At 66.2% G+C, this 110,482-nt stretch carries 113 protein-coding genes, 3 tRNA genes and 1 pseudogene (2 of these 117 only partly in view); 75 read left to right on the top strand and 42 right to left on the bottom strand.

What is annotated here, in order from left to right; all coding sequences use genetic code 11:
• The 3 genes from ABIA70_RS13720 to ABIA70_RS13710 form a co-directional block, all read left to right on the top strand.
• Positions 1-402 carry the 3' portion of an alpha/beta hydrolase gene (locus ABIA70_RS13720; RefSeq protein WP_354148102.1) on the top strand. It extends 216 nt beyond the left edge of the window, so 402 of the gene's 618 nt are visible here — the last part of the coding sequence; its start codon lies beyond the left edge, outside the window; the stop codon is at positions 400-402.
• A 408-nt stretch (positions 403-810) separates the two neighbouring features.
• The gene (locus ABIA70_RS13715) at positions 811-1,545 is read left to right on the top strand and encodes an HAD family hydrolase (RefSeq protein ID WP_354148101.1); all 735 of its coding nucleotides are present in this window, start codon (positions 811-813) and stop codon (positions 1,543-1,545) included.
• Positions 1,546-1,671: 126 nt separating this feature from the next.
• On the top strand, positions 1,672-4,014 hold the full coding sequence (locus tag ABIA70_RS13710) for a glycoside hydrolase family 65 protein (RefSeq protein WP_354148100.1): 2,343 nt from the start codon (positions 1,672-1,674) through the stop codon (positions 4,012-4,014).
• Positions 4,015-4,100: 86 nt separating this feature from the next.
• Here the strand turns inward: ABIA70_RS13710 and ABIA70_RS13705 are convergent, their stop codons facing one another.
• Positions 4,101-5,387: an MFS transporter gene (locus ABIA70_RS13705; RefSeq protein ID WP_354148099.1), complete on the bottom strand. Its 1,287-nt coding sequence runs from the start codon at positions 5,385-5,387 to the stop codon at positions 4,101-4,103.
• Between the two features lie 195 nt (positions 5,388-5,582).
• Between ABIA70_RS13705 and ABIA70_RS13700 the strand changes: the two genes are divergently transcribed.
• Positions 5,583-6,383, top strand: a complete 801-nt coding sequence (locus tag ABIA70_RS13700; RefSeq protein WP_354148098.1) for a hypothetical protein — start codon at positions 5,583-5,585, stop codon at positions 6,381-6,383.
• Positions 6,373-7,125 carry a LamB/YcsF family protein gene (locus ABIA70_RS13695; RefSeq protein ID WP_354148097.1) on the top strand — a complete coding sequence of 251 codons (753 nt, stop codon included), beginning with the start codon at positions 6,373-6,375 and terminating at the stop codon, positions 7,123-7,125. The genes ABIA70_RS13700 and ABIA70_RS13695 overlap by 11 nt, the downstream gene beginning before the upstream one ends.
• Before the next feature lie 122 nt (positions 7,126-7,247).
• Here ABIA70_RS13695 and ABIA70_RS13690 read toward each other — a convergent pair whose 3' ends face one another.
• The gene (locus ABIA70_RS13690; protein ID WP_354148096.1) at positions 7,248-8,594 is read right to left on the bottom strand and encodes a DUF445 domain-containing protein; all 1,347 of its coding nucleotides are present in this window, start codon (positions 8,592-8,594) and stop codon (positions 7,248-7,250) included.
• Positions 8,595-8,644: 50 nt separating this feature from the next.
• On the opposite strand from ABIA70_RS13690, the gene ABIA70_RS13685 reads away from it, so the two are divergent.
• The 5 genes from ABIA70_RS13685 (at position 8,645) to ABIA70_RS13665 (ending at position 11,458) form a co-directional block, all read left to right on the top strand.
• Positions 8,645-9,553 carry a glycerophosphodiester phosphodiesterase gene (locus ABIA70_RS13685; protein WP_354148095.1) on the top strand — a complete coding sequence of 303 codons (909 nt, stop codon included), beginning with the start codon at positions 8,645-8,647 and terminating at the stop codon, positions 9,551-9,553.
• A 25-nt stretch (positions 9,554-9,578) separates the two neighbouring features.
• Positions 9,579-10,364: an AzlC family ABC transporter permease gene (locus tag ABIA70_RS13680; RefSeq protein WP_354148094.1), complete on the top strand. Its 786-nt coding sequence runs from the start codon at positions 9,579-9,581 to the stop codon at positions 10,362-10,364.
• Positions 10,361-10,672 (top strand): AzlD domain-containing protein, encoded by a 312-nt coding sequence (locus tag ABIA70_RS13675; protein ID WP_354148093.1) that lies wholly within the window; start codon positions 10,361-10,363, stop codon positions 10,670-10,672. Before ABIA70_RS13680 ends, ABIA70_RS13675 begins: the two co-directional genes overlap by 4 nt.
• Before the next feature lie 93 nt (positions 10,673-10,765).
• Positions 10,766-11,011, top strand: coding sequence for a hypothetical protein (locus ABIA70_RS13670; protein WP_354148092.1), 246 nt, complete (start codon positions 10,766-10,768; stop codon positions 11,009-11,011).
• A gap of 93 nt (positions 11,012-11,104) precedes the next feature.
• Positions 11,105-11,458, top strand: a complete 354-nt coding sequence (locus ABIA70_RS13665) for a hypothetical protein (protein WP_354148091.1) — start codon at positions 11,105-11,107, stop codon at positions 11,456-11,458.
• Between the two features lie 122 nt (positions 11,459-11,580).
• Here the strand turns inward: ABIA70_RS13665 and ABIA70_RS13660 are convergent, their stop codons facing one another.
• The gene (locus ABIA70_RS13660) at positions 11,581-11,799 is read right to left on the bottom strand and encodes a hypothetical protein (protein WP_354148090.1); all 219 of its coding nucleotides are present in this window, start codon (positions 11,797-11,799) and stop codon (positions 11,581-11,583) included.
• Between the two features lie 123 nt (positions 11,800-11,922).
• Positions 11,923-12,630 (bottom strand): TetR/AcrR family transcriptional regulator, encoded by a 708-nt coding sequence (locus ABIA70_RS13655; protein WP_354148089.1) that lies wholly within the window; start codon positions 12,628-12,630, stop codon positions 11,923-11,925.
• Between the two features lie 120 nt (positions 12,631-12,750).
• On the opposite strand from ABIA70_RS13655, the gene ABIA70_RS13650 reads away from it, so the two are divergent.
• The 6 genes from ABIA70_RS13650 to ABIA70_RS13625 all read left to right on the top strand — a co-directional run bounded on the left by ABIA70_RS13650 (position 12,751) and on the right by ABIA70_RS13625 (position 17,656).
• Positions 12,751-13,065, top strand: a complete 315-nt coding sequence (locus ABIA70_RS13650) for a thiamine-binding protein (RefSeq protein ID WP_354148088.1) — start codon at positions 12,751-12,753, stop codon at positions 13,063-13,065.
• A 98-nt stretch (positions 13,066-13,163) separates the two neighbouring features.
• Entirely contained in the window at positions 13,164-13,856 is a 693-nt protein-coding gene (locus ABIA70_RS13645) for an O-methyltransferase (RefSeq protein ID WP_354148087.1), read from the top strand.
• A gap of 99 nt (positions 13,857-13,955) precedes the next feature.
• Positions 13,956-14,435 (top strand): Dps family protein, encoded by a 480-nt coding sequence (locus tag ABIA70_RS13640; RefSeq protein ID WP_354148086.1) that lies wholly within the window; start codon positions 13,956-13,958, stop codon positions 14,433-14,435.
• Positions 14,436-14,440: 5 nt separating this feature from the next.
• Complete coding sequence (locus ABIA70_RS13635) at positions 14,441-15,523, top strand: acyl-CoA dehydrogenase family protein (RefSeq protein WP_502917203.1); 1,083 nt, start codon at positions 14,441-14,443, stop codon at positions 15,521-15,523.
• Positions 15,517-16,893 (top strand): PIG-L family deacetylase, encoded by a 1,377-nt coding sequence (locus ABIA70_RS13630; protein ID WP_354148085.1) that lies wholly within the window; start codon positions 15,517-15,519, stop codon positions 16,891-16,893. Before ABIA70_RS13635 ends, ABIA70_RS13630 begins: the two co-directional genes overlap by 7 nt.
• Positions 16,871-17,656, top strand: a complete 786-nt coding sequence (locus tag ABIA70_RS13625; RefSeq protein ID WP_354148084.1) for a glycosyltransferase family 2 protein — start codon at positions 16,871-16,873, stop codon at positions 17,654-17,656. The genes ABIA70_RS13630 and ABIA70_RS13625 overlap by 23 nt, the downstream gene beginning before the upstream one ends.
• Positions 17,657-17,818: 162 nt before the next feature.
• Here ABIA70_RS13625 and ABIA70_RS13620 read toward each other — a convergent pair whose 3' ends face one another.
• From ABIA70_RS13620 to ABIA70_RS13605, 4 genes are all read right to left on the bottom strand, one after another.
• Positions 17,819-18,949: a YihY/virulence factor BrkB family protein gene (locus tag ABIA70_RS13620; protein ID WP_354148083.1), complete on the bottom strand. Its 1,131-nt coding sequence runs from the start codon at positions 18,947-18,949 to the stop codon at positions 17,819-17,821.
• 133 nt (positions 18,950-19,082) lie between these two features.
• Positions 19,083-19,691, bottom strand: a complete 609-nt coding sequence (locus ABIA70_RS13615; RefSeq protein WP_354148082.1) for a DUF3618 domain-containing protein — start codon at positions 19,689-19,691, stop codon at positions 19,083-19,085.
• Positions 19,688-20,119 carry a phage holin family protein gene (locus tag ABIA70_RS13610; RefSeq protein ID WP_354148081.1) on the bottom strand — a complete coding sequence of 144 codons (432 nt, stop codon included), beginning with the start codon at positions 20,117-20,119 and terminating at the stop codon, positions 19,688-19,690. Before ABIA70_RS13610 ends, ABIA70_RS13615 begins: the two co-directional genes overlap by 4 nt.
• A complete protein-coding gene (locus ABIA70_RS13605; RefSeq protein WP_354148080.1) occupies positions 20,116-21,075 on the bottom strand; it encodes a hypothetical protein in 960 nt (319 codons plus the stop codon). Before ABIA70_RS13605 ends, ABIA70_RS13610 begins: the two co-directional genes overlap by 4 nt.
• A gap of 189 nt (positions 21,076-21,264) precedes the next feature.
• Here ABIA70_RS13605 and ABIA70_RS13600 point away from each other — a divergent pair, with 189 nt between their 5' ends.
• Together ABIA70_RS13600 and ABIA70_RS13595 are read left to right on the top strand one after the other, a co-directional pair.
• Positions 21,265-21,960, top strand: a complete 696-nt coding sequence (locus ABIA70_RS13600; RefSeq protein WP_354148079.1) for a hypothetical protein — start codon at positions 21,265-21,267, stop codon at positions 21,958-21,960.
• A gap of 145 nt (positions 21,961-22,105) precedes the next feature.
• A complete protein-coding gene (locus ABIA70_RS13595; RefSeq protein WP_354148078.1) occupies positions 22,106-23,056 on the top strand; it encodes a sigma-70 family RNA polymerase sigma factor in 951 nt (316 codons plus the stop codon).
• Here the strand turns inward: ABIA70_RS13595 and ABIA70_RS13590 are convergent.
• Positions 22,942-23,919, bottom strand: a pseudogene (locus ABIA70_RS13590) (glycosyltransferase family 9 protein); the annotation flags it as partial. The gene ABIA70_RS13595 and the pseudogene ABIA70_RS13590 sit on opposite strands and share 115 nt — an antisense overlap.
• A 163-nt stretch (positions 23,920-24,082) precedes the next feature.
• On the opposite strand from ABIA70_RS13590, the gene ABIA70_RS13585 reads away from it, so the two are divergent.
• The 7 genes from ABIA70_RS13585 to ABIA70_RS13555 are packed head-to-tail and all read left to right on the top strand — an operon-like array spanning position 24,083 to position 30,977.
• Positions 24,083-24,709: a D-glycero-alpha-D-manno-heptose-1,7-bisphosphate 7-phosphatase gene (locus ABIA70_RS13585; protein ID WP_354148077.1), complete on the top strand. Its 627-nt coding sequence runs from the start codon at positions 24,083-24,085 to the stop codon at positions 24,707-24,709.
• Positions 24,709-25,797, top strand: coding sequence for a glycosyltransferase family 9 protein (locus tag ABIA70_RS13580; RefSeq protein WP_354148076.1), 1,089 nt, complete (start codon positions 24,709-24,711; stop codon positions 25,795-25,797). Before ABIA70_RS13585 ends, ABIA70_RS13580 begins: the two co-directional genes overlap by 1 nt.
• A complete protein-coding gene (locus tag ABIA70_RS13575) occupies positions 25,794-26,804 on the top strand; it encodes a glycosyltransferase (RefSeq protein WP_354148075.1) in 1,011 nt (336 codons plus the stop codon). Before ABIA70_RS13580 ends, ABIA70_RS13575 begins: the two co-directional genes overlap by 4 nt.
• A gap of 49 nt (positions 26,805-26,853) precedes the next feature.
• Positions 26,854-28,107 (top strand): glycosyltransferase, encoded by a 1,254-nt coding sequence (locus ABIA70_RS13570; protein ID WP_354148074.1) that lies wholly within the window; start codon positions 26,854-26,856, stop codon positions 28,105-28,107.
• Entirely contained in the window at positions 28,104-28,820 is a 717-nt protein-coding gene (locus ABIA70_RS13565) for a D-sedoheptulose-7-phosphate isomerase (RefSeq protein WP_354148073.1), read from the top strand. Before ABIA70_RS13570 ends, ABIA70_RS13565 begins: the two co-directional genes overlap by 4 nt.
• Positions 28,817-30,196 (top strand): D-glycero-beta-D-manno-heptose 1-phosphate adenylyltransferase, encoded by a 1,380-nt coding sequence (gene rfaE2, locus ABIA70_RS13560; RefSeq protein ID WP_354148072.1) that lies wholly within the window; start codon positions 28,817-28,819, stop codon positions 30,194-30,196. Before ABIA70_RS13565 ends, rfaE2 (ABIA70_RS13560) begins: the two co-directional genes overlap by 4 nt.
• A gap of 49 nt (positions 30,197-30,245) precedes the next feature.
• Positions 30,246-30,977 (top strand): SDR family oxidoreductase, encoded by a 732-nt coding sequence (locus ABIA70_RS13555; protein ID WP_354148071.1) that lies wholly within the window; start codon positions 30,246-30,248, stop codon positions 30,975-30,977.
• 4 nt (positions 30,978-30,981) lie between these two features.
• Here the strand turns inward: ABIA70_RS13555 and ABIA70_RS13550 are convergent, their stop codons facing one another.
• Positions 30,982-32,178: a glycosyltransferase family 9 protein gene (locus tag ABIA70_RS13550; protein ID WP_354148070.1), complete on the bottom strand. Its 1,197-nt coding sequence runs from the start codon at positions 32,176-32,178 to the stop codon at positions 30,982-30,984.
• A gap of 124 nt (positions 32,179-32,302) precedes the next feature.
• Here ABIA70_RS13550 and ABIA70_RS13545 point away from each other — a divergent pair, with 124 nt between their 5' ends.
• The 3 genes from ABIA70_RS13545 to ABIA70_RS13535 all read left to right on the top strand — a co-directional run bounded on the left by ABIA70_RS13545 (position 32,303) and on the right by ABIA70_RS13535 (position 36,429).
• Positions 32,303-33,727, top strand: coding sequence for an aldehyde dehydrogenase family protein (locus ABIA70_RS13545; protein ID WP_354148069.1), 1,425 nt, complete (start codon positions 32,303-32,305; stop codon positions 33,725-33,727).
• Positions 33,724-35,346, top strand: a complete 1,623-nt coding sequence (gene rfaE2, locus ABIA70_RS13540; RefSeq protein ID WP_354148068.1) for a D-glycero-beta-D-manno-heptose 1-phosphate adenylyltransferase — start codon at positions 33,724-33,726, stop codon at positions 35,344-35,346. The genes ABIA70_RS13545 and rfaE2 (ABIA70_RS13540) overlap by 4 nt, the downstream gene beginning before the upstream one ends.
• A 75-nt stretch (positions 35,347-35,421) precedes the next feature.
• Positions 35,422-36,429, top strand: coding sequence for a spermidine synthase (locus ABIA70_RS13535; RefSeq protein ID WP_354148067.1), 1,008 nt, complete (start codon positions 35,422-35,424; stop codon positions 36,427-36,429).
• A gap of 42 nt (positions 36,430-36,471) precedes the next feature.
• Here ABIA70_RS13535 and ABIA70_RS13530 read toward each other — a convergent pair whose 3' ends face one another.
• Entirely contained in the window at positions 36,472-37,389 is a 918-nt protein-coding gene (locus tag ABIA70_RS13530) for a LysR family transcriptional regulator (protein ID WP_354148066.1), read from the bottom strand.
• Between the two features lie 131 nt (positions 37,390-37,520).
• Between ABIA70_RS13530 and ABIA70_RS13525 the strand changes: the two genes are divergently transcribed.
• Both ABIA70_RS13525 and ABIA70_RS13520 read left to right on the top strand, forming a co-directional pair.
• Positions 37,521-38,903, top strand: coding sequence for an MFS transporter (locus ABIA70_RS13525; RefSeq protein ID WP_354148065.1), 1,383 nt, complete (start codon positions 37,521-37,523; stop codon positions 38,901-38,903).
• 85 nt (positions 38,904-38,988) lie between these two features.
• Entirely contained in the window at positions 38,989-39,738 is a 750-nt protein-coding gene (locus tag ABIA70_RS13520; protein WP_354148064.1) for a 3-hydroxybutyrate dehydrogenase, read from the top strand.
• A gap of 48 nt (positions 39,739-39,786) precedes the next feature.
• Here the strand turns inward: ABIA70_RS13520 and ABIA70_RS13515 are convergent, their stop codons facing one another.
• Positions 39,787-40,062, bottom strand: a complete 276-nt coding sequence (locus ABIA70_RS13515; RefSeq protein ID WP_354148063.1) for a hypothetical protein — start codon at positions 40,060-40,062, stop codon at positions 39,787-39,789.
• Positions 40,063-40,273: 211 nt separating this feature from the next.
• Positions 40,274-40,666, bottom strand: a complete 393-nt coding sequence (locus tag ABIA70_RS13510; RefSeq protein ID WP_354148062.1) for a winged helix-turn-helix transcriptional regulator — start codon at positions 40,664-40,666, stop codon at positions 40,274-40,276.
• Between the two features lie 142 nt (positions 40,667-40,808).
• Between ABIA70_RS13510 and ABIA70_RS13505 the strand changes: the two genes are divergently transcribed.
• Complete coding sequence (locus ABIA70_RS13505) at positions 40,809-41,675, top strand: SDR family oxidoreductase (protein ID WP_354148061.1); 867 nt, start codon at positions 40,809-40,811, stop codon at positions 41,673-41,675.
• Between the two features lie 122 nt (positions 41,676-41,797).
• Here the strand turns inward: ABIA70_RS13505 and ABIA70_RS13500 are convergent, their stop codons facing one another.
• Entirely contained in the window at positions 41,798-42,433 is a 636-nt protein-coding gene (locus ABIA70_RS13500; RefSeq protein WP_354148060.1) for a LysE family translocator, read from the bottom strand.
• A 38-nt stretch (positions 42,434-42,471) separates the two neighbouring features.
• Positions 42,472-43,968 (bottom strand): amino acid permease, encoded by a 1,497-nt coding sequence (locus ABIA70_RS13495; RefSeq protein WP_354148059.1) that lies wholly within the window; start codon positions 43,966-43,968, stop codon positions 42,472-42,474.
• A gap of 213 nt (positions 43,969-44,181) precedes the next feature.
• On the opposite strand from ABIA70_RS13495, the gene ABIA70_RS13490 reads away from it, so the two are divergent.
• The 4 genes from ABIA70_RS13490 (at position 44,182) to ABIA70_RS13475 (ending at position 47,510) form a co-directional block, all read left to right on the top strand.
• Positions 44,182-44,610: a hypothetical protein gene (locus tag ABIA70_RS13490; protein ID WP_354148058.1), complete on the top strand. Its 429-nt coding sequence runs from the start codon at positions 44,182-44,184 to the stop codon at positions 44,608-44,610.
• A complete protein-coding gene (locus ABIA70_RS13485) occupies positions 44,604-44,837 on the top strand; it encodes a helix-turn-helix transcriptional regulator (protein ID WP_354148057.1) in 234 nt (77 codons plus the stop codon). The genes ABIA70_RS13490 and ABIA70_RS13485 overlap by 7 nt, the downstream gene beginning before the upstream one ends.
• Positions 44,834-45,811: an NAD(P)-dependent alcohol dehydrogenase gene (locus ABIA70_RS13480; protein ID WP_354148056.1), complete on the top strand. Its 978-nt coding sequence runs from the start codon at positions 44,834-44,836 to the stop codon at positions 45,809-45,811. Before ABIA70_RS13485 ends, ABIA70_RS13480 begins: the two co-directional genes overlap by 4 nt.
• Positions 45,812-45,911: 100 nt before the next feature.
• Complete coding sequence (locus ABIA70_RS13475) at positions 45,912-47,510, top strand: HNH endonuclease signature motif containing protein (protein ID WP_354148055.1); 1,599 nt, start codon at positions 45,912-45,914, stop codon at positions 47,508-47,510.
• On the opposite strand, the gene ABIA70_RS13470 is transcribed toward ABIA70_RS13475, so the two are convergent.
• Positions 47,507-48,118, bottom strand: coding sequence for a DinB family protein (locus ABIA70_RS13470; RefSeq protein WP_354148054.1), 612 nt, complete (start codon positions 48,116-48,118; stop codon positions 47,507-47,509). The two genes, ABIA70_RS13475 and ABIA70_RS13470, sit on opposite strands and share 4 nt — an antisense overlap.
• 221 nt (positions 48,119-48,339) lie before the next feature.
• Between ABIA70_RS13470 and ABIA70_RS13465 the strand changes: the two genes are divergently transcribed.
• From ABIA70_RS13465 to ABIA70_RS13450, 4 genes are all read left to right on the top strand, one after another.
• Positions 48,340-49,161 carry an IclR family transcriptional regulator gene (locus ABIA70_RS13465; protein WP_354148053.1) on the top strand — a complete coding sequence of 274 codons (822 nt, stop codon included), beginning with the start codon at positions 48,340-48,342 and terminating at the stop codon, positions 49,159-49,161.
• Positions 49,162-49,330: 169 nt separating this feature from the next.
• Positions 49,331-51,049, top strand: a complete 1,719-nt coding sequence (gene hutU, locus ABIA70_RS13460; protein WP_354148052.1) for a urocanate hydratase — start codon at positions 49,331-49,333, stop codon at positions 51,047-51,049.
• Positions 51,050-51,055: 6 nt separating this feature from the next.
• Complete coding sequence (gene hutH, locus ABIA70_RS13455; protein WP_354148051.1) at positions 51,056-52,648, top strand: histidine ammonia-lyase; 1,593 nt, start codon at positions 51,056-51,058, stop codon at positions 52,646-52,648.
• 161 nt (positions 52,649-52,809) lie between these two features.
• Entirely contained in the window at positions 52,810-53,046 is a 237-nt protein-coding gene (locus tag ABIA70_RS13450; RefSeq protein ID WP_354148050.1) for a hypothetical protein, read from the top strand.
• 75 nt (positions 53,047-53,121) lie between these two features.
• Here the strand turns inward: ABIA70_RS13450 and ABIA70_RS13445 are convergent, their stop codons facing one another.
• The 5 genes from ABIA70_RS13445 to ABIA70_RS13425 all read right to left on the bottom strand — a co-directional run bounded on the left by ABIA70_RS13445 (position 53,122) and on the right by ABIA70_RS13425 (position 57,233).
• Positions 53,122-53,379, bottom strand: coding sequence for a hypothetical protein (locus tag ABIA70_RS13445; RefSeq protein WP_354148049.1), 258 nt, complete (start codon positions 53,377-53,379; stop codon positions 53,122-53,124).
• A gap of 199 nt (positions 53,380-53,578) precedes the next feature.
• On the bottom strand, positions 53,579-53,980 hold the full coding sequence (locus ABIA70_RS13440; protein WP_354148048.1) for a universal stress protein: 402 nt from the start codon (positions 53,978-53,980) through the stop codon (positions 53,579-53,581).
• A gap of 69 nt (positions 53,981-54,049) precedes the next feature.
• Positions 54,050-55,714, bottom strand: coding sequence for a tripartite tricarboxylate transporter permease (locus ABIA70_RS13435; RefSeq protein ID WP_354148047.1), 1,665 nt, complete (start codon positions 55,712-55,714; stop codon positions 54,050-54,052).
• Entirely contained in the window at positions 55,714-56,226 is a 513-nt protein-coding gene (locus tag ABIA70_RS13430; RefSeq protein WP_354148046.1) for a tripartite tricarboxylate transporter TctB family protein, read from the bottom strand. Before ABIA70_RS13430 ends, ABIA70_RS13435 begins: the two co-directional genes overlap by 1 nt.
• On the bottom strand, positions 56,223-57,233 hold the full coding sequence (locus ABIA70_RS13425; protein ID WP_354148045.1) for a Bug family tripartite tricarboxylate transporter substrate binding protein: 1,011 nt from the start codon (positions 57,231-57,233) through the stop codon (positions 56,223-56,225). The genes ABIA70_RS13430 and ABIA70_RS13425 overlap by 4 nt, the downstream gene beginning before the upstream one ends.
• A gap of 233 nt (positions 57,234-57,466) precedes the next feature.
• Between ABIA70_RS13425 and ABIA70_RS13420 the strand changes: the two genes are divergently transcribed.
• Both ABIA70_RS13420 and ABIA70_RS13415 read left to right on the top strand, forming a co-directional pair.
• The gene (locus ABIA70_RS13420; protein ID WP_354148319.1) at positions 57,467-59,059 is read left to right on the top strand and encodes a sensor histidine kinase; all 1,593 of its coding nucleotides are present in this window, start codon (positions 57,467-57,469) and stop codon (positions 59,057-59,059) included.
• Positions 59,056-59,721, top strand: coding sequence for a response regulator (locus ABIA70_RS13415; protein WP_354148044.1), 666 nt, complete (start codon positions 59,056-59,058; stop codon positions 59,719-59,721). Before ABIA70_RS13420 ends, ABIA70_RS13415 begins: the two co-directional genes overlap by 4 nt.
• Here ABIA70_RS13415 and hutG read toward each other — a convergent pair.
• A complete protein-coding gene (hutG, locus tag ABIA70_RS13410) occupies positions 59,718-60,722 on the bottom strand; it encodes a formimidoylglutamase (protein WP_354148043.1) in 1,005 nt (334 codons plus the stop codon). The genes ABIA70_RS13415 and hutG overlap by 4 nt on opposite strands.
• A gap of 149 nt (positions 60,723-60,871) precedes the next feature.
• Here hutG and ABIA70_RS13405 point away from each other — a divergent pair, with 149 nt between their 5' ends.
• Positions 60,872-62,176, top strand: a complete 1,305-nt coding sequence (locus ABIA70_RS13405; protein ID WP_354148042.1) for a cation:proton antiporter — start codon at positions 60,872-60,874, stop codon at positions 62,174-62,176.
• Between the two features lie 14 nt (positions 62,177-62,190).
• Here ABIA70_RS13405 and ABIA70_RS13400 read toward each other — a convergent pair whose 3' ends face one another.
• A complete protein-coding gene (locus ABIA70_RS13400; RefSeq protein ID WP_354148041.1) occupies positions 62,191-63,633 on the bottom strand; it encodes an NCS2 family permease in 1,443 nt (480 codons plus the stop codon).
• Between the two features lie 166 nt (positions 63,634-63,799).
• Between ABIA70_RS13400 and ABIA70_RS13395 the strand changes: the two genes are divergently transcribed.
• The 4 genes from ABIA70_RS13395 to ABIA70_RS13380 all read left to right on the top strand — a co-directional run bounded on the left by ABIA70_RS13395 (position 63,800) and on the right by ABIA70_RS13380 (position 67,847).
• Positions 63,800-64,249: a helix-turn-helix transcriptional regulator gene (locus tag ABIA70_RS13395; RefSeq protein WP_354148040.1), complete on the top strand. Its 450-nt coding sequence runs from the start codon at positions 63,800-63,802 to the stop codon at positions 64,247-64,249.
• A 4-nt stretch (positions 64,250-64,253) separates the two neighbouring features.
• Complete coding sequence (locus tag ABIA70_RS13390; protein ID WP_354148039.1) at positions 64,254-64,664, top strand: VOC family protein; 411 nt, start codon at positions 64,254-64,256, stop codon at positions 64,662-64,664.
• On the top strand, positions 64,661-67,051 hold the full coding sequence (locus ABIA70_RS13385) for an ATP-binding cassette domain-containing protein (protein WP_354148038.1): 2,391 nt from the start codon (positions 64,661-64,663) through the stop codon (positions 67,049-67,051). Before ABIA70_RS13390 ends, ABIA70_RS13385 begins: the two co-directional genes overlap by 4 nt.
• 82 nt (positions 67,052-67,133) lie before the next feature.
• Positions 67,134-67,847: a copper resistance CopC family protein gene (locus tag ABIA70_RS13380; protein ID WP_354148037.1), complete on the top strand. Its 714-nt coding sequence runs from the start codon at positions 67,134-67,136 to the stop codon at positions 67,845-67,847.
• On the opposite strand, the gene ABIA70_RS13375 is transcribed toward ABIA70_RS13380, so the two are convergent.
• A complete protein-coding gene (locus ABIA70_RS13375) occupies positions 67,844-68,485 on the bottom strand; it encodes an NAD(P)/FAD-dependent oxidoreductase (RefSeq protein ID WP_354148318.1) in 642 nt (213 codons plus the stop codon). The genes ABIA70_RS13380 and ABIA70_RS13375 overlap by 4 nt on opposite strands.
• Positions 68,486-68,902: 417 nt before the next feature.
• On the opposite strand from ABIA70_RS13375, the gene ABIA70_RS13370 reads away from it, so the two are divergent.
• The 5 genes from ABIA70_RS13370 to ABIA70_RS13350 all read left to right on the top strand — a co-directional run bounded on the left by ABIA70_RS13370 (position 68,903) and on the right by ABIA70_RS13350 (position 75,918).
• The gene (locus ABIA70_RS13370) at positions 68,903-69,940 is read left to right on the top strand and encodes a universal stress protein (protein WP_354148036.1); all 1,038 of its coding nucleotides are present in this window, start codon (positions 68,903-68,905) and stop codon (positions 69,938-69,940) included.
• 20 nt (positions 69,941-69,960) lie between these two features.
• Positions 69,961-72,771, top strand: a complete 2,811-nt coding sequence (locus ABIA70_RS13365; protein WP_502917202.1) for a PEP/pyruvate-binding domain-containing protein — start codon at positions 69,961-69,963, stop codon at positions 72,769-72,771.
• 99 nt (positions 72,772-72,870) lie between these two features.
• Entirely contained in the window at positions 72,871-74,073 is a 1,203-nt protein-coding gene (locus ABIA70_RS13360; RefSeq protein ID WP_354148034.1) for a LolA-like protein, read from the top strand.
• Positions 74,070-75,038 (top strand): ABC transporter ATP-binding protein, encoded by a 969-nt coding sequence (locus ABIA70_RS13355; protein WP_354148033.1) that lies wholly within the window; start codon positions 74,070-74,072, stop codon positions 75,036-75,038. The genes ABIA70_RS13360 and ABIA70_RS13355 overlap by 4 nt, the downstream gene beginning before the upstream one ends.
• Positions 75,039-75,111: 73 nt before the next feature.
• Positions 75,112-75,918, top strand: a complete 807-nt coding sequence (locus tag ABIA70_RS13350; protein ID WP_354148317.1) for an ABC transporter permease — start codon at positions 75,112-75,114, stop codon at positions 75,916-75,918.
• A gap of 63 nt (positions 75,919-75,981) precedes the next feature.
• On the opposite strand, the gene ABIA70_RS13345 is transcribed toward ABIA70_RS13350, so the two are convergent.
• The 4 genes from ABIA70_RS13345 to ABIA70_RS13330 all read right to left on the bottom strand — a co-directional run bounded on the left by ABIA70_RS13345 (position 75,982) and on the right by ABIA70_RS13330 (position 80,049).
• Entirely contained in the window at positions 75,982-77,463 is a 1,482-nt protein-coding gene (locus tag ABIA70_RS13345) for a C40 family peptidase (protein WP_354148032.1), read from the bottom strand.
• Positions 77,464-77,666: 203 nt separating this feature from the next.
• The gene (locus tag ABIA70_RS13340; RefSeq protein WP_354148031.1) at positions 77,667-78,587 is read right to left on the bottom strand and encodes a cation diffusion facilitator family transporter; all 921 of its coding nucleotides are present in this window, start codon (positions 78,585-78,587) and stop codon (positions 77,667-77,669) included.
• Positions 78,588-78,597: 10 nt separating this feature from the next.
• Positions 78,598-79,026: a metallopeptidase family protein gene (locus ABIA70_RS13335; RefSeq protein WP_354148030.1), complete on the bottom strand. Its 429-nt coding sequence runs from the start codon at positions 79,024-79,026 to the stop codon at positions 78,598-78,600.
• A gap of 39 nt (positions 79,027-79,065) precedes the next feature.
• On the bottom strand, positions 79,066-80,049 hold the full coding sequence (locus ABIA70_RS13330; protein ID WP_354148029.1) for a DMT family transporter: 984 nt from the start codon (positions 80,047-80,049) through the stop codon (positions 79,066-79,068).
• Positions 80,050-80,174: 125 nt separating this feature from the next.
• Here ABIA70_RS13330 and ABIA70_RS13325 point away from each other — a divergent pair, with 125 nt between their 5' ends.
• A complete protein-coding gene (locus tag ABIA70_RS13325) occupies positions 80,175-80,858 on the top strand; it encodes a DsbA family protein (RefSeq protein WP_354148028.1) in 684 nt (227 codons plus the stop codon).
• 5 nt (positions 80,859-80,863) lie between these two features.
• On the opposite strand, the gene ABIA70_RS13320 is transcribed toward ABIA70_RS13325, so the two are convergent.
• Complete coding sequence (locus ABIA70_RS13320; RefSeq protein ID WP_354148316.1) at positions 80,864-81,883, bottom strand: PHP domain-containing protein; 1,020 nt, start codon at positions 81,881-81,883, stop codon at positions 80,864-80,866.
• Positions 81,884-82,049: 166 nt separating this feature from the next.
• Here ABIA70_RS13320 and ABIA70_RS13315 point away from each other — a divergent pair.
• The 8 genes from ABIA70_RS13315 to ABIA70_RS13280 all read left to right on the top strand — a co-directional run bounded on the left by ABIA70_RS13315 (position 82,050) and on the right by ABIA70_RS13280 (position 84,830).
• Positions 82,050-82,122 (top strand) — tRNA-Glu (locus tag ABIA70_RS13315).
• A gap of 92 nt (positions 82,123-82,214) precedes the next feature.
• Positions 82,215-82,288, top strand: a tRNA-Asp gene (locus ABIA70_RS13310).
• A 48-nt stretch (positions 82,289-82,336) separates the two neighbouring features.
• Positions 82,337-82,412: transfer RNA gene (locus tag ABIA70_RS13305), tRNA-Phe, on the top strand.
• A gap of 118 nt (positions 82,413-82,530) precedes the next feature.
• Positions 82,531-83,013, top strand: a complete 483-nt coding sequence (locus tag ABIA70_RS13300) for an Asp23/Gls24 family envelope stress response protein (protein ID WP_354148027.1) — start codon at positions 82,531-82,533, stop codon at positions 83,011-83,013.
• A complete protein-coding gene (locus ABIA70_RS13295) occupies positions 83,010-83,201 on the top strand; it encodes a DUF2273 domain-containing protein (RefSeq protein WP_108599379.1) in 192 nt (63 codons plus the stop codon). The genes ABIA70_RS13300 and ABIA70_RS13295 overlap by 4 nt, the downstream gene beginning before the upstream one ends.
• Positions 83,198-83,578 (top strand): hypothetical protein, encoded by a 381-nt coding sequence (locus ABIA70_RS13290; protein ID WP_354148026.1) that lies wholly within the window; start codon positions 83,198-83,200, stop codon positions 83,576-83,578. Before ABIA70_RS13295 ends, ABIA70_RS13290 begins: the two co-directional genes overlap by 4 nt.
• A 74-nt stretch (positions 83,579-83,652) precedes the next feature.
• Positions 83,653-84,222, top strand: a complete 570-nt coding sequence (locus ABIA70_RS13285; RefSeq protein WP_354148315.1) for a hypothetical protein — start codon at positions 83,653-83,655, stop codon at positions 84,220-84,222.
• Positions 84,219-84,830 carry an Asp23/Gls24 family envelope stress response protein gene (locus ABIA70_RS13280; RefSeq protein ID WP_354148025.1) on the top strand — a complete coding sequence of 204 codons (612 nt, stop codon included), beginning with the start codon at positions 84,219-84,221 and terminating at the stop codon, positions 84,828-84,830. The genes ABIA70_RS13285 and ABIA70_RS13280 overlap by 4 nt, the downstream gene beginning before the upstream one ends.
• A gap of 99 nt (positions 84,831-84,929) precedes the next feature.
• Here the strand turns inward: ABIA70_RS13280 and ABIA70_RS13275 are convergent, their stop codons facing one another.
• The gene (locus ABIA70_RS13275) at positions 84,930-86,765 is read right to left on the bottom strand and encodes a glycoside hydrolase family 13 protein (protein ID WP_354148024.1); all 1,836 of its coding nucleotides are present in this window, start codon (positions 86,763-86,765) and stop codon (positions 84,930-84,932) included.
• Positions 86,766-86,892: 127 nt separating this feature from the next.
• Between ABIA70_RS13275 and ABIA70_RS13270 the strand changes: the two genes are divergently transcribed.
• From ABIA70_RS13270 to ABIA70_RS13250, 5 genes are all read left to right on the top strand, one after another.
• Positions 86,893-88,185, top strand: a complete 1,293-nt coding sequence (locus tag ABIA70_RS13270; RefSeq protein WP_354148023.1) for an ABC transporter substrate-binding protein — start codon at positions 86,893-86,895, stop codon at positions 88,183-88,185.
• A gap of 7 nt (positions 88,186-88,192) precedes the next feature.
• Positions 88,193-89,230 (top strand): carbohydrate ABC transporter permease, encoded by a 1,038-nt coding sequence (locus ABIA70_RS13265; RefSeq protein ID WP_354148022.1) that lies wholly within the window; start codon positions 88,193-88,195, stop codon positions 89,228-89,230.
• Entirely contained in the window at positions 89,227-90,123 is an 897-nt protein-coding gene (locus ABIA70_RS13260; RefSeq protein WP_354148021.1) for a carbohydrate ABC transporter permease, read from the top strand. Before ABIA70_RS13265 ends, ABIA70_RS13260 begins: the two co-directional genes overlap by 4 nt.
• A complete protein-coding gene (locus tag ABIA70_RS13255; protein ID WP_354148020.1) occupies positions 90,120-90,368 on the top strand; it encodes a hypothetical protein in 249 nt (82 codons plus the stop codon). Before ABIA70_RS13260 ends, ABIA70_RS13255 begins: the two co-directional genes overlap by 4 nt.
• 146 nt (positions 90,369-90,514) lie before the next feature.
• Positions 90,515-91,582: a LacI family DNA-binding transcriptional regulator gene (locus ABIA70_RS13250; protein ID WP_354148019.1), complete on the top strand. Its 1,068-nt coding sequence runs from the start codon at positions 90,515-90,517 to the stop codon at positions 91,580-91,582.
• A 70-nt stretch (positions 91,583-91,652) separates the two neighbouring features.
• Here ABIA70_RS13250 and ABIA70_RS13245 read toward each other — a convergent pair whose 3' ends face one another.
• Both ABIA70_RS13245 and ABIA70_RS13240 read right to left on the bottom strand, forming a co-directional pair.
• Complete coding sequence (locus tag ABIA70_RS13245) at positions 91,653-92,639, bottom strand: DUF8083 family protein (RefSeq protein ID WP_354148018.1); 987 nt, start codon at positions 92,637-92,639, stop codon at positions 91,653-91,655.
• A gap of 34 nt (positions 92,640-92,673) precedes the next feature.
• Positions 92,674-93,480 carry an exodeoxyribonuclease III gene (locus ABIA70_RS13240; protein ID WP_354148017.1) on the bottom strand — a complete coding sequence of 269 codons (807 nt, stop codon included), beginning with the start codon at positions 93,478-93,480 and terminating at the stop codon, positions 92,674-92,676.
• A gap of 142 nt (positions 93,481-93,622) precedes the next feature.
• Between ABIA70_RS13240 and ABIA70_RS13235 the strand changes: the two genes are divergently transcribed.
• The 5 genes from ABIA70_RS13235 to ABIA70_RS13215 all read left to right on the top strand — a co-directional run bounded on the left by ABIA70_RS13235 (position 93,623) and on the right by ABIA70_RS13215 (position 98,634).
• Entirely contained in the window at positions 93,623-95,122 is a 1,500-nt protein-coding gene (locus tag ABIA70_RS13235; protein WP_354148016.1) for a CoA-acylating methylmalonate-semialdehyde dehydrogenase, read from the top strand.
• A complete protein-coding gene (locus ABIA70_RS13230; protein ID WP_354148015.1) occupies positions 95,122-96,219 on the top strand; it encodes an enoyl-CoA hydratase/isomerase family protein in 1,098 nt (365 codons plus the stop codon). The genes ABIA70_RS13235 and ABIA70_RS13230 overlap by 1 nt, the downstream gene beginning before the upstream one ends.
• Positions 96,212-97,141: a 3-hydroxyisobutyrate dehydrogenase gene (mmsB, locus tag ABIA70_RS13225; RefSeq protein WP_354148014.1), complete on the top strand. Its 930-nt coding sequence runs from the start codon at positions 96,212-96,214 to the stop codon at positions 97,139-97,141. The genes ABIA70_RS13230 and mmsB overlap by 8 nt, the downstream gene beginning before the upstream one ends.
• Positions 97,138-97,914: an enoyl-CoA hydratase gene (locus ABIA70_RS13220; protein ID WP_354148013.1), complete on the top strand. Its 777-nt coding sequence runs from the start codon at positions 97,138-97,140 to the stop codon at positions 97,912-97,914. Before mmsB ends, ABIA70_RS13220 begins: the two co-directional genes overlap by 4 nt.
• Before the next feature lie 69 nt (positions 97,915-97,983).
• On the top strand, positions 97,984-98,634 hold the full coding sequence (locus tag ABIA70_RS13215; protein WP_354148012.1) for a DedA family protein: 651 nt from the start codon (positions 97,984-97,986) through the stop codon (positions 98,632-98,634).
• 48 nt (positions 98,635-98,682) lie between these two features.
• Here ABIA70_RS13215 and ABIA70_RS13210 read toward each other — a convergent pair whose 3' ends face one another.
• Positions 98,683-99,189 (bottom strand): MarR family winged helix-turn-helix transcriptional regulator, encoded by a 507-nt coding sequence (locus tag ABIA70_RS13210; protein ID WP_354148011.1) that lies wholly within the window; start codon positions 99,187-99,189, stop codon positions 98,683-98,685.
• A gap of 166 nt (positions 99,190-99,355) precedes the next feature.
• On the opposite strand from ABIA70_RS13210, the gene ABIA70_RS13205 reads away from it, so the two are divergent.
• Positions 99,356-100,489: an acyl-CoA dehydrogenase family protein gene (locus ABIA70_RS13205; protein ID WP_354148314.1), complete on the top strand. Its 1,134-nt coding sequence runs from the start codon at positions 99,356-99,358 to the stop codon at positions 100,487-100,489.
• Between the two features lie 105 nt (positions 100,490-100,594).
• On the opposite strand, the gene ABIA70_RS13200 is transcribed toward ABIA70_RS13205, so the two are convergent.
• Positions 100,595-100,798 carry a cold-shock protein gene (locus ABIA70_RS13200; RefSeq protein WP_013599688.1) on the bottom strand — a complete coding sequence of 68 codons (204 nt, stop codon included), beginning with the start codon at positions 100,796-100,798 and terminating at the stop codon, positions 100,595-100,597.
• A gap of 145 nt (positions 100,799-100,943) precedes the next feature.
• Here ABIA70_RS13200 and ABIA70_RS13195 point away from each other — a divergent pair, with 145 nt between their 5' ends.
• Complete coding sequence (locus ABIA70_RS13195) at positions 100,944-101,693, top strand: glycosyltransferase family A protein (protein ID WP_354148010.1); 750 nt, start codon at positions 100,944-100,946, stop codon at positions 101,691-101,693.
• Here ABIA70_RS13195 and ABIA70_RS13190 read toward each other — a convergent pair.
• The 6 genes from ABIA70_RS13190 to ABIA70_RS13165 all read right to left on the bottom strand — a co-directional run bounded on the left by ABIA70_RS13190 (position 101,690) and on the right by ABIA70_RS13165 (position 106,853).
• Positions 101,690-102,598 carry an alpha/beta fold hydrolase gene (locus ABIA70_RS13190; protein WP_354148313.1) on the bottom strand — a complete coding sequence of 303 codons (909 nt, stop codon included), beginning with the start codon at positions 102,596-102,598 and terminating at the stop codon, positions 101,690-101,692. The genes ABIA70_RS13195 and ABIA70_RS13190 overlap by 4 nt on opposite strands.
• Before the next feature lie 75 nt (positions 102,599-102,673).
• The gene (locus ABIA70_RS13185; RefSeq protein ID WP_354148009.1) at positions 102,674-103,669 is read right to left on the bottom strand and encodes an alpha/beta hydrolase; all 996 of its coding nucleotides are present in this window, start codon (positions 103,667-103,669) and stop codon (positions 102,674-102,676) included.
• Between the two features lie 173 nt (positions 103,670-103,842).
• Positions 103,843-104,016 carry a hypothetical protein gene (locus ABIA70_RS13180; RefSeq protein ID WP_354148008.1) on the bottom strand — a complete coding sequence of 58 codons (174 nt, stop codon included), beginning with the start codon at positions 104,014-104,016 and terminating at the stop codon, positions 103,843-103,845.
• A 193-nt stretch (positions 104,017-104,209) separates the two neighbouring features.
• Positions 104,210-105,424, bottom strand: a complete 1,215-nt coding sequence (locus ABIA70_RS13175) for an acetyl-CoA acetyltransferase (RefSeq protein ID WP_354148007.1) — start codon at positions 105,422-105,424, stop codon at positions 104,210-104,212.
• The gene (locus tag ABIA70_RS13170) at positions 105,421-106,107 is read right to left on the bottom strand and encodes a CoA transferase subunit B (RefSeq protein WP_354148006.1); all 687 of its coding nucleotides are present in this window, start codon (positions 106,105-106,107) and stop codon (positions 105,421-105,423) included. Before ABIA70_RS13170 ends, ABIA70_RS13175 begins: the two co-directional genes overlap by 4 nt.
• Before the next feature lie 29 nt (positions 106,108-106,136).
• The gene (locus tag ABIA70_RS13165) at positions 106,137-106,853 is read right to left on the bottom strand and encodes a CoA transferase subunit A (RefSeq protein ID WP_354148005.1); all 717 of its coding nucleotides are present in this window, start codon (positions 106,851-106,853) and stop codon (positions 106,137-106,139) included.
• A gap of 184 nt (positions 106,854-107,037) precedes the next feature.
• Between ABIA70_RS13165 and ABIA70_RS13160 the strand changes: the two genes are divergently transcribed.
• The 3 genes from ABIA70_RS13160 to ABIA70_RS13150 all read left to right on the top strand — a co-directional run bounded on the left by ABIA70_RS13160 (position 107,038) and on the right by ABIA70_RS13150 (position 109,137).
• Positions 107,038-107,823: an IclR family transcriptional regulator gene (locus ABIA70_RS13160; RefSeq protein ID WP_354148004.1), complete on the top strand. Its 786-nt coding sequence runs from the start codon at positions 107,038-107,040 to the stop codon at positions 107,821-107,823.
• 92 nt (positions 107,824-107,915) lie between these two features.
• The gene (locus ABIA70_RS13155; protein WP_354148003.1) at positions 107,916-108,830 is read left to right on the top strand and encodes an NADP-dependent oxidoreductase; all 915 of its coding nucleotides are present in this window, start codon (positions 107,916-107,918) and stop codon (positions 108,828-108,830) included.
• A gap of 16 nt (positions 108,831-108,846) precedes the next feature.
• A complete protein-coding gene (locus tag ABIA70_RS13150) occupies positions 108,847-109,137 on the top strand; it encodes a hypothetical protein (RefSeq protein WP_354148002.1) in 291 nt (96 codons plus the stop codon).
• Here ABIA70_RS13150 and nadE read toward each other — a convergent pair.
• Together nadE and ABIA70_RS13140 are read right to left on the bottom strand one after the other, a co-directional pair.
• A complete protein-coding gene (gene nadE, locus ABIA70_RS13145) occupies positions 109,109-109,930 on the bottom strand; it encodes an NAD(+) synthase (RefSeq protein ID WP_354148001.1) in 822 nt (273 codons plus the stop codon). The genes ABIA70_RS13150 and nadE overlap by 29 nt on opposite strands.
• A 257-nt stretch (positions 109,931-110,187) precedes the next feature.
• Positions 110,188-110,482: the end of a LacI family DNA-binding transcriptional regulator gene (locus ABIA70_RS13140; RefSeq protein WP_354148312.1), read on the bottom strand. Its footprint extends 722 nt past the window's final position; the window shows 295 of its 1,017 coding nt (coding positions 723-1,017); its start codon lies off the right edge, out of view; its stop codon occupies positions 110,188-110,190.

Here is a 110,482-nt window from a genome sequence, read left to right as displayed (position 1 = left end):
GACGTCATCACGGCCACCAACGCCGTCCAGACGTGGATCAACGTGGTCAAGGGCCAACACAGCAGCGTCAGCCTCCTCGGCTACTCGCAAGGTATGGCGATGGCCAGCACACTGCTGCGCCTCCACCCGGACGACTACACGGCCACGGTGGGGTTGTCCGGATTCGTCCTGGAAAACGAGCTTCTGTCGCTCAGCGAATCCTTCACCACCAAGCCGCCGTTCTTCTGGGGGCGGGACAAGGCTGACCTGGTGATCAACGAGGACGCCACCGCCTATACCGAAGAGTGGCTGCATGAACACACGCTCCTGACGGCCCGGACCTACCCCGGGATGGGCCACGCCATGAGTAAAACGGAGATGGTGGACGTCAGCGCGTTCCTCCGGCATTATGTGCTCGGCTGAACCGCCACTGCCCCAACCTGCGCGCTCGAAAGACGCGCTCAAAAGAACAGTTGCGAGCGAAATTTGTAAGCGCTTACACTTCTCACGGCCCTGTTTGGACCTGCCTGCGCCCGGCTGGTCAGGCGCGGTGCATTAGGGACAGCTTGTCAGGGCGCGTCACTGCGCCCATGATGGAAGAAGACGTTTATCAGCAGCCCCCTTGGTCCGCCTTGGCGTCTCCGCCCGCGCCCAGCCCCTGCGCTTGCTGATCCAGAGGACATCGACGTCCACCCCCGCCCTGCCTCACTGCCATAAAAGCAGCCTGAAAACAGGTCCCTGACAACACGCTTACAGAACACGCCCTCCCATGGAACACGCTCTTCAGGACACGCCATTGAAGCTGCCTGCCCTTTGAAAGGACACCCCCGCATGACCGAACTTCTGAAACCGCTCGACACGGGCTGGGCCACTGCCTCAGCCATTCTCTTCGATCTGGACGGCGTGCTGACCCCCACGGCAACCGTCCACGAACGGGCGTGGCAGGAACTGTTCGACGGCTTCCTGGCATCCCGCCCCGACGTGCCCGCGTACCGGGAAAACGATTATTTCGACCACATCGACGGCAAGCCCAGGTTCGACGGCGTCCGGGACTTCCTGGCGTCCCGCGGCATCGTGCTCCCTGAAGGGCCCACCGATGAGGACCCCACGAAGGTGACCGTGCAGGGACTGGGCAACCGCAAAAATGAGGTCTTCAATCACATCGTCAGTGCCGGCGTCGAGCCTTTTGAAGGTTCGGTGCTTTTCCTTGAGGCCGTGCTGGAGCGCGGACTCATGGTCGCCGTCGTATCCTCCTCCCGCAACGCGCCCGCGGTCCTGAAGGCCGCCGGCCTGGACGGGCACTTCAGCGTCGTGGTGGACGGGGTGGTGGCTGCCGCGGAGGGCCTGCCCGGCAAACCGAGCCCGGCCACCTACCAGTACGCCGCAGAGCTGCTTGGCCTGCCCAGCGAAGAATGCGTGGTGGTGGAGGATGCAGTGTCCGGTGTCCGGGCCGGCCACGCGGGGCGGTTCCACTCGGTGATCGGCGTCGACCGTGGCGCCGGCCGGCAGACGCTCCTCGACGCCGGAGCCACGCACGTGGTCAACGACCTCCAGGAACTCCTCTAGCTTCCCCGCCTTCCGCCTGCGGCGCCCTCCCCACGCCGCAGACCGCCTGCTCACGCCCCGCCTGCTCACGACCCGGCTGCCCATGATTCAGCCGCAACACCCACAACGCCTGAGGACCCCAACACCATGGCACTTATCACCGCGGACCGCGAACGGTTCCCCAACACCCCCTGGCAGCTCGTGGAAACACGCCACGAGCCCGGCACCGAGGGCATCCTGGAAACGCTCTTCTCCCTGGGCAACGGGCACCTGGGTATCCGCGGCGCCCACTGGGCGGCCGCGGACGCCGACCTCCCCGGCAGCTTCATCAATGGCCTGCACGAAATCTGGGATATCAAGCACGCGGAGAATGCATTTGGCTTCGCCAGGACCGGGCAGCGGATCATCTACATCCCGGACGCGAACAACTTCACCGTGATCATCGACGGCGAGAGCCTGTCCCTCGCGGAGTCAACCGTGCTGGACTACCGCCGGTCCGTTGACTTTTCCACCGGCAGCTACGAATGCCGCATCACCTGGCAGTGCCGGTCCGGTGCAACTGTGACCACCACCGAGCGCCGCGCAGTCGGGTTCGCCTCGCGCGGCAGCCTGGGCATCTCACTTGAAGTTGCCGCAGACCGGGATGTTTCGGCCGATGTCACGTCCGCCATCATCAACCGCCAGGACCAGCCTGTGGAGGACCACTCCATGCATGACCCGCGCCGCGCCGGCCGCCACGCCGGCAGGGTCCTGCTGCCCCTGCGGATCGAAGGTTCTGACGGGTCGCTCCGGCTGGCATGGGAAGCCGCCGAGTCAAGGCAGCGCGTGGGACTTGCCGTGGACCACTGGACCTCTGCGGGCCATCAGCCGTTCGATACCCTGGCCGGCCAGGACGAAAGCAGCGTCCGCTATGTCCTCGCCGTGGGCGCCGACGAGCCCTTCCGGCTGGAAAAGAGCGTCAGCTATGCCGCCGGCCGCGGCGTCCAGGATTCCAGCCAGGACGCGGCGGAGGCTGCTGAGGGCGGTCTGCGGAGCGTGGCGGAAATCTTCGCCGAGAGCGAGGAGCACTACCGGCAGTACTGGGCAACCTCGGACATCCAGGTGGGCGGCCAGCCCGAGCTCCAGCAGGCCATCCGGTGGAACCTGTTCCAGCTGGCGCAGGCCACGGCAAGGGCCGACGTCGCTGGCATCCCCGCCAAGGGCGTCAGCGGCTCCGGCTATGAAGGCCACTACTTCTGGGACCAGGAGGTGTACCTCCTGCCCTACCTCACGTACACCAATCCCGACGGCGCCCGCAAGGTTCTGGAGTTCCGGCACGATATGCTCCCGGCTGCCAAAATCCGGGCCAAGGAGCTCAGCGTGGACGGCGCGCTGTTCCCGTGGCGCACCATCAACGGTCTGGAAGCAAGCGCCTACTACGCTGCCGGCACCGCCCAGTTCCACATCGCCGCTGCCATCGCCTTCGCCACCAACCGCTACATCTGGGCCAGCGGCGACGAAACCTTCCGGGAGGGGATGGGCGCCGAACTGCTGATCGAGACCGCCCGCATGTGGAGCTCGCTCGGCTTCTTCGGCAAGGACGGCCAGTTCCACATCCACGGCGTCACCGGTCCGGACGAATACACTGCCGTCGTCAACGACAACCTGTACACCAACGTGATGGCCCGGTTTAACCTTCGTGCCGCAGCTGAGCTGGACCATGCGGAGATCGACGACGCCGAACGGGAATTCTGGATGCAGGCCGCCAACCGCATGCAGCTGCCCTTCGACGACGACCTGGAAGTGTATTCCCAGGACAACGACTTCATGACCCTGGAAGCCTGGGACTGGACCACCCCCCGCTCCAAGTACCCGCTGCTGCTGCACTTCCACCCGCTGGTGATCTACCGCCACCAGGTGCTGAAGCAGGCGGACACGGTGCTGGCCATGTTCCTGCAGTGGCAGGACTTCACGCCGGTCGAAAAGCGCCGCGCCTTTGACTTCTACGACCCCATCACCACCGGCGACTCCACGCTCTCGGCCTGCGTGCAGGGCATCATGGCCGCCGAGGTGGGGCACCCCGAAGCTGCCCTGAAGCACTTCACGGACGCGGCCTTCATCGACCTGGATGACACCCACGGGAACACCATCGACGGCGTGCACATCGCCTCAACCGGAGGAGTCTGGAGCTCGCTGGTCAGTGGCTTCGCCGGCCTCCGGGACCAGGGGCCGGTGCCGTTCTTTGACCCGCGGCTGCCCTCGGAATGGGAGGGGCTGTCCTTCCACCTCAAGATCCTGGGCCGGCTGCTGCACGTTGAACTCGACGCCGGTGCCCTCACCCTCAGTGTTCGCAGCGGCGAGCCCCTGGATGTGGATGTCCGCGGCGCGCTGTTCAGCGTTGGAGAAGAACCGGTCCGGGTGGCCCTGGAGCCTGTTGAGTTCCAGGAGCGGACGGTCTTCCCCAGCGGGCCGCCGACTGCGAGCCTCCCCATCGTGCGCGTCAACAGCTAGCCGGCTCAGGCAGGCCAGTGCCCTCGCCGGGCTGGGGAGCGTCAGCCTCCTGCCGCCGTCGTGCGTTCAGTCCTTTGGCCTTCAGTTCATGGCGTGCGTCCGACGCCGGCTGCGTCGTCCAGAGGGTGCGACAGTTCGTCGTCGGGCATCCGGGCCACGATCATGGCGATGACCGCCAGCACCGGGCAGACACTGCCGGCCACGAGGAAGATTGCCCAGATCGGGAAGACTTCGGCGGCAGGTCCGGCCAGTGCCATGGAGACCGGCATCAGCGCGAGGGATACAAAGAAGTCCAGGCTGGAGACGCGGCCCAGCAGGTGGCCCGGTACCCGCCGCTGAAGCAGCGTGCCCCAGATGACCATGCCCACGCCGCCGGTGGCGCCGAAAATGAACATCGCCGCGGCCACGGTCCAGAAGCTGTCCAGGATTCCGACAGCGGCCAGGGGCAGGCTGCCGGCTCCCCAGCACACCATCATCACGGTGAGGTAGCGGCGCGGCAGCTTCAGGGATGCGGTCAGCAGTGAGCCGGCCGCCCCGCCCACACCCATGACGGCCAGCAGGAAGCCGAACATGCGGGAGTCTCCGCCCAACTGGTCGCGCACCACAAACGGCATCAGCACTTCAATGGGGCCAATCAGGAACAGCACCGAGATGCAGGCCCACAGCAGGGTCCACAGCAGCCAGGGGGTCCGGACGGTGTATTTGATGCCCTCCCGGAGATCGGCGAAGAAGGAAGTTTTGGCTGCCCCCGTCTCGCCGGTGCCATGCGTAACCTGGCTGCCGCTGTGACGGCCCAGGAAGTTCAGGGTGATGAACGCTGCCAGGTGGCAGGCGGCCACGCCGGTCAGGGCGTGCGAGGGCGAGAGCGCGGCCACCAGGATGCCGGCGACGGCGGGTCCGGCCGCCTGCTGCAGCATCGGCCGCATGGTCCCCTCCATGCCGTTGGCAGCAAGCAGGTCCTCGGGCGGAAGAATGCGCGGCAGGATTGCGGAGTAGGCCGGGAAAAAGAACGCCGCGCCCACTCCAAGGACGAAACTGCCGACGGCCAGGTGCCACAGCTGCAGCCAGCCTGCCATGGCCAACCCGCTGATGGTCGCGATCACGGCCAGATTGGCGCCTTCGACGCCGATGATCAGGAGCCGTTGCGGCACACGGTCTGCGGCAATCCCGCCGACAAGGACGAAGGCCACCAGTCCGGCGCTCCCCGCTGCTGCCACCAGGGAAAGCTCCAGCGGGCCGCCGCCGAGGTGGATCACCTGGTAAACCATCGCGACGGCCCACATCCCTGATCCGAAGATGGAGATGGCCAGCGCTGCGATGAGGACCCGGTACTCCCGGTGCGCAAACGGCCGCAGGGCTTGGAGGACGGGCATAGCCCAAGTCTAGGTTGGGCGCGTTGGGGGCGGCACCTCCGAACGCGGCGGTACCTTTCGAACGCGTGGCCCGGCAAGCCATCAGGGGGCTCACCCGGTCGTGAGCTTCCCAAAGTGTTAAGCCCCCTTACTGTTAAGGCAGGGCCGGAGCCAAAGCTGCCGGCGGATGGAAGCAGCACAGAAGCAGAGGTGACCATGTCCAAGCGCAGCAATCCCGCAGTTCGAATCGCTCAGGAGACCGCCCACAACGCGGTGTTCGACGCCGAAGGCAAGCCAAAACCCGGAGTGCACAACGTGCTGCTGCGGGCAGTGGAGATCCAGCGGCCGTTCGTGGTCGCATACGTCCGTCGGCTGCAACGCAAGCATCCCCGGGCCAGCGCGGCGAAGCTCGCCGAGATCCTCGAACGCGACTACCTGCGTGCCGTAACCGGGGGCGGCGCGATCGTCGGGGCAACAGCCGTTGTGCCCGGCGTCGGAACGGTGGCCTCACTGGGGCTGTCCGCCGCGGCGACAGTCGGATTCCTCGAAGCGACGGCGCTGTACGCCACTTCGCTCGCTGAACTGCACGGAATCCGCCTGACCAACCCCGAAAAGGCCAGCACCATGGTCATGGCCATCATGCTGGGCGAGGAGGGCACTGCCCTTCTCGGAACACTGAGCGGCCAGGCCATCGGCAAGGGAACCAACACCACCCAGGCATGGGGAAATGTTCTTTCCAAGTCCATGCCCACGGGTTTCGGTGCCGTCAGGAACAGGATCCAGAAAGCCTTCCTGAAGAACCTGCTCAAGCGTCAGGGAACAGCGCTGTTCGGCCGGGCACTTCCGTTCGGCATCGGCGCCGTGGTGGGTGGTGCCGGTAACCTCATCATGGGCCGGGCCGTCGTGGCCAACGCCAAGGAGGCCTTCGGGCCGATGCCGGATACCGTCCCCGGGGAGCTCAAGGCCACGGCCGCCCCGGAGAACCCCGCACTGGAAGGCAACAACCTTGGATCTTAATGCTGATCTCGGCGAATCGTTCGGCGCCTGGAACATGGGGGACGACGCCTCGATGTTCCGGCTGGTGACCAGCGCCAACGTGGCCTGCGGTTTCCATGCCGGCGATCCCGTCACCATGCTCGACAGCTGCCGTGCCGCGTTCGAACTCGATGTGACGGTCGGAGCCCATGTGGGTTACCGGGACCTGGCCGGTTTCGGCCGCCGGTCCATGGACATGTCCTTCGACGACCTGTTCGGCGATGTCCTGTACCAGTTGGGCGCGCTCGACGGTGTGGCCCACGCCGTCGGGGCCTCGGTTGACTACGTGAAGCCGCACGGCGCGCTGTACAACCGCCTGGTCCACGATGCCGACCAGGCGTCGGCCGTGGTTGCCGCCATCCAGGCCTACGATCCCGGCCTTCCGATCCTTGGACTTCCAGGCTCAGAACTCCTCGTGCAGGCGATGGAAGCAGGCCATCCTGTCTTCGTGGAGGCGTTCGTGGACCGCGCCTACCAGCCTGACGGGACACTCGTGCCCCGCTCGCAGGAAGGGGCAGTCCTGCACGACGTCGACGCGGTTGTTGAGCAGGCCGTGCGCCTCGCGGTCAAGGGAGAGGTCGTGGCCGTGGACGGGACGGTTGTTCAGGTCAGGCCCGATTCCCTGTGCATCCATGGCGATACCCCCGGGGCTGTGGAGATGGCTGCCCGCGTCCGGGCAGGACTGGAAGCAGCCGGCGTGGCGTTGGAGTCCTTCGCCCACTAGGCGCAGCTTTCTACAGCAACGCGGGGTCACTTTCCGCCCAAAAAACCGCTCCGAAAGGGCCTGAAGTGACCCCGCGTTGCTTCAAAAAGGGTGCAACGCGTTGCTTCAAAAAGGGGCCGGGGTCAGCCAAACACCAGGTGCGCCGCGCTGAAGATGACCAGCCCTGCCAGGGAGCCCACCACAGTGCCATTGATCCGGATGAACTGCAGGTCCTTGCCTACCTGGAGCTCGATCTTCTGCGAGGTCTCTTCGGCATCCCAGCGGGCCACGGTATCGGTAATGACGCCCGCGATGTCCTTCCGGTACGTCCGCACCAGGTAGCCCGCGGCGTCCCCGATCCAGGCGTTGACCTTGCCCGCCAGCTCGGCGTCGTTCACCAGCCGGGTGCCGAAGTCCCGCACCGCCGCCTTGAACTTGATGGTCAGGTCGCTCTGGGGATCGTCCACGGCGCTGAGCAGGGCGCTTTTCACGGTGCCCCAGGTGCGTGAGGCAAGTTCGCGGACCTCGGGGTCGCCGAGGACCTGGGCCTTGATGTCCTCGGCCCGCGCGATCATCTTCGGGTCATGCTGGAGGTCCTGGGCGAGATCGTTCAAGTACTTGTCGATCGACTGCCGGACCTGGTGGTTGGGGTCGGACTGCACGGCGCGGGTGAATTTCAGAATCTCGACATAGACCTTGTCGCCCACCAGCCCGTCCACAAACTGCGGGACCCAGGTGGGGGAGCGGTCGGTTACCAGCCGGCTGACGGTTTCGTGGTTGTCGGTGACCCAGTCCGCGGCCCGGTCCACCAGCAGGTCCACCAGCTGGTGATGGTGCCCGTCGTGAAAAATCCGCTCCGCCAGCCTGCCCACCGGAGGTCCCCACGGCGGAGCCAGCAAATGCTTGCGTACCATTCCCTCGATGACTGCCTGGACGTCGTCGTCGTTCAGCACCTTGAATGCACCGCGGATGACGGCGGCACCCTCCTTGGCGACGCGCTCGGCGCCGCCGGGGGCCGCGAGCCATTCGCCGGCCTTGCGGGCGATGTTTACGCTGGCCAGCTTGTCCTGGACCACCTGCTCGGACAGGAAGTTGGTCTCCACAAACTCACCCAGCGAAGCGCCGATCTGGTCCTTGCGGCGCGGGATAATGGCTGTGTGCGGGATTTTGATGCCCATGGGGTACTTGAACAGCGCGGTGACGGCAAACCAGTCAGCCAGCGCGCCCACCATGCCACCCTCGGCAGCTGCCCGGACGTACTGCAGCCACGGATAGTCCTTCTGCAACGCAAACGCGAACACAAAAACGATGGCCATAATGATGAGCAGTCCCAGCGCCAGGAGCTTCATTTTCCGCAGTGCGGCCGCCTTTTCGGCGTCACCGGCACTGAGATGATGACCGACGACGGCGGCAGCCCCCCGGGCAGGATGGGTGGCACCTGCGGGCCGGGCTGGGTCTTGCCGGGTAGTTGGCTCAGAGTTCACCTGCATGAGCCCAGCCTAGCCCCGTGCGCCCGCCCGGGGTCCGCTAGCGTGTCCTCATGACATTCGATGAGGCCCGGCCGAACCGGCCGCTGGTATTCGCCCACCGGGGCGCCAGCGCCGCATTTGCCGAACATACCCGTGCCGCTTACCTCCAGGCGATCGACGACGGCGCGGACGGGGTTGAGTGCGATATCCACCTCACCAGGGACCAGCACCCCGTGCTGCTCCACGACGCGAACCTGGACCGTACCTCGGACGGCACCGGCCCGGTAGCGGACCGGACCCTGGCAGAGCTGCGGCTGCTGGACTTCTCGTCCTGGAAAGGCGTGCGGATTCCGGAAAAGTTCGGTGCCCGGTCGGAGCAGTTCCTGTCGTTGCCGGACCTCCTGGACATACTGCGTTCAGCGGGCCGGCCCATTGGACTGGCCATCGAGCTCAAACATCCCAGCCCTTACCAGCTCAAACTCGAGGACCGGGTCCTGCAGGTGTTGCGGAGCGAGGGCTGGGACGCGAAGACGTCCACCGTGGACAACATCAAGGTGACCTTCATGAGCTTCAGTCCGGACTCCGTCAAGCATCTCCTCCGGGCTGTCCCGTCAGAGTTCATCTGCCAGCTCGTGGACGACATCGACGTCGACGAGATCCGCGACGAGCTGGGCCTCGGGCCGCTGACGGGCACCGCCATCGCCAACGTGATGAAGGCCGCACAGCTTGAAGGCGAACGCATCCTGGATGACTGCGAGGTGCTCCTCGCCGGTCCCGGAATCATCTATGTCCGCGAACATGCCCGGACCGTTCAGCGCTGGCTGGAGTCCGGCCGCCGCTTCCGGGTGTGGACAGTGGATACCGAACGGGACGTCGCCCTGTGCCAAGGGCTGGGAATTCATGAGATCACCACGAATACGCCCGCCCGGGTGCTGGCGCAACTCCACTCCACCGGGCATCAGGTCCAGCTGCCGTCCTGACCCTTTCCTGTGATTGAGTGGAATCATGCCTTTCCGCCGGTCCGCACCGAAACTCCTCGCTTCCCCCGCGGTCCGGGTGGGTATCTCGATCAGCATCGCCACCGGGCTGTATGGGATCTCCTTCGGTGCGCTTTCAGTCACTTCGGGACTTGATTTCTGGCAGACCATGGCGCTGAGCCTCCTGCTGTTCAGCGGTGGTTCCCAGTTCGCGTTCATCGGCGTAGTGGCGGGCGGCGGCTCAGGCGTGGCGGCCATGAGCGCCGCGACGCTGCTGGGAATGCGCAACGGAATCTACGGCATGCAGCTCAATGCCCTCCTGCATCCGACCGGCTGGCGGCGTTTTGTTGCCGCGCAGCTCACCATCGATGAGTCGACGGCGACCAGCAGCGGCCAGACTGACCCCGCTGAGCAGCGGCGGGGTTTCTGGACCGCCGGCATAGGCATCTACCTGCTCTGGAATCTGTTCACGGCGGTCGGGGCCCTGGCAGGAAGCGGGCTGGGCGACCCCAAACAGTGGGGACTGGACGGAGCTGCAGTGGCGGCATTCCTTGCGCTGTTGTGGCCGCGGCTGAAGGGCCGCGAGCCTGCGGCCATTGCCGTAGTTTGTGCCTTGGCCACGGTTGTTGCCGTGCCATTCGTTCCTGCGGGCGTGCCCATCCTGATCGCCGCCGTGGTTGCCGCCCTGATCGGCTGGTTCAGCCATGGGCGCAGCGACGAAGGCCTCGAACCGGATGTTGACCCTTACGAGGAGCATCACCATGGCCGCGCGAACGGCCACGGCCATGGAGACACACGGCAGGCGGGGCTATGAATCTCTGGATCTGGCTGCTGTTGGCCTGCGCCCTGGCGTATGCGTGGAAGCTGGTGGGCTATCTCCTCCCGGCCAGGCTGCTCAAAGACCCCAGGATGTCCCGGGTGGCGGGGACCATGACCATCGGACTGCTGGCATCGCTGACCATCGTCAACACTGTTGCGTCCGGACAGACCCTCGCGGCAGATGCGCGGCTGGGCGCACTCGCCGCCGCCGCCGTCGCACTGGCTCTCCGGGCACCCTTCCTGGTGGTTGTCCTGGTGGGAGCCGGCACGGCGGCCCTGTTGCGGCTGATCGGGTGGAACTAGCAACCCGTCAACCCTCTGGTGGTGCAGCCAGCTGGCGCTGTAGGCTGGGCTTGGCTATGCAGTTGGCCGTGGACTCTGGCGTCAGGGATACCCATGGAAAAAAGACTGCATGCCCTCAGTGCGAGAAGCGGCAAGGCCCGGCATGATGGCAGGCGGGCCGGTCTGCCGGTCAAGCGGTTCTTCACCCGGTTCCGGTCCCTGGCGGATTTGCCCGCGGAGGATCTGGACCTGCTCTCCGAACGACTCAAGACGGCGTTGGATGTCGGCCAAGGATCGGAGATGACCGCCCTGCACGCCGCGGTTCGGGCCGAACTCCGGCACCGGGAATCGGCGCGCTGAAATCTGTTGCGCATTGAGTCAATGAATGCTGGATGACAACCGCCGGACACCATTCCGGCAGGATGCGATTGCGGCCGAGAGGAGCCACTGGCGATGAACGAACCAGAGACCAACGAACCGCAGGCGAACGAACCGCAGGCGAACGAGCCGGATGCTGACAGCGCCGCAGCCAGGCAGCAAGGGGCCGAGTCCAAGCCGCGGCAGAGATATGACGCCGGCACGTCCGAAGCGACGAGGGAAATGCGGGACACGTCCCGGCGGCGGCGCGACGCCGAGGGAAAGCTGCAGCAGCACCTGTTGGAGGCGAAGGACCACGTGCCCCATCACCACGAGCAGGACGAGCAGGACGCCCAGCCCGGCCAGGCCGAGGCTGCAGAGGGCCCCGACGCCGGCAAGCGCCCCGGCGTCGAGCCTGGGGCAAAAGACACCGAAGGCGACACCGACTGAACAGTTGATTCAGCAGTGCCGACGGATGCGTGGCGGTGGATGGGAGCCGCAGAATGTACGCAGGGCGGGGGCTGCCGGGGATGCGGGGTCCAGGCAGGCCCCGGGTCCGCCCGCGGGATCATTCAGGCCGTCTGTTCAGCCTCCGGTGACCCGGTCCGGCGGGCGCTTTCCTCTACGGCAAGCTCGTACCAGGACTGCGCGCCGAAGGCGGGCGCGGGAGTGTCAAGGTTTTGGTAGAGAGCGTCCAGCAGGTTTGCGAGTTCTTCCGCCGCCAATAAGGGAAGGACTTCCTCCGGGCCGCGGGGATCGCTGATGAAGAGGGCAAGCTCGGTGTCGTTCATCGCGTGATGTTCAGGTGGTTCGGGTTCAGTACGCAGTACATGTTCATGATTGCTCCTCTGGTCATTCAGAGGCTGGCTGCGTAACCCCCACCTGAGTCTAATCGAACACGGTGAAGCCGACAATCAGCTGAGCCGCGGGCTTTTGTACTGGGTCGGGCGCTGGAACTGTGAGGAATTCTGGAGCTGCCCGGGACCCTGAAGCTGCGCCGGACCCTGAAGCTGCGGGGCGGGCAGCGGGACATGTGCCGGCAGCGGCCGCCGCGGCCGTTCAGCGCGGATGGCGTCCTCGACCAGAGCCACGGGCCGCCGCCAGGCATCGGAGCCCGGTTCCATGGTGTCCACCACGCCGATCAGCATGGCGAGCAGCCGGAACATGTCGGTCATGGAAATATCGGAACGCAGTGTGCCCTGTCCCTGACCCCGGGTCAGCAGGACACTCAGGGAATCCATCAGGGAACCGGTGATCCCCGTCAGCAGCTCGCGGCGCCCGGCCACCGCGCCCAACAGGTTCGCGTCATCGCTCGCGGCGGCCATGATGGCCTCGATCACGCGCATCAGTCCGGCGGCCGGATCAATGTCAGCCAGGGCATCGACGATGACAGGGTCAACCGTCTCGCGGAGCCGGCGGTTGAGGGCGGCCAGGACCAGCTCCTCTTTGTCGGCGAAGTTCCTGAAAAGCGTGGCGGGGCCAACGCCCGCCGTCGTCGCGATGGTCTGGAGGGGTACCTCGGGGCCGTGTTCGCGGAAGCAATTCCGTGCCGCAGTGATGATCTTGTCCACGTTCCGGGCAGCGTCTGCGCGAAGTGGTTTGCGGACGACATCGATGCTCATTCGATCAGGCTAGCAACGCTGCAGCCGGCGGTCATGGTTACCCGGGGGTAGGTGTTTATGTGACGTTCTGCGGGCCGCCGAGGCCCGGAGGACCGTCCGGCCGCGTGGCAGACTGGCCTTATGTTGCTTGCATTTTCTGTTGCCCCGTCCGGAACGCCTGCCAGCGGTTCACGCCCCACGGATGCTTCCGTTCACGACGCCGTCGCTGCCGCGGTGAGGATCGTCAGGGAGTCGGGACTGCCCAACCGGACCAGCTCGATGTTCACCGAGATCGAGGGCGAATGGGACGAGGTGTTCGACGTCGTCAAGCGTGCCACCGAAGCTGTGGGTGAGTTCGGCAGCCGCGTCTCGCTGGTCATCAAAGCCGATATCCGCCCCGGCTACTCGGGCGAACTCAGCGCCAAGGTTGAACGCCTCGAACAGGCCCTGGGCTAAATCAGCGTTCCGGCCCCGCCGGGCCGGCCCAACAACTCCCCGCGCGCCGCCGTCCTCGAAAGCTTCCATGGTCTGCGGCGACCTGCCAGACTGTGGCCATGCCTCAGAGCGAGCCTTTTGAACACAAGCCCCAACGCGGGTGGATGGCGGTTGAAGATTTCCTCACGGAAACCGTGGTGCACCCGGATGCCGCGTTGCAGCGGGCAGCGCAGTCGGCCGCCGATGCCGGCATGCCGCCTATCGAAGTGACGCCAAACGCCGGCAAGCTGCTCAAACTCCTGGTGCAGCTCTCCGGCGCCCGCCGCGTGCTGGAGATCGGCACCCTGGCCGGGTTCAGTGCCATCTGGATGGCTCAGGGGCTTCCCGACGGCGGCCGGCTGGTGACCTGCGAATACCTCACCAAACACGCGCAGATAGCCCGGGCGAACGTGGCGGCAGCAGGCCTGGAGGACAAGGTGGAGGTCCGGGTGGGCCCCGCCCTGGAAACCATGGCAGCCCTTCAGGCCGAAGGCCACGAACCCTTCGATTTTGTGTTCATCGACGCTGACAAGGAAAACAACTCCAACTACCTGGACTGGGCCATCCGGCTGGGCAGGCCCGGAACCACCGTGGTACTGGACAACGCCGTGTGGGAAGGGGCCGTATTGGACCCTTCCATCGACCGGATCAACGCGCCGGGAATTATCGGTGCACTGGAACTGCTGGGCAACCACCCGCAGCTCGATGCCACGGTGATCCAGACCGTCGGCTCCAAGGGATGGGACGGGTTCGCCCTGGCCCGTATCCGCTGAGCGCAAGCGGCTGCACCGCGCCCCAAACTGCTAAGTACGCTTAGAATAAGCTTTCCCGGCCGGATTCCCGGACCGGGCGCCCAGCAACGGAGGAACACAGTGAAAGCGTCACCCACCCTTGCCAGTAACCTTCAGATGGTCCTGACGGACCTGATCGAACTTCATATGCAGGGCAAACAGGCACACTGGAACATCGTGGGAACCAACTTCCGCGACCTCCACCTGCAGTTGGACGAGATCATCGCCGCGGCCCGGTTGTTCGCAGACCAGGCGGCTGAGCGGATGAGGGCCCTGCACGCCCTTCCGGACGGCCGGAGCAATACGGTTTCCGCTGACACCCGGCTCGATGAATTTCCCGCGGGACTCACTTCCACGAAGGACGCCGTCAAGCTCGTCACGAACAGGCTGGAACGGACCGTCCAGACCATGCGGGATGTCCATGACGAGGTGGACGAGGAAGACCCCACCAGCGCGGACCTCCTTCATGCCGCGATTGAACGCCTCGAGCAGTTGGCATGGATGGTGAACGCGGAAACCATGACCCCGTCAGCGGCTGTCACCGAACCTGCCGACAAATAGCGCCCGTGGACCGCACCGTTCCGAGGCCCGTCCGGTTTGACCCGGATGAAGCGGCCGACGCCGGCCTGTCGGCTTTGCTGCGGGACGTCACCAGCGCTGTTGGTGACGTTCCGGCGCTCCTGGCCATCGCCCGGAAGGCAGGAACCGACGCGCCTCAGCCGGGCCAGGGCAGGACAGCCCGATTGTGGGAGCTCCTGGCTTCCGTCGCGGCCGTGGATGTTGCCGCCGCCCGGATCTTGGAGCCGCACTTTGATGCGCTGGCTATCCTGTCCCAGGCGGGCAAAGGACCCGGTCACATGGACGGTGCGTGGGGAGTGTTCGCGGCCGAAGGCCCGGGATCAAGGCTGCAGGCGAAAGCGGGCGACGCCGGGATTCTCCTGAGCGGCTCGAAGCCGTGGTGCTCCTTGGCGCCGCAGCTGAACCGGGCCGTGATCACCGCGTACGCCGAAGGCGGCGGGAGGGCAGCCTTTGCCGTGGACCTCCACCACCCGGGCGTGACGTGCGAGGAGCCTGCCTGGGTGGCGCGCGGACTGCGGGAGATACCCAGCGGGACCGTGCATTTCAGCGACGTTCCGGCAGAACCTGTTGGCGGCGAAAACTGGTATTTCAACCGTCCGGGGTTTGCCTGGGGCGGCATGGGCGTGGCCGCGTGCTGGCTGGGCGGCGCGGTGGGCGTAGCGCGGGACTATCGGGAATCGCTCGCCGCCGGGGCGGAGGCCGGCCGGGAGCCGGATCAGATTGCGCTGGCTGCTTTGGGCGAAACAGACCGGATCCTCACGGCGGCGCTTCAGCACCTTGCGCGTGTTGCCGCCCGGATCGACGGAGAAGCCGGCGCCAGCGCAAGTGACGCGGTGGAGACGGGACGCAGTGCATGGAGTGAGGCGCTGCGCGTGCGCGGAACGGCAGCCGCCGCCGTCGAGCGTGTCCTTTCCCTTGTCAGCCTCAACCGCGGTCCTGCGCCGCTGGCGTTCGACGAACCGTACGCCAAGCGCATGGCTGACCTGGCGCTGTATGTGCGCCAGCATCATGGGATGCGGGACGACGCGCAGCTGGGGAAACTTACCCTGGAGGAGGAGTGTCCGTGGTGACCTTCTCCCACACCGACGAAGGCACGGACGAGGCCGCCTGGGCTTCTGGCGGGCTGCCGGCAATTGCTGAGCTGCCGTTGGGGCCGCAGGAGTTAGCGTCCATGCGCTTCGTGGTGCTGGTGGCCCATCCGGATGACGAGGCTTTGGGCGCCGGTGGCCTGCTTGCGCGCCTTCGCGCGCTGGGGGCCGACGTCGAGGTGCTGCTGTTTACGGTGGGGGAGGGATCTCACCCGGACTCGCGGACCATCACGCCTGACAGGCTGGCGGCCGTCCGGATGCAGGAGTTTGCCGCAGCGATGGACGTGCTTGGGCTGGGCGCTCGCTGGCAGTTTATTGGGCTGCCGGACGGCGGGTTGGCGGCGCGGACACCTGACATCGCCGCCCTGTTAAGGGAAAGGATTCGCCGGCATCCAGAGGAGCCCCAGCAACTGGCCATCGTGGCCCCGTACCGCGCGGACGGCCACGCGGACCATGACGCCCTGGGGTCCGTGGCGGCCCAGGTTGCGCGGGAGGACGGCCACGCCCTCCTGGAGTTTCCCATCTGGTACTGGTTCTGGGCATCCCCCGAACACACGGCTTGGCAGGACTGGGTCCGGCTTCCGCTGGACCCGGAACAGCAGGACGCCAAGATGGCCGCCCTCCGTGCCCACACCAGCCAGCACAGTCCGCTGTCCGATCTGCCCGGGGATGAAGTGCTACTGGGCGCGGGCTTCCTGCAGCATTTCGCACGGGCGTTCGAGACCTTCGCCTGGACCCCGCCCAAGGCGCCTGCGCCCCACGCCAGCGCCGATGCGCAGCGGATCTTCGACGCCGTGCACTCGAAGTCGGCGGACCCGTGGCAGTACACCACCAGCTGGTACGAACGGCGTAAGCGCTCGCTTACCCTCGCTGCCCTGCCCGAGGAAAAGTACCGCTCAGGTCTGGAGATCGGCTGTTCCATCGGTACCCTCACCGCCGAATTGGCCGGCCGCTGCACACGCCTCCTCGCCGTGGATGCGAGCGGCACCGCGCTGGAACGCGCAGCCGGCCGGCTCGCGGACGTTCCCGGCGTCGCCACGCGGCAACTGACGCTTCCGGCCGAATGGCCTGGCGGCAGCTACGACCTGGTGGTGGTCTCCGAAGTGGGGTACTACCTGTCCCAGGCGGAGCTGGAGCCGCTGCTGCAGCGGATCCGGGAATCCATGAAGCCCGGCGGCACGCTGCTCCTTTGCCACTGGCGGCACCCGGTTTCCGGCTGGGAGCTCGACGGCGATTCGGTCCATACGCTGGCCCGAAACCTCCTGGGCTGGCCCACTGCAGGGCTGTACCGGGAACGCGATTTTGTGCTGGAGACGCTGGTGGCGCCCGGTGACCCCGGACCTCGGGGCTGAGGTGGCCTGTCGTATAGCGAAGGTTGCTGTGGTGATCCCGGTCCACAACGAGGAACAGCACCTGGGACGGGCCCTCGAGGGGGTCCTGGCCGCGGCCGATGTGCTGCAGGGAAGCAGGCCGAACACGGATATCAGCGTCGTGGTGGTGCTGGACAGCTGCACAGACAACTCGGAAGCGGTAGCTGCACGGTTTGCCGCCGCGGACCGCCGCATCACCCTGCTTCGGGTCCCGTTCAGGAGTGTGGGGAAAAGCCGGGTTGCGGGCATTGGCACAGTCTTCAACGGCCGCTCCATGCATTTCCCTGGAGCGGATCTACCGCACACCGCAGGGACGTTGTGGCTTGCCAACACCGATGCCGATTCCTGTGTCCCGGAGAATTGGCTGCTGCGCCAGGTCCAGCTGGCTGACGGTGGGGCCGATGCAGTCCTGGGAACAGTGGAACCGGATGCCGAAGGTATGGACAGCGAACTGCTGAAGCGTTGGCACGTGCGCCACCGGCTGGGGGAGGACCATGCCTATGTTTTTGGTGCGAATCTGGGTGTGAGGGCCTCGGCGTACGTCCTTGCCGGCGGCTTTCCGCGGCAGCGCTCCCATGAGGACCGGACCCTGGTGGACCGCCTCCGTCGGCGCGGCTTCCGTGTGACCTCCACGGACACTGTCCGCGTCCTGACCTCCGGGCGCACCGAGGCCCGGGCCCCCCAGGGCTTCGGCGCCTACCTGCTGGCACTGGGAATGGAATCCGCAGCGGCCCTCGAGGGCTGAGGAACGCAGAATTTGGGGGGCCGACGACGACTGGGGGGACTGGCCTCGGTCTCAGAAGAGGCCACCTCGCCGCCGACCCCGTCTGATACCCGGACGTCAGGGACGCCGGGAAACCTGAAGGAATCTGCTGTTCTTAATTTTCCTCCAACTCAGGGGGCCTGCCTAGTCCCGCCTGGTCTGCTTCGGGTCGGTGTTATCCCTGCCGGTCCGGTCCTGGTCGGTCCGGTCCTGGTCCGTCCGGTGGCTTTCGCGCAGTTCACGGCCACGCTTAATGTCCTCTTCTTCCTGTTTCTGCAGCTTCTCGCTCTTCTTGGTGTCCCGCGGCGGCAGCTGGATGGTTTCCTCGGCTTCGATGCCGGCCTGGAGCTGGCGTCCCCGCTCCGTCTCTGCGTCGAACTCAGCGCCGAACAGCAGCGACATATTCAGGATCCACAGCCAGAGCAGCATGACAATCACGCCGCCCAGCGCCCCGTACGTCTTGTTGTAGTTGCCGAAGTTGCCTACATAGAAGCCGAAGCCCAGTGAGGCAAGCATGAAGATCACCAAGGCGATCAACGAGCCCATGCTCATCCACCGGAACTTGGGCTGCTTCACGTTGGGAGTGGCGTAGTACAGGACGGCAATGATCACGACGACCAGCCCCACGATCACGGGCCACTTGGCGATATTCCAGATGGCGAGGAACGCGCCGCTGAGCCCGATGAGTCCTCCCACTGCTTCTGCCACGGGGCCACTGAGCACCAGCATGCCTGCAAGGATGGCAACGACCACCACTGCGAGCAGGGTGACAGCCAGCATGGTGCCCCGCAACTTCACGAACGGGCGCCCCTCGTCGACCTCGTAGATCCGGTTCATGGCCCGGCCAAAGGCCCCAACGTAGCCGGACGCAGACCACAGCGCGGTGGCAAGGCCGATGACCAGCGTGAAGCCGGCGGCCGGCGCTGACGCGAGTTCTTTGACGGGCCCGCTGACCGTGTTGACTGTTTCGGCGGGAGCGAAGCCGCGGACAATCTCCAGCAGTGCAGTGGTGGTCTTTTCCGGATCTCCGAACAGGCCCAGCAGTGAAACGAGGGCCAACAACGCCGGGAAGAGTGAGAGCACGGCGAAGTAGGTCAGGGCTGCGGCCAGGTCGGGGCACTGGTCCTTCGTGAACTCCCTGAAGGTCTTCCTGGCGATGTACTTCCACGACGGCTTGGTGACGTCGGTTGGGCTCCCTGGTTTGCGGGAATCATCGGGTGCTGGAGCCTGGCCCGCCTTGGCGGTGCTGGTTTCGGAGGCATCTTGAGTGGCCATGGGGTGTCATCTCATCTCGGGTTGGCAAGGGACAGGCCGGTCCCGCCGGGGGAGGGCGGAACCGGCCTATCTGTAATGCTGGTTGATCAGGGCACTGGTGGGTGCCGGTCAGGCCGCCGCCAGGCTGGCGCCGTCACGTGTTCTGGACGTGGTCCTTGGCGTCTGTGGCGCGGTCTTTGACGTCTGCTGCTGCGACCTGGCCTTCGGCCTTGACGTGTTCGGCGGCGTCGGTGGCGGTGGCCTTGACGTTTTCCATCGCCTCGCGGGCTGGTTCCTTCAGGCCTTCTGCCATGTCCTTGGCGGCCTCGGTCAGTTCCGTGGTCATCGGTTCCGCGGCGGTTTTGAGGGCGTCCGCGGCTTCGCGTTCCTTGGTGCTGGCCGGGATCAGGGAGGAGATCAGCATGCCTGCACCGAAGGCCACGAGGCCGGCGGCCAGGGGGTTGCCCTGGGTCTTGGCCTTGACCTGGGCGGGTGCCTCGCCGATGGCGTGCCCGGCGTCGTGCAGGGCGTTTCCGGCACCGTCGGTGCCGCTGTGGACTCCGCTGTGGACGCGGGTGGTGGCGTCGTCGGCTGCTCCCATGACTTTCTCCTTCACGCCGAAGACTGCGTCTTTGACCTTGTCTGTTTGCCTGTGGACGATGTTGGACGGGGTGACTTTGTCGGCCACGGCGTCCACGTTGGTGCCCAGGCGGGCGCGGGTTGCTTCAATGTCTGAACGGATTGCGTCCGGGTTGTCGCTCATCGTTTTACCTCACCGGGTTTCAGGGTTGGGGGGATTTCTGAGAGTGTTTCTGCGGTCTGGGGCATGCCCTGGACCTGTTTGAGGTTCTTGCGGCCCATCGAGGCCAGGACCGCGGCGATGATGCCCCAGATCACGGCGACGACGACGGCGGACCAGCCGAGTCCCATCAGTTCGCCCAGGGCCCACCAGAGGGCGAGGGAGAGGAACAGCAGGACGAAGTGCCCTGCGACGCCGGCGCCGGCGAGCATGCCGCCGCCCTTGCCGGCTTTGGACGCGGACTGCTTGACTTCGGCCTTGGCGAGCTCCACTTCCTGGCGCATCAGCGTGGACAGGTCGCGGGTCACCTCACCGAGCAGGTCACCGAGGGACGTGGTGTCCGCTTTCGCGTGCGCCGCCGAAGGCGGCGTCTCGGGAATCTGGCTGCTCATAATGGCCTGCCGTTCTGGCCGTCTGTGGAACGGTCGCGGGTCAGGGGGTCATTTGCCATGGGGTCGTCGGCGAGCTCTCGGTCCCCCAACGGATCGTCAGCCAGGCGGTTACCGGACCAGGGCTCTTCGGCGATCTGCGGGCTGTCCAACGGGCTGGCGGGACGTGAGGCGTCCCCATAGGCACTTCCCGGCGCGCCGCCGTCGAACCCTGCCGTTGTGGTGGCCGGGCCGGGGAGCTGTACGGGAGGTGTGGGGATGGTTCCGCCGCCCGACGGCGTGTAGCCGCCGGGGGCGGTGCCGTACGGGTCCGTGGTGTAGCCGGATGCGGCCGTGTTCGTGGCCGAGTCGGGTGCCCCGGCGCTCAGGCTGCGCGTGAGCCGCCCTGCGAGGATACCTGCTCCGGCAGCAAGGAGCAGGAAGGTTCCTGGCCGCTGGCGCGCGAAGCTCTTGGCTTCATTGAGCAGGGATCCGGGATCCCGCCCGTCCAGCCAAGAGGCAATTGAGGAGGACCGTTCGGCAGCCTGACGGACCAGGTCTGATGCGACGCCGGGCTGATCGGAGGCCAGGGCCATGGCGTGCAGTTCGTCGGAAACTGAACGGAGGCCGTTGGCGACCTTCTGCTGCTGGGCGCCGGCCTGCTGGGTGAGGTCGCTGCGGGCCTGGTACAGGAGGTCCTTGGCGTTGGCCTTGGCCTCCGACGCGACAGCCCCCGCTTCGGTCTTGGCAGTCTGGGCCACGCTCTGGGCAGACTCGGCCGCGGTCCGTGCGACGTCTCCGGCCTCCTGTTTCGCAGCATCCTTCTTGGACGTGCCGTAAGGATCACCTGACTGCGGAGCTACTGGCTGTGAGGTTGATGCTGCCGAGGGGAACGTGGTGGCGCTGCGCTCCCCGGTGGTCCCGGGAGTGGCCGGGGGAACCGTGTAATCCGAATCCTCGGGCCATTGGTTCTCTGTCATCTTCGCACTCTCTTTCCAAAGAAGGCCGGTTGTTGATCAAGAACCAGCAGTACTGGCCGTAAAATAGTAAGCATAATTACTAATATTAAGTAAGTACCCTTGCTGATAGATTTTCAAACGGGCCACAAAGCCTGCCGTCTTGGCATCGCTTGGAGCCGGTCACAACGGAGTGGGAAGAGGTGGGTAGCTTTGGACGTAGCACCGTGGGTTTGGATAGTTATTGCGATTGTCGTCGTGGCGCTTATTGTGCTGCTGCTGGTAACGGGACGTCGCCGTCGGGCCATACAGGAGAAGCGCGATGAGTCGCACCGCGAGAAGGCAACGGAGATGCGCAAAAAGGCCGAAAACATCGAACTTGACGCCCGCGAGAACGAAGCCCGTGCCACCAGGGCACGTGCCGATGCGGAACAGGCACAGGTCCAGGCCGCGCGGTTGAAGCAGGAAGCCGAACATAAGGCCGCCGAAGCCCAGTCGCTTCGCGAGAACGTGGCCGAGCACACCCGCAAGGCTGACGAGATCGACCCGGACGTGCGCGGAGACCGGGGCGCCAGGGCAGGGGAAAACCGGACGGGTGGCGTGCTGCCCGGCGCTGCGGATCGCAGGGATCGCACTGACCGGACTGACCGTACCGATCGCACTGACCGGACTGACCGCACTGACCGGACTGACCGGACTGACCGGGATGATCGCGGGGAATACGGCGATGCAGCCCGTGCCGATCGCGCGGCCGGGCACCACACGGACGATTCCGATCGCTCCGCAATTCGCGGCGAAGACCGGGCACGGATGACCGACGAAGACCGGGCGCGAATGAGCGAGGCAGACCGGGCGCGAATGACCGACGCAGAGCGGGCCGCCCGGGACAAGCCGGCGTCTGGCGTGTAGCCGAAGGGGTAACTTTCCGGCGCACGCCGGGGCGCTCCGGGCGGCTTCTTGTCGGGAAGGCATTGTTTTATAAGCAAGCTTATGATTTCCTACTGCTAAGTCTTGCCACAGGCTTTCGGACCCAGACCCGAGGGAGCCACCGACAATGCCTGAACTCATTGCTGCCTACGCCGGCGAAGCTACAGCAGTCCGGTCCGCCCTTCCGGAACTTGCCCCCGAAATGCCCCCGGAGCCGCCGCTGGAGACGCCTGTGCGGATGCCTGCGGCGGGGCACGGACGGCTTCGGGAGGCCTTCGAAAACGAACTGGTCCTGGACTACCTGGACCTTGCAGAAGCACTGGCCGCGCGCTTCGAAGCGCGCGGCCGGGAGCGCGCCGACCTGAACCAGGTGGCCTACCTTGGCCTGGTTAAGGCGGCGCGCGGCTTCGACCAGGCAAAAGGGGACAGTTTCCCCGCCTATGCCGCGCCCACCATTACCGGCGAACTGAAAAGGTACCTACGGGACCGAAGCTGGATGGTCCGGCCGCCGCGGCACGTCCAGGACCTGCGTTCACTGCTGTTCCGTGCAGAGCCCGAACTGGCGCAGACGCTGGGACGCAATCCCACCATGGCCGAACTTGCAAGTCACCTTGGCGTGGATGAAGCCGAAGTGCGGGAAGCCGTCAGCGCATCCAACAGCCTCCATCCGGACTCGCTCGACGCCGTCGATCCCCACAGCGATGCGCCACCGATAGCGGAGGTGCTTGCCTGTCCCGATGTGCCTTTTGAACGGCTGGAGGACCTCGCCTGCCTGCGCGAGGCCATGCTGGAGCTGGATGCCGCTGACCGCGAGCTGTTGTACCGCCGGTACTTCTGCGAGGAGACCCAGGTAGAGCTCGGCAGACGGCTGGGAATGTCACAGATGCAGGTTTCCCGGCGGCTCGCCCGGGTGCTGGTGGACCTGCAGCACAAACTTTCGGACAGCAGTCAGTGTGCTGATTCGAGTTCCGACGCGGCCCTCAGTACGTCCTCAACAGTTACACCCAGCAACGCGGGGTCGGGGTTGTCGGCAAAAGGATCGCCGCGCCGTAGCCGTTCCCGCGTCAAGACCACGTGAGGTCCAGGCGGCGGACCCCAGCGTTCCGGACCTACCGGGCCGAACATCACGATGGACGGCCGGACGTAGGCGGTTGCAAGGTGGGCTGCGCCGGTATCTGCCGAAACCACCAGGCGCGCGCCGGCAATGCAGGCCGCAAAGGCCGCGAGGGACAGTTTGCCCGCCAGGACTGCGGAGCCAGGCAGGCCAGCCCGTGTGCAGATCTCCAGCGCCCTTGGACGCTCGTCAGCGCTTCCCGTGAAAACAACCTGATGCCCGCTGTCGGAGAGCCGCCGGGCCACTTCGGCAAACCGCTCTGCCGGCCACAGCCTGCTCGGAAAAGCGGCGCCGACGTGAATCACTGTGGCGCCCGGAACCGGTCCAGCAACGGCGGGGCGGCGAAGGGCGCAGTCCGCGGGATCGGCACCGATTCCGTACCACTGCAGCAGGCGCGTCCAGCGCGCCCGCTCGTTCATGTCTTCCACCCAGCCGGGTCCATCCGCGCCGTCACTGCCCGGGCCCGGGCTTCCAGCTCCGGCACCATGCGCCATGATTTTCCGGCCGCCGGCGGCCCGCAGGAGTTCGGTGCTTTCGGGTCCCCTTCCGTGCAGGTTGACGGCGATATCCACGCCACCATCCACGCCGCCTGGCAGTGCCGGGAGGGAGGATGCGAGCCCGGCTTGGGGCAACAATTCGTAGCCGCCCACCAGGTCCACGGCTCCAGCCAGCCAAGCTGGGCCGGCGTAGACGAGCCGGTGCTGCGGGTAGGCCCTGCGCAGGGCATGCAGGGCCGGCACCGCAACCAGCAGGTCGCCCAGGCCAAGGGCGCGGAGCACCAGCAGGACGGGCCGGGCATCGGAACTTCCGCCCTCTTTCGCGTCCATCGCCCCTCCTTTCGTGCCGCTGTTCCGGCCGTTATGTCCGCGGCGTCCGCCGCCGTTTCATCGGATTTTCGTGTTCAACGGATCCGGGGTGTCAGTGGATTCTATTCCGGGGAAATGACCGGGACGCTGTTTAGGACCTCCCGTGTTAGGGAACTACGTCGGTATGGGAAGCTCCGAAACTCCTCAACTCAAGGCTGTGCTCTTCGACCGGGACGGAACGCTGGTGGTCGATGTGCCCTACAATGCTGACCCCGGCCTGGTCCGGGCAATGCCGGGAGCCAAGGCGGTGCTGGATTCGCTCCGCGCCAGCGGACTGGCAATCGGCGTGCTCACCAACCAGTCAGGAGTGGCCCGGGGGATCCTCACGGCCGCGGAGGTTGCCAGCGTCAATGCCAAGGTGGAGGAACTCCTGGGACCCTTCGATGTGTGGGAGGTCTGCCCGCACGGAGCTGCCGATGGCTGCCCCTGCCGGAAACCGGCGCCAGGCATGGTGCTCAGCGCGTGCCGGAGGCTGGGCATTGAGGCTTCCGAAGCTGCATTGATCGGGGACATTGGAAGCGATGTGCAGGCTGCGGAGGCCGCCGGCGTTCGGGGAATTTTGGTGCCGACGCCGGTCACGCGTACCGAGGAGGTCAACGATGCAAAGTTGGTGGCCCGGGACCTCGCCGCGGCCGTTGACCTCTTGCCGGAACGCGGCCACCGGCCTGCACGCAGGCACCAGACGGAACGCGGCCACCAGCCGGAACAAAACCCGTTGCCGGAACCAAGCCCGCTGTTGAAGGGGGCCTGATGGGAAACGTCCTGGTGGCACGGCTGGACAGCCTGGGTGACGTCCTGTTGGCCGGACCGGCCGTCCGGGCTGTTGCCAACGGGCGGCAGCAGGACGGCAGCCGGCCCAACCATGTGGTGATGCTGTGCGGGCGCCAGGGTGATGCTGCCGCGTCGATGCTGCCCGGCGTGGCGGAGGTCTACAGCTGGGACAGCCCCTGGATCATGAATCCTGCCCCGAAAATGACGGGGCCGCACGCTGACCGGCTGATCGAGTATGTGCGGAACTCGCGGATCACCGAGGCTGTCATCCTGACCTCCTTCCACCAGTCCCCGCTGCCGCTGGCACTGCTGCTGCGGCTGGCGGGGGTGGAGCGGATCAGCGGCGTCTCCACCGATTACGCGGGCTCCCTGCTGGACGTCCGGCTCAGGCCCGGCGAGGACCTGCCGGAGGACCAGCCGGAAGCCGAACGCGCCCTGGACATCGCCAGGGCAGCCGGCTTCCCGCTGCCGCTGGGCGATGACGGCAAGCTCAAGGTAAAGCCAGTGCCTGCGGTGACCGATCTCGTGGGCGACGGGCCCTATGTGGTGGTCCACCCGGGAGCCGCGGTCCCGGCCAGGGCGTGGCCGCCGCTCCACCATGCCGCCGCCGTCGAACTCCTCGCCGGGGCCGGCTACCGGGTGGTGGTGACGGGCGGCCCGGACGAAACGTCCCTGACCGCAACGGTTGCGGGCCCCTCGGCCCTTGATCTGGGCGGCCGCACGGATCTGCGGACACTGGCCGGAGTCATGGCAGGAGCCGATGCCGTCGTCGCCGGCAATACCGGCCCCGCGCATCTGGCCGCAGCTGTGGGAACGCCCGTGGCGTGCCTGTTCTCCCCGGTGGTGCCCGCTGTCCGCTGGGCCCCCTACGGCGTCCCCCTGGAACTCCTTGGCGACCAGAACGCAGCGTGCCGGCTCACCAGGGCAAGGATCTGTCCGGTGCCTGGCCACCCGTGCCTGGATTCGGTCTCACCCGAAGAAGTGATGCACGCCGTGGAGCGCCTGATCGGCGGTGTGTCCTCGTTCAGCACCCACCTCAGCACGCGCAGGAAGGACCGCACCCGATGAGAATCCTCCTCTGGCACGTCCACGGTTCGTGGACGGACGCTTTCGTCCGCGGCCGCCACGAATACCTGTTGCCGGTACTCCCGGAAGGCGGCCCGTGGGGCCTGGGACGCGCGGGCAGGCCGTGGCCGGACTCTGTGCAGCAGGTACCGCTGGCCGGGCTCGACGCCGAGAGCGTGGACGCCGTCGTGCTTCAGCGGCCTGAGGAAATCGAGGCGGTGGCGCAGTCGCTGGGACGGCGTCCCGGCGTCGACCTTCCTGCCGTCTATCTCGAGCACAACACCCCGAAAGGGAACTTCCCCTACACCCGGCATCCGCTCGCGGACCAGGACAGTATTCCGGTGGTGCACGTGACCCACTTCAACAGGCTCGCCTGGGACAACGGGTCAGCCCCGGCGGTGGTGATCGAGCATGGCATCCCGGATCCCGGCCCCCTCTACACAGGCGAACTGCCCGAGCTCGGTGTGGTGGTGAATGAACCCGTTCGGCGGGGACGCGTCACGGGAACGGATCTGTTGCCGGCTTTCGCCGCCGTCGCGCCCTTGAACGTTTTCGGCATGAAGACTGAAGGCCTCCTCGCCGCCGCAGGCTTCGAAGGTGCCAGCCTGCATGTCCGTGGGGACCTGAAACCGAAGGAACTGCACCGCGAGCTGGCCCGGTGCCGCGTGTACGTCCACCCGATGCGCTGGACATCGCTGGGGCTGTCCCTGCTGGAGGCGATGCACCTGGGCATGCCGGTCCTTGCCCTGGCCACCACGGAAGCACCCCGGGCGGTGCCGCCGGAAGCCGGCGCGGTGTCCGCCGACGTCGGCGAACTGCTCAGCAGTGCACGGCGCCTGATTGCCAATCCGGAAGAAGCCCGACGGCGGGGCGAGGCGGCGCGCGAGGCGGCGCTTGCCCGTTACGGCCTGGCCAGGTTCCTGGACGACTGGGACGCCGTGCTGGCAGACCTGCGGCCGCGGTCCGTGTACCCGCACTACCGCGATCCGGAAAAACAGGCCCTCCGGTAGCCAACCACTGGAAAAGCAGATCCTATTCCGGCGCGAGAGAGGAAGACCCATGAAAATCTCCATGGTTTCAGAGCATGCCAGTCCGCTGGCCGCACTGGGCGGGGTGGACGCGGGCGGGCAGAACGTGCACGTCGCTGCACTGTCCGAGGCCCTCGCCAGGCGGGGCCACAGCGTCACCGTCTACACGCGGAAGGATTCGCCGGACCTCCCTCCCCGAGTCAGGGTGGGGCCACGGCTGGAAGTTGTTCATGCCGAGGCCGGTCCTGCGCGCCGCCTGCCGAAGGACGAACTCCTGCCATTCATGGGGGAGCTGGCCGACGCCATGGCCAAAGACTGGGGCGAACGCCCGCCGGACGTGGTGCACGCCCATTTCTGGATGTCCGGCCTGGCGGCGCTTGATGCCGCGAGGCGCGAAGAGGCGGGGCATCGGGTTCCCGTTGTCCAAACATTCCACGCCCTGGGCACCGTCAAGCGCAGGCATCAGGGCGCCGAGGACACCAGCCCGCCGGAGCGGCGCTGGCTGGAGCCGGGAGTGGGCCGGTCCGCGGACCGGATCATCGCAACGTGCTCGGATGAGGTGTTCGAACTCAAAGCCATGGACATCGACACCGGCAAGGTATCGATCGCTCCCTGCGGCGTGGACCTGGCCTTCTTCTCCGCAGACGGCCCCGCGGAACCCCGCAGGCGGCAGCACCGCATCCTCTCCGTGGGACGGCTGGTGCCAAGAAAAGGCGTCGACCTGGTGATCCGGGCCCTGCCGCATTTGGGCGCGGAAGGCTATGACGACGTCGAACTCCTCATCGTGGGCGGAGGCGCGGACCCCGGGGTTCTTGAGTCAGACCCGGAGGTCCGCAGGCTTTTGACGCTGGCCGCCGAACTGGGCGTCGCTGACCGGGTGACGCTGCTGGGGCAGGTGCCGCGGGCTGACATGCCGGCGACCTTCCGCAGTGCGGACGCCGTGGTGTGTACGCCCTGGTATGAGCCTTTTGGCATCGTTCCCCTTGAAGCGATGGCCTGCGGCGTACCGGTGGTGGCCGCCGCGGTGGGCGGGCTCCGCGACACTGTGGTGGACCGCGTGACAGGCATTCACGTGCCGCCCCGGGATCCGGAAGCGATCGCAGCGGCGCTGGCCCTTCTGCTGGGCGATGCGGCGCTGCGGGCTGAGCTTGGCGCTGCGGGACAGCAGCGGGCGCGGTCCCGGTACTCCTGGGACCGCGTGGCTGCTGAAACCGAAAAGGCCTACCAGCTGGCAATCGCAGGGATGCCTGCCGGCGCGGACCGGATGGAAGGGGCAGCACTGTGACCGCCGAATGGTCCCTTCGTGAGGACGACCTCCGGGCCCTGGACGGCCAGGTGCGCTTTCCGGAGACATTGCCCGGGCTTGATGCCATGGATGACCTGGACGGCGCGGCCGCCGAGGCCGTGCGGCTCCACCTGGACAACGTCATCCCTGCACTGGATTCGCTGCGCGGCCAGTCCGGCCGCCTGGCAGCCTGGGGCGTCGAACTGGCCCACCGGCTTCTCCGGGGCCAGCGGCTCCTGGCAGCCGGGAACGGCGGATCAGCCGCGGAGGCACAGCACCTGACCGCGGAACTGGTGGGCAGGTTCGACGGCGAGCGCGTCCCGTTCTCCGCGATCTCACTCCACGCAGAAAGCTCGGCGGTGACGGCCATCGCGAACGACTACGGGTTCGAGGAGCTGTTCGCGCGCCAGGTGCGTGCCCACGGCCGGTCCGGGGATGTGCTGGTTCTCCTGTCCACCAGCGGCCAAAGCCCCAACCTGCTGCTCGCGGCCGAAACGGCCGCGAGGCTGAACATCACTACCTGGGCGCTCACCGGGCCCGGGCCCAATCCGCTGGCAGCCGCATGTGACGAGGCGGTCATGATCGACGCCGTCAACGCCAACGCGCAGGAAGGGCACCTGATCGCCCTGCACGCAGTCTGCCGCGCTTTCGATCTGGAAGTCAGCCGGCGGGGCTCCGCGCACTGGGCACCGGAGCTGGGCGGCCGGTCATGAGAATAGTGGTGGTGGGGGATGTGATCCTCGACGTTGACCTGACCGGGACAGCGACCAGGCTCAGCCCGGATGCGCCCGTTCCCGTGGTGGACGTTTCCAGCGTGAGGCGGCGGGCCGGCGGCGCCGGGCTCGTTGCCCGGATGCTGGCGCAGGACGGCTGGCCCGTCACCTTGGTGACGGTGCTGGCGGACGACGAGGCCGGGCGGCAGTTGGAGGGGACGCTCGCCGGCGTGCGGCTGGTGGCAGGTCCAAGCGGCTCCCCGACGCCGGTGAAGACCCGCGTCCGCGCGGGAACCCACGCCGTGGTCCGCTTCGACGAGGGCTGCGGCGGGACACCTGTACCTGAAGTCACCCCGGCAATGCTGCGGGCGGTTGAAAAGGCGGGCGCCGTGATCGTGGCCGACTACGGCCGCGGCCTGGCAGCCAATCCCCAGTTGAGGGAGCTGCTCGCAGGGCTGGCGGACGATGTGCCTGTGGTGTGGGACCCGCACCCCTCCGGTGCCCTTCCCGTGGCCGGGGTCTCGGTGGTGACACCCAACCTCGCCGAAGCGCACCAGGCCGCGGGATCCAGGGCCACCGGAGTTTTCGGCTCAGCGGCGGACGGCGCAGCCGAAGTGGCGGGCATCCTGCTCGATGAATGGCGCAGCCGGGCAGTACTGGTGACCACGGGGGAGCGTGGGGCGCTTCTTTTCCGGGAGCGGGACCGCACTCCGCGTCCTGTCCCGGCGCCCCGTGTTGAGGCGGGCGATCCCTGCGGCGCCGGCGACAGGCTCGCAGCGAGCCTTGCTGTCCACCTCCTCGGCGGCCGGGACCTCGAAGACGCCTCCGTCCTTGCCGTCCACGAGGCGGCAGATTTCCTGGCGGCCGGAGGTGTCAGTGCCATGCCGGATCCGCCGGTTCCGGGCAGGCGCAGGCACCGCACTTCAGACCCCATGCTGCTGGCCCGCAGGGTGCGGGAAAACGGCGGAACGGTGGTGGCCACGGGCGGTTGCTTCGACCTGCTTCACGCCGGGCACGTCAGATCGCTCACGGCTGCCCGGGAGCTGGGAGATTGCCTGATTGTCTGCTTGAACTCGGATGATTCGGTGCGGCGGCTCAAGGGTGAACAGCGCCCCATCATGAACCAGCAGGACAGGACTGAGCTGCTCCTGGCACTGGAGTTCGTGGACGCGGTGATCGTCTTTGAGGAAGACACCCCGGAGGCGGCCCTGAACAGCCTCCGTCCCGATGTATGGGTCAAAGGCGGCGACTACAAGGGGGCGCGGCTGCCCGAAGCCGAATTGGTGGAGAGCTGGGGCGGGCGCTGCGTCACCGTTCCCTACCATCCGGCCCGCTCCACCACCGTCCTGGCCGATGCCCTCGCGAAGGTCAGCTAGGCCCCGCGGAAACGATTTTATGAGTTTGCCCTCGAGCGAAAGGAACAACATGAACACTGTGTCATCCATGAACATCGAGTCACCTCTAAACACCGGCTCACCCGGCCGGGTCCTCGTGACCGGCGGGGCCTCCGGACTGGGGGCCGCCGTCGTCGAGGCCGTGCTCAAGGCGGGCGGAACGCCCGTGGTCCTGGACCGCGATATCAGCAGCGTCTCCGGCGTCAAGGCCTTTGAGGTGGACGTTGCAGACCGCGTTGCCGTGGAGCGGACCGTCCGGGAAGCCGCCGAGTCGCTGGGCGGGCTCGATGCCGTGGTCACCGCAGCAGGGATCGACCGCTGCGGGAAACTTGCGGACGTCGCAGCGGAGGAATGGGAGAAGGTGATCGGCGTCAACCTGTTCGGCACCGTGTCCGTGGTCCGCGCCGCGCTGCCATTCCTCAAGACCTCCCATGGCAGGGTGGTGACCATCGCCTCCACGTTGGGCAAGCGGGCCGTTGCCGACGCGACGGCGTACTGCGCCTCCAAGTTCGGCGTAGTGGGCTTCAGCCACGCCCTGGCGGCCGAGACCGGCGGCGAGATCGGCGTGACCACGATGATCCCGGGCGGGATGAAGACCAGGTTCTTCGACGACAGGACCGAACAGTACAAACCGCAGGACGATTCAAGGCTCAACGAACCCGGGAACGTGGCCCAGGCGATCCTGTTTGTCCTGTCCCAGCCGAAGGGATGTGAGGTGCGCGAGATGCTGATCTGCCACGAGGAGGAGGGCTCCTGGCCGTGACCCGCTATTGTGCCAGCAGGCTCCTGACGTCGGCAGTGACCTCGTCGGACCCGATTCCCTCCATCAGCGAACCGTCGTGCGGGCATCGCGGAGCGGTCCAGCCCACCTGGGTGACGTCCGCGCCGCACGCCGGACAACGCGTCACCCAGGACAGGTGGATCCGGTGCCTGCCCCGGCCGAGGGGCCCGGAGGTCAGGGCGTTTCCGGCCCAGTAGATGCCGACGGTCGGGGTGCCCAGCGCCTGCGCCAGGTGCCGCGGACCGCTGTCGTTGGCGAGGACCGCATCGGCCCGGGCCAGCAGCGCCGCCAGTTCCCCCAGTTCCAGCCGGCCGGCAACTGAGAGGACCGGCCCGTCCCCGTTCCCGGTGGAACGCCCGACGGCGGCGCCCACCACGGCATCCGCCAGCCCCCTTTCGCCGGCGTCACCGATCACCAGGACCCTGCCGCCGTCGTCGGCCACTGCCCGGGCGACAGCGCCGAAAGCTTCGGCCGGCCAGCGGCGGCGGGGGTCACTGGCGCCGGGATGGATGACCAGCAGGGGCGTGTCCCCGGGCGGCAGTGCGGTACCCAGCGTGGCGGGCAGTTGTGCAACGTACTGCGCCCGCGGGTTCAGCCTGGCCTCCAGCAGCGCCGGCGGGGCGCCCGCCAGGCCGGCGACCTCCAGGGCACGTGACGGCTCGTGCTGGTAGTACGTGTAGGGCAGGGTCCGCTCCAACGGGACAGCATCCGCGGTGGCGGAACCCACCGTGTGCCGGGCCCCCAGCTGCAGCAGGAACGGATTGGAATAGCGGCCGCCGCCGTGGAGCTGCACCGCCAGGTCGAAGTGCCGTTCCCGCGCACTGTTGACGAACAGCTCCACCGCGGCCGGTTCCTCCTTGCCGGGCCGCACTCCTTCAGCGAACGGCAGGACCATCACGTCGTCCAGCGGAGTGCAGGTTCCGGACACCAGGGCCTCCTGCAGGGGCGTCCCCAGCAAGGTCACAGTGGAGCCCGGATAGGCCGCTTTCAAAGCGGAGACAGCCGGAAGGGCAAACATCAGGTCGCCGAGCCCGCCGCCGCGCAACAAGGCGATCCGGGCAATGTCCGGGAACTTCTCCAGGACAGGTCCGACGCCGGCGGGCGCCGTTGTTGGCACGGTGGCGGGCCTCTTCGTGTGCCTCGGGGCGGACTCCTTAGCGGGTCCGTTGCCTGGATCATCCATTCGCCCGTTCCTTCCGTGTGCGTGCTGCCACCCTACGGACCGACGGACCGCCTGGCTACCGCCGTGTAAACGTCCCGTCCGGGGGTAAGGGACAGCAAGGAGAAGTGCCTACGGGAGGAGTTTCATGGATACGCAAGCCATGCCGATTGCCGCTCAAACTGCATCCAGCGACGGTACCGGGATTGTCATCAGGGATCCGCGGACCGGCGATTTCCTGTGGTCAGTCCACGAGTCCGAACCGGGGGACGTGGCCAATGCCGCCAAATTGGCCCGGAAGGCGGCCGGCGGATGGGCCGCCACCCCTGCCGCCGAGCGCGGCGCCAAGCTCCATGCCGCAGCCCGGGCACTGGACGCGGCCAGGGCGGAACTGGCGGGTCTGAACTCCAGTGAGACCGGGCGCCCCGTCAACGAAGCCCTGGCCGGGATCGACGCCGGGGTTTCCACCCTGGTGCAATACGCCGAACTGGGTCCGGTGCACCGGGGCCACAGCCTGCTCGGCAACCGGTTCGCCTCCGACTACACCGTGGCAGAACCCCGCGGGGTGGCCGTACTCCTGACGCCCTGGAACGATCCGGTGGCCGTTGCATGCGGCCTGATCGGGGCGGCACTCATCACGGGCAACGCAGTGATCCACAAGCCCAGTGAACGTTGCCCGCGCCTCGGTGAGGCGTTGGGCGAGGTGCTGGCGCCGTCGTTCCCGCCCGGAGTGCTCCTCACTGTTTCCGGCGGCGCTGGTGTGGGGAGTCTTCTCACCCAGGCAGGAGCGGATGTCATTGCCCACGTCGGGTCCAGCGCAGCCGGAGCGCAGATCGCTGAGGCCGGGGTGCTCACCGGCGCGCATGTAATCCGTGAGAACGGCGGAAATGACCCGTTGCTGGTGGACCGGGACGTCGACCCCCTCTGGGCGGCGGAGCAGGCGGCCATTGGGGCTTTCAGCAACAGCGGCCAGATCTGCACCTCGGTGGAAAGGATCTACGTCCACGCAGACGTTGCGCACCGGTTCTGTGCTGCGCTGGAAGCGGAGGCGGCGCTCCGCAACAACAAAGGCAGTGTGGCCCCGCTGGTGGACACCCGGATGCGGGACGAAGTCCACGCCCAGGTGGCCCAGGCCCGGGAACTCGGGGCGCATGCGGTGGAAGGCGGGTCGGTGCCGGAAGGTCCCGGCGCTTTCTACCCCGCGACGGTCCTGCTGGAATGCAATGACGCCATGGAAGTGATGACCGAGGAAACCTTCGGGCCGGTGGCGCCCGTGCAGGTGGTGGCAAGCTTCGAGGAAGGGCTGCGCCGGGCGGCCGGCGGCAGGTACGGTCTGGCCGCCACTGTGCTCACGGGGAATATTGCCCATGCCCAGCAGGCCATCGCCACTCTCCCGGTGGGGACCGTAAAAATCAACGCGGTGTTCGGTGGCGCCCCGGGAGGTTCGGCGCAGCCCCGCGGGGCGAGCGGCCATGGGTTTGGCTACGGGCCCGAGCTGATGGACGAATTCTCCCGCGTCAAAGTGGTTCATCTGGCCGCGCCGCCGCAGAAGACCGAACCGGCTGCCTCATGACTGCCCGGGATGCAGCAGGGAGGGGAGACCTCTCCGGCCAGCGAGCCTTGTCAGGCTGGCTTCCCCGGCGCCTGGCCGACGAACGCCCCGCCGTCCTGGTGGTTGGCGACGTGATGCTGGACGGCTGGTGGAGCGGAGCCATCGAGCGGCTCTGCCGGGAGGCTCCCGCGCCCGTGGTGGACATCGCCGCGCGGGAGTCCGCTCCGGGAGGCGCCGCCAACACCGCCATGAACCTGGCCGCCCTCGGTGCGCGCGTATCCGTGGCGGGCATCATCGGCAACGACGACGCCGGGCTGACGCTGCGCCGGAAACTTGAGGATGCGGGGATCGACGTAACACATCTGCACAGCCATCCGGCCATGGTTACCACCACCAAAATCAGGATCAGCAGCGGCGGCCAGGTGATGCTCCGCATCGATGACTCGGCCAGTGCAGTCCCGGCGGAGGCGCTGGCCGCCCTCGCCGCCTCCATGGCCGCCGCCGTGGAACACCAGGACGCGGTGATGGTGTGTGACTACGGCACAGGGGTGCTGGCAGACCCGGTCCGGGCTGCCATCTGTACGGCGCTCGCCGCGGGGGGAGCCCCGCACGGCCTGGCCGGTGACCCTGAGGGCGACCCTGCGGGCGACTCGGCTGGCGACCCTGCGGGCGACACTACGGGCGGCTCTGCCGGCCAACGCCCCCTGACCGTGATCGACGCCCACGATCCCCGGCCCTGGGCGGAATTGCGTCCGGACCTGGTCACGCCCAACGCCCAGGAAGCCTCACGCTTGCTGGACCTGCGCCTCCCCGAAGGCCCCGGCCGTGCCGATGTGGTGACCAGGCATCGTGAAGCGCTGCTTGAGGCCACCGGAGCGCGGGCCGTCGTGGTCACGCTGGACCGGGACGGGACTGTGCTGTTTTCGGAAAGCGGCGGCACCCACCGGACCTGGGCGCGTCCCGCCGCGGAGAAGCAGGCATCCGGCGCCGGCGATACCTTCGTGGCGGCCCTCACCCTTGCCCGGTCGGTGGGCCTGCCGCTTACTGCCAGCCTTGATCTGGCCCAGGCCGCCGCGGACGTGGTGGTGCACCAGCCGGGCACATCTGTCTGCAGTACCAGCCAATTGAGCCGGCACCTGGAGAGCTTCGCCGATACCGCGCTCCCGTTGGAGGAACTCGCGCAGCAGGTACGGTCGCACCGGGCCCAGGGCCAGCGGATCGTGCTGACCAACGGCTGCTTCGACGTCCTCCACAGCGGCCACACCCGTTACCTGACGCAGGCCAAGCAACTGGGAGACGTGTTGGTGGTGGCGCTTAACAGCGATGATTCCGTCCGCAAACTCAAGGGAGCTGGCCGGCCCATCAACGCCGAAGCCGACCGCGCGGCTGTGATCGCCGCGCTCAGCTGCGTGGACTATGTGACGGTCTTTGATACGCCCACGGCCAGTCCGCTGATCCGGGAACTCAGGCCCGAGGTCTACGCGAAGGGCGGGGACTACACCCCGGAGATGCTGGAAGAAACGGAGGTTGTGGAAGAGTACGGCGGGCGGGTGGCCATCCTTGACTACGTCGCGGAACGTTCCACCACAGCCGTGGTCCAGCGGATCCAGGCCGGCAAGGGCGCCGCGCAGGCAGAATAGACGGCCGGGGAGAGCAGGCGGCCGGGCACGCGCTGTCCCCTAGGCTTGAACCATGACTGAAGCGGCAAAAAGCTAATGGGCAAACGCGGCAAGTCAGGCGCACGGAACAGCCCGCGTCCGACGGCGGGCGTCATCGATGTGCCCAAGGGAACCCTGCCGGACGGCCCCGTCGAGGGGGTCTACTACATTGATACCGGCGACTGTGAGCTGATCGCGGACCAGGACAACTCCAACGGCTGGCTCCTGAGAATCAACGGGGTCATGAGCTCGCATATCGACCTTGCAGATCCGCTGTTCCTCGACTTTGAGTACATGCGCTGGATGGCGGCCCTGATCGAGTCGCGCTGGCCGCAGCAGCCCAAGGGCGGCCAGTCCAAAGCCGGCCAGTCCAAAGCAGGCCAGTCGAAAGCCGCCGACCCGAAGGCCGGAGGCTCAAGTGCGGCGGACCCGCACAAGCTGCGCGGACTGCACCTTGGCGGCGGCGCCTGTTCCCTGGCCCGTTACTTCCACTCCGCCTACCCCGACGCGCGTCAGGTGGTGGTGGAGCTCGACGGCAAACTGGCCGAATACGTCCGGGGCTGGTTCGACCTCCCCAAGGCTCCGCTGCTGCGGCTCCGGGTGGGGGAGGCGCGCGCAGTTACCGAGACGCTGACGCCGGACAGCCGGGACTTCATCATCCGCGACGTCTTTGCCGGATCCCTGACGCCGCGTCCGCTCACCACCGCGGAGTTCAACGGCCACATCAGGCAGGTCCTGTCGCCCGGCGGGATCTATGTGGTCAACTCAGGCGACGCCCCGGACCTGAAAAACGCCCGCGAGGACGCAGCCACCATCGCGGCCAGCTTTGAGCACACGGCCATCATCGCCGACCCCGCCATGCTCAAGGGCCGGCGTTACGGGAACATGGTCATGGCCGGAAGCGACAGCCCGCTCGACGGCGACCCGCAGCTGGCCCGCCGGCTCCTCGGCGGTGCGGTCCCAGCCCACATCTGGAGCGACGCCCAAGTGCGGGCCTTCGCCGCAGGCTCACCCGTGCGCCACGACCCGCCTGCACCATCGATTGCCCCATTGGTTGCCCCATAGACGGGCTTTTTTTGCTGGCGGTTACGGGATCTTTACTGGCAGTTACCGAGCAGTCGATGGGGGCTTTGCCCGTCCCAGCAGCGCTTCCCGGTGCGCCAACGTCTGGTCCCGTAATGCCTGCACCACGGCCGCCACGGCAGGGCGCCGCATGGAATCCGGCCGGAGCACCATCCAGTAGGGCAGCAGTTCGGCAACTTCGTCCGGCAGCAAACGGACCAGGTCCTCGTGCAGGTCACCCATGAAACAGGGCAGGAAGCCTATGCCTGCGCCGGCACGGGTGGCCTCCACATGCACAAACACATTGGTGGAGGTCAGCCCGTCCCGCATGGCAGGCACCAGGCGGCGCGGGGCGTCGAGGTCGTCAACCTGCAGCATGGAGTCCACGAAATACACCAGCGGATGCTCCGTCAGTTCCGCGACGCTGGCCGGCGTACCGTTCTCCGCCAGATAGGCGCGCGACGCGTACATCCCCAGCATGTATTCACCCAGGCGGACCGCCTCGGCTCGGTGAACCTGGGGTTCGCCCACCACCACCTCGATGTCCAGCCCGGACCGCTGTTGCAGCGCCCGCCGGGTCATGGTGACCACCTCCACGCTGAGTCCGGGGTGGTCCCGGCGCAGCCTCGCCACGGCGGGGGCTGCAATGTAGGCACTGAATCCGTCGGTGGCAGTCATGCGGACGGTGCCCGTAATGGGGTCGGGCACCCGGCCGGCGGGTCCCAGCGCACCTATCGCAGCTTCGACCTGTTCGGCCACCCTGACAGCGTCGGTTCCGAGGTCCGTGAGCTCCCAGCCGCCCGCGGCCCGGGCGAGGACCCGTCCGCCCAGCGCTTTTTCCAGTGCGGCGATGCGGCGTGAAACGGTGGTGTGGTTCAGTCCCAGGGCTTGGGCCGCCGTCGTAAATCTTGCTGACCGGGACACCTCGAGCAGCACCAGCAGGTCATCGGGGTTTGCCTTCATGTCTGCAATTATGCACACGCATCCTGCTGGTTTGGCCATTGAATGCATAGCTTTGTGCAGCAATACTCGGTGGAGCCATTTAGTGCTGTGGATCACAGCGCGTGTCAAAGTGGACACTAAGGAGAAACTCAATGAGCGTAGAGCAGCGCTCGGCAGATAATGCCGCCGGACCCGCACCCAAGGGATCCGGACTTAAGAAGATCGTGGCCGCCTCGATGGTGGGCACGGTAGTGGAATGGTATGAATTCTTCCTCTACGCCACCGCGGCAACCCTTGTCTTTGGCAAGTACTTCTTCCCCGCCACCGGCAACGAACTTGACGGCATCATCCAGGCCTTCCTCACTTATGCAGTGGGCTTCGTGGCCCGCCCGCTGGGCGGCATCGTGTTCGGCCAGATCGGTGACAAGCTGGGCCGCAAACCCACCCTGCAGCTCACCATTGTGATCATCGGTGTTTCCACCTTCCTCATGGGCTGCCTCCCGGGCTTCGCCGACATCGGCTACCTGGCTCCGGCACTGCTTGTGATCCTGCGCTTCATCCAGGGCTTTGCCCTCGGCGGTGAATGGGGCGGCGCGGTGCTGCTGGTGGCCGAACACAGCCCCAACGCATCCCGCGGGTTCTGGTCCAGCTGGCCCCAGGCCGCTGTTCCGGTGGGCAACCTGCTCGCCACGCTGGTGCTCTTCATCATGTCCTCCACCCTGAGCCCCGAGGCATTCCTCGGCTGGGGCTGGCGCGTGGCGTTCTGGCTCTCAGCGGTGATCGTCTTCGTTGGCTACTACATCCGCACCCACGTCACCGAGGCGCCCATCTTCCTGGAAGCCAAGGCGTTGGTGGAGAAGGAACAGGCTGTCAGCTACGGCGTCTTTGAGGTCGTTCGCAAATACCCCAAGGGCATCCTCCAGGCCATGGGGCTGCGCTTCGCGGAGAACATCATGTACTACCTGGTGGTCAGCTTCGCGATCGTCTACCTCAAGAGCGTCCACAAGTACGACACGTCCTCGCTGCTGCTGGCGCTCCTGATCGCCCACGTCATCCACTTCCTGGTCATCCCGCAGGTGGGGCGGCTGGTGGACCGCTGGGGCCGGAAGCCGGTCTATCTCATCGGTGCCATCACCGGCGCCACCTGGCCCTTCTTTGCCTTCCCGATGTTCGATACCAGGAACCCTGTGGTCATTGTCCTGGCCGTGACCATCGGCCTCTGCCTGCACGCGTTTATGTATGCCGGCCAGCCTGCAATCATGGCCGAGCTCTTCCCCACCCGGATGCGTTACGCCGGTGTGTCCCTGGGCTCGCAGGTCACGTCGATCTTCGCCGGTTCCCTGGCGCCGCTGCTGGCCACGCAGTGGCTCAAGGACACCGGATCATGGCTTCCCACCGCCATCTACCTTGTGGTGGCGTGTGCCATTACCACGGTGGCAGTGTTGAGTCTCAAGGAAACCAAGGGCATCGCCCTTGAATCAGTGGACAGGGCCGACGCCGAGCGCGAAGGCCTGACAGTAGCAGCAGCGCGCTGAGAAGCACGCTGAGAAGCATGAGCCGGCCCCAGCCTGGGCTGGGGCCGGCCCGGTCATTGAGAAATCCGCAACGGAAGGCAGGGTTATGGAAGACACGCTGAACGGCCGCAAGGCGCTCGTCACAGGAGGCGCCGGCGGTATCGGTGCCGCGAGTGTGCGGGCCCTCGCCGCAAGGGGCGCAAAGGTGGTCATCGCGGACGTTGACGCCGCCGCCGCCGAAGCGCTTGCCGATGAAGTGGGCGGCACAACCTGGGCCGTTGACCTGCTGGATGTGGACAGCCTCACTACCCTGAGCCTGGATTGCGACATCCTGGTGAACAACGCCGGGATCCAGCGGATCAGCCCCATAGAGGACTTCGAGCCGGCCGATTTCCGCCGGCTGGTCACCCTCATGCTGGAGGTGCCGTTCCTCCTGATCCGGGCTGCGCTGCCGCACATGTATGCGAACAACTTCGGCCGCATCATCAACCTGTCCTCCGTGCACGGGATCCGTGCCTCCCCGTTCAAAAGCGCGTACGTATCCGCCAAACACGGCCTTGAAGGGCTGAGCAAGGTGACGGCGCTGGAGGGCGGGGAGCACGGAGTCACGTCCAACTGCATCAACCCGGGATATGTGCGCACGCCCCTGGTGGAATCGCAGATCGCTGACCAGGCCAAAGTCCATGGGATCCCCGAGTCCGAGGTCCTGTCCAAAATCATGCTCACAGAGTCTGCCATCAAGCGGCTGGTCGAACCTGAGGAAGTGGCTTCCCTGGTGGCATGGCTGGCGTCTGACCACGCAGGCATGGTCACGGGTGCCAGCTACACCATGGACGGCGGCTGGTCGGCCCGCTGACCTGTGTCTGCGGGCCCACCACCCCTGCCCCACCCAACGCGCAGGCGGCTATTCCTGCCTCTTGAGCTGCCTGTGGTCGAAGTGGAGAATTCCCGTCGCGGTTCCGACCCCCACGCTCGGACCGCGGCGGGATACCACTATCCCTTCGCGGCGGCCGTGGAACGGATCCTCTGCCACCACTGCATCTCCCACCCGGTAGGGACTGCTCGGTGCCATGACCCTCCGGAGCCAGGCAAGGACCCGGGACGCGGCTTGGGCGATGAGGGCGGACAGGCTGACGGGCCGGCCCATACTGGCCAGATCCGGGACGTGCGTTTTCACCATCGAAACCACTCCTTGGAACGGCACCTGGCCGTTCGCTGCGGTGCGGTTGCCGGAACGCTCCCAGCAGAGGATGGTCCTCCTATTCCTGGCTGGCACCTTGGAAACACGCTATGCGCTATTCACACCAGTCACACCAGTAACAGGTACTCGACTTCTGATTGCGCCACCACTTGGTGGGTTGCACTGGGCAGCCCTGCCGTTCCGGCGACTGTCAGCGCTGGCCGTTGATGATGTCGTCGGCATTGTTGAAAGCCCATGTGACCAGCGGGACCAGCAGCGCGGTCAGCTCATAGCCGCGCCCGGTCAAGCTGTAGTCAACGCGTGGCGGTATGACTGCATGGGCCTTCCTGAGCACCAGGCCGTCCCGTTCCAGGGTCTTAAGGGTCTGGGCCAGCATTTTCTCGCTGATGCCTTCCGCCCGCCGCCGAAGTTCGCTCCAGCGCTGCTCGCCCTCCGAAAGTGACAGCAGGACCAGGACGCCCCACTTGGAGGTGATGTGGTCCAGCACGGTCCGGCTGGGGCACCCGGCCGGGAACACGCCGTCGGCAAAATCCACCGGCAGCGGAGCCGGCAGTTCACTGACTTCCACACTGCTGATCCTCATGCATCCAGCTTACCGAAAGGTACATACCTGACTCCAGGGTTAGTACCTTACTTTAAAGTGCGTACTCTCCCTCAGGAAGTTATCAGCGGGGTACGCAGTTGTGGAAGGTGACCCCCTTACAAATGGTGAAAGGAAACCACCCATGAGCATCGTCATCACCGGAGCTACCGGACAGCTTGGCCGCCACGTCGTCGAGGCCCTCCTGGAGCGGAACGTCCCGGCAGGGCAGATCGTTGCCGCAGGCCGTTCCATCGGGAAGCTTTCGGACTTCGCAGCGCGCGGCGTGCAGGTCAGGGCCATGGACTACACGGATGCCGCTTCCGTGGCGCAGGCGCTCGAAGGCGCCACCAAAGTGCTCCTGATCTCCGGCAGCGAGGTTGGCCAGCGGATCGAGCAGCACCGCACGGTCATTGCGGCGGCAGCGGAGGCGGGCGTCGAGCTCATCGCCTACACCAGCATTGCAAATGCCGACACCACCGGCATGAAGCTGGCCGCCGAACACCAGGCAACCGAGGACATCCTCAAGGGCTCCGGGATCCAGTTCGCCATCCTCCGCAACGGCTGGTACCTGGAAAACTACACCGATCAGCTCCCGGGAACACTGGCCCAGGGCGCCCTCGCAGGCAGTGCCGGAGAAGGCAAGGTCAGCGCGGCCTCCCGGGCGGACTACGCGGAGGCTGCTGCCGCTGTGCTGGTCGCCGTCGAAAGCCAAGCCGGCAAAGTCTACGAGCTGGGCGGGGACCACGCCTTCACCCTTGACGAACTTGCCCGGGAAATCAGCACCGCCGCGAACAAGGCCGTGACCTACCAGGACCTCCCGGCAGAGGACTACGCAGGGCTGCTGGCAGGTTTCGGCGTCCCGCAGCCCTTCGCCGACATCCTGGCGGACTCGGACCTCGGCATCGCCCGCGGTGACCTGCACGTCAGCGGCTCCGACCTGCGCGACCTGATCGGCCGCCCCACGACGCCGATGCCAACCGCTGTCCGCTCGGCGCTCGCAGCCGTCTGACGGCACCACACAACCTGCCCGCACGCTCTGGCACTTCCTGCGGGTTCTGACCCAACGCTCTCTCATCTCCTGCACCGTTTGGGCACATGCTCCCGCACTTTACGTGCGGGAGCGTGGGGCGGTCAGGACCTGCTGCCGGCCAGCGCCAGCGTTCCGCCGAGGCCGATCATCATGACTCCGCCGGCGGCGCTGAGCGTCGAGATGCGCTTCGGGGAACGGGCAAACCAATGCCGGGCGGTGCCGGCGGCCAGGGCCCAGATGCTGTCCGAGGCGAGCGCTATCAAAAGGAAAACCGCGCCCAGGGACGCAAGCTGCAGCGGAATGCTGCCGGACCGGTAGTCAACGAACTGCGGCAGCACCGCCACGAAGAACACGATCGACTTGGGGTTCGTGGCACCCACCAGGAATCCCTCGCGCAGCATGCGCCAAGTGGACGACGACGGCGGCGCGCCGGCCGACGTCGTACCTCCGCCCCGGTGCCGGATCGCCTGAACGCCGAGATAGACCAGATAAGCCGCACCGGCGAATTTGATGATCGTGAACAGCACCATCGACTGTGCCAGTGCCGCGCCGATCCCCAGCGCTACGGCGATGATCTGCGGAACCATGCCCAGGGCGTTTCCCAGCACGCTCAGGAGCCCGCCCTTGCGTCCGAGCGCGAGCGAACGGCCGATGACGAACAGCACACTGGGACCGGGGATGGCGATGAGGACCAGCGAGGCCAAGGCAAACGCCAGGAGATTCGTGAGCGGAACCATGCCTGATGATAACCTCGGCCTCCGCCGGGGGTCGATGCCTAGCTGCCGGCTGAAACTTCGGTGGTGACCACCGGCAGCGGCGGGGTCTCGTCCACCAGTTCGGCCCGCCGTCGTCCGTTCCCTTTGACCCACACCCGGTACGCCAGGACCAGCAGTCCCAGCCACACCGCTCCCACGTACAGCGCCACCCGGGTGTCCTCGAAAGCGCCCAGGACGGCGATCACCAGCGCCATGAACGCGATGGTCAGCACGGACGCGGCAGGCCACCAGGGCGACGGGAATTCCGACGCCGGCAGTCCGTTACGGGCGATCTCTCGTTTCATGGCAACGTGCGAAGCCAGGATCATGACCCACACCCAGACGGTGGCGAACGTGGCAATGGAGGCGATCAGGATGAAGACATCCTCGGGAATGACCGCATTCAGGACAACGCCCACCAACAGGATTCCGGCCATCATCACCACCGTCATCCACGGGACGCCGTGGCGCGAGACCTTGCCGAACACTGCCGGCGCGTGGCCTTGGCTGGACAGGCCGAACAGGATGCGGCCTGCGCCGAAGATGTCGCTGTTGATGGCGGACAGGGCGGCAGTGATGACCACGGCGTTCAGGATGTGGGGTGCCGCCGGGATGCCCAGGCCACTGAAGATCTGGACGAACGGGCTGCCGTTGGTGCCGATTTCGGTCCAGGGGAAGAGGCTCATGAGGACGCCAAGGGTCAGGACATAGAAGAGCAGGACCCGGACCGGAACCGTGTTGACGGCCTTGGGGATGACTGTCTTTGGATCTGCTGCTTCGCCGGCGGTGATGCCGAGCGTCTCGATCCCGCCGAAGGCGAACATCACCACGGCGAACGATGCCAGAAGCCCCTCGAAGCCGTTGGGGAAGATCCCGCCATGCTCCACGAGATTACCCAGCCCAGGCGCCACCGTTGACCCGCCCGCCTGGAAACCGAACGCAATGATGGCTGCGCCGCCCGCGATCATGGCAATGATGGCAACCACCTTGATCAGCGAGAACCAGAATTCCAGCTCGCCGAACACCTTCACGCTGAGTAGGTTGAGGGCGGCGAGGAAGCAGATGATGGCCAGGATCCAGATCCAGCGGTCCACCTGGGGAAACCAGAAGCCCATGTAGATGCTGAACGCCGTGACGTCGGCAATGGCCACAATCGCCATCTCGAACACGTAGGTCCAGCCGGTCACAAATCCTGCGAGCGGTCCGAGGTAGCGGCTGGCGTATTGGCCGAACGAGCCCGAAACCGGGTGGCGGACGGCCATTTCACCGAGTGCCCGCATCACCATGAACACCGCGGCGCCGCCGATGATGTACGCGATCAGGACCGCGGGACCGGCCTTCTGGATGGCAGACGCGGAACCGTAGAACAGTCCGGTTCCAATGGCCGAGCCGAGCGCCATGAAGCGGATGTGCCGGACGTTCAGTCCCCGGTTCAGGACACTTTCGACGGCGGTACCCGGACGCCGCTTTCCGGTTGGCTTTGTTTCGGCTTTCGGGGCCTTCAGTGCTGGCTGCATGCAAATACCTTCTCGTCATTGGGAGGGGGTCGCTAACCAGCAGACCATTCCTGCGCCCGACGTGATGAGCCTCACGGGGGCTTGGTGTCTTTGATCTCAGACTGGCGAGCCCGCTGCCGTTGGTGAGTCAAAAACTCTTGACATAATGTCTTGTTTTCTTTACTTTGGTGATGTCAGGTTTGTTTTACATTTTTTGCTGCCGCGGGAGTCGGAATGTCCTTCGAAGAGAAGATCGCCTGGATCATGGGGGTGGTAGCTGTGGGTTCCTACGGCGTTTATCTGGCCCTAGTCCTGGGCATGGCCGGCAGCATGCCCCTGGTTGATGTCCCCTATGTAGCGCCGTTGCTGTGGACGGTGGGGGCTTCCATTGCCGCGTCCATTGCGCTGCACGCCCTGTTCGGTATCCTCTCGCCCAGGGACGCTGGGAAGAAGGACCAGCGGGACCGGGAGATCTACCGGTTCGGTGAGTACATCGGTCAGTCGTTTGTGGTCATTGGGGGAGTGGCTGCTCTGTTGATGGCCATGACGGAGGCAGACCATTTCTGGATCGCGAATGTCATCTACCTGGCGTTCGTGCTCTCTGCGGTTCTGGGGTCAATCGCGAAGATTGTTGCTTACCGCCGGGGGTTCCAGCCGTGGTGAAACCAACGCGGGTGACCAACTCCATCCGCCGGCTGCGCTTCGAGCGGGGTGAGATGACCCAGGCAGGCCTGGCGGACCGGGTGGGCGTCACCCGCCAGACCGTCATTGCCATCGAACAGGGGCGGTACTCGCCGTCGCTGGAGATGGCCTTTCAGATCGCCCACGTGCTCGGCGTTCCGCTGGAGGACGTTTTCCAGTACCCGGATCATGAAGGAGACGCATCATGAAAGCTATCGTGCAGGATGTCTACGGGAATTCGGATGTGCTCAGGCTGCGGGAGATTGCCCAGCCTGTGCCGGGCAAAGGCGAGGTGTTACTACGGATCCGTGCCGCCGGCGTCGACCAGGGAGTCTGGCATCTGATGACCGGATTGCCGTACCTGGTCCGGCTCTTCGGCTATGGACTGAAGAGACCGGGGGTGCCCGTCCGGGGCCGGGAGGTGGCCGGCGTCGTTGAGGCCGTAGGGGCCGGCGTGACCCGGTTCCGGCCCGGGGACGAGGTGTACGGCACGTGCGAAGGGTCCTTCGCCGAATTCGTCTGCGCCAAGGAAGCGCGGCTGGCCCGTAAGCCGTCGAACCTGACTTTCGAGGAGGCGGCAGCGGCGCCCATCTCCGCTGTCACAGCGCTGCAGGCGGTCCGGGATGCCGGGCAGGTCTCCGGCCAGAAGGTCCTGGTCATCGGGGCCGGTGGGGGAGTAGGAACCTTCACGGTGCAGGTAGCGAAGGCGTTCGGGGCCGAGGTTACCGGAGTCTGCAGTGCCGGCAAGGCGGACCTGGTCGGGTCACTCGGCGCCGACCACGTGATCGACTACACGCGTGAAGATTTCTCCCAAGGCGGAGTGCTCTACGACATCATCATCGATACCGCCGGCAACAGGCCGTTGTCCGTCCTGCGGCGTGCGCTCACCCCGAAGGGCGTTTTGGTGATCGTTGGGGGCGAAGGCGGCGGGAAGCTGGCGGGCGGGTTCCAGCGGTCCCTCGGGGCGCCGTTGGTCTCGCTGCTCTCCGGCCAAAAACTCAAGGGGCTCGTCGCCAAAGAGTCGTTCCGCGATCTTGAGGCACTGACAACACTGATCGAAGCCGGCAGTGTGAAACCAGCCGTGGACAGGGTCTTCCCCCTCGCAGAAGCCCCCGCCGCCGTTACCTACCTCCACGAGGGCAAGGTCCGCGGCAAGGTGGTTGTCAGCATCCAGGGAACCTGACTGGACAGAACATCCACGGGTGGTTGCACCGGCTCCAGAGTTATCCACATAGGCCTTTGTCCACGCCGTTTTTGTCGGTGCCCCGCAGGATGATGGGGGTATGGAAAGCACGACGGCGGACGAGGTATCGGAGCGCATCACGGCCTCTGCCGTTGCCTCTGCTCCAGCCCTTGGCTCCGCGCCTGCTCTTGCCTCTGCCAGTCTCGATGGCGGCGCCGGCGACGCCGAGTTCCAGGCCGAAGTACTTTTCCCGTCGGATCCTTTGCGCCGGCGGAAGGAACTTTGCCTGGACCGTCTGGCGGGGATTGCACGTCGCGAGGCACGGACCGCGGCTGAGAAGGTCCGGGTCCTCGCGGAATTAGTCGAGGTGTCCACGGCGTTGGCTTCTCCGGCGCTGTCGCCGCAGGAGGCCACCGCGCAGGAAATGGCGTTGGTTGCGGAGGTCGCGTGTGCACTGACGGTCGGCGAGCGGACCGCCGGGGCCCTGCTGGCTGAATCCCAGGCCCTGACCACAGCGTTGCCGTTGACCCTTTCCGCGCTGACGGCCGGTTCCCTCTCTTGGCAGCATGCCCGGGTCATGGTGGACGAAACCGCCAACCTCGACCCCGCCGGCGCCGCTGCGTTGGAGGCGCACTTCCTGGACCCCGAGGCGGAGAACCCCAACCGGGGCTGCCCGGCCGGGGAACTCGTCGCCTCCCGGTTCCGGCACAAGGCCAGGATCTGGCGCGAACGGCACCACCCGGTCAGCATCGAAAAACGCCACACCAGAAGTGTTGCGGACCGGCGGCTGGAATACCGCCCGGACCGGGACGGGATGGCCTGGCTTTCGGCGTACCTGCCCGCGGATCAGGCTGCCGGGATCTGGAACCGCATCACCGCCGACGCCCGGGCCCTGCAGGGCCCGGACGAGGACCGCACCATGACCCAGATGCGTGCCGACATCGCCGCGACCCTGCTCCTCTGTGGGGACGCGGCTACCCTGCTCTCAGGCGGCGATGGTGACAACCTCACCGCCGGCTCCGGCACAGGTGAAATGGCCAGCGGTACGGGCGGGGGTGGAGCCGGGCGGGTGCCGTCACCACGGGCGCAGGTCCTGCTCACCGTGCCCATCATGTCCCTGCTCGGCGCCACGGACGAACCGGCCATGCTGGATGGGTTCGGGCCGATCCCGGTCACCATGGCACGCAGGCTCATCGCGGACGGCGCCACCTCCTTCCACCGGGTCCTGATCGACCCGCGGGACGGTGCGCCGTTGGAGATCGGGCGGACCAGCTACCCGGTCACCAAAGCCCAACGCCAATGGCTGCGCCTGCGGGACGGGAAATGCCCGTTCCCCGGCTGCCACAACCAATCCCTGGACAACGAAGCCGACCACCTCCTCGCCTGGGCACACGGCGGCACCACCGGCATCACCAACCTCGCCCAGCCCTGCCCAAAGCACCACAAGCTCCGGCACACCGGCGGCTGGACACCCGGCCGCGCCACCCAACACGAACCACCAGGCTGGATCTCACCCACCGGCCGACGCTACGCCAGCGAACAACCCGACTGGGAACCACCACAACTGCCGGACAAGATGCTGGACCAGCTACGAAAACAGGAGGGTCGCAGCACATCTAAAGAACCTGAACGGGTCGTTACCGCGCACCAGGAATCCGGGCAGGGCTATGCCCAGGGCGGCGAACCTGCCAGATTTTAGCGGTGGTCCCGGTCTTGAGTCTTCTGCGTCGCATCGAAGGCAGCCCGCGCCGCCGCCTCGATGGTGGCGCGGTGCGCCGACCATTCTTCCGGGCTGTGCGGCGTCAGGTTGGGATCCCCGGGCCGCTGGCCGGCCGTTCCGTCGATGAGTTCGCGCAGGATGTCAGCATGGCCCAGGTGGTGGGCCCTTTCAGCAACCATGTGAACCAAAACCTGGTGCAGGGTGACGTGGCGCCGGTCCTCGGACCACCACGGCACCACACCGGGCGCATTTAACGGCAGCGCATCGATGGTTGCGTCGCTGTGCGCCGCGGCCGATAGGTGCAGCCCAATGATGTACTCACGGCTTTCATCGGCGGTGACCCACAGGTCGGCGTCAGGTGCGGCATCGTCGTCGTACCAGGGCAGGGACACTCCGCTGGGCCGTCCGAAGACCTCACCAAAGTAGCCAAGTTCCACGCTGGCCAGGTGCTTGACCAGCCCCAGCAGGTTGGTGCCTGTAGGAGTGAGAGGCCGGCGGACGTCGTACTCGCTCAGGCCGTCCAGCTTTCCCAGGAGGTTATCCCGCCGGGCCCGCAGATAGCGGTGCAGCGTTTCCTTTTCGTCCATGACGGGCACTCTACCCAAAGCATACGCAGCGAGGATGGCGGCGGTTGGGACCATGCGGTCCAGCCTGGGACATGCGTCGGCGGGATAGGCCCGCTGGCGATGTCTGGTATTTCAGACATTGAAGTGGTCTGATGGCCCTGAGGACATGTGGGAAGGGCGCAAGGTTAAGTACGGGATCCCGGACAGCGGAGAATCCCACACAAGGAACCGGAGGAGGCGGAATGGTGACGGACGCAGAAGCCAGACCCCAAGGCCGTGAATCAAAGGCGACTTCAAAGGTCCCTGCTGCCGAGAACACGCTGCGCATCCTCAAACTGCTGGCCTCGAAGCGGGGGCCGATGGCGGCGTCGAGCATTGCCACATCACTGGGCCTTCCCCGCTCCAGCGTCTACCACCTGCTGGGTGTCATGGAGGCGAACGGTTTTGTCCTGCACCTCCATGAGGAGCAGCGTTACGGGCTCGGCATCAGCGCGTTCGAACTCAGCTCGGCCTATTCGCGGCAGGAACCACTGTCGCGTCTGGGCAGGCCGTTGCTGGCATCGCTGGTGGACGTGATCGGTGAGAGTGCCCACCTGGCGGTGCTTCATGGCCGCGACGTGCTCTACATCGTGGAGGAACGGGCTAAGAACCGTCCTTCCCTGGTGACCGACGTCGGCGTCCGACTCCCGAGCCACCTAACCGCCAGCGGCCGGGCGATTCTTGCCGCCCTGCCGAAGTCCCAGGTCCGTGCGCTCTATCCGAATGCTGCGGCGTTCACTGCCCGGCATGAGGTGGAAGGCGCCATCATGAAGTACTCGGCACTGTCTTCGCACCTGGACCAGGTCAGGCAGCGCGGTTACGCCACCGAGCACGGCGAGGTGACCCCCGGCTTCGGTTCCATCGCGGCCGCCGTTACGGACCACGTGGGATGGCCGACGGCGGCAGTCGCCGTCACCTTCCTGGAGGACAAATTGCCGGCAGACCAGTGGCCGGCGCTCGCGGCCCGTGTGCAGAAGGCAGCGGACGAGCTGTCGGTCCGCATCCACGGCCGCCCGGCCAAATAGCCCGGCCAAATAGCCCGGCCAAATAGCCTGGCGAAATAGCACTGCCCACGCGAGCCCGGCCGGTCTGGAATCCCGGACAGCACCCCCTCGAAAGGCCTGTTTCCACTGCTGGGAAGCGGCTTTAGTTGATACAGAACCTCTTCCCAGCACAACACGAGAAGGAGCCACCATGGCACCCGCCGATTTCACCACCGGTGCCCGCCCGGTCAAAGCAGCCCGGGGCACCACGCTCACTGCCAAGAGCTGGCAGACCGAGGCGCCGCTGCGCATGCTCATGAACAACCTGGACCCCGAGGTGGCCGAACGCCCCGATGATCTGGTGGTCTACGGCGGCACCGGCCGCGCCGTCCGCTCCTGGGCCGCGTTCGACGCGATCACCCGCACCCTGGAAACCATGGAGAAGGATGAGACCCTCCTGGTCCAGTCCGGCAAGCCCGTCGGCGTCTTCCGCACCAACGAATGGGCTCCGCGCGTCCTGCTGGCCAACTCCAACCTCGTCGGCGACTGGGCAAACTGGCCCGAGTTCCGCCGGCTCGAGGCCGAGGGCCTGATGATGTACGGCCAGATGACCGCCGGGTCCTGGATCTACATCGGCACCCAGGGCATCCTGCAGGGCACCTTCGAGACCTTCGCCGCGATCGCCCGGAAGCTCACCGGGGACGAGAACGGCACCCTTGCCGGCACACTGACCCTCACCGGCGGCTGCGGCGGAATGGGGGGCGCCCAGCCGCTCGCCGTCACCCTGAACGAGGGCGCGTGCCTGATCGTCGACGTCGACGAGAGCCGCCTTCGCCGGCGCGCCGGCAAGCGCTACCTCGACGAGGTGGAAACAGACCTCGACGCCGCCATCGCCAAAGTGCTCAAGGCCAAGGAGGAACGCCGCGGCTGGTCCGTTGGCTACGTCGGCAACGCCGCCACCGTCTTCCCTGAAATCCTGCGCCGCCACAACGCCGGCGAACTCACCGTGGACATCGTCACGGACCAGACCTCCGCGCACGATCCCCTGAGCTACCTCCCGGAGGGCATCACGGTGGAGGAATGGCACCGCGAGGCGGCCGCGGATCCGGAAGGCTTCACCAAAAAGGCCCAGGCCTCCATGGCAAAGCACGTCCAGGCCATGGTCGAGTTCCAGGACACGGGCGCCGAAGTGTTCGATTACGGCAACTCCATCCGCGACGAGGCCCGCAAGGGCGGCTACAACCGCGCCTTCGAATTCCCCGGCTTCGTCCCGGCCTACATCCGCCCGCTGTTCTGCGAGGGCCTCGGTCCGTTCCGCTGGGTTGCGCTGTCCGGCGACCCGGAAGACATCGCCGTGACGGACAAAGCCATCAAGGAACTCTTCCCGGAGAACAAGCACCTGCACCGCTGGATCGACGCCGCCCAGGAACGCGTGGAGTTCGAAGGCCTGCCCGCCCGGATCTGCTGGCTGGGCTACGGCGACCGCGCCAAGGCCGGCCTGCTGTTCAACCAGCTCGTCAAGGAAGGCAAGGTCAAAGCGCCCATCGTGATCGGCCGCGACCATCTGGACTCCGGCTCCGTCGCCTCCCCCTACCGCGAAACCGAGGCCATGGCCGACGGCTCCGACGCGATCGCCGACTGGCCGCTGCTCAACGCCCTGCTCAACACAGCCTCCGGCGCCACCTGGGTTTCCATCCACCACGGCGGCGGCGTCGGCATCGGCCGCTCCATCCACGCCGGGCAGGTCTCGGTCGCCGACGGCACCGACCTCGCCGCGCAGAAACTTGAACGCCTCCTCACCAACGACCCAGGCATGGGCGTCATCCGCCACGCAGATGCCGGTTACGACCGCGCCGTCGAGGTGGCGAAGGAACGCGGCGTCCGCATCCCCATGAAGGAATCAGCAGATTCCGCAGAAGCAAAGAAGTAGGAACAAATGACTGCCATTACCCACGAACCGCTGACCGTCACCCTCGGCTCCAGCGGCGTCACACCCGAGGACCTCGTCGCCGTCGCCCGCCACAACGCCAAGGTGACCATTTCCCAGGACGCCCTGGAAACGGTGGCAAAAGTCCGCGCACACATCGACGTCCTCGCCCACAGTGAGACCCCGGCCTACGGCATCTCCACCGGCTTCGGTGCACTGGCCAACAGGCATATCCCCAACGAGCTCCGCACGCAGCTGCAGAAATCCCTCATCCGCAGCCACGCCGCCGGCATGGGGCCGGCCGTGGAGCGTGAGGTGGTCCGCGGCATCATGTTCCTGCGCGCCAAGACCCTCGCCTCCGGCCGGACCGGCGTCCGGCCCGTCGTGCTGCAGACCATGGTGGACGTGCTCAACGCCGGCATCACCCCGGTGGTCCGCGAATTCGGGTCGCTCGGCTGCTCCGGCGATCTGGCCCCGCTTTCCCACTGCGCCCTGGTGCTGATGGGTGAGGGCGAAGCCGCGGGGCCCGACGGCGTGACGTACGGCGGGCGGGGCGAGGAGCCTGTCGCCGTGCTGCTTGCCGAGCATGGCATTGAGCCGGTGACCCTTGCCGAGAAAGAGGGACTCGCGCTGGTCAACGGTACCGAGGGCATGCTGGGCATGCTGCTGATGGCCATCGCGGACCTTCGCCAGCTGGTGACGACGGCGGACATCACCGCCGCGCTCAGTGTTGAGGCGCTGCTGGGTACTGACCAGGTGTTCCTGCCGGAGCTGCACGCGGCACTCCGTCCGCATCCCGGGCAGGCCGCAAGCGCGGACAACATGCTCCGGGTGCTGTCCAACTCGCCCATCGTGGCCTCCCACCGGGTGGGCGACTCCAAAGTCCAGGACGCGTACTCCCTGCGCTGCGCACCCCAGGTGGCAGGTGCCGCCCGGGACACGGTTGACTATGCAGCCCTGGTGGCATCCCGTGAACTGGCTGCTGCCATCGACAATCCCGTGGTCCTTCCGGATGGCCGCGTCAGCTCCAACGGAAATTTCCACGGCGCACCGGTGGCCTACGTGCTGGATTTCCTCGCCATTGCAGTGGCGGACCTGAGCTCCATCGCGGAGCGCCGCACAGACCGAATGCTGGACCCGGCCCGCTCGCACGGGCTGCCCGCCTTCCTGGCTGCGGATCCCGGTGTTGATTCAGGCCTGATGATCGCGCAGTACACACAGGCCGGGCTGGTTTCGGACAACAAGCGGCTGGCGGTCCCGGCGTCGGTGGACTCCATCCCGAGCTCCGCGATGCAGGAGGACCACGTCTCCATGGGCTGGCACGCGGCACGCAAGCTGCGTAAGGCCGTGGAGAACCTGCGCCGTGTCCTGGCAATAGAACTGGTGACCTCAGCGCGCGCCCTGGACATCCGCACGGAGTTCTCCGGCGGCAAACTGGTCCCGGGTCCGGCAGGGAAAGCAGTTATTGAGGTGCTGCGGACCGTTGTTGAGGGCCCCGGTACGGACAGGTCCCTGTCGCCGGAACTCGAGGCGGCCGACCGTCTGGTTGCCTCCGGGCAGGTCCGCGCCGCGGCCGAAGCGGCGGTAGGAATACTTGCCTGAGCAGGAATATTCTTCGATACCGAACACAATTCCGGGCAATGTTGAAATATGATGCAACACGCACATTTTGGCCGCCGGAATTGTAGTAGAACTGAAGTTGTAGCAATAGTCACATCAAGGATGCTGTGGCGCAGGACGTATACAAAGGGGTAGAAGTTCAAATGAAAGCACGTGGGGCGGTCCTGTCGAGGCGCAATTCCCATTCGGCCATCATCTCTGATTGGGGAACGCTCAAGGCCGGGGACCAAGTGGAAATCATCAAGCACGCGCATGTCATTGCGGACGGCGTTGTCGAAGAGGTATCGCAGAGCGGGAACGTGCTGTGGCTCGTGCCGGCCGGCCCGTCGGAGAAGGAGTCTTTCCTGAAATCTGACGGGGTAGATGTGCGCAGGAGCTGACCCCGATTTGAAAAAGTCCCTGCGGTCCGGATGTTACCGGCCCGCAGGGACTTTTTTTGCGCTCAGGGCGTCAGATCAGGCGGCAATGCTTTCGTAGGTCTCGCCAAAGGGAACCGACTCGTCCACCGCAACCGTGTAACGTCCCGGGTGCAGGCGGGTGACGAGAATGCCGCAGGATGCCTCCATGGCGGTCCCGATGAGGGTGGCAACAGCGTGGTCCAGTCCTTCGTGCATCTCGTGGGCAGTGGAGAACTGCAGATCGAGGGACCGGGAAGCTGAGGCGTCTTCGGCGGCGACGGCGGCCAAGGGGCGTTCCAATGTTGCTGTATCCATGTGCCGAACTTTCTGTGTTTCGTCTCCAAAGGCTGTCTTTCATGCCAATGGCTCCATCAAGCATACCCGCTACGCCGCACAGATGTCAGATGACTGGCATTTAGTGCGCCCAGGATGACACAAGTCCGAAGCTTCTTCGCTTCACCGTACCGCCGCGGGCAGGGTTGGCGAACAAGCTTCGGACTCAGGTGTTGCCGGTTCAGGCCGTTGCTGCCGCTTTGACCGCCAGTACAGGACAGTCTGCTTCAAGCAGGATCCGCTGGGACGTGCTGCCCATGATGAGTTTGCCCACCGGAGTACGGCGGCGCAGGCCGATCACAATGAGCTGCGCGTTGTGCTCCTCGGCGGCGTCCAGCACCTCAGCCGCAGCATCGTGGCCGCGCACGGGCTGTTTGATCACGTGGTCAATACCTTGGGTGGCCAGGCGTTCCTCGATGGTCTGGATCTCGGGCTCCTGGGCGTAGCGGTTGTCCACCAGGGCATCACCCTTGGAGGAATTGACCACCAGCAGCCTCGTGCCGGTTTTCCGGGCTTCCGAAATCGCCTGGGTGAGCGCCGCTTCGCCCTCGGGAGTTGGGACGTATCCCACCACAATCGTCATGGCATTTCCTTAGTGTCTGTACTTTCATGATCTGCTGCCGCTCGGACGGGTGCCCGTGGCCTTGGCTGGTTAGCCGTCGCTGCCGCCGTCACTGCCGGATGCTCCACCGCCGGATGATCGGTCGCCGGACGTTCCGTGGCCGCCGGATGGTTCGTCGGCACGGTGGCTGCCATGGCTGACGGTGCTGCCTGCCTCCCTCGGTGCGGCCGCGCCTGAGCCGGTCGGAGGAATGCCTGCCGGTACGGCTGCCGGACGGTTGCGCCGAACGAGCTTGAACAGAAACGGCCAGAGCAGGATGATCGCCACGATGATGTAGATGACGACGGCGATCGGCTCGCTCCAGAGGCCCGCAGGGTCTCCGGCGCTCAACTGCAGCGTCTGCCGGAGTTGCTTTTCCAGCCGCGGTCCGAGGATCACGCCGAGGACCAGCGGCAGCACCGGAAGCCCGAAGCGCCTCATCATGAAACCGAGCGCACCGATCACCAGCAGGATTGCCAGGTCAAACGCCTGCAGGTTCACCGAGTACGCGCCCAATGTGGCGAAGAACAGGATGCCCGCGTACAGGTAGGGCCGCGGGAGCTGCAGGAGCTTGGCCCACAACGGAGCCAGGGGCAGGTTGATGATCAGCAACAGGAAGTTGCCAATGAAGAGGCTGGCGATAAGCGCCCAGACCAGCGGTCCCTCGCTTGCGAACAGCTGCGGACCGGGCTGGATGCCGTAGGACGTAAACGCCGCCAGCATCACGGCCGCTGTCGCGTTGGTGGGCAAACCCAGGGCAAGCATGGGCGTCAGGGTGCCCGCTGCTGCCGCGTTGTTGGCTGCTTCCGGGCCGGCGACGCCCTCGATGGCACCCTTGCCGAACTCTTCCGGGTGCTTCGTGAGGCGCTTCTCGGTGACGTAGGAGAGGAACGTGGGGATCTCCGCACCACCGGCGGGCAGGGCGCCGAAGGGGAACCCGAAGGCCGTTCCGCGGAGCCAGGGTTTCCAGGACCTCTTCCAGTCCTCCTTGCCCATCCACGGCTGACCAACGGGAATGATGTGCGTGGGCGTGCGGCGCAGGTGCGCGGCGACCCAAAGGGCTTCGCCCACGGCGAAGATCGCCACCGCAACCACCACGATGTCCAGGCCATCCGCCAGCAGCGGCTGGCCGAAAGTCAGGCGCCGCTGGCCGGTAACAGCGTCCATGCCCACGAGCCCGATCGCCAGGCCCAGGCCCAGCGAAGCGAAGCCGCGGAGCCGGGACGATCCCAGAACGGCCGTGACGGCGAGAAGCGCCAGGATCATGATGGCCAGGTAGCTCGGTGCGCCAAGGCTGACGGCGAACTTCACCACAATGGGTGCGCAGACGGCCAGGAGGGCAGTGCCGATGGTGCCGGCAACAAACGAGCCGATCGCCGCCGTCGCCAAGGCCTGGGCCGCACGTCCGGCTTTGGCCATTTTGTTGCCTTCGATGGCCGTCACCACTGACGAGGATTCACCCGGGGTGTTCAGCAGGATCGACGTGGTGGAGCCGCCGTACATGCCGCCGTAGTAGATGCCGGCGAACATGATGAACGCGCTGGTGGGTTCCAGGGCGTAGGTGACCGGGAGCAGCAGCGCAACGGTCATCGCCGGGCCCAGGCCGGGCAGCACGCCGACGGCGGTGCCCAGGATGACGCCGATGACGGCGTACATGAAGTTCATGGGTGTCAGGGCGGTGGCGAAACCGTCCATCAGGGAGGAAAAGACATCCATCAGAGAATCCCGTCCAGGAGCCCGGCAGGCAGTGCAATGCCAAGGCCCAGGTAGAAGCCATAAAAAGTGAGCAGGGAAAGGGCCACGGACAGGAGGCCGTCACGGATGTAGTGCCGGCTGCCAAGGGCCAGGAGGCTTCCCCAGAACAGGACGGTGCCCGAAATCACCCAGCCGGCCCAGTCGATGAGCAGGATGTTGAGGATGAAGACGCCGGCCAGCGGCAGGACGGTCTTCCAATCGGCCGGATGCGTGAGGTCCACGTCCTCGCCGCCTTCGGCCTCGCCCTGGCCGCCGCGAATGACATTGACGGCCAGCAGCACGGCGCAGACGAGCAGGAGCCCGGCCACGATGTACGGGATGGTCTTAGGGCCTACCGGGTCCGATTTGGAATACGGCGTTACCAGGCCGATGGCGTCGACCAGAACCAGTACCCCGACCGCCCCGAGCAGGAGGGCAACCCCCAGCTCGGAGCGGCCTTTGAGCCGTGAGGCCAAAGTTGGTGAAGAACTCACGCCAGGCCAAGCTTCGTGAGGACGTCGGCCACCCGCTTGTCCTGCTCTGTAAGGAAGGACTTGAACTTGTCGCCGGTGATGAACGCATCAGTCCAGCTGTGGGTCTTGAGTGCTTCCTTCCAGGCGGCACTTTCGTGCATCTTTTCGACGGCGCCGATCAGCTTGGCTTTGTCGGCGTCGCTGATTCCAGGAGGGGCCACCAGGCCGCGCCAGTTGCTGAACACCAGGTCGATGTTGGATTCCTTCAGCGTGGGGGCGTCCACACCATCGAGGCGCTTTTCCCCACTGGTTGCCAGGACGCGGACCTCGCCGGATTCGATCTGCTTGAGGTATTCGCCGGCGCCGGAAGCCGCGAAGCCCACTTTGTTGCCGAGGATGGCCGGGAGCAGGTCCCCGCCGCCGTCGTAGGACACGAAGTTCACCTTGGTAGCGTCGATTCCCACAGCTCCTGCGAGCTGCATGGGAAGCAGGTGGTCCGGGCCGCCGGGGGAAGAGCCGCCGCCGACGCTGATGGAACCGGGGTTTGCCTTCCAGGCGGTGACCAGGTCATCGATGGTCTTGTAGGGCGAGTCCTTGCTGACCATGATGGCGCCGGGTTCTTCGATGAGCTTGGCCAGGGGAGTGGTGTCAGTCAGCTTCGACTGGGATTTGTTGGTGTAGCTGGCGCCCACAACGCCCAGGCCCATGAGCATGGCAAGGTCTCCGTTGCCCTTTTCGTTGACCACACGGGCCAGTCCCACTGTTCCACCGGCGCCGGCCAGGTTGAAGACCTCGGTATTGGTGGCGATCTTCTGGTCGTCGAGGACCTTCGCGGCAACGCGGGCGGTGGTGTCGTAGCCGCCACCGGGAGTGTTGGGGACCATGATCTGCAGCCCCGTGACGGGACCGGCGGCAGCGCCTGTGCTTGCCGAATCGGTGGAGCTCTTTCCGGTGGCACCGCAGCCGGTGGCCATCAGGGCGATGCCGGCGGCGACGGCGGCGATTCGCAATGCGCGGGTGTGGCGCATGGTTTTCCTCTTCTCTAAAAACTGATCAGCAAGAAACTGACTGGTGATCCGATGCTAGGCGGCCAGGTGACGGGCATCACTCTTGTGTACTCAGAGAAAGTTAAGTTCATTGCGTTCACGTTTCCGGCAGCCCACCGGTCCCCATGGGCCGCGTACGGTGGGATATAGTTCCGGTACCCCGCGAGGGTCCCCACCCACCAGAGGAAAGAACCACAGTGTCTCGACGAAGAGGAATGTCCCTCGCCGGGCAGTACCTGGTGCTGCAATTGCTGATCGTCCTGGCCGTCCTCGTCGCGGTGGCGGCGATTTCGCTGGCCCAGTCGGCCGCGACCTTTGAACGGATCGAGGGCCGCCGTGCCCTCTCGGCAGCCGAGGCGCTGGGCAACAACCCTGCTGTGCGTGCCCTGCTGCCCGTTGCGGAGCCGCGGGGCAGCGCGGCCCTGGCCGCTGTCGCGGAGACAGTCCGCACAGTCTCCGGCTCCTCCCAGGTGGCGCTCGCCCGGTTCGACCGCACCGTAGTGGCTTCATCCGACCCCAACCTCCTGGGCCGGCCGCTGGAACTGGGCGGCAGCCGGGTGATGGAAGGCCGGGCCTGGACAGGACCGGTGAGCGGGTCCGGCTCGCAGTTCCTTTCAGCACACGTTCCGGTACTTGATGACAGCGGCAAGATGATCGGCATCGCCTCCATCAGCAGGGACTATCCGTCCGTCCTGGAGAGGCTGGGCGACGCAGTCCCCAACCTGCTGACCTACCTGGGCATCGCCAGCGTGCTGGGAGTGGCCGGTTCACTGCTGCTGGCCCGGCGGGTCAAACGGCAGACGCTCGGCATGGAGCCCAGCGAAATCACCGGCCTGGTGGAGAACCGCGAGGCGATGCTTCATGGGTTGAAGGAGGGTGTGGTGGCACTTGATCCGCACCAGCGCGTCACGGTGGCCAACGACAGCGCCCGCGAACTGCTGGGGCTGCCCGCCGACTGCGTGGGCAAGGACCTGGCGGCGCTCGCGGTGGACCCTGCGGTGAAGGAGGTCCTTACCCGGGAGCAGGTGGACCCGGACCGCCTGGTGCTGGTGGGGGAGCGGCTCGTGGTGCTGAACCGGGTGCCCATTCGGTCCCGCGGCAGGGACATCGGCGCGGTCACCACCCTGCGCGACCGCACGGAGATGTCTTCCCTGGAACGTGAGCTCGGGGCCACCCGGACGGCCACTGACACGCTGCGGGCGCAGGCCCACGAGTTCGCCAACCAGCTGCACGTGATCTCCGGCCTCATCCAGATCGGCGAGTACGATTCGGTGGTGCAGTTCGTCAACGGTGCCACAGTGGACCGGACCCGCCTCAATGACGAGGTCACCAGCAGGATCCAGGATCCCGCGCTCGCCGCCCTGCTCATCGCCAAAGCGAGCCTCGCCACCGAACGGGGTGTGGCCCTTCAGCTTGATCCCCGGTCGTACCTCGGGCGGGTGGATGAGGACCTTTCCCGCGACCTCGCCACAGTCGCGGGGAACCTCGTGGACAACGCGTTCGACGCCGTCTCCGGGCGCCCTGACGCGTCGGTCCGGGTCCTGGTTGAAGAGGACAGCGACGGCGTGAGGGTGACGGTCCGGGACAACGGCCCGGGAATCCCGGATGTCGGCGCGGAGGAGATCTTCCGGCAGGGGTTCACCACCAAGCAGTCCGGAACCGCGACCCCCGGGTCCGACGGCGGGCGGGGCTTCGGCCTGGCGCTCTCGCGCGTGGTCTGCCGGCGCGGCGGCGGCGACCTCACCGTGGCCAACGACAACGGGGCAGTCTTTACGGCGAAGCTGAAACGAAGGAGGCCGCAGCCATGATCAATGTTCTCATCATTGACGACGACTTTATGGTGGCCAAGGTCCATGCGGGGTTCATCCAGCGCACGCCGGGGTTCGCCGTCGTCGGGGTTGCCCATACCGGTGCCCAGGCTGTGGCGGAAACCGCACGCCTGATGCCTGACCTCGTGCTTCTGGACATCCATTTGCCGGATATCAACGGCCTGGACCTCATGCAGAAACTGCGGGAGGTGGCCCCGGAACTGGACGTCCTGGTCATCAGTGCCGCCCGCGAAGTGGAGACGGTCCGCAAGGCGCTCCGCGGCGGGATCGTGCACTACCTCATCAAGCCTTTCTCCCAGACTGACCTGCAGGAACGGCTGGAGCATTACCGCAGCGCATACCAGGGCCTCGACTCGTCCAAGGACGTGGCGGAGCAGTCCGACGTGAACCGGGTGTTCGGCCTGGACCGGACCGAACGGCCGCTGCCGAAGGGCTGCAGCATCGAAACGCTGAAGCTGGTGGAAGCTGCGCTCAAGGACGCCGACGGCGACCTGTCCGCCGCTGAGGTCGCGGTCCAGCTGGGCACCTCCCGGGTCAGCGCCCGCCGGTACCTGGAGTACCTCCACGACGAGGGCGTGCTCGACGTCCGGCTTAAGTACGGCGTCGGGCGCCCCGAACGGCGCTACGTGCTCAGAAGCTAGCGCAGCAGGGTCTCCACGAGCCTGGCGGCGACCTTTGCGGTCCGGCCGTCGACGTCGTACTCAGGGTTAAGCTCCGCCACGTCCACGTGCAGCAGCTTTCCGCTCTGCACAACCTGGCGGCACACAGCGCTGATGACCGGCAGCGGCACCCCGTAGCTTGCCGGCGCACTGACCCCGGGAGCTACGGACGACGGCAGCACGTCAAGATCGATCGTCAGGTAAAGCACATCCACACCGGCCAGGAAGTCAGCCACGAAGGCCTTCACCCGCTCCGCCGTGCAGTCCTCATCCAACAGGTATTTCACACCCAGGCGGTGTGCCGTGCTGAACAGGGCCCGGGTGTTGTTGGGTTCTGAGATGCCGACGACGGCGTACCTGAGTTCGCGCCCCGCGGCGGCTTCCGCCCGCGCCATCTGCAGGAACGGCGTCCCGGAGCTCGGTTCGGGTTCATCGCGGAGATCGAAATGGGCGTCCAGGTTCAGCACGCCCAGCCGCCGGCCGCCGCGGACAGCCCTGGAACCGGCCACGCCCAGGTAGCTGGCGAAAGCGGTCTCGTGCCCGCCGCCCAGGACAGCGGTGAGATGCCCGCCGTCGAGCATTGCCGTGATGGCGTGCCCGGCACGGGCCTGGCCGTCCTCCAGGGCACCGCCTGCGACTTCGACGTCGCCGGCGTCGAACACCTGGCGGTCCGGATGAAAGGCAAGGGGGCCCAGCGCCGCGCGGAGGGCAGCAGGGGCCTGGGCCGCACCCGGGCGGCCCTGGTTCCGCCGGACACCTTCATCGCTCGCAAACCCGAGAATCACTGCTGAACGTGAACCGGATCCCCCGGCAGGGCCGGGAGCGGCGGAGGCTGACCCAGGCACAGCTGACCCAGGCGCGACCGACCCAGGAACGTAAGGCGATACTGCCTGCCACCACCGGCGGTGCTCCTGGCCCTCGCCGTCGAACCTCCCGGTCCAGGGCATCGGCGGGACATCAACGGTGTAAGCGGGAAGGACCATTCCCCAACTTCACCCCATGCCTGCTGCGAAAACCAGCACCGCGCACGGCGGACTGTCTGGCATTACGGATGTCGCGGAAAGGCCTGGACGTTACGGCTATTGTGGACCAACCACTTTCTCACGCGAGCATTCGATTCCGGAGACAGCCCATGCTGGAAGCCACGAGTATCATTTTTGCCGCCGCCGGTGTTGCCGTGTTCGTCGCCGCAATCCTGCCCAAAGCCTTACGCAACGCGCCCTTTTCGATGCCCATGGTGTTTCTTGGCGCGGGTATTGCGGCGTTTTCCCTGATTCCCACCCTGCCTGATCCGGACCCGCTCCAGCACAATGACTTCACCACGCACATCGCGGAGGTCTGCGTGATCATTTCGCTGATGGGTGCGGGGCTGGCACTGGACCGTCCGGTGGGGCGCAAGAGCTGGTCCACCACCTGGCGTCTCCTGGGCATCGCCATGCCCCTGTGCATCATCATCCTGACGCTTCTGGGGATGTGGTTTCTGGGGCTCGGGCTTGGCGCCGCGCTGCTGGTGGCCTCCAGCCTGGCCCCCACGGATCCTGTGTTGGCCTCGGAAGTCCAGGTGGGGGAGCCGGCGGACCAGGAAGAGGAAACGGGCCAGGAAGACGAGGTCCGCTTTGGCCTGACCTCCGAAGCCGGCCTGAACGACGGTCTGGCTTTCCCGTTCGTCTACCTGGCCATCGCCATCAGTATTGTCGGGTCATCGCCGTCGGCCTGGTTTCCGGAATGGTTCGGCGTGGATGTTCTGTGGCGGCTGACCGTGGGCCTGGTGCTCGGTTTCCTTACCGGAAAAGTTTTGGCCATGCTGTTTTTCTCGGCCCGCAAAGCCAGCCTTCGGCTATCCAACCATTCGGAAGGCTTTGTGGCCCTGGCGGCAACTTTCCTTGCCTACGGCCTCACGGAAATGATCGAGGGATACGGGTTCATCGCGGTGTTCGTGTGCGCCGTGACCATCCGGGCTGCGGAACACACCCACGGCTACCACAAGATCCTGCACTCGTACGTGGAGCAACTGGAACGCCTCATGACCGTGGTGATCCTGGTCCTGCTGGGCGGAGCCATTGCACGCGGGCTGCTCGCCCCGGTGGGATGGGCCGAGGTCCTGGTGGCGCTGGCATTCCTGCTGCTGGTGCGTCCCGTTGCCGGCTGGTTGGGGCTTCTGGGTGGCAAGACGGGACCGCGGGAAAGGATCGCCCTGTCCTTTTTCGGGATCCGCGGGATCGGCTCGCTGTACTACCTCGCCTACGCACTGGGCAAGGGCGAATTCTCCGACCAGGCGGAATGGCTCTGGGGATTTGTGGGCCTGGTGGTGGCGCTGTCGATTGTCATCCACGGCGCCACCACCTCGCCCCTCATGAACAGGCTGGACCGGCTCCGGGAACGCAAGGCAGTGGCGGAGACCGGCGACGAGGGGCTCGCCCCGAACACCCCCGTCTGACCCCGCCCCGGGAACTACAGCATGCCCAGCGCGGCCTCGATCGGTCCTACCGCGAAGAAGAGCAGGAAGGCCGCGGCCACCGCCCACATCAGCGGGTGGATCTCCTTCACCCGGCCCTGCACGGTGCGGATCAGGACGAAGGCGATGAACCCGGCGCCCAGGCCGTTGGCGATCGAATACGTGAATGGCATGAGAGTGAAGGTCAGGAAGGCCGGGATGGCGATGCCCCAGTCCTGCCAGTCGATCTTGCCCACCTGGGACACCATCATGAACCCCACCACCACCAGTGCGGGTGCCACTGCTTCAAAGGGCACCAGGTTGATCAGCGGGGTGAAGAACATGGCCACCAGGAACAACAGGCCGGTCACGATGGAGGCCACGCCTGTCCGCGCGCCCTCGCCGATTCCGGCGCCTGCCTCCACGTAGATCTGGTTCGAGGAGATGGAGGCTCCACCGCCCACGATGGCACCCAGGGCGTCCACCTGCAGCACGCGGTCGACGTTCGGGATGTTGCCGTGCTCATCGATGTTGCCGGCTTCGGTGGCAAGTCCAACCATGGTGCCCATGGCGTCGAAGAAGATGCTCAGCAGGATGACGAAGGCCAGCAGCGTCGCGGCCACGAAGCCCAGGTGTTCGAAGGCACCGAACGGATTGGCCTTGCCGATCAGGGACAGGTCCGGGGCGGACCACTCAGAGAACGTGGGGGCCACCAGCGACCAGCCCTGCGGGTTGGAGACCTTGCCGTCGAAGCTGGGGCCGATGTGCAGGGTCATCTCAAGGATGACGGAGATGACCGTTGAGGTGATGATGCCGATCAGGATGGCGCCCTTGACCTTGCGGACCACCAGGGCGATGGTCAGGATCAGGCCGAAAACGAACACCGCGGTTGGCCAGCCCAGGAGCTTGCCGTCGAAGCCCAGTCCAACGGGAACGGTGGTGCCGGCAACGTCAGGGATGCGGCGCACGAACCCGGCGTTGACCAGGCCGATCAGTGCGATGAAAAGGCCGATGCCCACCACGATGGCGGTCTTGAGCCCGTCCGGAACGGCTTTGAAGACGGCCGTCCGGAAACCGGTCAGGACCAGGATCAGCATGGTCACACCGGAGAGGACCACCAGGCCCATCATGTCCGGCCAGGTCAGGCCGGGGTTGGTGGCCACGGTCACGGCCACAAAGGCGTTGACGCCCAGGCCGGTGGCCAACGCGAAGGGGTGCTTGGCCCAGGCACCCATCAGGATGGTCAGGATGCCGGCCACGAAGGCGGTCACGGCCGCGACCGCGGTGAACCCCAACGTGGTGCCGCTGGAGTCGGGGCCGGAGAGGATGAGCGGGTTCAGGACCACGATGTAGCTCATCGCGAAGAACGTGGCGAAACCGCCGCGGATCTCGCGGGAGAGGTTTGACCCCCGCTCGGTGATCTTGAAGTACCGGTCCAGGGCAGAGCCTTGCTTAAGCATTAGTCCTCCGGGGGAGTCATTTGGGGATACTTGATCCTAAACGGACGGGGATGCGCCCCAGGACCAAGGGGGCGGAAACGCGCCGTGAAGTTCGCTACCTTTTGCGGGCTTCCAAACGGGCAGAAAGTGCTGGACATCCCTGCTTTGGCGTGGCACGATCACGCTCGTGGAGACCAATCCGGCGCAGCAGCAGCGCCTGCGCGACCTCGCGCTTCTGCGGCGCGTGCGGGACCGGATCGACCGCGAGTACGCCCAGCCGCTCGACGTCGAGGCGCTCGCCCGCGGTGTGAACATGTCCGGGGGGCACCTCAGCCGGCAGTTCCGCCTCGCCTACGGCGAGCCGCCCTACGGCTATCTGATGACACGGCGCATCGAGCGGGCCATGGCACTGTTGCGGCGCGGGGACCTCAGCGTGACGGAGGTTTGCTACGCCGTCGGCTGCCAGTCATTGGGCACGTTCAGCACCCGGTTCAACGAACTGGTGGGGATGTCGCCGGGTACCTACCGCCGCCTGGCCGGCGGGGACGCCTCCGGCATGCCGTCATGCGTGGTGAAACAGGTGACCAGACCGATCAGGAATCGAGAAGCGAAGGTCCAGGAGCCGAGCCTAGAATGACGTCATGGAACTCACAATTCATTGGACTTTCCTTCCGCACACCGATCCCGACGCGTCCCTGGCGTTCTACCGGGACACCCTCGGCTTCGAGGTGCGCAACGACGTCGGCTACGGCGGAATGCGCTGGCTGACCGTCGGGCCTGTGGGCCAGCCCCAGACCTCCATCGTCCTGGAGCCGCCGAACGCGGACCCCGGCCTCACCGATGATGAGCGCCGCACCATCTCGGAGCTGATGGCCAAGGGCAGCTACGCCCGGATCGTGCTCGCTACCCCGGACCTGGACGGAACCTTCGAGAAGCTGCTGGCAAGCGGCGCGGAAGTGGTCCAGGAGCCCATCGAGCAGGCCTATGGTATCCGTGACTGCGCCTTCCGTGATCCCGCCGGAAACATGATCCGCATCAACGAGGCAAAATGACTGCGGAGACCGCAACGGACCTGCAGCCGCCCGCGGTCCACGCTGCCGACACCCATGACCTGATCCGCGTCCAGGGCGCCCGGGAGAACAACCTCAAGGACATCAGCCTGGAGATCCCGAAGCGCCGGCTGACGGTGTTCACCGGCGTCTCCGGGTCCGGCAAGAGCTCGCTGGTCTTCGCCACCATCGCCGCTGAGTCGCAGCGGATGATCAACGAGACCTACAGCGCCTTCGTGCAGGGATTCATGCCATCGCTGGCGCGTCCCGACGTCGACATGCTCGAAGGACTGACCACGGCCATCATCGTCGACCAGGAACGGATGGGCGCCAACCCCCGCTCCACGGTGGGCACGGCCACGGATGCCAACGCCATGCTCCGTATCCTCTTCAGCCGGCTGGGAAAGCCGTACGTCGGCCCGCCCACCGCCTTCTCGTTCAACGTCCCCACGCGGAAGGCCAGCGGGGTGATGAGCACCGAGAAGAGCGGCAGGGTTGAGAAGAGCGTGGTCCAGAACGCCGTCTACCTTGGCGGCATGTGCCCGCGCTGCGAGGGCATGGGTTCGGTCTCCGACTTCGACCTCACCGCCCTGTACGACGACAGCAAGTCCCTCGCCGAGGGCGCACTGACCGTCCCCGGATACAGCATGGACGGATGGTACGGCCGCATCTTCGCCGGCGCCGGCTTCAACATGGACAAGCCCATCGCGAAGTACACCAAGAAGGAAATGAACGACCTCCTCTACAAGGAGCCCACCAAGATCAAGGTCGAGGGGATCAACCTCACCTACGAAGGCCTGATCCCTAAGATCCAGAAATCGATGCTCTCCAAGGACGTCGACGCCATGCAGCCCCACATCCGGGCCTTCGTGGAGCGCGCCATCACTTTCCAGTCCTGCCCGGAGTGTGACGGAACCCGGCTGAGCCCGGAGGCCAGGAGCGCGAAGATCAAGGGCAGGAACATCGCCGATCTGTGCGAGATGCAGATCAGCGACCTCGCCGGCTGGATCCGGGACCTCAATGAACCCTCGGTCGCGCCGCTCCTCAAAGGCCTGCAGCACCTGCTGGACTCGTTCGCCGAAATCGGGCTGGGCTACCTCTCCCTGGCCAGGCCGGCCGGGACGCTTTCCGGCGGTGAGGCCCAGCGCACCAAGATGATCCGCCACCTCGGATCCTCACTGACCGACGTCACCTACGTGTTCGACGAACCCTCCATCGGGCTCCATCCGCACGACATCGAGCGGATGAACCGGCTCCTGCTGCAGCTTCGGGACAAAGGCAACACCGTGCTCGTGGTCGAACACAAGCCCGAGACCATCACCATCGCAGACCACGTTGTCGACCTCGGTCCCGGCGCCGGGACCAAAGGCGGCAGCGTCTGCTTCGAAGGGACTGTCGGGGGCCTGCGGGCCAGCGACACGATCACCGGGCACCACCTCGATGACAGGGCGGCCCTGAAGGAGACGGTACGTTCCTCCGCCAGGAAGCTCGAGGTCCGGGGTGCCTCCACGAACAACCTCCGGGACGTCGACGTCGACATCCCGCTGGGTGTGCTCTGCGTGGTCACCGGTGTGGCCGGCTCCGGGAAGAGCTCGCTGATCCACGGTTCGGTGGCCGGCCGGGACGGCGTGGTGGTGATCGACCAGGGCGCCATCAAAGGCTCGCGCCGCAGCAACCCCGCCACGTACACGGGACTGCTCGAGCCCATCCGCAAGGCGTTCGCTAAGGCCAACAATGTGAAACCTGCGCTGTTCAGCTCAAACTCCGAGGGCGCATGCCCCACGTGCAACGGGGCCGGCGTCATCTTCACCGAACTGGGTGTCATGGCAACGGTCGAATCCACCTGCGAGGACTGTGAGGGCCGGCGCTTCCAGGCATCAGTGCTGGAATACACGCTTGGCAGCCGCAACATCGCCGACGTCCTGGACATGTCGATGACCGAGGCCGAGGAGTTCTTCAGCGAGGGGGAGGCCCGTACCCCGGCCGCCCACAAGATCCTGGACCGCCTGGTGGACGTGGGGCTCGGGTACCTCACACTCGGCCAGCCGCTCACCACGTTGTCAGGAGGCGAGCGGCAGCGCGTCAAGCTGGCCACCCAGATGGCGGAAAAGGGGGACGTCTACGTTCTGGACGAGCCCACCACAGGCCTTCACCTCGCCGACGTCGAGAACCTGCTGGGCCTCCTGGACCGGCTCGTCGACTCCGGCAAATCGGTGATCGTCATCGAGCACCACCAGGCGGTTATGGCGCACGCCGACTGGATCATCGATCTCGGTCCCGGTGCCGGCCACGACGGCGGCAGGATCGTTTCCGAGGGCACGCCTGCCGATCTCGTCGCGGCCCGGTCCACCCTCACCGGCAAGCATCTGGCGGCGTATGTGGGCGCGTAGTGGAGGGGCCAAGCCGGGAGCCAGGCCACCTTCGAAGTTCGCCTAGGCTGGAAGGACGCCAACCCGAGGGAGCAGTCCACCCATGCGATCCACCTGCCGTCAGCTGCTGAGCGCCGTACTCGGGGCAGTGGTTTTTGCCGCCGTCGTTGCCGCCGCTCTTCTGGGCGCCCCCACTCCGGCGTCGGCGCACGATGCTGCGGAGTCCAGCAGCCCTGCACAGGGGGCAACGGTGGCAACCGCCCCCGAGAAGGTTTCCGTCACGTTCAGCAAGAACCCGCTGGGCATCGGCGCGCAGTTTTCCGTCAAGGATTCCGCCGGCACAGAGTGGGCTGACGGTGCAGTCGAGATCGTGGACAACGTTGCGTCCCAGAAGCTGAAGTCCGGCGCTCCGGCGGGCGCCTACACGGTCGCGTGGCGCGTTGTCAGCTCGGATTCGCACCCCATCGAGGGGACGTTCGGGTTTACAGCATCCGCACCGGCGGCGGGAGCACCGCCGGGGGTATCGCCGTCGGCCGCGTCACCCGGAACAGGTACGACGGCGGCGCCGGCCGTCCCCACCATGGGAACCGCGCAGCCGGGAGCCACGGTGACTCCACTTCCCGCGGCCGGCGCGTCTGAACCGTTTCCCTGGAGCCTGGTGGTCTTTGCCGCGGTGGCCCTGGGGCTGCTGGTGGCCATCGGTGTCCTGGCCAAACGCCGGCTCAGCGCGGGTTCCGACGAAGACGAGGGTCCCGACGAAGACCAGGGTCCTGATGAAGACTCAGGCTCTGCCGCAGGCGGGGTCCAGCGCCCCTAGACGGCGAAGCTGCCCGTCAGGGCGGGGGGACCGTCGTCCGGCTGCATCTTGGCGGAGATGGCCTGCCCCACAGTCTTGGCCTGGCGCAGCACTTCCTTGGGCGAGGGGGTAATGAGCTCGCCCACGCCCACCAGGTAGATGCCGATGGTCCGCATGGCGGCCACGAGGTTGCTGCGGACGGTGATGCCGAAGTCGCTGAGCATGCGGCGCAGCTGGCTGTGGGCGCAGCGGGTCAGCACGATGTTGTCCGCCAGCAGGATGCCGTTGGGGGTATGGACTTCCCATTGGCGCGGCGCGGAGGTTTCTGGCGCGCCGGCATGCGCACCTGCTGCCGTCCCGCCCACCATGGTGAGCTGGACGGCCCGGGTGGTGTTGCGGACATCCATGTCGTGGCTGGCCGCATAGTTGCGAAGGTGGCGGAGGATTTCATTGCGTTCCCGGAGGGAATCGGAATCTGCTGCGTCGCAGCGCTGCAGTGAAGCTGTGTTGGCCGGTTGCGCGGCGCCCAGGATGTCCAGTCCGTCCACCACGATGGCGTCTATGCCGCGCCGGCGCAGCTCTGCTCCGACGGCAAGGCCGGAGAGCCCCGTGCCGATGATCACCGTGGTGGTCCGTTCGGTCCCGCCGTTTACAGGCATGCTTGACACTACAGTTTCCTCCTTCGAAGATTTCGGCTGACGCGGGCATCATCGCCCCGCATGCGTCACCTTACCCCCAAAGTCCGGCCGCAGAACCGGCCCTGGATGCTTCCTCGCTGAGGGCGTCCCGGACCGGCAGTGCCTCGAAGACTACAGAACATTTGTGCTCATTGGTAGCCCAAACCGAAACATTCTGTTTGCGATGAACGCGCTTTCCATCCCAACGCCGGGCGGCTGTGGATAACCTGCGCACCGTACCTGTGGACAGCTTGCTAAGTGCAGGCGGACCGAGAATAGTGAGAAGCGGAAGCAGGGTTTTCCCGGCCGCGGCGGTGACAATCCGACGGGTGCAGGCGGAGGGCTCCGCTTCTGGCAGAATAGCCGCAACATCAGGCAGTATCGCGAGGAGGCGGCCCAATGGGCGCACAGGAGATGCATCCGGATCCGGAACGGGATGGGGCCGGAACTCCGGCCGCCCCGGGCGGAATCGTTGTGGGCGTGGACGGGTCCGATCACGGCCAGTGCGCACTGGTGTGGGCGGCCCGGGAAGCCGAGCGCCGCCGTCGGCCGCTGCATATAGTGACGGCGTATTCCGTGCCGATCTTCGCTGCGTCCGGGCTGGACGGCGGCTACGCCACCGTGGACGATTCGGTGATCCGCGAGGGCGCCGAGGCAGTCCTGCAGCAGGCGGTGGACAAGGTTTCCGGGTACAACATCGACGTCGACGCCTCCGTGGAGAACGGCGATGCCTCGGGCGTCCTGCTGGAGCTGTCCGAGACGGCTGAACTGCTGGTGGTTGGCACCAGGGGCCGCGGCGGCTTCGTCGGACGCCTTCTTGGCTCAGTCAGCAGTGCGCTGCCGGCCCACGCCAAATGCCCCACCGTCACCGTGCCCCTGATCTGCGCAGACCGCCTGGGTGAAACCACTGACGACAAACGCATCAGGGCCGAACAGGCCAAAGCCGGACACAAGCCCGTGGAGAACGTGGTGGTAGTGGGCGTTGACGGCTCCGAGCAGGCCCGCGTCGCCGTGCTGGAGGCGGCCTCCCAGGCTGAGCGCATCGGGGCTACCCTGCGGGTCCTCTGCGCAGTGCCGCAGTACAGCGGATCCCTGGCCTGGGTGCCGGCCCCTATGGACCGGAAGGCCCTCCTGGCCGACATCCAGGTGCAGCTCGACGCCGGGATGGCGTGGCTGAAGAGCCACTACCCTGCCCTTCCCATGGAAGCGGAGCTCAGGGACGGCTCGCCGGTGGATGCCCTGGTGGAGGCCAGCCGGCACGTGGAGCTGGTCGTTGTGGGCACGCGCGGCCGCGGAGGCTTCACCGGAATGCTCCTGGGTTCCACCTCCGCGGGCGTGCTTCACCACGCCAAGAGTCCGGTGCTGGTTGTCCCGGACCGGGAGGATCCACGTCTGGCCGACCGGGCGAACTTTGGACCCATCCTTGGCGCGGCCTAAGTAGTTTCGCAGCAGGAGGCATGGAAATGCCTGGCACCGGAGCTTCGCAACCAATCCTGGGATTGGCGGACATCGGGGCGGCCATGGTGCCCCTCGTGGGAGGCAAGGCTGCCAACCTCGGGGTGCTGACCGCCGCGGGGCTCTCCGTGCCGGAAGGCTTTTGCCTCACCACGGAGGCCTACCGGCACGCGACGGGTGCGGACGGGCCGGTACAGGGCCAGCTGTCCGAGCTGCACGCGGCCCTGAAAGCCACTGCAGACGACGACCTCGCCGCCCTGGCGGCGTTGGCGGCCCGGGCACGCGAAGTTGTGCTCAGCGCTCCTGTTCCGCCGGAAACAGTGGAGGCCATTGAGCGGGCGTATGTCGCCCTGGGCGACGACGTCCCGGTGGCCGTCCGCTCGTCCGCCACCGCCGAGGACCTTCCGTCGGCCAGTTTTGCCGGGCAGCAGGACACTTACCTCAACGTCGTGGGGACCGCGTCGGTCGTGGACGCTGCCCGTAACTGCTGGGCGTCACTCTGGACCGACCGGGCCGTCAGCTACCGGGCCAGCAGGGGGATTGATCCGGCTGCCGTGGCACTGGCCGTGGTGGTTCAACGCATGGTGGATGCCACCGCCGCCGGTGTCCTGTTCACGGCCAACCCGCTCACCGGCCGCCGGCAGCAGGCCGTAATCGATGCCGGCCCCGGACTGGGTGAAGCCGTGGTGTCAGGGGCCGTCAACCCGGACCACTTCGTGGTTGACCCTGTCACCGGGACTGTCCTGGAGCGGCGGCTGGGCGACAAGCGGATAGCCGTCCGGCCGGTCATCGGCGGCGGTACCCGGACGGTGGTTTCCCCCAATGGAGGGGCGGCGGCCTGCCTCACAGACCGGCAGGCAGGCGAGTTGGCAGCCCTGGGCCTTCAAGTGGAGAACATCTTCGGAGCGCCGCAGGACATTGAGTGGGCCATCGCCGGAGACGGCCGCCTGTGGCTGGTCCAGTCGCGGCCCATCACCACGCTTTACCCTGTTCCCGAGCGGGCGGCTGCCCGTCCGGGCCTCCGGGTCTACCTGTGCTTCAGCCTGGCGCAGGGCCTGACCCGCCCCATCACCCCCATGGGCCTGGCAGCATTGCGGGTCATAGCCTCCTCCGTGGCCCGCGCCGCGCGATTCGACGTTCCCGAACCCCGCAACGGACCGTCGCCCTATGCGGAAGCGGGGCAGCGAATGTACTTCGACCTGACCGCCGTGGCCCGCAGCGCCACGGGCCGGCGGATCGTTCCACGGGTCTTCGATGTCATGGAAGCCCGTTCCGCCACTGTGCTGCGCCGCGTATTCGAGGACCCGCGGTTTTCTGTGACCCGACGGACCCCGCTGGGCATGCTCCGCCACGTGGTGCCTGCTGCGGTGCACGCGCGGGTTCCTGAGACACTGCTCCGGGCATTGTTCCGCCCGGCGGCCGCATTGCGGCGTGCCAACCGCCTTGCACGCGGGTTCGGCGATTCCCTCGAACCTCCGGCCGACGCCACGCCGCTGCAGCGCCTGGACCACACCGAACACCTGCTCGGCGCCCGGATTTTCCCGGTGGTTCCTGCCATCCTGCCTCTCCCGGCCCTGGGCTTCGCCGCGCTGGCGCTGGCCGGGAAGCTGCTGGGTGACGGCCGCTGGGATGACCTGCAGGTGGTGCTCCGCGGGCTGCCGAACAATGTGACCACCGAAATGGACCTGGAACTCTGGCGCCTGGCCCGGGTGATCAGGAACGACGGCGAATCCCGCGCGGCCATGGCTGGCCGGGGACCTGCAGCGCTCGCTGTCGACTATCGCTCCGGTGACCTGCCCTCGGAGCTGCAGGCCGGAGTGGCGAGGTTCATGGGCCAGTACGGGCATCGGGCCGTCGCAGAGATCGACGTCGGCATGCCCCGCTGGTCGGAGGACCCCACGCACATCCTCGGTGTCCTGGCCAACTACCTCCGGCTCGACGATTCCTCCCTGGCACCGGACGTCCAGTTCAGCAACGCTGTTGAGGAAGCCGAAGCCTCCGTGGAGCGCCTGGTGGCCGAGGCGCGGGGCCGCGGCCGGTTGCGCGGCGCCGCGGTCCGGGCAGCGCTGAGGCGGGCACGGATGTTTGCCGGGCTCCGCGAGCTTCCGAAGTACTTGCTGGTGGTGAGGCTCGCCGCGGTGCGGAAGGAGCTGTGGTTGGTCGGCAGGGCGCTGGCGGACGCCGGGGTAGTGGCACGGGCGGATGACGTTTTCTTCCTGGACCTCGTCGAAGCCAGGGCCGGTCTGGTGCAGTCAAGTAATCAGGCCGGCAATCACGCAGGCAATCACGCAGGCAATCAGGCAGGCGTGAAGGCCGCAAACCTTCGGGCCGGTGCTGACGGACCGCGGCCTGCAGACTTCCGGGCCCTGGTGGCGCGGCGCCGCGCGGCCTACGCGCAGGAGCTGGAACGGCGCCACGTGGCCCGGGTGCTCCTCTCCGACGGCACGGAACCGGAGCGGCTGCAGCCGGCCGGAACGCAGGGCGCGCCAGCCGTGCCGGGCATGCTGGCCGGAAGCCCCGCCTCCGCCGGAACCGTCTCTGCGCCGGCGCGGGTCATCCTGGACCCGGTGGGAGCCCATCTTGAACCGGGCGAGATCCTGGTGGCCCCGTCCACCGACCCTGGCTGGACCCCGCTGTTCCTGACGGCCGGCGGCCTGGTCATGGAGATGGGCGGGCCGAATTCACACGGGGCAGTGGTGGCGCGGGAGTACGGCATCCCGGCGGTGGTTGGCGTTCCGGACGCCACGCTTCGGCTCTCCACCGGACAGAAAATCACGGTCGACGGCGGGGCGGGCACCGTAGTGCCCTGGTAACCGGACTGCCCTCCGGTTACGGCTCCGGATCAGGGGTGTGCAGGGCCGCCGCCAGGCGTAATCTGAATCTATGGGCGCCAAGGACGAAGCGGGTCTGGCATGAAACGCACATGGTTGCGCTGGGTTCCCGCAGCAGCTGTACCTGCCGTGATAGCCGCCGGTGTGCTGGCGGGATCCATTCCGGCGCGCGCCGGGGATCCTTTGCCCCAAAAATCTCCCGCTGAGGTTCTGACACTGCTGGGCCAGCACAGCACCAGGTCTTTTTCCGGAACCCTGGAACAGTCCTCTGAGCTTGGCCTGCCGGATCTGCCGTCCGTCGGTCCCACGTCCGGACCAGCCTCGGCCGGCGGGGCGGCGTCAATTGCTGAACTCCTGACCGGCGAACACACTGCCCGGATCTTCATGGACGGCTCCGCGAAGGTCCGCGTCCAGGTGGTAGACAGGCTCGCCGAACGTGACGTCATCCGCCGGGACAGCGACGTCTGGTTCTACAACTCCAAGGACAATAGCGCGGCGCACCTCACCCTGCCCGCCAAAGCCAGCGACCTGCCGCTTCCGGCACCGGACGCCCCCGTTCCATCCACGCATGCCATTCCCACGCCCGAGGAACTCGCCAAGCGCTTCCTTGATGCAGCCGACAGCTCCACCTCGGTGACGGTGGGCCCCGATGTCCAGGTGGCCGGCCGGTCCGCCTACAGCCTGGTGCTGGCGCCAAGGACGGACGGTACGTTGGTGGACAAAGCGGTGATCGCGGTGGATGGTGAGACCGGGATGCCGCTGAAGGTCACTGTTTTGGCCCGCGGCCAGGAGCAGGCCGCGTTCGAGGCAGGCTTCACCAGCCTGACCCTTGCCGCGCCGGAGGACGCGATGTTCAACTTCGTTGCCCCGCCAGGTGCCACGGTTAAAGAGCTTCCGCTGCCCCCGCTCCCGCAGGGTCCCATGATGCCGCATCAGCAGGGCATGCCGGGCTTCCCGGGTGATCCCGCAACTCCGGGAATGGTAGCGCCGGACCGGATTCCCGGAAGCGCGGTTCACCAGCGGGATGCAAGCGCGCCCAAGCCCACGGTGACCGGGAAGGGCTGGGAATCTGTGGTCGGGTTCCCGGCGCCCCCGGACGGGCAGGGTGCGCAGCTGACCGAAGCCCTGCTTAAGGATCCGCTCCTGTCCCAGGCCACCGTCGCGGTGCCCGGCGGACGCCTCCTGTCCACCTCGCTGGTCAACGTCCTGCTGACCGACGACGGCAGGATCTTTGTGGGGATGGTTCCGGCGGAGCGGCTTCAGGCCGCCGCCGGCGCAGCGTGACCGCCGCCGGGGGAACCGGACTGAGCATAGAGACGCGCGGGCTGACCAAGCGCTTCGGCGCGCAGGTGGCGGTGGATGATGTGGACCTCGCGGTGCCGCACGGTTCCGTCTTCGGCTTCCTGGGTCCCAACGGTTCCGGCAAGACCACCACTATCCGGATGCTCCTGGGCCTCGCCGCAGCGTCGGCGGGCACGGTTAACGTCCTGGGCCACCAGATGCCGCAGCGGCTGCACGAGGTCCTGCCGCGCGTCGGCGCCCTGGTGGAAGGCCCGGCCTTCTACCCTTTTCTCTCCGGTACCGCCAACCTGCACCGGCTTGACGCTGCCGGCAGGCATGCGGCGCCGTCCACCCGGAACGCCCGGGTTGCTGCTGCACTTGAGCGGGTGGGTTTGTCGCACGCGGCCGGCAAGCGCGTGCATGCGTACTCGTTGGGAATGAAGCAGCGGCTGGGAATCGCCAACGCGCTGCTGTCACCGCGGGAGCTGCTGGTGCTGGACGAACCCACCAACGGCCTGGACCCGCAGGGGACGCGTGAGGTGCGGAGCCTGGTCCGTTCCCTCGCCGCCGATGGCGCCACGGTCTTCGTCTCCAGCCACCTGCTGGCGGAGGTGGAGCAGATCTGCACGCACGCGGCCATCATGAGCGCGGGCCGGCTGGTCGCCCAGGGGCCGCTGGCCGAGCTCCGGCAGGCCGGCGAAACGCGGATCCGCCTGATAACGCCCGACGCCGGCACAGCCGCAGGGGTCCTGGTGCGGTTGGGCCTGACGCCGGGGACGCCACATCCGGAGGCAGAAGGGCAGGTGTTGACCGCGGTCGCGGCCGCTGCCCGGCTGGACGCCCCGGAAGACATCGTGGCCGAGTTAGTGGCCGCCGGGGTACGGGTCCGTGGCTTTGCGGTGGAACGGGAGAGTCTCGAGGAACGCTTTGTTGCCTTGACGGGGGAGGGGTTCGACGTTGCCCAGTAGCGGTTCTGAAACAGCGGGTGCCCCGGGCTCTGGCGGGTCCGGCCCCGCGAGCGCCGCTGATGGCGGGTCCAGCCTGTCCCTCCTGGCGTCTGAGCTGAAGACTCTTTTCAGGCGACGGCGGACGCTGGCCATGCTGCTGGCGCTGGCCGCGATTCCAATCCTGATCGCCGTCGCGGTCAGGCTCTCTTCAACCGTTCCGCCGGGAAGGGGACCGGCATTCCTTGACCGGATTACCCAGAACGGGCTGTTCGTTGCCGTTACTGCGCTGCTGGTGTCCGTGCCGTTGTTCCTGCCCCTCACCATCGGGGTGGTCGCGGGGGACACCATCGCCGGCGAGGCAAGCCTGGGCACGTTGCGCTATTTGCTCGTGGCCCCCGCCGGGAGGATCAGGCTGCTGCTGGTCAAGTATGCCGGCGCACTGGCGTTCTGCCTGGCGGCACCCATCACCGTGGCACTTGCCGGGGCGGCCATCGGAGCCGCCCTTTTCCCCATCGGGCCTGTGACATTGCTGTCGGGGGACGTCATCCAGCCGCCCCAGGCGGCGCTGCGGCTGGTCCTGATTGCTGCATACCTCGCCGTATCACTGGCAGGGTTGTCGGCGATCGGCCTGTTCATTTCCACCCTGACAGTGGTGCCCGTGGGTGCGATGGCGGCCACGGTGGTCATTTCTGTGGCCTCACAGATTGCCGACCAGTTGCCCCAGCTTGAGTGGCTGCACCCGTGGCTGTTCAGCCACTACTGGTTCGGGTTCGCCGATGTCCTGCGCCAGCCGGTGCTGTGGGATTCATTCGCCAACAACGCCCTGCTGCAGCTCGGCTATGTCGCCGTCTTCGGAGCGCTCGCCTACGGCAGATTTGTCACCAAGGACATCCTGTCCTGAGCCCTGAGCCCTGAGCCCTGAGCCCTGAGCCGTGCGTCCCGGTGCCCGAAACCAAGCCTCGCGTCAGTAGCGGGCGGCGTAGGGGTGGAGCTGCATCCCGGCCATCCTGCTCAGCTGGGTGACGCCAATGCCCTCGTCCGGGTTCAGTGCCTGAACCACCTGGCCGTTACCCAGGTAGATTGCGACGTGATAGAAGCCCGGAGCCGAACCCCAGACCAGCAAGTCGCCTCGCTGGGCCTGTGAGATAGGCACGTGGACAGGTGCGGCCGCGTACTGCTGCGCAGCGGTCCGGGGCAGGTACTTGCCCGCGGCAGCGAACGCAGTCTGCACCAGGCCGGAGCAGTCAAAGCCGTAGGGGCCGGTACCGCCGTATTGGTAGAAGAACGGTGCTCCCACCTTGGACATGGCCACGGAGATCGCAGTCTCGTTGGACCCGCCGGGTGACGGCGCGGGAGCAGGCGCAGGAGCCGGCGCGGGAGCAGGCGCAGGAGCAGGAGCCGGCGCTGGTGCTGGTGCTGGTGCAGGAACCGGCGCGGGGGCGGGCGCGGGTGCCGGAGCGGGGGCAGGAGCGGGAGCAGGAGCGGGCGCGGGAGCAGGAGCCGGGGCAGGTGCTGGAGCGGCCGGTGCGGCGGAGGTCCCCGTCCCCTGGCCGGCGCCGGAAGAAGCGCCGGGAACGGCGGCAGGGCTACCTGCGGCCTGGCTGGACGAGCCTCTTTCGGCGGCTGCGGTGATGGCCGCGAGCCTGGCTTCTTCGCGCTGCCGGTCCAGCCCATCCACCCTGGCCGATTCCAGCGCAACGGTGGTGTTCCTCAGTTGCGACAACTGGTCCACCAGGACGGTCCGCTGGGACCGCGCATCAGCCACGGCCCTCACCTGTGTGGCGTTGGCCTGTTCAGCATCAGCCTTGCGGGCCTCGGCGGTCCGTGCGGCCTCGTCTGCGGCCCGGTTGGCGTCCTGCGCTGCAGCCGTCAGGGACCGCGCCGCGACGGCTGCCGTGTCCGCCGATTCGAACGCGCGGCTGCGGCTGGCCGAAATGGCCTCCAGCGTCGCAGCCTGCTGCAGCGCTTCGCCGTTGCCGCTGACGAAGGTGGTCAGGGCCGGGTTCAAGCCGCCGTTGCGGTACAGGTCGCCCGCCAGTTGGCCCACCTGCTTGCGGGTCCTGTCCTGCAGTTCCGCGGCCGTCCTTGCCTTGGCTGTGGCCACTTCGGCAGCGGTCCGGCGGTCCTGCAGTTCCACCAGGGACTCACCGTAGGCATTGTTGGCCTGCATCGTCAGGGCAAAGGTCGCCTGCTGGGCGTTCGCAGCGTCTGCCAGGAGGCGCTCGATAGCGGTGACCTGGTCCGCCGTCGCGCTTTCACTGGACTTCGCGGCGGCAATGTCCTCCGCGGAGGGAACCTCCGGCGAGGCGGGCCGCTGGACCGCCGCTGCGATGACACCGGGGAGCAGGGGAGCAGGGTCTGCCTGCGCGGGGAGGGCAACGCTTCCGGACAGTACGACGGCGGCGCACAGTGCGGCGGCGGTCAGGCCGGATCCAGTCAAACGCATTCGCAGAACCTCGCACGGTAAGGCTGGGGAGCGAGGTCCGGTGGCGGCACAAAAAGGCCCCTCTACTGATCTCCCAGCAGTCCGAGGCTACGTGACCTTCTGCACATTGGCAACACTGGTCACATCAATAACATAAACAACAAGAGTGTGATTCAGGCACATCCGCACCGGCGTGTCCGGAATGTGACGGGCGCGCCGGGGCGTTACGCGTGCTGGCGGGACTCGTGTTCGGAGTGGCTGGCGGGCTCCAGCTGGAAGGTGCAGTGTTCGGTGTCGAAATGGGAGCCGAGGCAGGTGGTGAGTTTGTCCAGCAGCTGGTCTGCGCCGCGGGCGTTAAGGACGCCGTCTTCCACCACCACGTGGGCCGAAAAGACAGGCACTCCGGAGGTGATGGTCCAGATGTGGATGTCGTGGACGTCCACCACGCCGTCAACGCTGAGGATGTGTTCGCGGATCATCTGCACCTCCACACCCTTGGGAGTCGCTTCCAGCAGGACGTCCACCACGTCCCGGAGCAGGTTCCAGGCGCGCGGCAGGATCATCAGGGCAATGAGCACCGAGGCAATGGTGTCGGCAGCCTGGTAGCCGGTGAACAGGATGACCACGGCGGCGATGATCACGGCGAAGGAGCCCAGGAGGTCACCCAGCACCTCAAGATATGCACCGCGGACGTTCAGGCTGTCCTGGTGTGCCCCGTGCAGGATCAGCAGCGAGACCAGGTTGGCAACGGCGCCCAGGATCGCGGCGGCGAGCATGATGTCTGTGTGAACCTCAGGCGTGGCACTTATTCGGCGGATCGCTTCGGTGAAGATCACCACGGAGATGACCACCAGGATCAGCGCATTGGCCAGGGCAGCCAGGACTTCGGCCCGCTGGTAGCCGTAGGTCCGCTGGTCACTCGCAGGCCGGCCGGCGATCCACGCGGCCAAAAGGGCAATGGTCACCCCGGCCGCATCGGACAGCATGTGCCCCGCATCAGCAAGCAGAGCCAGCGAGCCGGAAAACATGGCACCCAGTACCTGCACAGCGACCACCGCCAGGGTGATGGCCAGGACGGCGACAAGCCGCTTGCGGTGACGGCCCGTTGCCGTGATCCCGTGGGTATGGCTGTGATCGTGTCCCATGCCTACAAGGCTAGTCCCAGCCGAGCTCGTGCAGCCGCTCGTCGTCGATGCCGAAGTGGTGGGCAACTTCGTGGACCACGGTCACGGCCACCTCGTGGATCACTTCCTCGCGTGAGCTGCAGATGTCCAGAATGGGCTGCCTGAAAATGGTGATCCGGTCCGGAAGCGAACCGGCGTCCCACCAGGAGTCCCGTTCAGTCAGCGGAACGCCCTCGTAGAGGCCAAGCAGGACCGTGTCCGGATCTTCGCCGGCTGAGGGGACGTAATCGTCCTCGACAAATACCGCCACGTTGTCCATGGCGGCGGCAAGCTTGGCGGGGATCCGGCCCAGGGCGTCCGTGACGGCGGATTCAAAGTCGTCCTCCGACATCTGAAAGGGAAGCGGCTCGTGAGGCCCATCGGGGATGATGGGCAGTCCGGGCGGCAGGTTGGCGGGCATGCCCTGACTTTAGCGCGATCCGCGGATCCTCCGCTGTGCTTAGGGAATCCTGGCCACCCGGGTCCTGCGGCGGGTCAGTCCCACTCCCACCAGGCAGACCACTCCTCCCACCAGGCCCCAGACGGACGGGACTTCGCTGAGCAGCAGCCAGGAGATGAGGATGGTGGTGCCGGGCACCAGATACGTCGTGGCGGCCAGTTTCCCTGCGTCGATCAATGACAGCGCGTACGCCCAGGTGGTGAAGGCGATCGCGGTGGGAAAGACGCCCAGGTACACCAGGCCCAGGGTCGCGGGCAGCGGCGCGGCCTGGAGTTCGGACACAAGCTGCCCGGTGAAGGGCAGGCAGCAGAGCGCACCCACCATGATCCCGAACCACGTGGCCTGGCCGGCCGGGAACTTCCGCAGCACCGGTTTCTGGATGATGACGCTGACGGCGGCGAGCACGGCGGCAAGGAGGCAGAGCAGCACACCCGCGACGTCCGCCGTCGAACGTTCCCCTGAGCCCGAACCTGAGCCGGATCCCAGCGCGATCAGCGCAACCCCGCCGAACGCCACCAGGCTGCCGATAAGCAGCCACCGGGGGAAGCCCTCTTTGAGGAAGAAACCGGCCATGATGGCAACAAGGATGGGGTTGACGTTGATCAACAGGGCTGCGGTCCCGGCGTCGAGCAGGTGTTCCGCGGCGTTCAAGGCCACGTTGTACCCGCCGAACCACATCACGCCATACCCAACGATGGGCAACCACTCGCGGCCGCTGGGCAGGAGCCGGCTCCTGAACAGCTGCGGCAGCACCAGGGCACCGAGCACGACGGCGGCAACCGCCAGCCTGCCAAGGGTCAGGGACCCCGGGGAAAAGGTGGGCCCGATGGCCCTGATTCCGACGAAGGCTGACGCCCAGAGCACGACGGTGACCAGAACTGCGGCGATGCCCAGGGCGCTGCCGCCTCCTCCGGCCGGTGTGGGAAGAGTTGCAGGCGGGGCGGCGTCTGCACGGGGGTTTGACGCTGGGTGGATTGAAGCCATGCTGCCAATCTAGCCGGGATGCCGCGCTGCCGGCTGGCGGAAATCAGCCACCTCTAGTCGAGTTCCTGCCAAAAGGCCGCGGCCTGGCATCACAGCGGTTAAGCCCCTCCGTTAGGATGCATTCCATGGTCTCAGCTTCCACTTCTTCCCCAGAGGACACAGGCAAGCGCGTGCGCCTTGTCGTGTGGATCCTGCTGGCCGTTCTCGTGGCAGGCGGGGCCGGCTGGTACTTTGCGCTGACTTCGGCCAAGCCGTCCCAGGGGCGGCCGGTGGCAGGGGCCGAACAGCTTGTCCGGACGGAGAGCCACCGGCTGACATCTCCTGCCGTTGAAAAAGCGCAGCTCGTACAGTTCCTTGACTTCGAATGCGAAGCCTGCCGCTCGATCCATCCCGTGGTGGAGGAGCTGAAACAGGAATTCGGCGACAGGATCACTTTCGTCACCCGCTACTTCCCGCTGTCCTCGCACCCAAATTCGGGCACGGCCGCCCTCGCCGTTGAAGCTGCGGCACAGCAGGGCCGGTTTGAAGCCATGTCCGCCAGGCTGTTTGAGTCCCAGGAACAATGGCATGGAAAGGCCGAGTCGCAGGCACCCCTGTTCCGGACCTTCGCCGTCGAGCTGGGCCTGGACCTGGCCGCGTTCGACGCCGCCGTTGCTGATGAGAAAACGAAGGAACGCATCCGGGCGGATATCACCGACGGCACTGCCCTCGGGGTGACGGCCACCCCAACGTTCTTCCTGGACGGCGAAAAGTTGACGCTGAGCACCAAGCAGGACTTCCGGCAGAAGCTCCTCGACGGCGTGAAGTAGCCCCGTCAGGCCTTCTTCGCCCACTCCAGAAGCTTGTCCAGGGGCCAGGTGGTGATGATCCGCTCGGCAGGGACGTTGTTCTTGGCGGCGCGGGCTGCTCCGTACTGGAGGAAGTCGAGCTGCCCCGGCGCGTGGGCGTCACTGTCGATGGAAAAGAGGCACCCGGCCTCCATCGCGAGCTGGATCAGGTTGTCCGGCGGGTCCTGCCTTTCAGGGCGGGAGTTGATCTCCACAGCCACGTTGTGCTCCGCGCAGGCGGCAAACACCTTTTCAGCATCGAATTCCGACTGCGGCCGGGTGCCGCGCGATCCTTCCACCAGGCGGCCGGTGCAGTGGCCCAGTACATTGGTGTGCGGGTCTTTGATGCCGCCGAGCATTCGTGCAGTCATGGTGTCCCGGGGGGATCGCAGCTTGGAATGGACGCTGGAGACCACAATGTCCAGGCGGTCGAGCATCTCCGGAGACTGGTCGAGCTCGCCGGACTCCAGGATGTCCACCTCTATTCCGGTCAGGAGCCGGAAGCCGTTTGCGTTGTCGCCGTTAATTCCCGCCACCACGTCCAATTGCTCAGTCAGGCGCTCGGCACTGAGGCCGTTGGCAACTGTCAGGTTGGGGGAGTGGTCGGTGAGGGCAAGGTAGTCACGGCCCAGAAGCCTTGCAGCGTCAGCCATCAGGGTGATGGGGGAACCGCCGTCGGACCAGTCGCTGTGGCTGTGCAGATCGCCGCGGAGTGCCGCGTACAGGGCACCACCGTCCGTCGTGAGTGGCTCGGCACTGCGCTCCCGCAGGTCCGCGAGGTATTCGGGCACCTCGCCATCCACCGCCTGGCGGACCACCTGATAGGTCCTGTCCCCGATTCCCTTCATGCTTTTCAGCCTGCCGTCCCGCGCCCTGGCCTCCACCTCGGCAGGGTCAAGCGCGGCGATGATCCCGGCCGCTTTACGGAAAGCCTGGACCTTGAACGTGGCAGCGCGTCCGCGCTCCAGCCAGAAAGCGATCTCGTTGAGCGCGGCGGCAGCATCCATGTTTCCATCTTCGCCTGTTCCGGCCGCTGTATTCATTGCCCGCCGGCCGATTTTGGATAATTCCTGCCAAGGCCCTATAGTTTTAGAGTCCAGTTCGGAGAAACTGCAAACGAAAAGACTGAGAGCCTCGGCTTGAAGCCTTTTATTTTGTGCCGAACGGGTTCTGGCCCCCATCGTCTAGCGGCCTAGGACACCGCCCTTTCACGGCGGCGGCACGGGTTCGAATCCCGTTGGGGGTACGCAAGGAACTGGTCAGGCAGGCAGTAAATGTCTGGTAGGCTGGAAGCCTTGAAAAAAGCGGTAGCGATACTGCGGAAGCAAGAAAAAGCAAGGCCCTGTAGCGCAGTTGGTTAGCGCGCCGCCCTGTCACGGCGGAGGTCGCGGGTTCAAGTCCCGTCAGGGTCGCTCTGATTGTCGGAAGAGATTTCGGCTGTCATGGTGACTAGTCACCTAGGCTCTGTAGCTCAGTTGGTAGAGCGTTCGACTGAAAATCGAAAGGTCACCGGATCGACGCCGGTCGGAGCCACCACTGGGAAGCATCAGTTCTTCGGAACTGGTGCTTTTCTTCTTTAACCGCCCTGCCCCGGATTCCATCGCTGTGGCTGATCTAGGGATAGGGTTGGGATCAACAGAAGGGGGAGTGCCTGATGGAGTACCAGAACCCACAACCCGGTGCCGGCCTCGAGCGCCAGCCGGTTGCCAGCCAACATGGTTCCAGCCCGTTGCCTGAACATGCGCCGGGGGTTGGCCGCACGGTGATCGCAGAGACTGCCGTGGCAAAAGTGGCAGGCATCGCCGCCCGCGCTGTTCCGGGCGTCTATTCCCTCGGATCGGTGCCGTCCCGCGCACTCGGCGCCATCCGCGACGCCGTCGGGAGCTCTGACCATGCCGCCGGCGTCCGCGCGGAGGTCGGAGAGACCCAGGTGGCCGTGGACATCAGCCTGGTCGCCACCTATGGCACGCCACTGCATTCGCTGGCCAACCAGGTCAGGTCCGCGGTCTACCGCGCGGTGGAAGAGCTCGTCGGCCTGCAGGTCATCGAAGTCAACGTCGAAATAACCGATGTCTTCGTCGCCCCGCCGCCCAAAGCCGCAGCCCCCGCCGGCACGGAGAGAGAGGCCCTGCTGTGAACCTGACCGTTGTAGGTATCGCCGTGGGCGCCTTCGTGGCGTTCATGTCCTTCCAGTTCGGGTTGTGGGGCTTCCTTGTGGCGCTCCTCTTCATGGCCATCGGTGCCCTCCTGGGCCGCGCTGCGGAAGGGAAACTGGACCTGCGCGGCGTCCTGGACGCCATCATCGGCCGGCGCTCCTCGTCATGACCTCACCGGCGCCCTCCCTCCAGGGACAGGTCCTTAGCGGCCACAACCGCATCAGCACGCAGGCGCTGACCAGCCTCGCCAAGGCGGCGGCGGCAGAGGCCCTGGGCGTGGATGCCCAGGATGTGCGGGCAGACTGGGCGGACGACGGCGGGCTGCTGGCCCTGTCGCTGGTGGCTCCCATCCGCATCCCGCCCCTTGCCGCCGTGGTCCGGGATGCCGGCAGGGTCGCAATGTTCGGTGGATCCATCCGGGACCGCACTGTCGCGGCAAAAGCGCGGATCCTCTCCACCGTCACAGCCTTGAGCGGCGCCAGCCTGAGCAGGGTGGATGTTCGGATCAGCGGCGTCAAGCCTACCGAGGGAGGCAGGGTCAAGTGAGTTCCAACCCAGCTGACGGGGCGCTGCTTGACCCGGCGGAAGCAACCGGGGCGCAGGCGGAACGGCAGCCTGATATGCGGAAGATTGTGTACCGGGAAACCCATTCGTCCCGCGCCGTGGTGGCAACAATTGCTGCTGTCCTGGTGATTGTGATGGCCGCGTACGGCCTTCTCGAATCAGCGGTCCATGCCATCGGGCAGCCAGCGTGGCTGATCCAGCCCACGCTGGCGGCTGAGCGTATCATCGCCCTTCCGGCGGGCGTCCCGCCCCTGCTGCTCGGAGCCGGCGGCGCCGTTACCGCGATGGTGGGATTGTTCTTCCTGCTCAACGCGGTCCTGCCCGGCAGGCGCGCCCGGCACGTGATGGCCGGCACCGGAAGCCACACCGCGGTCGTGGTGGATGACGAGGTCATAGCCTCCGCCCTGGCCCGCAGCGCCCGGCTCGCAGCCAACGTCACCCCTGAACAGGTCATGGTGGTGGTGTCCCAGCGCCAGGTCATCGTCAATGTCCGGCCCACCTCTGGAGTTCCCGTGGCCGAAACAGCGGTGCTGGCCGCGGTCCAGGAGGAGCTGCGCGGGATGTCCCTGGTGCCGTTGCCGGAGGTCCGCGTCAACGTTGCGGCCACAGGAGTGATCGGAGCATGACCAGCACACCCGCACTGCTCAACCGGATCCTGATCGGTATTTTCGGACTCATCCTGCTTGCCGTCGGGATCCTGCTGGTTGCGCTGGCCGCCGTCCCTTCAGTCGGACCGTGGTGGCATGCGTGGTCCCGGGCCGGCTGGAACGGGCTGAACCAGGCTTTCGCCGACACCCGCTTTCCTGGCCGTCCGGAAAGCTGGCTCTGGATTGTCATGGCCATCGCCCTGCTGGTGCTGATCGGCCTCATGGTTGCCTGGATTGCGCAGCAGGGCAAAGGCCGAAGCAACCTGCTGGCGGCCGAATTCGATCCCGGAACAGTGGCTGGAGACGTGCGGATCGGCGGGGGAGTGGCTGAACAGGCGCTCAAGCATGCCCTTGCCGAGCGGCCGGACCTTGCCGCTGCCACGGTGGCGACCTACGACGTCCAGGGCAGCCCTGCGCTGAAGATCCGGCTCCAGCCGCGCCAAGGCGTGGCGCCGCACCTTCTGGCGGCCGAGGTTTTGGCCCTCGCGGACGCCCTGGACCAAGTGGTAGGGAAACGAACGCCGGTACTGCTGCATATTGGTGCCGGGGCCAGGACGCGTTTCAGCCGCGCCGAGCGCGTGCGCTGACTTTGTCCGCGCGGGCGTCGCCTGCAGATCGAACACGGCGGCACATGAACCAAAGGCGTGGGCGGAACCGCCTCCCACGCCTTTGGTTCATCAGTCCGCTCAGGTGGTCAGGTAGACCGTGCAGTTCGGCGGCACTTCGGTCACGTCGGCTGCTGCCACGGGGGTGCTCGTCATCGCTACGACATGGCCAGGGGGGACAGGCACCGCGGTTGGCCCCAGATTGCTCATGACCAGGATATCGCGGTTATGGAATGCCAGTACACCGCGATCGGGCTGATGGACATCTGCCCACCGGAAATCTCCGGATCCCAGCCCTTGGCCGGAACGAAATGCCAGCGCGGAACGATAGAGCTCCAGGGTGGAACCTTCGACGCCGTCCTGCCTGTCAGCCGCGAGCACCCGGAAGGACTCGGGCTGCGGCAGCCACGGCGCTGCCGGCTGACGGTGGGCTGAACCCGCCGCGCCGTCGTCGTTCCCGTCCGGGCCGGAAGCCACCGAAAAGCCGTAGCCGGGCTCCGAAGCCTTCCACGGCAGGGGAACCCTGCAGCCGTCGCGGCCGATCTCTGCTCCTTTGGTGCGGAAGAACGTCGGATCCTGGCGGGCCTCGTCGGGGAGCGTGGTGTGCTCCGGAAGGCCGAGTTCCTCGCCCTGGTAGATGTAGGAGGAGCCGGGAAGTGCCAGGGAGACCAGGGTGGCCGCGCGGGCGCGCGCCAGCCCCAGGGCTGCATCCGGCTGTTCGTCGCGTGCGCCCAGGCCCTTGGGGAAGGTGGTGGGGTCTTTCAGCCCAAACCGTGTGGTGTGCCTGACCGTGTCATGGTTGCTCAGCACCCAGGTGGACGGAGCCCCTACCGAGGCGGCGGCCTTCAGTGAGTCTTCGATGGCTTCAGCCATCCGCTCCGCGTCCCAGCCTGCCAGGAGGAAGTCGAAGTTGAAGGCCTGCTGCATTTCGTCCCGCCGGACATACCGGGCCAGCCGCTCCGCCGGTTCAACCCAGGCTTCGGCAACCATCATCCGGTCGCCGTCGTACCCGGCCAGTACTTTGTGCCAGTCCCGGTAGATCTCGTGGACGCCGTCCTGGTCAAAGAAGGGCGACGGCGGGTACAGCGGCGACACGGCGCGGTGCGGTTCCTGTGAGTCCGTGTGCGCGCCGGGGGCATCACCCGGGGGTGTATGCCGCTTGTCCGCCGTCTCAGCGGTGCCTTCCACCATGGCCGCCACACCCTCCCAGTCCGGCAGGCCAGCCTCTTTGACCATGCCGTGGGCAACATCGACCCTGAATCCGTCGACGCCGCGGTCCAGCCAGAAGCGGATCACGGCACGCATTTCCTCACGGACCTCGGCGTTTTCCCAGTTCAGGTCCGGTTGTTTGGTGTCGAAAAGGTGGAGATACCATTCGCCGGGCTTGCCGTCCTGTTCGGTGACACGGCTCCAGGCCGGTCCGCCGAAGATGGATTTCCAGTTGTTCGGTGCCAGGTTGCCGTCGCCGGACCCGGCGACTTCATCCTTGCCCGGCCGGAACATGTACCGGTCCCGCTCCGCGGTGCCCGGAGCTGCCGCCAACGCCTGCCGGAACCACGCGTGCTCATCCGAGGTGTGGTTGGGTACGAGGTCCACGATGACCTTCAGGCCACGGCCGTGAGCATTTTGCAACAAAGCATCGAAGTCGGCCAACGTTCCGAACAGAGGATCGACCTGCCGGTAATCCGCTACGTCGTAGCCCCCATCGGCCTGCGGCGATTTGTAGAAGGGCGACAGCCAGATGGCATCCACGCCCAGCTGCTCAAGGTAGGGCAGACGGGCTGCTATTCCGCGAAGATCACCCATTCCGTCCCCGTTGGCGTCCGCGAAGGAACGCGGGTAAACCTGATAGACAACGGCACTGGCCCACCAGGAACCGATGCCGGAAGCGGGTGTGGGAACGGGTGGATGGGGCATTTGGTTCCTCTCAGGTAACGTTTTGATGTAAACGCTTGCATAAACCGCAGCGAGCTTACTAGTGTGATGGTCACCACATCAACCGCACTGTCGACTATCTTGTCACTCAGCGAGGAGCCTCAAGCATATGAAAACCCGAAAATTCCTACTCCCGGCGGCAACCGCCGGAATCCTGGCACTGACGCTCTCGGCCTGTGCAGGCGGGGGCGGCGGCGGCACTACCGGCGGCGGCGGCGGTACTGACGCCGAAGCCAACCTCGACGGCCGCGGGCCCATCACTTACGTTCAGGGCAAGGACAACAACAACGTGGTCCGGCCTTTCATTGAGAAGTGGAACGCCGCACACCCGAATGAGAAGGTCACCTTCAAGGAGCAGACCGACAAGGCCGACCAGCAGCACGACGACCTGGTGCAGCACTTCCAGGCGAAGCAGTCGGACTACGACGTCGTCAGCGTTGACGTCATTTGGACGGCAGAGTTTGCGGCCAAGGGCTGGCTGCAGCCGCTCAAGGACAAGATGGCCATTGACACCTCTAAGATGCTCAAGGCCCCGGTCGAAGCAGCGTCCTACAAGGGCACTCTTTACGCCGCACCCAAGGATTCCGATGGCGGCATCCTCTACTACCGCAAGGATCTTGTCCCCACGGCTCCCAAGACGTGGGACGAAATGATGGGCATGTGCTCCATCGCCAAGGCCAACAACATCGGCTGCTACTCCGGCCAGTACAAGCAGTATGAAGGTTTGACCGTCAACGCCGCTGAAGCCATCAACTCCGCCGGTGGATCGGTCCTGAATAAGGACGGCAAGCCCAGCCTGAACACCCCGGAGGCCAAGGCCGGACTCGAGAACCTGGTCAAGGCGTACAAGGACGGCAACATTCCGCAGGAAGCGATCACCTTCCAGGAAGAGGAAAGCCGCCGCGCCTTCCAGTCCGGCAACCTGCTCTTCCACCGCAACTGGCCTTACATCTACAGCCTGATCACCACTGAAGGCTCCTCGGCAGTCAAGGACAAGTTCGCCATGGCACCCCTGCCGGGCAAGAGCGGCCCCGGCGCCTCCTCCCTCGGCGGCCACAGTGCAGCCATCAGCGTCTACTCCAAGAACAAGGCCACCGCCCTGGACTTCATCAAGTACATCGACAGCGAGGAAAACCAGAAGTTCTTCGCGAACCAGGCCTCCCTGGCACCGGTTCTCGCCTCGCTGTACGAGGACAAGGACCTGACCACCAAGCTGCCTTACCTGACGGTCCTGAAGGAGTCACTTGCCAACGCTGTGCCCCGTCCGGTTACGCCGTTCTACCCGGCCGTGACCAAGGCGGTCCAGGAGAACGCCTACGCTGCACTGAAGGGCGAAAAGTCTGCAGAGCAGGCACTGTCTGACATGCAGAAGTCCATCGAGTCCGCTGGCGCAGGATCGTAGTTCAGCCATGGCAACCGAATTAGGCCCGACGCCGGCTACCAAGCCGGCGCCGGGCGGGACCCCGGTCCACCACGCGCCAAAGGGTGTGGGGGAGGACAACAAGATCCTCAGCCAGGGTAAGTGGGCTTCCTGGCTGCTGGCACCCACCATCATCGCGTTGGGCGTTGTGATCGTCTATCCGATCATCAGCGCCATCGTGATGTCCTTCCAGAAGGACGCGGGCCTGGACCCGGCCACAGGCCTCTTCACCGAAGGCGGGCCTGCGGGCATCCAGAACTACGTGAACTGGCTGGCGCAGCAGTGTGCTGCCCCGGGCGGCGGCACGGTGGCCTGTCCGCCGGGCACCCTCGGCGGCCAGTTCTGGTCCGCGACGAGCACCACGTTCATCTTCACGGTCATCACCGTGATCTTTGAGACGATCCTCGGCTTCTGGATGGCCATGATCATGGCCCGGACCTTCAAGGGACGCGGCATTGTCCGTGCCGCTGTGCTGGTGCCGTGGGCCATCCCCACGGCCGTTACCGCCCAGCTCTGGCTCTTCATGTTCGACTTCAACGGCATCATCAACAAGCTGTTCAACGTTTCCATCCTGTGGACCGGAAGTGAGTGGCCGGCCAAGTGGGCCGTCATCATCGCTGATACGTGGAAGACCACGCCGTTTATGGCACTCCTGATCCTTGCCGGGCTGCAGATGATCCCGGCAGAGGTCTACGAGGCAGCCAAGGTTGACGGAGCAACGGCGTGGCAGCGGTTCCGGATGATCACGCTGCCGCTGGTGAAGCCGGCGCTGATGGTGGCCATCCTGTTCCGCACCCTGGATGCCCTCAGGATGTTCGACCTGCCGTACATCCTCACCGGCGGCGCCAACAACACCACCACGCTCTCGATCCTGGTTATTCAACAGGTCAGGCAAGGGTTCAACGCGGCGGCGGCACTCTCAACCATCACCTTCATCATCATCTTCTTGGTCGCTTTCATTTTCGTCCGGTTCCTGGGCGCAAATGTAGTAGAACAAAGCGGCGCTTCAGGTAAGGGGAAGAAATGACCACCTCGACAGCCTCCACGGAGCTGCGCGCCAGGCAGGACGCTGGACGCAAAACGGCCCAGAACCGCGAGAAGTGGGCGCAGGGCCGCACATACATCAGCGCCGCGGTGATCCTGATCTGGTGCCTTGCCCCGGCTTACTGGATGGTGGTGACGGCGTTCCGCGAGGTGGGCTTCACCTACGACACCTCGGTCCTGCCCACCCACGTGACGATGGACAACTTCATCACGGCATTCGACACGTCCTTCGGCAACAGGTTCGGCCAGGCGCTGCTGAACAGTATCTTCATCGGCATCGTTGTGACGGCGGTGTCCCTGCTGATCGGCGTGTTTGCCGCCTACGCGCTGGCACGGCTGAATTTCCGGTTCAAGTTCCTGGTACTGGGCTTCATCCTGGGAGCCTCGATGTTCCCCGGCGTTGCCCTCATCACCCCGCTCTTCCAGCTCTTCACCAACATTGGCTGGATGGGCACCTACCAGGCGCTGATTATTCCGAGCATCTCGTTTGTGCTTCCGCTGACTGTCTACACGCTGACATCCTTCTTCCGCGAAATGCCGTGGGAGCTGGAGGAGTCGGCACGTGTTGACGGGTGTACCCAGGGGCAGGCGTTCCGGAAGGTCATCATGCCGCTGGCGGCACCGGCCATCTTCACGACGGCTATCCTGGCGTTCATTTCCTCGTGGAATGAATTCCTTATTGCCAGCCAGTTGTCCAGCGACGCAACCCAGCCGGTCACTGTGGCTATCGCCAACTTTGCCGGTGCGCAGCCAAACCAGATTCCGTACACGGCCATCATGGCTGCCGGCACCATTGTCACTATTCCTTTGGTGATCCTGGTGCTGGTCTTCCAGCGCAAGATTGTCGCCGGCCTGACGGCGGGTGCGGTCAAGTGACGAAGGGCGTTTCCCGCCCGCAATCCAAGGGGGCGGGAAACGGGCGCCGGTTGGTTCGCTCCGGCGAGGACTTTGACATCATCATCGGGTTCCTCGGCTTCTGGGCACTGGTCCTGCTGGTGGTAACAGTGTGGATGGAAGTGACGGGCCAACCCGCGCTCTGGTGGGCGCTGGGCCTGTTGGCCACACTATTGGCAATCTACGGTATGGTCCGGCTGCGGCGGCGGCTTCCGGACCGGAGATAGCGACGCGTCAGCCGCGCACGGGCAACCGGTGCGCGGCTGACACTGGCTGGGTAGCCCGGCGCAGCGACACGCGGTCAAAGATCAGCGGCGTGGGGGGTATCGCAGGACGCCGTGCGGATATTGCATGAGCCCATAAGGGGGACACGGTGGCACGCATAACTGAGAGGTCCCAACGAGGCGGCCACAGCGGCGTCAGCATCGAGGATGTGGCGGCCGCGGCCGGAGTGTCAACGGCCACTGTATCCCGGGCGGTTCGCGGACTGCCACGGGTTTCCCCCGCCACCAGGGAGAAGATCCTCGAGGTGGCCGGGGCCCTGGGCTACGTTGCTTCCTCGTCAGCGTCCGGGCTGGCCACCGGCCGCACCAAGACAATCGGCGTGCTCGCGCCGTTCGTGAGCCGCTGGTTCTTTTCCAAGGCGATCGAGGGTGCCGACCGTGAGCTCCACGCCCGCAACTACAACCTGTCGTTGTTCAACCTTGGCGGCCACGGCAGCCACCGGGAACGGCTCTTCAGCAAGACCATGGTGTACAAGCAGATCGACGCCCTGCTGGTGCTCTGCATGGCCCTGACCCACGAAGAGCTGGAGCACCTGCAGAAGCTTGATATCCCGCTGGTGGTGGTGGGCGGGCACGTCGAAGAGTGCGCGTACATCGGCATTGATGACTACGCTGCTGCCTCCACGGCGGTCCAGCATTTGATCGACCTGGGCCACCGGGACATTGCCCTCCTGCACGGCGACGACGAGACAGACCTCAACTTCGATGTTCCCCGCGTGCGGATCCTGGCGTTCAAGGACGTGATGGCCGCCGCAGGCCTCCCCGCCCGCCCTGAATGGGACGAGGTGGGAGACTTCACGGTCCGCAGTGGCCAGGAGGCGTTCCGGCGCCTGTGGGCCCGGCCGGGTCCCAAACCCACGGCCATCTTCTGCGCCTCTGACGAAATGGCCATGGGCGTAATTTTCGAAGCCTCCCGGTTGGGGGTGCGTGTACCCGAGGACCTTTCAGTGGTGGGGATCGATAACCACGACTTCGCCGATGCCGTGGGCCTGACCACCGTGGGCCAGCGGCCCGACGAGCAGGCCGAACTGGCAACCAAGATGCTCCTTGACGAACTGGACGGCGTCACAGGGGCGGTGTGCTCCGCCATCGCACCCCATCAGCTCATTGTGAGGCGCACGACGGCGCCGCCCCCCTCCCGGGAAACGGCAGCTTAGCGGCCGGTACAGGCAGTGTCCGCGGCTTTCGCGGGGCTGGTCCCGCTTGAGCCCTGTGGACAGGCAGTGCTCAGGAAGCGCGGGCCAGTTGCCTGATGGGGATCCAGCGGGAGGCAAGCCGGCGGTAGGCTGCTGCGGCGCCGGTCATGTCGCCTTCCGCCAGGCATTCGATGCCCAGCCTGATGTCCATGGGCGACTCGTCGGGATAGACCTTGTCCGCCACCGCGCCGTAGTCCAGTTCCACCATGGACTGGACGTGGAACTGCTCCAGCCACTCAGTCAGCTGGGCGAGGTCATCGAGCATGTCAAGATCCGGCGCGGCCAAAGCCAGGTGCGCCACGGCGTAGCGTGCCCGCTCTATGGCCTCGGTGATGGGAGCCCAGACCCTGACGGTCAGGATACGCCCGCCGGACTCCACCACATCCTTGCGGTCGCTGTCCATGAACAGCGAAAACCAGCTGAACGGGATACCCCAGGTGGAAGCGCGGGTGTGCACCCGGATGGAACCGTCGCGGGCTTTGACCTGGTCGATCCGTTCCTGGTGCTTGTCCCGCTGTTCTTCCGGGATCAGCATCTCAGCCAGCGGCCCGTGGATGCCCTCCATCAGCGCATTCGCGGCGAGCCCGGCGCGCAGGACCAGCTGGCTGGGGCAGTACAACAGCAAAGACGCGTCCGCGGACTCGCCCCCGGTTTCGGATCCGATCCCGGTCCCGGTTCCTGTCCCGGTCCCGGACGCCGGGTCGGCACCCGGGGCGGCGTCAGCACCGCCGTCGGACGTTCCGGCCTGTGGCTTGCGCCCTGGCGCGACGCCGGGAACGGTGGTGACCCTGACCAGGTCGGTGCGTCCGGTGGGAAACGGGTCTCCGCCCGAACGTGTGATCCGGCCCAGCGAGGCAAGCAGTTCGGCGTTTTCGACGGCGGCGCGGGAGGCTGTCCGCGCGCCGGCGGCCCGGATGGCTTCCCGTTGTCCTTCCGGAAAGGCATCCAGGGGTTCGTAGACCCGCAGGGTGGAGGAGAACGGCAGGCCGGCCTGGCCCCGGTAGAGGTTTCCGGTCACTGCAGTCTCCTTTCCTGAGCCCACGTTGCGACCATCAGTCGGCCAGGTCCACCAGCACGGGGGCGTGGTCAGAGGCGCCTTTGCCTTTGCGTTCCTCACGGTCGATCGAGGCGCCGGTGACGCGGGCAGCCAGCGCGGGCGAGCCGAGGACGAAGTCGATCCGCATCCCCTCCTTCTTGGGGAAGCGGAGCTGCGTGTAGTCCCAGTAGGTGTAGACGCCGGGCCCGGGGGTGTACTGGCGCGCCACATCGGTGAAGCCGGCCTCTTCAAAGGCGTGGAACGCTGCACGTTCCGGTGGGCTGACGTGCGTGTATCCCTGGGTCAGGAACAGGTTGATGTCCCAGACGTCCTCATCCAGCGGCGCGATGTTCCAGTCGCCCATCAGGGCAACCTGGGCAGTAGGATCTGCAGCGATCAGGCTTTGCGCATGGTCCTTGAGCGACTCAAGCCACTTGAGCTTGTACGGCATGTGTTCGTCGTCGAGGGAGCGGCCGTTGGGTACGTAAAGGCTCCAGATCCTGACGCCGGCGCACGTGGCGGCCATTGCGCGGGCCTCCTGTACAGGGTCCTTGCCTGCCTTGCCGAACGGAGGCTGGTCCAGGAAGGTCCGCTCAACGTCTTCAAGACCCACCCGGGAAGCGATGGCAACACCGTTCCACTGGTCCACGCCGAAATGCGCCACTTCGTAGCCTAGGCGTTCGAACAGCTCCCACGGAAAGTTCTCGTCCTTGCACTTGGTTTCCTGGATGGCCAGGACGTCGCAGTCACTGCGCTGCAGCCAGGCCTCCACGCGGTCGGCGCGGGCGCGGAGGGAGTTCACGTTCCAGGTAGCAATCTTCACAGTCCCTAACTTACCGAACTTGGGCGCCCGGCATAGCCGGTGGCGGCCCACGCGGCCCGGGCACCTCTGGAATTTAGTAGGAAGTCCGAGTATATTCGCTTGCAAAAGATGATCTGAATCACATGCAAAGGAGCATTCAGCCATGGTGCGCGAACTATCCCATTACGTCGGAGGCCAGCGGGTCGACGGTAACTCAGGCCGGTACAGCGACGTTTTTGATCCCTGCACGGGCCAGGTCCAATCCCGGGTTCCGTTGGCCAGCCGGGAGGAAGTCCAGAACACCGTGGCCGCCGCGGAGAAGGCCCAGCTCGAGTGGGGCGCCATGAACCCCCAGCGCCGCGGCCGGATTCTGCTGAAGTTTGTTGATCTGGTCAATCAGAACCTGGACGAGCTGGCCACCCTGCTCTCCTCCGAGCACGGCAAGACCTTCGCCGACTCCAAGGGCGATATCCAGCGCGGCATCGAAGTGGTGGAGTTCGCCGCAGGCGCCCCGCACCTGCTCAAAGGCGAGTTCTCCACCGATGCGGGCCCGGGAATTGACATCCACTCCCTCCGGCAGCCGCTGGGCGTCGTCGCAGGCATCACGCCCTTCAACTTCCCGGCCATGATCCCGCTGTGGAAATCCGGCCCCGCCCTGGCCGCCGGCAACGCCTTCATCCTCAAACCCTCCGAACGTGACCCATCGGTGCCCCTGCGCCTGGCCGAACTGTACTCCGAAGCGGGAGTCCCGGACGGCGTGTTCAACGTCATCAACGGTGACAAGGAAGCGGTCGATGCGCTGCTTGAGGACCCACGCGTCAAGGCCATCGGCTTTGTGGGCTCAACCCCCATCGCCCAGTACATCTACGCCACCGCCGCCGCGCACGGAAAGCGCGCGCAGTGCTTCGGCGGGGCGAAGAACCACATGGTGATCATGCCGGACGCCGATCTGGACATGGCCGCCGACGCCCTGATCGGAGCCGGCTACGGCTCCGCCGGCGAGCGCTGCATGGCCATTTCCGTGGCCGTCCCCGTGGGGGAAGAAACCGCCAACCGGCTGGCCGGCAAACTCCAGGACCGCATCAAAGGGCTCAAGGTGGGCCACAGCCTGGCCAAGGATTCCGACTTCGGCCCAGTGGTGGCCCCCAGCGCGAAGGAACGGATCGAGGGCTACATCCAGTCCGGCGTGGACCAGGGCGCCACCCTGCTGGCCGACGGGCGCGGCCTCACGGTAGAAGGCTACGACGACGGCTTCTGGGTTGGTCCCACGCTGTTCGACCACGTCACAAAGGACATGAAGATCTACCAGGAGGAAATCTTCGGGCCCGTCCTGAGCATCCTCCGGGCGGCTGACTACGACGAGGCCCTCCGGCTGTGCAGCGAGCACGAGTTCGGCAACGGCGTCGCCATTTTCACCCGCGACGGCGATGCTGCCCGCGACTTCGCGAGCCGAGTGGAAGTAGGCATGGTGGGGATCAACGTTCCCATCCCCGTGCCCATCGCCTACTACACCTTCGGGGGCTGGAAGGCGTCGGGCTTCGGCGACCTGAACCAGCACGGCGCCGATGCGTTCCGCTTCTACACCAAGACCAAGACGGTCACCACGCGCTGGCCGTCCGGGATCCGCCAGGGCTCCAGTTTCGTGATGCCGGAAGGAAGCTGATGACCGGGCTGACACCGGAACGAGGCACGGAAACCAGCGGGCCGGAGGTCCTCTTCGCCCGCCGCGGCCACCTTGGCATCATCACGCTCAACCGGCCCAAGGCCGTGAACGCGCTCACCGCCGGGATGGTGGCAGCCATGCTGGAGCAGCTCACCGCCTGGGCGGACGACGACGGCGTGGCCACGGTTCTGGTGCACGGCGCCGGCGAGCGGGGCCTCTGCGCCGGCGGGGACATCGTGGCGATCTACCGGGACCTGCTCACCGGAGGGACCCAAACGGCGGACTTCTGGGCTACCGAGTACCGCCTGAACTCCGTCATAGCGCGGTACCCCAAGCCCTACGTCGCCTTCATGGACGGGCTGGTGCTCGGCGGCGGCGTCGGAATATCCGCGCACGGCTCTTACCGGGTGGTCACCGAACGGACCCGGACGGGGATGCCGGAAACCACTATCGGTTTTGTGCCCGACGTCGGCGGCACCTTTCTGCTGGCAAGGTCGCCGGGGGAGGCGGGAACCCATGCGGCGCTCACCGGGGCCCACCTCACTGGGGCGGATGCGCTCTTCCTGGGCCTTGCGGACCACCATGTCCCGGGGGACAGCCTTCCGGAGCTGGCAGCCGCGCTCGAAAGCGAAAGCGCGGAAGCCGCCGTCGTACGTTTCGCCCGGCCCTCCCCGCCCTCAACGCTGGCCGGCCAGCGCGCGTGGATCGACGAAGCGTATGCCAGCGACGACGCCGAGGACATAGTCCGCAGGCTGCGCGACGTGGCCGGGGCGGTCGCTGCGGAGGCCTCGGAGGCGGCGGACACCATTGAGGCTAAGTCGCCCACCGCCGTGAAGGTGGCTCTGGCGTCCCTGCGGCGGGCCAGGGACCTGACACTGGACGCGGCCCTGGCGCAGGAATACCGGGTGGGACTGCGGTTCCTGGCCGCGCCGGACTTCCGCGAAGGAATCCGGGCGCAGGTGGTGGACAAGGACCGCACGCCGCTCTGGAAACCGGCCACCCTGCATGAGGTGCGGCCGGCCGATGTTGACCGGTTCTTCGAGCCGCTCGGAGACCGGGAGCTAACCCTTCAGCCAAAGGAGACGGACCATGTCTGAGAAACCCGCGATCGCTTTCCTGGGCCTGGGCCACATGGGTGGGCCGATGGCGGTGAACCTGGTCAGGGCCGGTTACCCGGTGGCGGGCTACGACGTTGTTCCCGCCGCGCTCGAGGCTGCTGCCGCCCATGGCGTGGCGACGGTGTCCGATCCGTTGGACGCCGTTGCCAGGGCCGGCGTGGTGCTCACCATGTTTCCCAGCGGCCGGCATGTGCTGGACGCCTACCGCGGCGTGGAAGGAAAACCCGGGCTGCTGGAAGCGGCCGCCCCGGGCACCATGTTCCTGGACTGCTCCACCATCAACGTGGACGAGGCCCGCGAGGCGGCCGCGCTGGCCGTCGGGGCGGGCCACCGGTCCGTTGATGCGCCTGTCTCCGGCGGGGTGGTAGGCGCCGAAGCCGGAACGCTGACCTTCATGGTGGGCGCCGAAGCGGAGGACTTCGAATCGGTGCGGCCGATTTTGGAGGCTATGGGCAAGCGGGTGGTCCACTGCGGCGGACACAGTGCCGGCCAGGCCGCGAAAATCTGCAACAACCTCATCCTGGGCGTCTCCATGATCGCCGTCAGCGAAGCGTTTGTACTGGGCGAGAAGCTCGGCCTGACACACCAGTCGCTCTTCGACGTCGCCTCCGCCGCCTCCGGTCAGTGCTGGGCGCTCACCACCAACTGCCCCGTTCCCGGCCCGGTCCCCACCAGCCCGGCGAACCGCGACTACCGGCCCGGCTTTGCAGGGGCGCTCATGGCCAAGGACCTGCGGCTCGCACTGAACGCCCTCCAGAGCACGGGCGTGGCAGCCCGCCTGGGGCCGCTGGCATCGGAAATCTACGATACGTTTGCGGCTGAAGGCGGCGCTGACCGCGACTTCTCCGGAATCATCACGGACATCCGGGCGAAGTCGCAAAACGACGGGAGTCCGGCATGACGGAGTACACGAATATTCTGGTGGAACAGCGCGGCAGGGTCGGCCTGGTCACGCTCAACAGGCCGGAGGCGCTCAACGCCCTGGACAAGGCCACCATGGTCCAGCTCGTGGCCGCGGTGTCGGCCATGGACGCCGACCCGGCTGTGGGTGCGGTGGTGATCACCGGTTCCACCAAGGCCTTCGCCGCCGGCGCAGACATCAAGGAGATGGCAGCCCAGGGGTACATGGACATGTACGCCGCTGACTGGTTCCGCGGCTGGGAGGACTTCACCAGGTTGCGCATCCCCACCATCGCTGCCGTGTCGGGTTTCGCCCTCGGGGGCGGCTGCGAGCTGGCAATGATGTGCGATCTCATCATCGCCGGCGACAACGCCAAGTTCGGCCAGCCCGAGATCAACCTGGGCGTACTTCCGGGCATGGGCGGCTCGCAGCGGCTGACCCGTGCCGTGGGCAAGGCGAAAGCCATGGACATGATCCTCACCGGACGCTTCATCGGCGCCGACGAGGCCGAACGCGCCGGGCTGGTCTCACGCGTGGTGCCCGCGGAGGACGTTGTGGATGAGGCGCTGAAGGCCGCCGAAGTCATTGCCTCCAAGTCCAAGCCGGTGGCCATGCTGGCGAAGGAAGCCGTGAACACCGCCTTCGAACTCGGTCTGGCCCAGGGCGTCGTCTTTGAGCGAAGGCTCTTCCATTCGCTGTTCGCCACCGAAGACCAGAAGGAAGGCATGGCCGCGTTCACGGAGAAGCGCCAGCCGGAGTTCAACCACCGATAACCCGTTCAGCTTCCGGCCAGGCGCGTGCGGTATACCTGGCATGACCTACCTAGTTGAACGGGGCACCTTTTGGGACCAGTTGCAGCGGCCACCGGAACAGCGGACAACCTTGGCGGCCTTGTGGGAGCGGCGGCCCAGGCAATCGACAACCTCGGCGAATGGGGCGTTGGCGCGTTTACCCTGGCTGAGACCGTGGTCCCGCCCATTCCCAGTGAAGTGATCCTGCCGCTGGCCGGATACCTGGCGAAGCAGGGGTCCCTGAGCCTCCTGCTGGTTTTCATCACCAGCACGCTCGGAGCCTACCTGGGGGCGCTGCTGCTGTACTGGCTCGGGTTAAAGCTCGGGTTGGAGCGATCCATCCGCGGCCTGTCCCGGCTTCCCCTCGTGGACCGCCAGGACTTTGAAGGCGCGGCAGGCTGGTTCGGGCGCCATGGCAGGTCCTCCATCTTCTTCGGCAGGCTGCTGCCGGGGGTCCGCAGCCTGATTTCCCTGCCTGCCGGCGCCGCCAAAATGCACTTGGGGACCTTCAGCCTCTTCACGCTCGCCGGAAGCGGCCTCTGGAACGGCACCCTTATTGGACTGGGATTCCTGTTGGGGACCCAATACCGGCTGATCGAGCAGTACTCGCGCTTCCTGAACTACGCCGTCTACGGAGCGCTGGCGTTGAGCGTGGCCTGGCTTGTGGTGCGAAGGATCCGGCGCCGCAAGACTTCCCGCTGAACCAACCGCCGGACCACCCCGGCCGCCGGGCCGCCAGCCAGGGCTGTCTCAGCCGCTGAAGTCCCCGGCATGCCTGCGGAAATCCGCCAGGATCCGGATCATGTGGTCCACATCCTCTGAGCTGAAGCCAGACTGGCTGAACACCTCGGAGTTCAGGGCCGCCGTCGCGTTCTTGGCAACGGTACGGCCCTCCGCGGTGAGTTCGATCAGCGTGGTGCGGCCGTCGGTGGGATGCGGCGCGCGCACCACCAGCCCCGCCTTTTCGAGCCGGTCGACGGCGTTGGTCACCGAGGTCGGATGGACCTGGAGCAGGGCGCTCGCCTTGTTCATGGGCAGCTTCCCGTTGCGGGTGAAACTCAGCAGGGCCAGCAGTTCGTAGCGGGCGAACGTCAGGCCCAGCGGTTTGAGGATGCCCTCGACCCTGGCCAGCAGGATCTGCTGGGTGCGCATGATCGCCGTGATGGCGGCCATGGGCCCGGCCTCAGTGGACCAGCCGCTGTCCTCCCAGTTGCGCCGGGCGTCCGCGATGGGATCACGGGGGAGTGGTGTGGCCATCGTCATCCGCCTTTCGCCACGTGATGCATCTCACTTTGTCTTCGATCCTGTGCAATATACTAGGACATCCAAGGGTCTGGATGAGCGAAGGGATGGAATATCCGTGCAGCCACAGGGAAACGGGCGCGCAAATCCGGAGGGGTTGCCCTTCCCGGACGCCGACCTGATGTACGTTGTTGACCTTTTACCGGCGTCCGAGCGGGAGCGGTACCTGGATATCCGGGCTTTCCTGCAGGCGTCCGTGCGGCAGGCATCCATCGAATACTGGAACCGCGAGGAGTTCCCGTTCGGCCTGGTCAAGGAGCTGGGCCGGCTTGGCCTGGGCTGCCTGCAGACCGATGGCAGTTCCAAGCTGTTCAAGGGCCTCATGTACACGGAGGTGGCCCGCGCTGACGTCTCGCTCTCCGCTTTGGTGGGGATCCATAACGAACTGATCGTCGGCATGATCAACGAACTTGGCTCCGAGGAGCAGAAGGTCCGCTGGCTGCCCGGGCTGGCGGACTTCAGCCGGCTGGGAGCCTTCGCCCTGACGGAGCCGGACCATGGCTCGGACATCGCCGGCGGCCTGGCGACCTCTGCCAGGCTGGACAACGGGGAATGGGTCATCAGCGGCGCCAAACGCTGGATAGGCGCCGGCACCATTGCAGACTTCGCCCTGGTGTGGGCCCGTGACGTCAGCGACGGGCACATCAAGGGTTTCATCGTGGAGACGGACCGGCCGGGGTTCACGGCCACCAAAATTGCGAACAAGATCGGCCTCCGCATCATGCAGAACGCCGACATCGTGCTGGCGGACGTCAGGATCCCCGGGGCCAATATGCTCCCGGGCGCGACTGACTTTTCCAAGGCCAACGCCCTGTTGCGGGACTCACGCGCCTGGGTTGGCTGGCAGGCCGCCGGAATCCAGCTGGCCGCGTTCGACGTCGCCCGTTCCTATTCGCTGGAACGGAAGCAGTTCGGCAAGGAACTCGCACGGTTCCAGCTGATCGCGCAGCAGTTGGCGGAAATTCTTGGCAACGCCTCGGCGTCGCTGGCGCTGATGGCCCAGCTGGCCAGGATCCAGGAGGACGGAAAGCTGGACATGGCCCAGGCAGCCATGGCCAAGTCGACGTGCACGCGGCTGGCGCGGGCGTCCGTGGCGATGGGCAGGTCGCTCCTGGGCGGCAACGGCATCAGCACGGACTATGAGATGGGCAAGCTTTTTGGCGATGCCGAGATCCTGTACACGTACGAGGGCAGCTATGAGATCAACTCACTGATCGTGGCCCGCGCCGTGACAGGGAAGTCGGCTTTTGTGTAGACGCAAAAATCGCGGTAGACGCAAAAATCCCGCTGAAACTGATGTTTCAGCGGGACCTTCGGTGTAGCAGGTGCTGCGGCCGGGCCGCAGCGTTACATCGAGCTATTAGAGCGGACGGATGTTCTCTGCCTGCGGGCCCTTGGGGCCCTGGGTCACATCGAATTCGACCTTCTGGTTCTCATCCAGCGAGCGGTAGCCGCTGCTGGCGATTGCCGAGTAGTGCGCGAAAACGTCGGCTGACCCGTCGTCGGGGGCAATGAAACCAAAACCCTTTTCGGCGTTGAACCATTTAACTGTGCCTGTTGCCATGCTGCATTCCTTCGTGTGACTCTGAGTTGCCCCGTCGGCAAAAGGCCCCCGGTGCTGCGAACTTCATCCGCTGTCCCAAACGTACGGGGCTGAAGCTCTGCTTGCAAGGGTATTTCTCCCTATGTGGCCCGATAGTCTGGCCAGTATGGGATCCATCTCGGTGGTGATACCGACACGAAACGATGCTGACATGCTGGCGTCATGCCTTGCAATGCTCAAAATCCAGACCCGTCCCGCTGACGAAATCATCGTGGTCGACAACTCAAGCACCGACCACACCGCCGCCCTTTGCGCCGCGGCGGGGGTGCGGAGGATCCCTGTCAGCCTGCCGGGAATTGCCGCTTCAACCGCTGCCGGCTTCGACGCGGCCAGATCGGACATCATTGCCCGGCTGGACACGGATTCGCGGCCGCCGGCGGACTGGCTGCAGCGCATTGAAACAACCCTGGACCGGACCGGGCCGCTCTCGGCAGTGACCGGCCCGGCATATTTCTACGGGGCGAGCAGGCTGGTGTGCTGGCTGGGGCGCAGTCTCTACCTGGGTGGCTTCTTCTGGGCGGTCACCCTTTTGATGGGCCACACCCCGGTCTTCGGTTCCAACTTTGCCCTTCGCTCCGATGTCTGGGAGCGGCTCCGGCATACCGTCATCCGGGACAATTCCCTCGTTCATGACGACTTCGACATTTCGTACCACCTTCATCCTGACATGTCCGTAACCTACGATCCCTCCCTGCGCGTGGGCGTTTCGGCCAGGCCTTTTGCCAGTCTTGACTCAATGCGAAGCAGGATGGCGATGACAATGGAGACATTCCGGGAGGAGTTCTCCGCCGAGCCGCCTTTGCGGCGCCTTGCCGAGCGGCGCCGGTGGGAACGCGAGCACCGCCGCCAGCCCTAGCCTGCGTGGGGCCCCTCCTGGCCGGCCTCGGCGTAGAGGGCAAGGAGATCCCGCGCGAACTCGTGAGGGGAGGTCTCGGAGGGGCTGTGGCCCCCGCGGTACACGCAGATGCGGGCACCGATGGACTCGGCAAAGCGCTGATGCAGTGGAAGCGGCCACAGATCGTGTTCACCCACCGCAACGAATTTCGGCAATGTGGCGGCGGCAAGGACCCGTCGGAGGTCCGGCGCACGCTTCATCAGTTCATAGATGTCCCGTACCGATTGCCTTCGGGTGAACCGGAACCGGTGCCGGACAAACTTCAACCGGCTTGGAGTGACGTTGTTGAAATTCCGGCGGATCCCCCAGATCATCAGGGCGGCACCTACCCGGCCGTTTGCCCAGCGGCTGAACCTGCCGAACCTGCTGACGCCCCTGAAGCTCTGCCCGGGATCCGGCGGGCAACTCAGGAGGGTCAGGCTGCGGAACAGCTCCGGCCGCCGGGTGAAGGCGATCTGCGCCACGAGGGCGGCGAACGAATAGCCGACGACATGGGCTGGACCGCTGCCGTCCTCAAGGACGGCAATGAAATCGTTGACGAAGAGCTCGTAGTCGTAGTGGCTGCGGGGCGGGACGAGGTTCTCCGGGCCGGCCCCGGCTGACTCGTATTGTCCTGCAAGGTCGTAGCTGACCACGTACATGCCGGCCTCGGCGAGATCGGGCATCACGATGGCAAAGTCCTCTTTGGACCCGGTGACGCCCGGTACCAGCACCACGCGCGGGTTCTGCGGCTTGCCCATTGTTGCCATCGCGAGGCTGCCGCTGGGCGCGGCGAACCGGGACCTTACCGAGCCGTCCGGGAGGACGGACCAGTCCCAGTCTCTGACTGCCGCATCGTCGCGGTTAGTGCCGTCAGCGGGTCCCATAGCGGGGGCCACGGGCTTCTTCGGGTCGCGGAGCGCCATGACTCAAAGATAGTCCCGGATGGCGGGGGTGTGGCGCTACCCGGCCACCCGTTCTACGAAGGCGTGGAGCCGGCGGTAGACCTCCTGTGATTCGGGGTAGCGGTAGTTCTGCTGCCAGGTGTGCTCGGTGTTGGTCTGTGCCCAGTCGTACACGAGGGCGTCAACCGGAACGGAGTGCTCACGGAGGCGGTCAATGTAGTTCATGTTGGCCGCGTAAAAATAGTCGCGTTCAGATGTTGTGACGAAGACCGGCGGATGACGGGAATCCAGCCATTCGATCGGCGAGAGGAACCGGGCGGCCCGTCGAAGGCGCTCGTGCCGGCGCGGTTTCGGTTCCCGGACCACGTGGCCCGGGAGGAGCATCCGGACGAAGTTCAGGCTGAGCACGAAACCTTTTTCAAAAAATACCGAGAAGTCCACCACGCTGCAGTGCTGCACCAGTCCCTTGATGTCCTGGACATCGACGGCGGGGGTCAGGCTGTAGTGCCGTGCCAGTTCAGGACGGATCGTCGCAGCCGTGAGCAGCGCGGCGATCTGGCCGCCGGCGGAGTCGCCTCCGAGTACCAGACGGTGGGGGTCCCCGCCGTACCGGCCGATGTTCCGCTGCACCCAGTTCAAGGCCGCGTTCGCGTCGTCCAGGACGTGTGCCATGTGGAACTCGGGGGCTACCCGGTAGTTGACGTTGGCCACCACCATTCCGGCCTCGGCCTGGCTCGCACAGTATTTGGTGAGGGCCGCCTTGTCGCCGGAGGTCCAGCCGCCGCCGTGGAAGTACACGTATACGGGAAGTGCCGTGGAGCCGGCACCGGCGGAGGACGGAGTGATCACGTCCAGGAGCTGGTAGCGGTGGCCCGCGCCGACAAAGTCGACGTCGAGGGTGTATTCCAGGCCTGTGATGGGGTCTTTGTTGAAGCGGGCCTTTTCGCTGGAACTTACACTGTGCATCAGAAGGCGCCAGACCCAGACGGGTACCCGGCGCAGGTAGCGCCGCGCGCTGCGGGCCAGGGCAAAGGTGCCCGGTTGGGCTTTCATGGCGCTGCGACAGGGTCTTGAGGGCAGGACGGCCTGGGGGACGTGACGCGTCCAGGGCGGTGGCGAACCGCAGAAACCATGTCCTCATCGTACTCCGGAGATCAGCTCATTTCCGGGCAAAGAAGCAGGCCCCGGAGGATCTCCGGGGCCTGCTCAGCGATTGTCGCGGCTGGTCAGTGCCTTTTCAGCATGCCGCGGATACGGTCGGCAAGGGTGCCGCCGGCCCGTCCTGTTGTGTGGGGGCGGCCCGCCGTGTTCATCCCGCCGGTGCGGCGCATCGTTCCGCCCGCCTTGGTCCCGTTGGTTGTCCGTCCCATGGCATTCCTGATGATGTTGCCCAAATTCATTGGAGCTCCTTCAGTCTGGTAAGCATGCCGATGTTTCATCAGCATGCTTACTACTCTAGCCGGGAAGGATGGACAGGGGTAGGTGGGCACCCAGCAACCCGACAATTCCCCCTCCCTCCACAACCAACGCGGGGTCAGATCCGGCCCAATAAAGCGTCCGGAACGGGCCGGATCTGACCCCGCGTTGGTTTTGTCAGACGGCTTCGAGGACGCTGACGTAGTTGGCGATTCCGACCCCGCCCATGTTCTGCACGGCCGCCCGGCGCGGATTGGCGAGCTGCATGCCGCCGGCGGTGCCGGTGAGCTGCATGGCCGCGATCACGTGCTGGGAGACGCCCGTGGCGCCGACGGGGTGGCCTTTGGCCTTGAGTCCGCCGGAGACGTTGACGGGCAGCTTGCCGTCCTTGAAGACCCAGCCTTCGTCCAATGCCCGGGCGCCGTGGCCGGGTTCGGTCAGGCCCATGGCCTCGTACATCAGCAGTTCGGCGATGGTGAAGCAGTCATGCACTTCGGCGAAGTCGAGGTCCCCGAGCCCGACGCCGGCCATCGCCAGTGCGCGCTGCCACGATACGCGGGTGGCGGCGAAGGCGGTGGGGTCCCGCCGTTCGGCGGGAAAGAAATCATTGGCATGGCCAAAACCGGCGAGCCGCACCGGCGAGGTGGCGGCCGACGACGACGGTGAGGTGGAAATTACGACGGCGGCGGCGCCGTCGGACACGGGGGAGCAGTCGGTGCGGCGCAGCGGGTCGGCCACCATCGGGTTTTTGTCTGAGACAGTGCGGCAGAAGTCCTCGCCGAGGTCTTTGCGGAGCTGCGCGTAGGGGTTGTCCACCCCGTTGCGGTGGTTTTTCGCCGCGATGGTGCCCAGGACGTCGCCAAGCTTCCCTGGACCCGATTGACCGTCACCGCGCCCGAAGCGCTTCTCGTAGTGCTTGGCGACGTCGGCGAACAGGCCGGTGAAGCCCGTAGTGGAGGTCTGGCCGGCCATGTCGTAGTCGGCGCCGAGCAGGGCCGCGCCCACGACGTCGGCGCCCGCGTGGGTCATCTTTTCTGCCCCGATCACCAGCACGGTCTTGGCGGTGCCGGCCAGAAGGGACTTGGTGCCCTGCTGGAAGGCAGCCGAACCGGAGGCGCAGGCATTCTCCACCCGGGTGGCGGCCACATTGGCCAGGTCCGGGGATACCTGCAGGGCAAGCGAGGACGGGAAGGCCAGCGGCATCATGCCGGAATTGAACTGGCCAAGATAGATCTCGTCGATCTGGCCGGCCTCGATCCCTGCGCTGCTGATGGCTTCGGTGGCCACCTGGACGATCAGCGATTCGAGCGTCTCGTCGGTGAGTTTGCCGAACCGGCTGTGTCCCCAGCCGGTAAGCAGGACATCCTTGCCGAACTGTTCCTTCAGGCTCATGCCGTGGCTCCTTCCAAAGCGGGCGTTGGTTCGTCGAGGCTGACCGTGAACGCAGCCTCGGTCTTCACGCGGAGTTCCTCCACCGTGACCCCCGGGGCCAGGCGCGTCAGCGTGAGCTGCCGCCCGCCGTCGTCCGCTTTAAGCAGGTCAAAGACCGCGAGGTCGCTGATGATCCGGTCCACGCAGCTCAGTCCCGTGAGCGGCAGGGTGCATTCGGTGACGATCTTGGCCGTGCCGTCCTTGGCGTTGTGCTCGGTCAGAACCACGACCCGCGGCGTTCCGGCAACGAGGTCCATTGCCCCGCCCATGCCCTTGACCATCTTCCCCGGGATGGTCCAGTTGGCGAGGTCACCGTTCCCGGAGACCTGCATGGCGCCGAGGATAGCCACCTTGACGTGTCCGCCGCGGATCATGCCGAAGGACGTGGCGGAATCGAAAATGCTGCCGCCGGGCAGGACCGTGACGGTCTGCTTGCCGGCGTTGATGAGGTCAGCGTCCTCCTCGCCCTCGTAGGGGAACGGGCCCATGCCGAGCAGGCCGTTTTCGCTCTGCAGCACAACGCGGACGCCGTCGGGCAGGTTGTTGGCCACCAGCGTGGGGATGCCGATGCCGAGGTTGACGTAGTCGCCGTCGTTCAGTTCTTCGGCCGCGATGGCAGCCATTTCATCCCTGGTCCAGGCCATGGGGTTCTCCTTAGTTAGATTCAGGGCGTTCAGGCGGAGGTGAGTTCGGCGCGGGGGCGGACCGTGCGCTGTTCGATGTCCTTGATCCGGCCGCTTGCCTGGACGAGCCGCTGGACGAAAACGCCCGGGGTGACGATGTGGTCCGGATCCAGCGCGCCCGGCTCCACAATGACTTCGGCCTCAGCGATGGTTACCGCGCCCGCAGTGGCCACCACCGGGTTGAAGTTCCGGGCCGTGTAGCGGTAAATGAGGTTCCCGTCGGTGTCCGCCGTGTGAGCGTGGACGAGCGCGACGTCGGCCCTGATGGCGCGCTCCTGCACGTACGTTTCGCCGTCGAACTCGGCGAGCGGCTTGCCTTCGGCAACGAGCGTCCCCACGCCGGTTTTGGTGTAGAACGCCGGGATGCCGGCGCCGCCGGCGCGGAGGCGTTCGGCGAGGGTGCCCTGCGGGGTGAATTCGACTTCCAGCCTGCCGGCAAGGTACTGCTCGGCGAAGAGTTTGTTCTCGCCCACATAGGACGCGATGACCTTCCGGACCTGCCCGGCCTCGATCAGGACACCAAGGCCCTTGCCGTCAACGCCCATGTTGTTGGACACGACGGTCAGGTTGCGTACGCCCGAATCGCGCACGGCCTCAATCAGGTCCGCCGGGATGCCGCTGAGGCCGAAACCGCCGACAGCAAGCGTCATGTCGTTCCGGAGCACGTCCGCCAAAGCAGTGGCGGCATCGGATTTCAGTTTGGACATTCCATCTCCTCATTGAGCATTCATTGTCGGCAGGTATCCACTTTGTGGACTTCGGGCCTGAACTGGGAGCGTACGTGGCCGTGTGAGAGCCTGTCAAGGCCACTATTTCCCTTTGAGAGACGCTCTTCTACACTGTGGACGGTAAGCTGATAACTGTCCACAATATGGATTTGGAGGAGCAAAAATGAGCCAACTTCCCGTCCAGGGCGCCCAAGTGGTCAGCCGGATCGCGTCGTTGCTGCGAATCGTCGGGCGCAGGGCCGAGGGTTCGTCCCTGGTGGAGCTGGTGCGCGAATCAGGCCTGACCCGGCCCACCGTTCACAGGCTCCTGACCTCGCTGGCGTCCGAGGGACTCCTGGACCATGACGCCGGGACAGGCAACTGGGTGCTGGGACCGGAAATCCTGCTGTTGGGGTCGGTGGCCTCCGCGCGGTTCCCGCTGGAGGACATTGCCCGGCCCAGCCTCCGCAGGCTCGCCGAGGAAACCGGCGAGAGCGCTTTCTTCTCCATCCGCCGCGGTTCCGAGACGGTATGCCTGTTGCGCGAGGAAGGCAGCTTTCCGGTCCGGTCCTTTGTGCTTCACGAAGGAGTCCGGTTCCCCTTGGGCGTCGCCTCTGCGGGAACAGCAATCATGGCCTTCCTGCCCGAAGCGGAGCAGGAACAGCTGCTGGACCAGTGGACAGACCATGCCGGGGCCTTCGCCGAAGGGCACACTGCGGACGTGGTCCGGGCCAGCCTCGCCAGGACCCGGCAGGCAGGCTATTCGGTAAATCCCGGCCTGGTGCTGGAAGGCAGCTGGGGGATGGGGGCCGCCGTCTTTGACCAGGCGGGCAGGCCGGCCTGGGCGCTTTCCCTGACCGGCATTGAACCGCGGTTCCGCGTTGAACGGCAGGAATTCCTGGGCCGGCTGCTGATGGAGGAAGCCCACCGGATCACCGTCCAGCTGGGGACCGGCAAAGACCTGTTGTGAAGCCCGGGCAGCGGCCCTACCCTAGCCGTAGGTCCGGACGCCGAGGAGCCGGGAGGGGCGCAGGCAATGGAGCCGGCAGTAAGGCAGCGGATATGAGCACGAGGATCTACTTCACCGGATACGGCGAGCCGACGGTTCTGCAGGTAGGCCCCGAGGAACTGGCACCTCCCGGTCCAGGGCAGGTGAGGGTGCAATTCCGGGCTGTCGGCGTCAATCCTGCGGACTGGAGATTGGTGACGGGCGTCCTGAAGGACTCTATGCCCCTGGAATTTCCGGCGGTTCCAGGCAGCGAGGCGGCGGGGGTGGTGACTGAGGTTGGGCCTGCTTTCGAGGGCTTTTCCGTTGGTGACGAGGTTATCTGGAATGGCTTGCCGGGCGCCTACCGGACGGAGGCGGTGCTCTCTGCGGACCAGCTGACTCCCGTCCCGGTGGGCGTCAGCCTGGAGCAGGCAGCCTGCATCCCGGTCGCGGGTGGCGCCGCGTTTTCGGCGCTGAAGCAGCTGGCAGTGGGCCCCGATGACGTTGTCCTGATCCACGCGGCCGCCGGCGGAGTGGGTTCCGCAGCCGTCCAGATCGCCCAGGCCTTCGGGGCAGGCGTGATCGGTACTGCCTCCGAGGACAACCAGGACTACCTGAGGGAACTGGGCGCCTTCCCTGTGACCTACGGCCCGGGCCTGGCCGAACGTATCCGGGCCGCAGCCCAGGATGCGGGGCCGGTCACCGCCGTACTGGACGCGGTGGGAACCGAGGAGTCGGTGGCGGCAACCGTCGGGCTGCTTTCCGACCGGAGCCGGGCTGTCACCACCGTGCCGGGCACACGCTCAGAGGAAGCCGGGATTGCCAGTGTCCAGCTTCAGGAAGGGCGGATCTGGGAGGCGGCCACCCTGGCGGCGGAAGGCCTGCTGACTTTCACGATCTCTGGGCGGTTCCCGCTGATCGAAGCCGCTGACGCGTTGGAGGCCAGCCGGACGGGCCATGTCCGCGGGAAGATCGTACTTTTTCCCTAGTCTGGAGCAGTGCGGGGTGGCCTACCTGCCGCAGCAGATCAATCGCCACTTCCAGCCGCTGGGAGAAGATGAAGGCAGAGGCAAAAACCCGGCGGTCAGCCCACGCCACCTCGGTGCGGTGGACGCGTTCCTCACACTCGCCGGCGGCATGAACGAGATCCCGGAACCGCAGAAAGAGGCCGACGGCGGCGGGCGGCTTCCCCGCAAGGTAAGAGCCGACGTCGTGGTTCATCAGCAGTGGCTGCCTGAAACGGGTTCCTGCCAGTCAAAAAGTGCTGCTACTTCCACCACGTGTCGAAGATGGTGACAGGGACGGTGCGCTTATGCCGGGTGCGCAGGTACTTTTCCTCGATCTTTTCAGCCACCTCGTCAGAGACCTCGCGGCCTTCGAGGTAATCGTCGATCTGGTCGTAGCTGAGGCCGAGCTCGTCCTCGTCCGTGCGTCCTGGCCTGTCATCGAGAAGATCGGCCGTGGGAACCTTGTCCCACACGCGGGCAGGGGCACCCAGTTCGGCCAGCAGGGCGCGGTTCTGCCGCTTGTTCAAGCCGAACAGCGGCAGGATGTCTGCGCCGCCGTCGCCGAACTTCGTAAAGAAACCGGTGACGGACTCTGCGCCGTGATCGGTACCGATCACCAGGTAATTGTGTTCGCCGGCCAAGGCGTATTGGGCGATCATCCTGGTGCGGGCCTTGGTGTTCCCCTTGTGGAAATCTGAAATCTCCGAGCCCACGGTCTTCTCGAATTCGTCCTCGAACCCGTCCACGGCAGCGGAAATGTTGAAGGTCCATTCCGTCTTGGCGCGGATGAAGTCCAGGGCCGCCTGGGCGTCGTCTTCGTCGTGCTGGATTCCGTAGGGGAGCCGGACAGCAACGAAGTTGGCCTCCACCCCTTCAGCCTCCAGTTCCTCCACTGCCAGCTGGGCGAGACGGCCCGCCAGTGATGAGTCCAGGCCGCCGGAGATCCCCAGGACGAAGCCCTTGGTGTGGGTCGCCTTCAGGTAATCCTTAAGGAACTCCACGCGTTTGCGGACCTCCCCGGCGGGATCGATCCGGGGCTGAACGCCCATTTCCTCAATGATGGTGGCCTGGAGTTCGCGCATGTGACCCAGCCTAGCCAGCACTGTCAATAACGCTCAACTGTGTCCGGCCGTGGAAATCCGGTGACGGCGCAGTCCGGCGGCAATGCTCTCTCACTGTCTTGAGAAAAGTGATAGAGCGTTGGCAAAAATGATGCATTAAGTGAGAGAGGGTTTGACTGTTGGGAGGCGAACTTCCGCACGCCGGCGAGCTCGGCTTCCAGGGCAACCCCGCCGGCGTTCGACGGCGGCCGGTGCGGTGCCGCAGGTCCGGGAACGGATCAGGGGGCTGCGTTGACCGGCCCTGTGGAGCCGCGGACCGTGAGGTGCGTGGGCATCAGGGACCGGCTGCGGCTGCCCCCACCGGCAAGGGGGTTCAGCTGTGCGAGCAGCATCGACACCGCCACCCGGCCGGCCTGTTCAATCGGGGAGGCCATGGTGGTCAGCGGGGGATTGCAGAAATCCGCCCCGAAGATGTCGTCGCAACCCACAACGCTCATATCTTCCGGAACCCGGATGCCGCGTTCACGAAGGCGCTGCAGCATCCCGATGGCGATCAGGTCGTTGAAGGCTATG

The sequence above is a fragment of the Arthrobacter sp. 754 genome (assembly GCF_040548695.1).
GTDB lineage: Bacteria > Actinomycetota > Actinomycetes > Actinomycetales > Micrococcaceae > Arthrobacter.
This window is presented reverse-complemented; position numbering and strand designations above follow the sequence as displayed.

Coding starts and splice junctions, on each gene's coding strand:
- ABIA70_RS13715 (WP_354148101.1), top strand. CDS start 811: ATGACCGAACTTCTGAAACCGCTCGACACGGGCTGGGCCACTGCCTCA.
- ABIA70_RS13710 (WP_354148100.1), top strand. CDS start 1,672: ATGGCACTTATCACCGCGGACCGCGAACGGTTCCCCAACACCCCCTGG.
- ABIA70_RS13705 (WP_354148099.1), bottom strand. CDS start 5,387: ATGCCCGTCCTCCAAGCCCTGCGGCCGTTTGCGCACCGGGAGTACCGG.
- ABIA70_RS13700 (WP_354148098.1), top strand. CDS start 5,583: ATGTCCAAGCGCAGCAATCCCGCAGTTCGAATCGCTCAGGAGACCGCC.
- ABIA70_RS13690 (WP_354148096.1), bottom strand. CDS start 8,594: ATGCAGGTGAACTCTGAGCCAACTACCCGGCAAGACCCAGCCCGGCCC.
- ABIA70_RS13685 (WP_354148095.1), top strand. CDS start 8,645: ATGACATTCGATGAGGCCCGGCCGAACCGGCCGCTGGTATTCGCCCAC.
- ABIA70_RS13680 (WP_354148094.1), top strand. CDS start 9,579: ATGCCTTTCCGCCGGTCCGCACCGAAACTCCTCGCTTCCCCCGCGGTC.
- ABIA70_RS13675 (WP_354148093.1), top strand. CDS start 10,361: ATGAATCTCTGGATCTGGCTGCTGTTGGCCTGCGCCCTGGCGTATGCG.
- ABIA70_RS13670 (WP_354148092.1), top strand. CDS start 10,766: ATGGAAAAAAGACTGCATGCCCTCAGTGCGAGAAGCGGCAAGGCCCGG.
- ABIA70_RS13665 (WP_354148091.1), top strand. CDS start 11,105: ATGAACGAACCAGAGACCAACGAACCGCAGGCGAACGAACCGCAGGCG.
- ABIA70_RS13660 (WP_354148090.1), bottom strand. CDS start 11,799: ATGAACGACACCGAGCTTGCCCTCTTCATCAGCGATCCCCGCGGCCCG.
- ABIA70_RS13655 (WP_354148089.1), bottom strand. CDS start 12,630: ATGAGCATCGATGTCGTCCGCAAACCACTTCGCGCAGACGCTGCCCGG.
- ABIA70_RS13650 (WP_354148088.1), top strand. CDS start 12,751: ATGTTGCTTGCATTTTCTGTTGCCCCGTCCGGAACGCCTGCCAGCGGT.
- ABIA70_RS13645 (WP_354148087.1), top strand. CDS start 13,164: ATGCCTCAGAGCGAGCCTTTTGAACACAAGCCCCAACGCGGGTGGATG.
- ABIA70_RS13620 (WP_354148083.1), bottom strand. CDS start 18,949: ATGGCCACTCAAGATGCCTCCGAAACCAGCACCGCCAAGGCGGGCCAG.
- ABIA70_RS13615 (WP_354148082.1), bottom strand. CDS start 19,691: ATGAGCGACAACCCGGACGCAATCCGTTCAGACATTGAAGCAACCCGC.
- ABIA70_RS13610 (WP_354148081.1), bottom strand. CDS start 20,119: ATGAGCAGCCAGATTCCCGAGACGCCGCCTTCGGCGGCGCACGCGAAA.
- ABIA70_RS13605 (WP_354148080.1), bottom strand. CDS start 21,075: ATGACAGAGAACCAATGGCCCGAGGATTCGGATTACACGGTTCCCCCG.
- ABIA70_RS13595 (WP_354148078.1), top strand. CDS start 22,106: ATGCCTGAACTCATTGCTGCCTACGCCGGCGAAGCTACAGCAGTCCGG.
- ABIA70_RS13585 (WP_354148077.1), top strand. CDS start 24,083: ATGGGAAGCTCCGAAACTCCTCAACTCAAGGCTGTGCTCTTCGACCGG.
- ABIA70_RS13580 (WP_354148076.1), top strand. CDS start 24,709: ATGGGAAACGTCCTGGTGGCACGGCTGGACAGCCTGGGTGACGTCCTG.
- ABIA70_RS13575 (WP_354148075.1), top strand. CDS start 25,794: ATGAGAATCCTCCTCTGGCACGTCCACGGTTCGTGGACGGACGCTTTC.
- ABIA70_RS13570 (WP_354148074.1), top strand. CDS start 26,854: ATGAAAATCTCCATGGTTTCAGAGCATGCCAGTCCGCTGGCCGCACTG.
- rfaE2 (WP_354148072.1), top strand. CDS start 28,817: ATGAGAATAGTGGTGGTGGGGGATGTGATCCTCGACGTTGACCTGACC.
- ABIA70_RS13555 (WP_354148071.1), top strand. CDS start 30,246: ATGAACACTGTGTCATCCATGAACATCGAGTCACCTCTAAACACCGGC.
- ABIA70_RS13550 (WP_354148070.1), bottom strand. CDS start 32,178: ATGGATGATCCAGGCAACGGACCCGCTAAGGAGTCCGCCCCGAGGCAC.
- ABIA70_RS13545 (WP_354148069.1), top strand. CDS start 32,303: ATGGATACGCAAGCCATGCCGATTGCCGCTCAAACTGCATCCAGCGAC.
- rfaE2 (WP_354148068.1), top strand. CDS start 33,724: ATGACTGCCCGGGATGCAGCAGGGAGGGGAGACCTCTCCGGCCAGCGA.
- ABIA70_RS13535 (WP_354148067.1), top strand. CDS start 35,422: ATGGGCAAACGCGGCAAGTCAGGCGCACGGAACAGCCCGCGTCCGACG.
- ABIA70_RS13530 (WP_354148066.1), bottom strand. CDS start 37,389: ATGAAGGCAAACCCCGATGACCTGCTGGTGCTGCTCGAGGTGTCCCGG.
- ABIA70_RS13525 (WP_354148065.1), top strand. CDS start 37,521: ATGAGCGTAGAGCAGCGCTCGGCAGATAATGCCGCCGGACCCGCACCC.
- ABIA70_RS13520 (WP_354148064.1), top strand. CDS start 38,989: ATGGAAGACACGCTGAACGGCCGCAAGGCGCTCGTCACAGGAGGCGCC.
- ABIA70_RS13515 (WP_354148063.1), bottom strand. CDS start 40,062: ATGGTGAAAACGCACGTCCCGGATCTGGCCAGTATGGGCCGGCCCGTC.
- ABIA70_RS13510 (WP_354148062.1), bottom strand. CDS start 40,666: ATGAGGATCAGCAGTGTGGAAGTCAGTGAACTGCCGGCTCCGCTGCCG.
- ABIA70_RS13505 (WP_354148061.1), top strand. CDS start 40,809: ATGAGCATCGTCATCACCGGAGCTACCGGACAGCTTGGCCGCCACGTC.
- ABIA70_RS13500 (WP_354148060.1), bottom strand. CDS start 42,433: ATGGTTCCGCTCACGAATCTCCTGGCGTTTGCCTTGGCCTCGCTGGTC.
- ABIA70_RS13495 (WP_354148059.1), bottom strand. CDS start 43,968: ATGCAGCCAGCACTGAAGGCCCCGAAAGCCGAAACAAAGCCAACCGGA.
- ABIA70_RS13490 (WP_354148058.1), top strand. CDS start 44,182: ATGTCCTTCGAAGAGAAGATCGCCTGGATCATGGGGGTGGTAGCTGTG.
- ABIA70_RS13480 (WP_354148056.1), top strand. CDS start 44,834: ATGAAAGCTATCGTGCAGGATGTCTACGGGAATTCGGATGTGCTCAGG.
- ABIA70_RS13475 (WP_354148055.1), top strand. CDS start 45,912: ATGGAAAGCACGACGGCGGACGAGGTATCGGAGCGCATCACGGCCTCT.
- ABIA70_RS13470 (WP_354148054.1), bottom strand. CDS start 48,118: ATGGACGAAAAGGAAACGCTGCACCGCTATCTGCGGGCCCGGCGGGAT.
- ABIA70_RS13465 (WP_354148053.1), top strand. CDS start 48,340: ATGGTGACGGACGCAGAAGCCAGACCCCAAGGCCGTGAATCAAAGGCG.
- hutU (WP_354148052.1), top strand. CDS start 49,331: ATGGCACCCGCCGATTTCACCACCGGTGCCCGCCCGGTCAAAGCAGCC.
- hutH (WP_354148051.1), top strand. CDS start 51,056: ATGACTGCCATTACCCACGAACCGCTGACCGTCACCCTCGGCTCCAGC.
- ABIA70_RS13450 (WP_354148050.1), top strand. CDS start 52,810: ATGAAAGCACGTGGGGCGGTCCTGTCGAGGCGCAATTCCCATTCGGCC.
- ABIA70_RS13445 (WP_354148049.1), bottom strand. CDS start 53,379: ATGGATACAGCAACATTGGAACGCCCCTTGGCCGCCGTCGCCGCCGAA.
- ABIA70_RS13440 (WP_354148048.1), bottom strand. CDS start 53,980: ATGACGATTGTGGTGGGATACGTCCCAACTCCCGAGGGCGAAGCGGCG.
- ABIA70_RS13435 (WP_354148047.1), bottom strand. CDS start 55,714: ATGGATGTCTTTTCCTCCCTGATGGACGGTTTCGCCACCGCCCTGACA.
- ABIA70_RS13425 (WP_354148045.1), bottom strand. CDS start 57,233: ATGCGCCACACCCGCGCATTGCGAATCGCCGCCGTCGCCGCCGGCATC.
- ABIA70_RS13420 (WP_354148319.1), top strand. CDS start 57,467: ATGTCCCTCGCCGGGCAGTACCTGGTGCTGCAATTGCTGATCGTCCTG.
- ABIA70_RS13415 (WP_354148044.1), top strand. CDS start 59,056: ATGATCAATGTTCTCATCATTGACGACGACTTTATGGTGGCCAAGGTC.
- hutG (WP_354148043.1), bottom strand. CDS start 60,722: ATGGTCCTTCCCGCTTACACCGTTGATGTCCCGCCGATGCCCTGGACC.
- ABIA70_RS13405 (WP_354148042.1), top strand. CDS start 60,872: ATGCTGGAAGCCACGAGTATCATTTTTGCCGCCGCCGGTGTTGCCGTG.
- ABIA70_RS13400 (WP_354148041.1), bottom strand. CDS start 63,633: ATGCTTAAGCAAGGCTCTGCCCTGGACCGGTACTTCAAGATCACCGAG.
- ABIA70_RS13390 (WP_354148039.1), top strand. CDS start 64,254: ATGGAACTCACAATTCATTGGACTTTCCTTCCGCACACCGATCCCGAC.
- ABIA70_RS13385 (WP_354148038.1), top strand. CDS start 64,661: ATGACTGCGGAGACCGCAACGGACCTGCAGCCGCCCGCGGTCCACGCT.
- ABIA70_RS13380 (WP_354148037.1), top strand. CDS start 67,134: ATGCGATCCACCTGCCGTCAGCTGCTGAGCGCCGTACTCGGGGCAGTG.
- ABIA70_RS13375 (WP_354148318.1), bottom strand. CDS start 68,485: ATGCCTGTAAACGGCGGGACCGAACGGACCACCACGGTGATCATCGGC.
- ABIA70_RS13370 (WP_354148036.1), top strand. CDS start 68,903: ATGGGCGCACAGGAGATGCATCCGGATCCGGAACGGGATGGGGCCGGA.
- ABIA70_RS13365 (WP_502917202.1), top strand. CDS start 69,961: ATGGAAATGCCTGGCACCGGAGCTTCGCAACCAATCCTGGGATTGGCG.
- ABIA70_RS13360 (WP_354148034.1), top strand. CDS start 72,871: ATGAAACGCACATGGTTGCGCTGGGTTCCCGCAGCAGCTGTACCTGCC.
- ABIA70_RS13345 (WP_354148032.1), bottom strand. CDS start 77,463: ATGCGTTTGACTGGATCCGGCCTGACCGCCGCCGCACTGTGCGCCGCC.
- ABIA70_RS13340 (WP_354148031.1), bottom strand. CDS start 78,587: ATGGGACACGATCACAGCCATACCCACGGGATCACGGCAACGGGCCGT.
- ABIA70_RS13335 (WP_354148030.1), bottom strand. CDS start 79,026: ATGCCCGCCAACCTGCCGCCCGGACTGCCCATCATCCCCGATGGGCCT.
- ABIA70_RS13330 (WP_354148029.1), bottom strand. CDS start 80,049: ATGGCTTCAATCCACCCAGCGTCAAACCCCCGTGCAGACGCCGCCCCG.
- ABIA70_RS13325 (WP_354148028.1), top strand. CDS start 80,175: ATGGTCTCAGCTTCCACTTCTTCCCCAGAGGACACAGGCAAGCGCGTG.
- ABIA70_RS13320 (WP_354148316.1), bottom strand. CDS start 81,883: ATGGATGCTGCCGCCGCGCTCAACGAGATCGCTTTCTGGCTGGAGCGC.
- ABIA70_RS13300 (WP_354148027.1), top strand. CDS start 82,531: ATGGAGTACCAGAACCCACAACCCGGTGCCGGCCTCGAGCGCCAGCCG.
- ABIA70_RS13290 (WP_354148026.1), top strand. CDS start 83,198: ATGACCTCACCGGCGCCCTCCCTCCAGGGACAGGTCCTTAGCGGCCAC.
- ABIA70_RS13285 (WP_354148315.1), top strand. CDS start 83,653: ATGCGGAAGATTGTGTACCGGGAAACCCATTCGTCCCGCGCCGTGGTG.
- ABIA70_RS13280 (WP_354148025.1), top strand. CDS start 84,219: ATGACCAGCACACCCGCACTGCTCAACCGGATCCTGATCGGTATTTTC.
- ABIA70_RS13275 (WP_354148024.1), bottom strand. CDS start 86,765: ATGCCCCATCCACCCGTTCCCACACCCGCTTCCGGCATCGGTTCCTGG.
- ABIA70_RS13270 (WP_354148023.1), top strand. CDS start 86,893: ATGAAAACCCGAAAATTCCTACTCCCGGCGGCAACCGCCGGAATCCTG.
- ABIA70_RS13265 (WP_354148022.1), top strand. CDS start 88,193: ATGGCAACCGAATTAGGCCCGACGCCGGCTACCAAGCCGGCGCCGGGC.
- ABIA70_RS13260 (WP_354148021.1), top strand. CDS start 89,227: ATGACCACCTCGACAGCCTCCACGGAGCTGCGCGCCAGGCAGGACGCT.
- ABIA70_RS13235 (WP_354148016.1), top strand. CDS start 93,623: ATGGTGCGCGAACTATCCCATTACGTCGGAGGCCAGCGGGTCGACGGT.
- ABIA70_RS13230 (WP_354148015.1), top strand. CDS start 95,122: ATGACCGGGCTGACACCGGAACGAGGCACGGAAACCAGCGGGCCGGAG.
- mmsB (WP_354148014.1), top strand. CDS start 96,212: ATGTCTGAGAAACCCGCGATCGCTTTCCTGGGCCTGGGCCACATGGGT.
- ABIA70_RS13220 (WP_354148013.1), top strand. CDS start 97,138: ATGACGGAGTACACGAATATTCTGGTGGAACAGCGCGGCAGGGTCGGC.
- ABIA70_RS13210 (WP_354148011.1), bottom strand. CDS start 99,189: ATGGCCACACCACTCCCCCGTGATCCCATCGCGGACGCCCGGCGCAAC.
- ABIA70_RS13205 (WP_354148314.1), top strand. CDS start 99,356: ATGTACGTTGTTGACCTTTTACCGGCGTCCGAGCGGGAGCGGTACCTG.
- ABIA70_RS13200 (WP_013599688.1), bottom strand. CDS start 100,798: ATGGCAACAGGCACAGTTAAATGGTTCAACGCCGAAAAGGGTTTTGGT.
- ABIA70_RS13195 (WP_354148010.1), top strand. CDS start 100,944: ATGGGATCCATCTCGGTGGTGATACCGACACGAAACGATGCTGACATG.
- ABIA70_RS13190 (WP_354148313.1), bottom strand. CDS start 102,598: ATGGGACCCGCTGACGGCACTAACCGCGACGATGCGGCAGTCAGAGAC.
- ABIA70_RS13185 (WP_354148009.1), bottom strand. CDS start 103,669: ATGAAAGCCCAACCGGGCACCTTTGCCCTGGCCCGCAGCGCGCGGCGC.
- ABIA70_RS13180 (WP_354148008.1), bottom strand. CDS start 104,016: ATGAATTTGGGCAACATCATCAGGAATGCCATGGGACGGACAACCAAC.
- ABIA70_RS13175 (WP_354148007.1), bottom strand. CDS start 105,424: ATGAGCCTGAAGGAACAGTTCGGCAAGGATGTCCTGCTTACCGGCTGG.
- ABIA70_RS13170 (WP_354148006.1), bottom strand. CDS start 106,107: ATGGCCTGGACCAGGGATGAAATGGCTGCCATCGCGGCCGAAGAACTG.
- ABIA70_RS13165 (WP_354148005.1), bottom strand. CDS start 106,853: ATGTCCAAACTGAAATCCGATGCCGCCACTGCTTTGGCGGACGTGCTC.
- ABIA70_RS13160 (WP_354148004.1), top strand. CDS start 107,038: ATGAGCCAACTTCCCGTCCAGGGCGCCCAAGTGGTCAGCCGGATCGCG.
- ABIA70_RS13155 (WP_354148003.1), top strand. CDS start 107,916: ATGAGCACGAGGATCTACTTCACCGGATACGGCGAGCCGACGGTTCTG.
- nadE (WP_354148001.1), bottom strand. CDS start 109,930: ATGCGCGAACTCCAGGCCACCATCATTGAGGAAATGGGCGTTCAGCCC.